The sequence below is a fragment of the Pseudomonas fluorescens genome (assembly GCF_000967965.1).
Classification (GTDB): domain Bacteria; phylum Pseudomonadota; class Gammaproteobacteria; order Pseudomonadales; family Pseudomonadaceae; genus Aquipseudomonas; species Aquipseudomonas grandcourensis.
This window is the reverse complement of the sequence record NZ_LACC01000026.1, coordinates 114,308-198,894: the sequence shown is the minus strand read 5'-3', so window position 1 is coordinate 198,894 and position 84,587 is coordinate 114,308. Positions and strand designations below refer to the sequence as shown.

Sequence of the window (84,587 nt, the reverse complement as noted above, 5' to 3'; positions counted from 1 at the left end):
AGCGAGGGCATGCCGAGCCACAGCGAGGCACCGAATGTCAGGGGCAAGAGCCCTTGGTTACTTGGGGCTCTTCCAAGTGACCCGCCGTAAGGGCGGAACCCTAAGTGGCCGTTACCGCAGCAATGGATATGTACACCGACCAGAAAACAGCCGAAGAAGGGGATTCTCCAAAACAGCTAGCGAATAAAGTGAATCTTCCCGCTGTCATCATTGCCCATGTAAATGCCATACACCCCGGCCTGACGCTCCTCGATATAGCGCTCAAGAATCTGCCGGATCGCCGGGTAGTAGATGCTGTCCCAGGGAATATCCTCAGGCGCGAAGAACTTGTAGTCGAGGGTCTCCGGCCCGTACTGCCCGGTGATCTCCAGCGCGATGGCGCGGAAGATGATGTACACCTCGCTGATCTGCGGCACGCTGAAGATCGAATAGGGCGAGACGATTTCCGCACGCACGCCGCTTTCTTCCCAGACCTCGCGCAAGGCCGCCTGCTCGGTGGTCTCGCCGCTTTCCATGAAGCCCGCCGGCAGGGTCCAGGTGCCCGGACGCGGCGGAATCGCGCGTTGGCACAGCAGGTACTTGCCGTCCTGCTCGATGATGCAGCCGGCAATGATCTTCGGATTGATGTAGTGGATGTAGCCGCAACCGCGGCACATCAGGCGCTCGTGCGTATCGCCCGGCGGCACCTGCTGACCGAGATCAGCGCTACCGCACTTGGGGCAAAAGCTCGGGCTGAACATTTCAGCGACCTATGCGCGGTTCTTTCAGCGCGATGGGCTGGGTGATCGCCGGGATGTCGCCGGTTTCTTCCTGCTTGCGCTTGAGGTAGTCCAGGGCCACGGCAGCGGCCGCACGCACGTGGTCGACGCAAGCCTGGTGGGCGGCCAGCGGATCGCCGCCCTTGATCGCCTCGACCATGCGCTCCATTTCCTGGTTGCTCGCGCCGCGACGGTTTTCCTGGGACACCGAGGTCGCGCGCAGGTAGCTGATGCGTGCCTGCAGCTGGCGCAGCTGAGTGGCCGCGACATGGTTGCCCGAGCCTTCGAGCAGCACGTCGTAGAAACCCTGCACCGAGTCGATGACCTGTTGCAGCTCGCCGTCTTTCAGCGCCTTGCGGTTTTCTTCGAGGGCTTTTTCCAGGGCCTTGATGTCCTTGGCCTTGGCGCGCAGGGTGAACAGTTGCACGATCAGCCCTTCGAGTACGCAGCGCAGCTCGTAGATGTCCACGGCATCGGCCAGGGTGATGATCGCGACACGCGGGCCCTTGGCGTCGGCGAATTCCACCAGGCCTTCGGATTCGAGGTGACGCAAGGCTTCGCGCACGGAGGTACGGCTGACGCCCAGGCGATCGCACAGATCGCGTTCGACCAGACGGTCTCCCGGCAGGAGCTGGAAGTTCATGATGGCGCTTCGCAGTTTATCCAGCACGATTTCGCGCAGGGTAACGGGGTTGCGATTGACCTTGAAGCTGTCGTCGAGTGGCAGGCGTTTCATGGGGTCCGCTCTGATTGTGGCTGTCCATGCAAAAAGAACACTTCGATTACGGGAATCCATGTGCTCGGTCGGATCAAACAGCCAAGGGTTAACTGGAGGCCTCGGCATCGGCTTCGGCGAAGGCTTCACGGGCGAGCCGGAAACTGTCTACGGCAGCGGGGACACCGCAATAAATGCCGACCTGAAGCAATATTTCGCGTATTTGCTCACGACTCAGGCCGTTACGCAAGGCGCCGCGCACATGCAGCTTGAGTTCATGGGGCCGGTTGAGGGCCGAGATCATCGCCAGGTTGATCATGCTGCGCTCCTTGAGCGATAAACCCTCACGACCCCAGACATGACCCCAACAATATTCGGTGACCATTTCCTGCAAGGGTCGGGTGAAGTCGTCGGCGTTTTCGATGGAACGGTTGACGTAGGCCTCGCCCAGCACCTGGGTGCGGATCTTCAGGCCTTTTTCGTATTTTTCGTTGTTCATTTGCGTAGCTCCCGTGGGCTCAGAGGCCGCCCATCAAGGTGTATTTGAGTTCCAGGTAGTCCTCGATGCCGTACTTCGACCCTTCACGGCCCAGCCCCGAGGATTTGATACCGCCAAACGGCGCGACTTCGGTGGAAATCAGCCCTTCGTTGATCCCGACCATGCCGTATTCCAGTGCCTCGCTCATGCGCCAGGCGCGGCCCAGGTCGCGGGTGTAGCAGTAGGCGGCCAGGCCGAATTCGGTGTCGTTGGCCATCTCGACGGCCTGGGCCTCGGTGTCGAAACGGAACACCGCTGCCAGCGGGCCGAAGGTTTCTTCTTGGGCGACTTTCATTTGCGTGGTAACGCCCGCCAAAACGGTTGGCTGGAAGAAGCCGTTGCCCAATGCATGGCGTTCGCCGCCGCACAGCAATTGTGCGCCGTTTGCCAGGGCATCTTGCACATGGTCTTCCACCTTGGCCACGGCACGCTCGTTGATCAGCGGCCCTTGGGTGACGCCATCATCGAAACCGCTGCCGACCTTGAGTTGCGAAACCCGCTCGGCCAGGCGTGCGACAAAGGCGTCGTGGATGCCGTCCTGCACCAGGAAGCGATTGACGCAGACGCAGGTCTGCCCGGCGTTGCGGAATTTTGCGATCAGCGCGCCGTCTACCGCGCGCTCCAGATCGGCATCGTCGAAGACAATGAACGGCGCGTTGCCGCCCAGTTCCAGCGAGACTTTTTTCAGGGTCGGCGCGCACTGGGCCATCAGCAATTTTCCGATCCCGGTGGAGCCGGTGAACGACAGTTTGCGCACGAGTGGGCTTGAAGTCAGCTCACCACCGATGGCAATGGCATCGCCAGTGATCACGTTGAAAATGCCCGCTGGAATGCCAGCCTGTTCCGCCAGTGCGGCCATGGCCAGTGCCGAGAACGGCGTTTCCGGGGCCGGTTTGACGATGCACGGGCAACCGGCCGCCAGCGCGGGGCCGGCCTTGCGGGTGATCATCGCCGCCGGGAAGTTCCACGGCGTGATGGCCGCGACGACACCAATCGGCTCCTTGCTGACGACGATGCGCGCGTCGCCCTTGTGGCTGGGAATGGTGTCGCCGTAGATGCGCTTGGCCTCTTCGGCGAACCACTCGATGAAGCTCGCGGCATAGAGGATTTCGCCCTTGGCTTCAGCCAGTGGCTTGCCTTGTTCGAGGGTGAGGATGTTTGCCAGGGCGTCGGCGTTTTCCAGCATCAAGGCATGCCAGCGCTTGAGCGTATTGCTGCGTTCCTTGGCGGTCAGTGCGCGCCAGGCCGGCCAGGCCTTGTTGGCGGCCTCGATAGCCAGGCGTGCGTGTTCGGCGCCGAGGTTCGGTACCCGGCCGATGAGTTCACCGGTGGCCGGGTTGAAGATGTCCTGACAGGCGCCATCCGGCGCGTCCAGCCATTGGCCATTGATGTAGGCCTGCTGGCGGAACAGTAACGAGGCTGCTGGGCTCATGCCGGCTCCTGAGTAAAGTGGTGGACCCTGTGGGATTGTGTTCAACCATCAGGCCAAAGTGGGCAACGGCCCCAGCTTGCCTTTGTGGTAGATCATCGGCGTGACCGGTTGCGCGGGCAGGATCAGGTTCTTCACCGCGCCGACGATGATCGCGTGATCACCGCCGTCGTATTCGCGCCACAGTTCGCACTCGATGATCGCCGTCGCCTTGGCCAGGATCGGGTTACCCAGTTCGCTCAGGTGCCACTCGATGCCTTTGGCCTTGTCCTTGCCTTTACCGGCGAAGGCATAGGCCTCAGCGGTCTGCTCGGCGGACAGCAAATGAATCGCGAACTGCTTGCTGTCGCGCAGCACCGGGTAGGTGTCGGAGCCGTAGTTGGGGCAGAACAGCACCAGTGCCGGGTCAATCGACAGCGCACTGAAGGCGCTGGCGGTGATGCCGACGATGCCGCCGTCCGGGTCCAGGGTGGTGACCACCGTGACCCCGGACGGGAACGAACTCATGACGTCTTTGTAAATGCCGGGTTCGATCATTTTCCAGGACTCCTAGCGCATCACGAAGGGATCAGGCATCGGCGCCTGGGACAGGTTGATCCACACCGTTTTCAGCTCGGTGTAGGCCAGCACCGAATCGATGCCGCTTTCGCGTCCATAGCCACTGTTCTTGAAGCCGCCGATCGGCGCCATGGCCGAGACGGCGCGGTAGGTGTTGACCCAGATGATCCCCGAACGCACGTCCCGGGCCAGGCGATGGGCACGGCCCAAATCTCGGGTCCAGATGCCGGCGGCGAGGCCGAACTGCGAGTCGTTGGCGATCGCCAGGGCTTCGGCTTCGTCCTTGAAACGGATGACCGAAGCCACCGGACCAAAGACTTCTTCCTGCATGATCTTCATCGAGTTGCGGTCGCACTCGAACAGCGTTGGTTCGTAGAACCAGCCTTCACCCAGATTCTCTGGGCGCTTGCCGCCCAAGCGCAGGCGCGCACCTTCGGCAATGGCATCGGCCACCAGACCTTCGACCACGGCCAGTTGCTGCGCGGTGGCCATCGGGCCCATTTCGCTGCTGTCGTCCTGGGGGTTGCCGATGCGGATGCGCTGGGCGCGTTCCACCAGACGGCCGACGAATTCGTCGTAGATCTCGTCCTGCACCAGCAAGCGCGAACCGGAGACGCAGCTCTGCCCGGAGGCGGCGTAGATCCCGGCGATGGCGCCGTTGATCGCGCTGTCGAGGTCGGCGTCGGCGAAGATGATGTTCGGCGATTTACCCCCCAGTTCCAGCGACAGTTTGGCGAAGTTCTCCGCGCTGCTGCGCACCACATGCCGCGCCGTGGCCGCGCCGCCGGTGAAGGCGATCTTGCGGATCAGCGGATGGCGGGTGAGGGCGGCGCCGGTGCTCGGGCCGTAACCGGTGACGACGTTGACCACCCCCGGCGGAATCCCGGCTTCCAGCGCCAGGCGTGCCAGTTCAAGAATGGTCGCCGAAGCGTGTTCCGACGGCTTGATCACGATGGTGTTGCCCGCCGCGAGGGCCGGGGCGAGTTTGATCGCGGTCAGGTACAGCGGGCTGTTCCATGGAATGATCGCGGCAACCACGCCCATGGCTTCGTGCACGGTGTAGGCAAACAGGTCCGGCTTGTCCAGCGGCAGGGTGCCGCCTTCGAGCTTGTCCGCCAGGCCTGCGGTGTAGTGGAAGAACTCCGGCAGATAGCCGACCTGGCCACGGGTTTCGCGGATCAGCTTGCCGTTGTCGCGGCTTTCCAGCTGCGCCAGTTGTTCTTTGTTCTCGGCGATCAGGTCGCCCAGGCGTCGCAGCAATTTGCCGCGAGCGGTGGCGGTCAAACCGCGCCATGCCGGGCTGTCGAAAGCGGTTTGCGCGGCTTGTACCGCGCGCTCGACATCGGCTTCGTCGGCATCGGGCAGTTCGGCCCAAGGCTCGGCCAGCGCCGGATTGAGGCTTTCGAAGGTCTTGCCGGACAGGGCATCGACCCATTCACCGCCGATGCACATCTGGAAGCGTGCGAGTGTCATGCAACGATCCCCTTGATCTGGTTTTGTTGGGAGTGCGCGGTCTGCAGAAACTCCAGCAACAGCTGGTTGACCAGGCGCGGCGACTCTACGGGCATCATATGCCGTTGCTCGGCGAGCACGGCAACGGTCGCACCGGGAATGCGTTCGGCCAGTTGCTTGGCCATTTCCGGGGTCGAACCGGGGTCCAGCTCGCCGGTGGCGATCAGCGTCGGCACCTGGATACTGGCCAGGTCGTCGGCGCGGTACATGTCCTGGGTGGCGAACAGTTCATAAGTGGTCAGGTAACCCTGCGGGTCATTGCCGGCCAGGGTCTGGCGAATCGCGGCGATCTGCGCCGGGTTCGCGGCCTGGTATTCGCGGCTGAACCAGCGCGACAGCGCCGCTTCGGCATTGACGTCCGGCCCGTGTTCGGCAGCCTGGCTGGTGCGGGCGATGACCCCGGCACGCTGTTCGGCGCTGCGGTTGAACACGCTGTTGAGCACCACCAGGCCCTCCAGGCGTTGCGGGTAGTGCAAGGCAAACGCCCGCGCCACCAGCCCGCCCATGGAAAAACCGATCACCGTTGCCTTGGGCAATTGCAGGTGGTCGAGCAGCTCCAGCAACTGGTCGGCATAGCCGAGCAGCGGCGTGCCGATCGAAGGGCGCGGGCTAGCGCCATGGCCGAGCATGTCGTAGGCGACGACGCGGTACTTCGTGGCCAGGCCAACGATCTGGCCGCCCCACATTTCTTTGTTCAGGCCCACGCCGTGGATCAAGACCACGGGCTGGCCTTGGCCGGTCGCCAGGTAACTGGTGCCAGCCGGGGTGAGTTCAGCGGTGAGCCGAATCATGGAGCACTCCTACAGCCTTTTTTGTTGTCGTTTTGCTGGCCGGTTACTGGGCTTTTTCGGCAGCCAGTTCTTCCAGGTCGATGTAGCGGTTGCCGATGCGCGGGTGCAGGCGGCCACCGTCGGCGCAACCCAGGACCACGACGATTTCGTCGGCACGCGGTGCGTCTTCGATCTGCATTTCCAGGGTGATGTAGTGCGAACGCAGGCCTTCGTCGTCCTTGTGCATCATCGGGATCTGGATCGAAGTACCCGGGCCACCGCGCTTGTTTGTGAAGCTCAGGTAGCTCTTGGCCTTGACCGCTTCGCGGTAATGGTTGCCGAAGCGCAGGGTGTGGATCACCGCCGAAGCGTGCTCGATCTCGCCGTCGGCGCCGACCACCGCAGCCTTGCCGTAAGCCTCGATTTTCTCGGCACCGCCAATGATGCCCACGAGGCGCTCGACCATCAGCGCACCGAGGTCGGAGCAGTTGGCGCGGATCTGCGGTTTCAGGTCTTCGACGAAACCGTTGCCCAGCCAGGGGTTCTTCATCACCACGGCCAGACCGACCATGGTCACGGGCTTATCGGTGGCTTTGCCGCCTTCAATAAAGGTTTCTTCGACATAGCTGACGATCTTGCGGATTTCGAAACTCATGAGCTGCTCCGTAGAGGTTTTGGGTGTCTGTGCGTCTGATGGTATACCATAATACCGGAAGCACAAGTCCCCGAATGGAGTTTCTGGCTGGATGGCATGCAAAAATGTGCGCCACGGGCAGCAGCGGACAAACGGCAGGCACGGGTTTATGCCGGGCGCAGGCCCGGCATGGGGGAGAAGAGAAGGGTAAGGAAGGGGATCAGCGGTGAAGCTGCGTCAAGCTGATGCCGTGCGCGAAAAATCCGCGATATACATGATGTGAGATAAATAGCTTCACGTTCTTTTGCGCCAGTTGCAACAGAATATCAAAACAGGCCGACGTGTTCGGCCTGTAGCTCCAAACTGAATATCAGTTGCCTTCGATTTTTTTGCATCTCCCTGGATTGTCGTAGATCAGCACTCATCCCCGCAGCAGAGCGGCCCGACCATAACTCACATTGAAAGCCCGCTTAATGCAGCTGCTTTCAGGTATTCAGTTGGTTGCTTTGGTTCGGGTGCGTCAGTGCTGAATGGGCAGCGCTATGCAGCCTAGGGATCAAGGGGGCGGCACGTATGAATGGGCATGAATGCCTATCTCAAAGATGTGCTGATTCGGCTACCGACATATCGGGCGAGCGAGATTGGACAACTGTTGCCGCATCGGTGGATGCCGACCTGACTTATAAGGTTCAGGGGCTATGCATAATGGGAAATGACCAGCGCGGCGAACAACACGATGTGAATGCCCAACAGGCTCACCAGTAACCGCCTCATCCGCGACGGGAAGCGTTTCACTTCATTGAAGTCAATCAACCCCCTGCGCACGAAGACTTTCGGTATGGCCAACACCATAGAGATCAACCCAGTGCGCATGACCTTGCCCAGCAAACCTGCATGCTGGAATGCATTTTTATTGCCGGTCACGAAGGTGCAGTTCGTCAGCAATGACTCAAAGCGCTCGGTGTACTTATGCGCAACGTAACACTGCACGACGATGGCCAACACCATAGGGACGATGATCAGCAGCGCAACCAGTCCAGGGTCGACTTCATTCACTCCGATACCTCACGATACAAAAAGTCACCCAGCACCTCGCCTCTGTCGCTACCGATGTCACCGCCGATCTTACCGCCCACCGCACCGCCTACCACAGCACAAGCCAGTGCTCCTGGGCCGCCTGTACTAACCCCCAGAACGACTGCACAAACAGCAGTCCCTGCCATACCGCCCAGATACCCGCCGGCGCTGCCGCCCGCCAGGCTACCCATCAATGTCGAGCTTTCGACATATCTGGCGCGGCGGCATTGGTCCTCTCGGCCCATCGTGCAGGCTTTATGAATCGACAAACCTGTGGATGCCACATCCAGCGCAGTACCGATATACGTGCCTTTCTTGACCAGATTCGACGCTTTGGCAACGCCAGACACTTTGTCGGCATAGCCGGCGATCTCGCCTGTATGGAGGTAGCTATGGGTCGAAATGCCCAATGCCTGCTTGATCTTTCCCAGGTTACGTAACCCTGAGCCGTACGCGGCAATGTTCCCCAACTGTTTTTCGAGCTTCATGAACAAAGTGGTGCGCTTGGCGTAAAACGCGTCGCGGGCACTGAGGGTGCCAGAGCCGAGGTAATCGCGGTGTAGTTTCTCGATCTCCTCAAGTGTGGCCTTGATATTTTCCAGATGCTTGCTCCATCCCTCGCTGGCGGCACCAGCTCCCATTGAAGCGTTGGCCAGCACGCTCTGCAGCAAGTCGAAGTGTTCCAGAAAAAAATCGTCCGCCTCCACCCCGCTAGTCAGCAGCCCCGTGTGCACCTGAGCCGCCTTGGCCATCAGGAACGCTTCGTGGCTGGTGCAAGATGGCGTATCGGAGTCGCCCACAATAACCAACTCCCCGGCCATGACCACGCTGTTGGCAATATGCACATTCAAGACATCGAACTTGCCTTTGGCGTACCCCGACACCGGTGTACTAGCTTTCAACGACTGGTACGACTGGGTTCTTGGGTTGATGAAACTGCGTGCTTCAGACATTGCCTTACCTCACGCGTACTTCTTGTTGTTGATCCGATCCCAACCCCCCGCCACATTACCGCCACCACTACCATCGGAACGTTTCTGCCGGGTGTAGATGGTTTTGATACGCCCGTAGTTCAACTGAATGACTTCGATGGGAACGCCCGAACTGGCGTTCTGTGAGTAGTCGGCAATGATCACCTCTTCCAAGACAATTTCGTAGTACTTAAGCTTGTCCGTGCCCGCCCGACAAAGCACGAGCTTCACTTCCTTAAAATGTTGACCCGCACAGCTTGCTTCCAGCAGCTTGCAACTGGCGATGTCGAGAAACTTGGTGAAGGTAAAATTGGTCAGGGTCGTACGCCCTGAGGTTGCACCGCCAGAAGAGCTCGCGGTGGCAGAGGTGCTTTGATTGACGCCGAAGTTGTAGCTCGTGATCTCGATCCAGTTGGGGTACTGCTCATCCAGCGCTTCGCCAGGGATTTCGTCGATTTGTATGAAGGCGTCGAAAGCCATGCTTACCTCTCCTTGGTAATGGTCGGGTTGAAATCTGATGAATGGTTATGACACTTTGTCTCACCAAAATGTTCCCTGACACAAAGGCGCCAGCCGTACCAGATAACGCCGTGGGCGCTCGAGGTTAAGAACTAGCTCTCCGCAGGTTGCTGCGCAGCGGCAAGCGCGTAGCCGCGATTATGAGTTTGATTTAGTCGGCCCTGCTGGCGTAGCGGGCGAGTGAAATTGCGGAACTGATACCACATCTCTGGTATCTGGCTTAGTCACGCAAGGTGAATCAGCCATACGCTTACTATGGAACAGCAAATCACCTGGATCATTGCCGTTATAGGCTTTGTCACCTTGTTAGGGATCTTTTGGAGAATGCAAGGGGGGGCGGACCAATGAACCTTCGAGCCATAGGCATCGTCTTGATTGCAATTTTCAGCTCGTTGTTAGCGTTGGCGAGCATTAGCGATTTCAGTGTCGCGTTAGGCATATTGGGGGCGATTGCAGGATATCTATTCGGTACAACAACGGACCCTAAAAAAACCGTAGTCCCCGCTCAGCAGGTCTAGTGACTGTGATGGTTCGAGTTTCCACCGACATCCAAGACAGTCCCTGTTGCGTTGACGTCGCCATTCACCTACAGGTTGCCGTATAGAGTGACCTGCGGGATATCCAGAGTCGCTGAAGGTTCTTTCACCATCACCGGTTCACCGGCTTCAAACGTGATACTCCGGCTGCACTTCACAAGCAACGCTCCACGCAATCTAGCGTCATCACCCCGGCCGCACGGTTGCCAGCCGCTGCCAGCGTCACGATGCTTCCTCTGACCAAGTTGAGTCGGCCCATGGCGGTACAGGCGCTCGTTTTTCGGTCGCCGCTGGTCGTGGCCTTACTGGCACTGCTGGGCACAGCAACCGTTACATCATTGACAATGGTGTACTAGATCAGTTGTTTGGTGGCCGGTTCCTTGTGCTTGACTTCAACAGCCTTGGGCACTTCCCGGATCTGGTCACGCAGAGTGACGTTGGTCAGATCTCCGAGGACCATGTGCGCTACCGGTACCTTGGTTGGCTTACTCAAGCACCCACGTTGTAATTTTTTCGCATTGAAAAACTTCAGGAACGCGGGTGTTTAAATGTTGTCAGGCTTACTCGATGAAAGCTACAAGACCTTGCGCCGTTGCCTACGGTTACGCCAGAATCCGCCGGCTTGTGCGTCTTGGGGCTGGCCTCTATCGTTTCCCTGCCACTGCCCATCAGTGGTCGGGTTTAGTCGCTCGCGTTAACTCAGTTGTGCATGCATCTGTCTTGCAGGTCTTTCATTACCTGTAATTGATGGTGACTGTACGCAGGGCGCCCTCGGGCGCGCCGGATTGCTGAGTTTCCCGGTCGACTAACCTGCGTACAGTTGCCTCCCTTTCGTTTAGTCGCAAGAGGGGTGGCACACCAACAGGAAACTCAGCATATGTTCAAAGTAACGCCCAACCCGCCGGACACCGATCCGGTATCCCCGTACGAACCCGATTCAAACAAACTCAACGAAGCCGCCAAGCGCGCCCTCGATTTCCACTTCCCCTCGTCCGCCGATATCAAAGCCACGCCGCGTACGGTCAGTACCTTGTTTACCGTCGACCCGCAGGTTGATACCGAAACCTTGGTGGTTTATCTGGTTGAGACGCTGGCCTCGGTGGATGTGATGGTTCACCAGTTGGTGGATCACTTGGACGGTGGATCGCGCAATGCGCTGCTGGGGATTTCCAACAGTGTGATGTTGGCGGAGATTACGGCGAACCGGGTGCTGGATCAGATTGATCCGCCTGCGTAGGTGCAGTTCGTTTGAATGAGTGGGTGCTCACTGTGATGTGCGGTGGTGTCTTTTTTTGGGGGGCTGCTGCGCAGCCCAGCGGGAGCAAGCTCCCTCGCCACAGGTTTCTCGGCGTTTGAACAATCAGGACTTCGCTTCCTTCGTCCCCAGCACATCCCGGATGTTGTCCACCACGCTGCTGTCCTTGATCACATCGTTGAGCCAACCCTCGAGCGGCATGTTGCCCCATTTGATCGCCCGTTCGATCAGGTAGGGGACGGGGCTCTGGGGTTCGGTCTGCTTGAAGAACTGCGCGATGCCCGCCAGCAGGGTGAATGCCTCGTCGCGAGTTTGCGGGGTGGTGCGCAGCGGTGTGACGGGGATGTCTTGCTGGGTCTGGGTCATTGCGGCACCTGCAGGTTGTGCGCCAGCGTTTTCGGCGACGGTCGGGGTGGGCGCGACAGGGGCCGGGTTCAGTTCGATGCCGCGATCCTTGAGCAGCTTCTCGGCCAGTTGCCCGGCGCGGGACAACACGTCGTGGAGCCCGGCAAAACTCGGCGCGTCATTGCCGAATAGCCTGTCGGCGGTGCTCTGCAGTTGCTGGCAGGCATTGAGGCTGGCGGCGATTTCGCTGGCCTTCTGGCGCAGGTGATCGGAGTCGGTCAGCACTACCGAGCGTTGGAATACCTCGGCGTTGATCTTGCCTTCGTCGAGGGCCGTGCGCATGGCCTGGGGGTTCTGCAATGCCAGGTTTTCGACGTGCCGGGATTCGTCATAACGCAGCAGGCCGTACTGTTGACCCTGGGTGATGGGCAGTCCGCCCACCACATCCGCCAGCGAGGTTTTCATCCACGCCAGGCGGGCAGCGCGTTCATCGACCCCGTCCTCGAGGGAAGGGAAGAGGCCGGTCCAGAAATTGTCCAGCAGGCGTTCGGCCAGGGTCAGGCCAAAGGTGATACCGGTGAAATGGTACTTGTGCGCCAAGGCTTCGCTGAGCCAGGCGACGAGCATCAGGTCCTTGCTCTGGCGAGCCAGGCCCTGGGCAGCCAGGGTGAGGGTCAGATCCCAGTCGGATGACTTCAGATCGGTTTGCCAGTCACCCTGGGTCAGGTAATCGGGGTCTGCTCGCCGTGCTTCTTTCACCTGATCGAACAAGGTGGAAAAGCTCAGGTCTTCGCCGCTCCCCTCATTGATGGGCGCGGTCAGTTCGGCCAGCGAAAGGTCGTTGAGAAATTCAGACATGGGAAACTCTGATCAGACTAAAAGAACACCGCGCCCGCCGGGCAGGCACGGTGCCGAAAACGAGCCGCTTGTACGGCCCGTCATTACTACGGTGTTATGCGAAAACCTTGTTCGCGGTGCGATCCCAGCCACCGGTGACGTTACCGCCGCCCTGGCCATCTGCACGGCTCTGCTGGGTGTAGGTGGTCTTGATGCGGGCGAAGTTGAAGCTGATTTCTTCGATCGGCAGATCGCCAACCGCTTTGTCTTCACCGTTCTGGCTGCCGCCAGCGACCGCTTTCACGGACGACACCACGACTTCTTCCAGGTTGATGGTCAGGTAGGTCACCTTGTCGCCACCGGCACGGTTCACGTTCAACTGGATCTTGGCGATGTGCGTGCCTTTGCAGCAGGCTTCGAACAGCTTGGCAGAAGCCTTGTCCACGGCTTTGCGGATGCTGAAGTCGCTCAACGCAACACGCTCCGACGAAGCACCGCCCGAAGAGCTGGCCGTCGCGGAAGTCGCCTGGGTTGCGCCGTACTCGTAGCCCAGCACTTCGATCCAATCCTTGTGTTTGTCGTCCAGAACTTCACCTGGAATGCCGTCGATCTGGATGTATGCGTCAAATGCCATTTCTATTTTCTCCTTACCTTCATTTAAAGGGATGTCACCTGCAAGCAGGTCGCAACCCTTCGTTTTAACCTCTTTGAATCGATCAACAGAGGTGTCTTATGCCGGCCCGGGCCTCTCGTCGAGATGACCCGGATACCGGTATTTCTACACAAGGCGCGCCTGCTCAGTTGAGTGCCCGCACTTCGATTTCTACCCGCCGGTTAGGCTCAAGGCAGCGGATCAGCTGGGCCCTTGGCTGCTGCATATCGCACTTGACCAAGGGCTTGTTGCTGCCTTCGCCGACGGCTTCGACCAGCTCCCCGGGTACGCCTTTGCCCACCAGGTAGGTCTTGATGGTTTGTGCCCGCTGTTTGGAAACCTGCAGGTTGCCTTGCGGGTCTCCGAGTTGATCGGCGTGCCCGGCGATGATGATTTTTCCGATGTTGGGGGTGCTGAGCAGCTTGCCGGCGATCGCGCTGAGCTGGCTTTGGCCTTCAGTCTTCAGGCTTTGGAAGTCCGCACGGGCGAAAGCGAACAGGGTGTCCGACTCCAGCGTGATGGTTTCGATCGAGCGCAACGACTGGGTCAGCAGGCTGTTGATGTAGTTGCGCGAGCTGGAGATCAGGAACGCGTTGTCGAGAATCCGTGGCACGTCCGGCTCGTGAATCTGGTCGCTGTAGAAATTGATCTGGCGGCTGGCGAATTCATAGTCCGAGGCGGCGACACTGGCGTTGCCGACCTGACGGGCAATCGCCGGGTACCAGTAATCCGGGATTTTCGCTTTCAGGAACCCAGGGTCGGCCTTTTCCCGTTGTGCGCGGGACAACATGACGTAGGTGTCCAGCGTCGCCTTGCCGAACTGCGCAATGGACTGCGCCCGATTGTCGTTGGGCAGGGCCTTGGGCTCGACGCTGTCCACGCCGGTCACGGGCATCAGCTCTTTGGCGTTGCGCTGATAGACCTTGAGGGTGGTCAGCAAGTACAACGAGCGGGTCAGGTTGTCGGCCGTGGGCTTGAGCATCACGCTTTCCAGCCGATCGAAATAGCGGCTGCGCACCAGTGGTTCTACCTTGTGCCCTTGATAGAGCCCCAGACGCATGCGCAGCGGCACGCCTTCGTCGTGGTGTTGCGCGTAGTAGTGCGCGGTCCAGAAGCGCAGGCGATCCAGGGTTTGCCAATCGGTGTACTGAGCAGGGACTGAACGGTCGTCGACGCCAGCCTGAGTCAGTTCTGCCGAGAGACTCTGCAAGGTGTTCCTGTTGTTCACATACGACCAGCCCAACAAGCTGCACAGCAGCACCGCAACCAATCCGGCACCGCCGATCCAGGTCGCCCGGCGCCGACGTTCGCGGTGGTTGGTGGTGTACAGCGCCACCAGGTGCTGGTCGGGAATGATGACTTTGCGGAACAGGCTGTTGATGAACAAGGGGCGCGGTTGCGCGTGACCGTTGGCGATCTCCCGATCACCCTCCAGGGAAAAGCGCTCGGTCACCTGCCGTGCGTGTCCACCCAGTTCCGGCTGGTCTGCGTCCAGCGCGCTGGTGAAATAGAAGCCGCGCAGCAGTTCCGCACTTTGATAAGGGTTGGCGCGCAACAGGGCATCGACGAACAGTTGGAGTCGTGGCTTGAGGGCCGCCAGTTCCAGCGGGAAGCGATACACCGCCGAATCCTGCCGGGTGATCTGAATGTCCTGGGTGACCAGCTGCTGGCTCGCCACCTGTTGCCAATAGCTGACCAGCTCGTCCATCGCGATGCCGAAACGCTGGCCCCAGTCGGCTTGCTCATAGCCCTTGTGGGAGAAAGTCTTGCCCATGACTTCGCCGCGTGCGGTTTCATCGAGTTGGCGATAGAAGGGCGCAAAACCCGGCACCAGGTCGCATTTGGTGAACACCAGGTACACCGGCAACCGCACTTCCAGCAGGGCATGGGTTTCCTGGATGCGTTCGCGCAGGCGCTTGGCGATGCGCTCCTGATCTTCGAGCGAGGCTTGCAGGATGTCGTGGATGCTGACGGTGACGATCAGGCCATTGAGCGGCCGGCGCTGGCGATGCTGGCGCAGCAGTTGCAGGAATGCGCGCCATTTGCCGGCCTCTTCCTGGTTGTTCATGTAGCGCCCGGCGGTGTCCAGCAGCACGGCTTCGGAGCTGAAGAACCAGTCGCAGTTGCGGGTGCCACCCAGGCCAGCGACGCGCACACCTTCGCGCTCGGCGTAGGGGAAGTTGAGGCCCGACTGGTAGAGCATGGTGCTTTTGCCTGCCGCAGGCTGACCGACCACCAGGTACCAGGGCAGGGCATACAGCGCATCCTTGGGATTGCTGCCCCGTGGCTTGTTGCTGTGCAAGCGCTCGATGCTCTGCAACAGGCGCTCGCGCAACAGGCTGACTTCTTCGCGATCCGCCGGGCTCGCGTTCAACACCGCCTGATCGGCATCCTCGCGCAGCAGTCCTTCAAGGTTGTGATGCCGCGACACGCCCCGATAGAGCAGCAGCACATAACCGGCGGACAGCACCAGGAATACAGCGATGCCGGTCAGCAGGCTGTTGAGCGAACTGAAATCAAATGCACGCCCGATGCCCCACACCACGAAGATCGTGAGGAAAAAGCACACCCCCAGGATGTAGGGTTGATAGCGCAAGAAGTAGTACTTGATCTTGTTCATACAGGCTTCGAATCCAGGGCATCGACAAAACGGTCGATAACGTCACCCAGAGGGCGGTCGATTTCGGGAAAGGCGTGTGTGCGGTGGTGCTCGTCAAAGGCATCGAAGGACGCCAGCACGTCGTAGCTCTGCGAACGGTCACTGATGCCCGTCAGCACGCGGTAGGCGTCGCTGGTCTGGCGCGATGCAAAACAGATCAGCCGGGGACGCATGAAGTCGTCCGCCAGCAGGCTGATCTGCGGCACGGCGCGTTCCGGTGTCATTTGTGTCAGCCAGGTGACCCACAGATCGGCGGTCGGATTCTTCAGGCCTCTTTCCGCCGGCAAGGGCAGGGCGATGCCGATTGGCGTCGCGTGAGCCAGGTGCCTTCTCAGGGCCTGAAGACGGGTCAGCACGGCATTGGTGACGAACTCCGGGTAGGCGCCTTCGAGGGCGGTACTGATATCGCGCAGGTTGAAGTTCACCAGGAACTTGTCATGCACGCGCCGGAACAACTCGAAGTCCTGGCCTTGCAACGGGCGCAGGGCCTTGATGCGTTCGAACAGCACCGAGGTGCTTTCACCCTGAACGGCCATGTGCAGCAGCGGCCGGATCTGCCCGCTGAACAATTCACCCAGGGTGAACGGATTGACCAGAGGCTCGGCTTCACTGGCCTTGAGGGTCTGGAAAATGAAGAACGGATAGCGCCGTCCACTCGAATCCCTCGAGCTGATCAGCCCACCCAGTAACCAGTTGCCGCTGCGCGCGCGGTAGCTGAAAAAGCACAGCGGCAACCCGTCGAACAGCTCGCGCCAGTCGTCGCGATGCTGCAGGGCGGCCAGCGCCCCTTGCAGCCAGCTATCGAACTCGCAGACGTCGTCACCCGCACCTTGCAGACTGACGAAGTCCGGGCTCGCGGGCACCTTGCCGAAGCAGCCGATCATTGGCCGCAACCCTGCTTCAAGGCTCGGCGGCTCACAGCGCTTGACCTTCTTTGCTGTTGAGCGCGCTCAATGCCTTGACGTTGGCAAGGTCGGTCAACTTGACGCCGCCGTAGTTGCGCACGGCGAGGCTGACCGGGCCACTGCTGGTGTTCCAGCTGAAGCGCTGCTGGATGCCGTCAAGATCGCTGACCCGCGCGCTGTCGTTCATGCGCAGCAGACCCCAGCGGCCCGGGTAGTCGAACACCGTGATGCGCTCGCCGGTCAGGGTGACCACATCCAGGCGTGCGCCCGGCGTGGTGGTCGTGCCCGGCCACGAGAAGCGGCTCCAGCTGGTCTTGCCGTTGCGGTAGTGCTGCACCTGGCCATCGAGGGTGAAGATGATGTCGGTCAGGTTGGCGGAAGGTTCGAGCATGATCTCGAAGCCGTTGTCGCGGTCCGACAGGCTGGCGATCACCTGGCCCAACGAACTGGCCTTGTCGATGCTGTTGACCATGTTCGGGTTGACCAGCGGCGTTGCCTTGCTGTTGCTGCTCATCCCCAGGCCTTCGCCACCGGACAGATTGCCGATTTCGTTGCGCTTGAAGTTCGGCAGCAGCCCGGACTCCGGGTCGACGAAACGCTGTAGATCCTTGACCGAGGCTTCATTGCGGCTACCGGGCGCAATCGGGTAACGGTGCGCCATGACCTGCTCCCAGGGCTTGGCAATCTGCTGCGCCCAGGCCTTGGCAATCTGTTGGCCGGCCGGGTCGCGCAGGGTTTCCCAGGCAAACTGGATCGGCAGGCTGAACAGGCCCTGCAACGAATCGGACAGACCGCCCTGGCTGGTGTCGACGGTGGTCTCGACATAGTTGCGCACGCTGGTCACTTCACTTGGCAACCCTTCGAGGGTTTCGCTGATCAGCTGCTTGCTGCTCTTGCCAACGTCCTGGGAGCGCTGGATGTTGTTCATCCGCACTTTGAGTTTGCGCAAGGCCGCCAGGTAGCGGTCCATGATCGTGCTGTCGGCGCCTTCGGCGTTCTGCACCGCAAACACCCGCGACACTGGCTCGAAGCGTTTGGCCAGGCTGCCGTCGTCGACCGCCGGTAAAGGCGAAATCAACGTACTTGCCGATGAATTCTTTCCATCGAAGATCCCGGTGACGCTGCTCCAGAATCCGTCATCGGGCTTGATGCCCGCTGGCAGGGTTTCGCGGGGGGCAGGGACGTCCCATTGAGTGTTGTCGTTGATCGCCGCCAGGAGGATTTTCACCGGCGAGTTCTGCACGTCGCTGAGCAGCGACAGTTGCTGGGTCGCATTGGCCATGTCGGTGAAATGACGAACGCCGACGCTGTCGATGAAGGTGTACCAGGCTTGTGTGTAGTCGCGCTTGTAGCGCGTCATGAACTCACGGATGAAGTTGGCTTTCTGCACGATGCTGTCGCCGCCTTCGCCGTCGAGCACCCAGTCCGATTCATTTTGCAGGTTGCCCGACACCAGCTTGATCAGCTCGGGCTTGACGAAATGTTCCCAGCCCTGGCGGGTGAAAATCGCCGGGACCGCCTCGGTGCCGTACAGCAACTGACGGCCTGGCATCGGCACCAGGTCGCTCAAGCCCACGGCCGGGAACTGACGGCTGGATTCCAGTTGCAGACGCAGGTATTCACGGTCCACCAGCGAGCTGGAAATCATGAAGGACTTGAGGCTGTTGCGAGTTTCGCTGATCAGCTGCTCGTTACGCGACAAGGTCGGTGCCTGGCCATTCTTGAGCAATTGCACGTAGACCGGTGAGTTGTCCTGAATCACCGCGGTGCTGACAGGATTGTCGGCACTGGCGGTATTGGCCCAGGCCACCGGCAATGCAGCGCCGACGAACTCCGGATCTGGATGGGTGCCGGGTTGCGTGAGCATCAGGTAGAGCTTCAGCGCGTTGTAGGACTCGATGATGGACGCGACTTGGCGCTCATCCAGCCGGCCGAGCATTTCCTCGGACAACGACAGCCCGCCGGTGGTCGCCGACAAATCAGCGGCATCGCTCGCCGTGGCTGGGTTGCGCAGTGCCGTCAGCGCATCCCCCCGTGCCTTGTTGGCGGCACCCTTGGCGGCACCGGTCAGGCGGCTGGCCACATCACCGCCACTGCGCGGCAGGTTGTTCAAGCGCACCGGCAGTTTCTGGCCTTGCGCGCGGGCTTTGACCGGGTCGGCTTTGTTTGGCGCAGGCGCAAAGCTGTTCTGCGCGTCCATGGTCTTGGCGAACTCATTGAAGGCGCGCATCTGCAATTGCAGTTGCAAGGTGACCGGTTCCAGCGCCTGGGTGCGCAGTTGCTGCAAGTAGGCAGTCTGCGCGACGCGGTAGATGTCGTCACCACGATAGAGGCCCGCGCCGAGTTGCAGCGGCACACCTTTGGCACGGTACTTCTCGATGGCCGAGAGTTGATCGCGCAGCAGTTCCAGGCCCTGGCCCGAGGCGAGCAGCCCGGCACGGTCCGGGGACTGTTGCAGTTCGGTCAGTTGCTCGCGCAGTGTGGCCAGCCACTGACGGTTGTTCTGGAACGACAGGGCTTGCCAGCCAATGAACGCAACCCCGGCCAGCACCGCCAGGCCCAGCAGGGCAGGGCTGGCGGAGGTGTTCTTGCCCAGGCGCGACTGATAGAGGGTCAGGTCACGGTCCGGGAAGATCACCCGACGGAACGTATCGGTGATGAAGTAGCTGCGGTCGCTGATTTTCTTGCCGCTGCTTTGCTCCAGTTGCTCATGCTCCGCTTGCAAGGCAAACGACTCGGCCAGGTCGTCTTCATACACCTGGCTCAACTGCTGGTCGGTCTGCAAGGCGCTGGTGAAATACAGCCCGCGCAGCAACAGCGGCGCACCGCTGCGACCGCTCTCGGCGAAGTGCTGGAGAAACTGCTCCAGCACCCCCGACAGCTCGGCGAAATAGTTCGGGAAGTTCAGCAGGGCGCTGTTGGCATCGGCACCCAAGGCAATCATCTGGGCGTCGACGTGACGACGAATATGGCCGTGCAGGTTGGCCAGCTTGGCATCCAGCACCGGGCGCAGGCCCTGGTTGCGGATCTCGGACAAACCGAAGGTCATGCCCAGCGGTTGCTGGCGCTCGTTCAGGTCCAGGCCTTCAAACGCCTGGCTGAAGCCCGGCAGTTGATCGGTCTTGCTCAGCATCAGGTAGATCGGCGGACTGGCGTCCAGGCACTCGTTGTATTCCTCGATGCGCGACACCAGTTGTGCGGCCAGTTCGTTGCGCTCGGCGGCGCTGCACGCCAGCAGTTCCGGCAGGCTCACCACCAACACCAAGCCGTTGACCGCGGCTTTGCTGCGCTGCTTTTTCAGCATCCGCAGGAAGGCGGCGAACTCGCTGGCCGACGGGTCGTCCCGCAGGTAACGGCCGGCCGTGTCGATCATCACGGCCTCGGGGCTGAAATACCAATCGCAATGCTGGGTGCCGCTCTCGGTGTCGTTGGCGCTGCTGGCAATGCTCGCGGACAGGCCGGAGCGGGTCAGCAACGAGGTCTTGCCCGCTGCCGACATGCCGATGACCAGGTACCACGGCAAATCATAAAGCGCCGACGAGCCGCCGCCACCGGCCGAACGATCAGCGCGCAGCATCGCGATGGCGTGCTTGAGGCGTTCGCGCAGCACTTGCTGATCGCGGAATTCACCGGCGGATTTGAGCGAGCGATCGACTTCGATCTGCACCAGGTTTTCAAGGTTGTGCTCGGCGCGGATGCGCTTGTACTGACGCAGCACAATGATCAGCAGATAGAAGGCACTGACGATCGCCATCGCTTCCAGCGCATAACCGCGCAGCCAACTCACGTGCGGGGCCACGAACCAGCAGACCGCCAGGCTCGCCAGCCACAGGACGGGAACGAGGAACCAAAAACTTTTCAACGAACGCAATAATGTCTTCATGTCTTCCTGACTCGATTACCTGACCTGTTTTCAGGCACTGAACAGCTGGCTGATTTGTTCGGACAATGCGGCCAGGTCTTTGGCCAGCAACCAGTCCAGCGTCAGGTAGACACCCGCGCAGACCAGCGCAATCAGCGCCAGGTAGAGCCACAGGGGAACCTCATGGCGCAGCATCTGCGAGACCTGGTCGGGCAACGCCCAGTCAGGCGAGAGGGCCTTGGGCGTCTTGCGAAAACGCGCGATGTCCTGGCCCAGGGTATTGGCCAGGTAGCGCAGCTGGTCCTTTTGCCCGAGGCTGAACTTGCCTTCGAAACCCAGGGCCAGACACAGGTGGTAAACCTCGAGCACATCGAGGTTCTGTTTGACGTCGCCACGCAGCGCATCGATTTTTTCGAAGAAGCCTTCGCCGGCCAGGTGCACGCCGAAATAGCGGAACTGCAGCGGCTGCAATTCAAAGTGCCGACGCAACTCGTTGTCTCCGGAGCGCAACACGCTTTCATCGAGGAACGCACACAGGGCGTACTGGGTGTCCTTCACCTGTTCGACGCTGTAGTTGGCGCCACGGGCATCGCGTTCCAGCGCCTTGAAGAAGGTATCGACGCTCGCCTCGAAGGCGCTGACCGAAGTCACCTGGCGACCCTTGCGCACGATCAGCGCCATGCTGATGAAGTCCTGCACCAGGTCTTTGAGTGTCGGTTTTTCACGGGCGGCCGCAACGGCGCCTTGCAGTACGGCTTCGGTCATTTGAGTACCGCCATCAGTTCAAGCTTGAGGTTGGTGAACGCGCTGGGCGCATAGAAAGAGATGGCCTGGGCACTCATCATTCGTTCGTAGACCCGACCATGGGGCTCGATGGAGAAGTAGTGATTGTCCAGTCGCACCGGAATCGCATTGGGCAGGCGGGTCGAATGATTGAGGGTGACCCCAGGCATGGCGCTGTTGACCACCACTTCGATGTCTTCCGGCGAGCCGACCTTGAACGCCCGAGGCACCAGTTCCAGCAGGCTCGCCCCCGGCATGTCGGCGTGCACGGAGATGTAGAAGTCCGCCTCCGCCAACCGTGGGTCGTGCAACTGCCCTTGCCAGTAGGAGGGTTTGGTCTGGGTCAGGTTGATCACCACACACTGGTTCGGCACCACGTTGTCGAGCAGCACGCGAATCATTTCGTCGAGCTTTACCAGCGAGGCCGCCGGGTCGTGGTGGTCGTACTCGGGGATGTCGTTGAGTTGGGTGTCCAGCGAGAACGTCAGCAATCCGCCGGCGAGTTCGGCCAGGAACAGATACAAGCGCTCGGGGTGCAAGCGCGGGTGCGCAAGCAGGTGCGCCAGGGCCGGGTGGGCACGGTTCACTGTGTTCAACAGCCAGAACAGGGTCACGTCGCTGGAGCCGAACTCGGCGATCTGATCCGCACGCTCGCGGCGACGGCCCGACAGCGCCTTGCTCTTGGATTGCAAGGCACCGAGCAAACGCTTGCCCAGTCCGATCAGGGTGTCGTGGGTGCCCAGGTGCAGCGTCGGGTGCACGAAATGCCCATCGAGGTTGAAACCGCCGATGTTGTTGCGCGACAGCCGGGCAATCGGGCACCAGGTGTAGCCATCGAGGTTGTCGCCGTCGATCAGCATCACCACGTTCAGGCGCAGGCTGGTGATTTCGTTTTCCAGGTCGCCTTCGTTGAGGTCCGGCAAGGTGTCGAACTGCTTGCGAAAGCGCCGCCCGGTTTTTTGCTCCTGGCCGTCTTCGACGTAGTTCAGGCCGAAAGGCTCAGGCAGTTTCAGCGCGGCGTAGACCTTCAGGTCGTTACCCTTGAGCAGGTCCTTCAAGTCCCGGGCGGCAGGCAGCGGATCGTGCTGCGGTGCGTCGAACAGGCTGCCGTCGGGAAACACCAGTTTCAGCCGCTTGAGCTGCAGGGAACCGGTGGCGAGGGCTTCCTCGTCCACTTCCAGCAACTGCACGCCCCAGTGAAAAGGCGTGTTGCGCAGGGTCGCCTGCGCCAGCTGATGCTGGTGGAACTCATCCTGATACTGGAAATGCTGTGGCAAAAGGAACATGCCTTCGGACCACATCACCCGGCTTTGCTTACTCATTGAGCGCCTTCCAATAATGAATTCAATTTCGAGTCCACGGCTTTTTGCGCGGAGGCACTCGCCTGGTCCTGGGCCTTCTGCACCACAGCGTCCTGCACACGGTCGGTCAGCGTGGGTTCGGCCGGTTGCTCAGCGGCTTTGGCCAGTTGTTCCTGGGTCTTGGGTTTGTCCAGCACGTCGACGCCGCTGACGGCCGACACGGTGTTGTTGTCCACCAGCACCCGCAGGCCGTCGGAGGAGAACCAGATGCCGTCCTTGCGCAGGGAGTTGGCGTCAAACGCGACCTTCCAGCGACTGTTCTCATCAGTGCGGAAAAAAGCCGCGACGCCGACATAGCCGGCTGCTTTGTTCAGGGGCCACTTGTCGACTTGCCCCATGCCCGGCAACAAGGTGATTTCGCGGTTTTCCAGCAGGGTATTGCCGAGAGCCTTTTGCGGGTCGTCCCACAGCGAGTCGGCATCCACCGACGCAAAGCGCTCCAGCGATGTCAGCTGGTACACGCGCAGCACCACCGAAAGCGGCTTGCCGGACGCGTCGGGATTGAGCTGGTTGCCGCCGTCGGACGTCAGGATGACTTTCTCGTTGTCGTCGAACAGCATGTCGCCGGCCCACGTGTCGTCGACCCGCTTGCCGACCCGGTCGGTGACGCCACAGGCGCTCAGTACCGCCATCATCACCACCGCCGTCAGGCATTTAGCCAACGCCGTCTTTTCGGGACGCTTCCCTGGATATCTCTTGTCCATGACCACTACCTGTAAATGCCCGATCAGTTCAGGCGATAGGCGAAATCGCCGTCGCTGCCCAACTCGATGTTCAAACTCTGAATCGGTTTGTCCTGCGCCATGCGCTCCAGGACCCGCTGGGCCAGTTCTGGCATCAGGGTCTTGGACAAAATGTTGTCGATGTTGCGGGCGCCGCTGTCGACTTCCGTGCAGCGCGAGGCAATGGCCTTGACCAGCGCCTCGTCATAGCTCAGGACGGCCTGATGATTGCGCTCGAAGCGCTGGCGAATGCGCGCAAGCTTGAGCGCGACGATGCGCTCCAGGATCGCGTCCTTGACCGGGTAGTAGGGGACGATGGTCAGGCGGCCGAGGAAGGCCGGCTTGAACACTTGGTTCAACTCGTCACGCAGCCCTTCGACGATGTCTTCCGGCGTCGGTTGTGGCTGCGCATTGAGGCACCACTGCATGATGCGGTCGGTCCCGGTGTTGGAAGTGAGGATGATCACGGTGTTGCGGAAGTTGATCTCGCGACCTTCGCCGTCATCCAGCACGCCTTTGTCGAACACCTGGAAAAACAGTTCGAGCACGTCCGGGTGGGCTTTTTCCACTTCATCGAGCAGCACCACGCTGTAGGGCTTGCGTCGCACGGCTTCGGTCAGCACGCCGCCCTCGCCATAGCCGACATAACCCGGTGGCGAACCCTTGAGGCTCGAAACCGTGTGGGCTTCCTGGTACTCGGACATGTTGATAGTGATGACGTTACGCTCGCCGCCGTACAGGGTGTCGGCCAGCGCCAATGCGGTTTCGGTCTTGCCGACGCCGCTCGGGCCGAGCAACAGAAACACGCCGATCGGTTTGTTCGGGTCTTCCATGCGAGCTCGGGAAATCTTGATGCGCTTGCCGATTTCCTGCAGTGCGTGGTCCTGGCCGAGCACACGCTCGCCCAGCAACGCCGGCAGGCGCTGCACGGTTTCGATTTCGTCGCGCAGCATCTTGCCCAGCGGGATGCCGGTCCAGCCGGAGATCACTTCGCCGATGGTGCCGCCATCCACCAGGGCATGCACCAGCGGTTGCTCACCCTGGACGCTGGCCAGTTCGGCGCGCACCGCGGCAATCTCCTGGGTATCCGGTGCCTGGTTTTCCGGGTGGCTGAGGGCGCCGAGTTTTTCCACCAGTTGCAGCTCGCGTTGCCACTGTTGCTCGAGGGCATCGCGAGTCTGCTGTTCGCTCAGCAGTTCGGTGTTGAGGGTGGCCAGGCGTCGGGCATGGTCGCTGCCTTTGGCGGCTTCCTGCTGCAGTACCGAGATTTCCGCCTGCAAATTGTCGATCTGGCGTTTGCAGTCTTCCAGCGGCCCCGGCTGCGCCGATTGCCCGAGGGCGACCCGGGCGCAGGCGGTGTCCAGCACGCTGACGGCCTTGTCCGGCAGTTGGCGCCCGGTGATGTAGCGATTGGACAGGCGCACGGCCTGCACCAGCGCTTCGTCCATCACCGTGACCTTGTGATGCTCCTGCATCTTGGCCAGCAGGCCGCGCAGCATGTGGATCGCCTTGTCTTCGTCCGGCTCTTCGACCTTCACCACCTGGAAGCGGCGGGCGAGGGCGGCATCTTTTTCGAAGTACTTCTTGTACTCGGCCCAGGTGGTCGCCGCGATGGTGCGCAGTTCGCCGCGAGCCAAGGCCGGCTTGAGCAGGTTGGCGGCATCGTTCTGCCCGGCCTGGCCGCCCGAACCGATCAGGGTGTGCGCTTCGTCGATGAACAGAATGATCGGGTGCAGGCTGCGCTTGGTTTCTTCGATGACTGACTTGAGGCGGTTTTCGAATTCGCCTTTCACCCCGGCTCCGGCCTGCAACAGGCCCAGGTCCAGGGTGTGGATGGCGACGCCCTTGAGCACCGACGGCACGTCACCCTGGATGATGCGCAGGGCCAGGCCTTCGACCACGGCGGTTTTGCCGACGCCGGCCTCACCAGTGAGGATCGGGTTGTTCTGGCGGCGGCGGGTGAGGATGTCGACCATCTGCCGCACCTCGAACTCGCGACCTAGCACCGGGTCGATCCGGCCTTCACGAGCGCTTTGCGTGAGGTTGATGGTGTATTGGTCGAGGGCCGGGGTTTTGCCGTTGCCTTTGATCGGGCTGGTGCTGGCGACGTCCGCAGTGCCCAGCGGTTTGGCCAGGGCCGATTCGGCGCTGCCTTCCACCAAGGCGTTGAGGTTCAGGCGCAAATCGTCGGCGTTGATCTTCTCCAGCTCGGCCGCACCCGCGATCACCACTCGGCGCAGTTCGTCGTCATCGAGCAAGGCTTGCAACAGATGGCCGGTGCGGATCTGCGCCTGGCCGAACTCGATCGACGCCAGCACCCATGCCTGCTCGATCATGCGGGTCAAGTGCGGCGACAGTGCCGGGGTGCGGGTGTTGCCCTTCTTGAACGTCCCCAGTGCCGTCACCAGTTGCGCCTGCAAGCGCTCAGGCACCACGTCGTAATGCCGCAGGATGGCCGGCAGGTCGTTGTCGTGGCCGCCCTGCAACTGCAACAGCAGGTGCTCGATTTCGACATCGTAGTGGTGTTCCGACAGGCACAGCGCCGCGGCGCTTTCGGTGGCGGTACGGCTGGTGTCGTTGAGCTTGGCGAACAGGGACTTCAGGTTCACAGGGAGACCCCATCAAAAGGAATGTGAAAGAGCGCGCAACGGGAGGGTTCCACGTCGACGCCTGGTCGTTTGAGCCAGCCGAGCCGGCCCAGCGAAAGGTTGCCCTGGCGACCCAGGCGGGCGACGGGTACGGACTGCGGTTTGAGCTTTGGCGCCAACTGGAAGTCGAGTTCCGCGCCGACATAGAAACGCACCAGTTCCACCAGCTTCTGGTAGTCCTCGGTGCCAGGCTGGAAGCGTTGATAGTCGCCCAGTTCCAGCGGGCCCATCTCGATGCGCACGCATGACTGGTAGTCCCAGACCCGATTGCCGGCGACGGCGCTTTGCCCGAGCACGGCGTTCTTGCGCCCTAGCTGCGTACATTGGCTGGCGTCGAGTTTCAGCCAGCGACCGGCAAACGGCTTGACCTTGAACGGCAGGGAAAAATAGAAGCTGAGCATCACTTCCAGGTTCAACGCGTTGCGTGGCTTCTGGGCGAACAGGCCGGAGAAATAGCTGAACAATTCACGGCGCAGGGGCGAGCCTTGCCGGTCGAATTTCTGCTTCTGCGCCTCGGGGCCGAAACCCACCAGATTGAGCAGGTAACGGTCGAAATCCGAGGTGCCGTTGCGTTCGTACTCGATGTAGAACTTGTACTTTTGCCAGGCCTCGTAGAACAGCGTGGTCATGCGGTGCGAAAAGATGTCGAGGAACGCGTGGGCCGCGTCGTCCCGGTACTGGATGTGTCGCTCGATCAACAGCTCGGTGTACGGGCGCGGCAACACGCCCGACGGCCCGACCAGCCCCATGAAGGTGACTTGCATCTCGGACAGCGGCAGGCCGGCCACGGAGACCTTGCCTTCACGCTCGAACTGCAGATCGCTGACTTCACTGGCCGGGAAGTTGAGCGACAGCTGCGAGCGAAAACGCAAAGGGTCTTCGTGCGGTCGGGTTTCCAGGTCCATACGCCCGGTTCTGCTGTAATGCAGGCGAAGCAAGCGCACCAACTGGAAAAACTCGAATCGGTGCGGCTCAGCCCGTGCCTGGTCGATCAGACCAGGGGTTGATCGCCGGTTCGCGGTGGCCATTGGACGACTCTCTTTTCGCGCTGCAAGGTGCGAAGGGTTAATTGGGTAAAACTGTTCATCGAGCAGTACTGACCAAAGAAGTGATCGAGCACCATGCCGAACAAAAACACACCGCTGCCGGTGTACTGGCTTTCATCGAAATTGAGGGTGATGCCGACGCCGCGCACGAAGTTTGGCCGCGGGTGGCCGATGCGTGCGACAACCGGCTCGCTGTTCACCGAGACAATGCCGTTGATCTGTTTGCGGATCGCCGACACGTTGCGATAGTTGTAGAGCGACAACAGTTCCAGCAGCACTTCGCGACCACGGGACACCAGCGACATGTGGTTCAGCGACAGGTGTGAAATCAGCCGCCAGATCACGCCGTTGCCCAGCGGTACGCGCGCGGTGGCGGTGGGCTTGCGCAGGCAGCGGATGTCCTTGATCACCGAGTTGCCCGGAATATTGAAATCGCCACGCTCGCCACCGAACGGCAACATCAGGGGCAGGTCACGGTTGCTGCAGGTCAGGCGGATGCTCAACGCATCGTTGTTGGACTCCATCAGCCCCAACTCGCGATCCACCACCCGGATGAACACGTTCGAACCGTCGCGCTGGCCGCTCTGTACCGCACGGCGCCGGGCAATCCAGAAGCTTTGGCCCGGGCCCTGATCGCCTCGGGGTTCGAAAAACGGATGGCAGGTGCCGACCTGATCAATACCGCCGACCTTGCGCACGCGCCGTACGCGATCGATGGACACCACTTCAGCCGAGCCTTGCAGGCGCACATCCGGCGTCACCGCGTACTCGTGCTGGGCGTGGGTCAACTTGATCGGCTCGGCCTGCTGGCGGAACAGGTTGATGATCGGCGTGCAATTGAGCTTGAAGTTATTGCGCCCGATGTTTTGCGTCAGGCGCGCCAGGCGGTCGCTCAGGTCGTAGTCGGAAAAGTAGAAATTGACCTCGACTTTCTCGACATCCTTGCCCGCCAGAATCCGTGCAAAGCCCGACAGGTCGAAGAACATGAATTTGTCGGGGAAGGTGAAGTACTCGTGCAGAAGGCGATAGCCGAGGAACGAGCGCTCGGAGTAGTCCACCAGACCTTCGTCCAGACCGTAACCGACGGCTTTCAAGGCGTTGGCCGGCAAGACGACTTCGCGGGTACGCCCCTGATCTTCGAAGGTCAGCGTGGCCTTGGCCAGGTTGTTGAACAGCAGTTCGTACAGTTGCAGCATCAACGTGCTTTCGCCGTCGAGGAAGAACCGCAGGCTGTCCAGTTCCAGCTTGCCGAACATCACGTCGGAGGTGGCCATCAGGCCGATGCGCAAGCGTGCGACCAGGTCAGCGCTGTGGCCGTTGAACGCCGAGCGTTCCATCTCGATGAACGATGCCTGTTGCACCGCCACCGGCCACAGCTCGACCGGGTAGCAGGTGCGGAATTTACACACCACGCCATCGATCGGGTTGGCACTGAGCTCGGTATGCCGGGGCACGCGGAAGGCTTCGGTGACTTTTTCCTGCTTGCCCAGGTTGAACTCGACGATCGACATCGACGGGGTAGGGCGCAGGTAATGCGGGTACAGCACTTCGAGAAACGACTCGACGATTTCCGGCAGCTCGTCGTCGAGTTTTTTATGCACCCGCGCCGACAGGAACGAGAACGCTTCGATCAGGCGCTCGGTATGCGGGTCTTCGCAGTTATCGCCCTCGATGAGCAACCGCGAAGCGATTTTCGGATACTGGCTCGCAAACTCCTGGCCCAAAAAGCGCAGGTGCGACAGTTCCTTTTCGTAATAGGGCAGCAGATCGTCGAGCATCAGTTGAGGTTCTGCACTTTGTATTCCTGGGTGTTGACCTGCAGCACCGCGTCGAAGGACATCTGACGGGTGACGTCTTGCAGGCGCAGGACCGCGTCCACGCGAAAGGTCAGCATGCGTTGGCCGGTCTGTTGGGCGAGCAGTTGCACTTTGACGCTGCGAAAGCGCCGGTCGCCGACCGTGATCGCTTTCTCCAGTTGCCGCTGGATCAGCAGGCGATCTTTCGGATCAAGCACGCTGCGGCTGGTGAAGTCCGGCATGCCGTAGTCGAGGATGCTGCCGCTCAGGTTGACGAAACCGTCCAGTTCGTTGGCGACCAGGGACTGGCGGGTGTTGACCAGGATTTCCAGGTCGCGAACGATGCTGGCCTTGTAATCGGCCAGCGAACACAAGCGCTGCGATGACGCTTCGATGGACTGATGCGGACGATCGTCCAGCAATCGGTCCAGCAGTGATGGCAACAGCTTGTGTTGACTGGTCATGGTGCCTCCCTGGCAATGTGCTCGATCAGCCGCGGGTCGATTGCGGCAATTCAGCGACCAGGCGCAATGAAGCGGTCAGCTCGTCCAGTTGGTAGTGCGGGCGCAGGTAGGTCACAGCCTTGTACACCCCCGGCTTGCCCGGTACTTCGAACACCTCGGCGCGGGCTTCGCGCAGCGGGAACTTGGCCTTGGCTTCCTGGCTCGCGGTGTCGTCCAGCAGCACGTAGCTCGACAGCCACTTGTTGAGGAACAGCTCGACGTCCTTGCGCGAAGCAAAGCTGCCGATCTTGTCGCGCATGATCGCCTTCATGTAGTGGGCGATGCGCGAGGTGGCGAAGATGTACTGCAACTGCGCGGAAAGCCGGGCGTTGGCGTTGGCGATGTCGGTGTTGTACTGCTTCTGCTTCTGCGCCGACTGGGTGCCGAAGAACGCGGCGTAGTCGGTGCCTTTGCAGTGCACCAGCGGAATGAAACCGAGGTCCGACAGCTCTTTTTCACGGCGGTCGGTGATGGCGATTTCGGTCGGGCACTTGAGGGCGATTTCACCGTCATCGGTCTTGAACGTGTGGGTCGGCAGACCTTCCACCAGGCCACCACCCTCGACACCACGGATCGCCACGCACCAGCCGTAACGGGAAAACGCATCGGTGACCCGGGTGCCCAGCGCGTAGGCGGCGTTCATCCACAGGTACTTGTTGTGGTCACGGCCATCGACGCTTTCGACGAAGTTGAATTCCTCGACCGGCGTGGTATCCGGGCCATAAGGCAGGCGACCGAGCACGTGGGGCAGGGTGAGGCCGACATAACGCGAGTCTTCGGAAGCGCGGAACGACTTCCACTTGGCGTATTCGACGGTGTCGAAAATCTTCGCCAGGTCCCGTGGGCCGGACATGTCGGTGAACGAATCCCAGCCGAACAGCTCAGGCGAGGCCGCCGAGATGAGCGGTGCGTGGGCGGCCGCGGCGACGTGGGAAATCTCTTCGAGCAGGTACATGTCTTCCGGACTGCGGTTGAACTCGTAGTCACCCAGCAGCATGCCGAACGGTGCACCACCGAAGGTGCCGTATTCTTCTTCGTAGATCTTCTTGAACAGCGCGCTCTGGTCGAATTCGGAAGCGGCCTTGAGGTCGCGCACCAGGTCTTTCTTCGACGCATTGAGCAGGTGGATCTTCAGCGTGGTGCTGGTCTCGGTCTGGTCCACCTGATACTTCAGGCCGCGCCAGGAGGCTTCCAGCTGCTGGAACTCACTGGCGTGCATGATCTCGTTCATCTGCTCGGAGAGCATCGCGTCGATCTCGGCGATGCGCGCATCGAGCACGGCGATCAGGTCCTTGCTCGGCGTCATTTCGCCTTCCAGGATCTGGTTGACCAATTCACCGATCAGGTCGCGGGTGCGGGTGCGCTCGGTCTCGGAACGGGCCACGCGGCTTTGCGAAATGATGCTGTCGAGCAACGAGGATTGCGCGGTGAAGCTGTCCACTTCAACCAGCGTGCTGTCCTGTTGAGTCACGGTTTGCTTGTCGTTCATCGTCAGGCTCCTACGCTTTGCCGTCGGTGGCTGGAACGGCGGCTTCACGGCCGAATTCCTTGCCCAGGGTTTTCAACTTCTCGGTGTTCTGCAACACGTCCATCAGCAGCTCTTCGAGCTTGTCGTTGCCGCCCATCTTGTTGCGCAGGTCCGCCAGCTTGTTGCGCACTTCCAGCAGCTTGCGCAGCGGCTCGACCTGCTTGACCACGTTCTGCGGTTCGAAGTCTTCGAGGGCGTTGAAGTTGAGCTCGACCCCCAGCTGCGTGCCGTTCTTGGCCAGGGTGTTGTCGACGCGGTAGGTCAGGCGCGGCTTGATGCCCTTGAGCACGCCGTTGAAGTTGTCGCGGTCGATGAAAATGAACTTGCGGTCCTTGAGCTTCGGCAGCGGCTCCAGCGGGTTGCCGGAGAAATCGCCCAGCACACCGACGACAAAGGGCAGCTCTTTCTTTTCCTGAGCGTCACCGATATCCACGTCGTAGGTGATGTGGACCCGAGGCGCGCGAACGCGGTCGAGTTTGTGCTGGGTACTTTCCTTCTTCGCCATCGTGATCTCCTGTGCGAACAATTCGCTGCAAGTCGTTTGCGTGTCGGTTCAATGGGTGGCCGAGCGCGTTACATTCCTTCGATCGTCAGCAGCAGGCGCTGACGGATTTCATCGTTCATTTCCATGATGTTTTCAAAGCCCACCAACTCTTCGAAGCTGGTGTTGCCGGCAATCTGGGTGCTGCTGCGGATCACGGCCTCGTCGGGCAACTGCGAGCGAACCGGCGAGCTGATGACGCAGAAGGGCAGGTCGCCGAAGTCCTTCAAGCGTTCGAAACTGACGGGAAAACGCAGGCCTTCGAGCAGGCGGCTGATGCCGGGCGACTTGCTCAGGCAGTAGAACAACACGAGGTAATGCACCACGAAGCGGTACAGCTCGGCGCTGCTGCGATTGGGGTCTTTGATGACGGTACGAAAACGGGCCAGGTCGAACGAACTGAAGCCCACCACCCAGCGTACGGGGCTGGTGATGCGAATGGATTGGCCGCTTTGGGACAGCACCTTGTCGTACTCCAGCGCAAACAGTTGCGGAGTGGTGCTGAGCAGGTTGAGGGGCACTTCGAGTTCGTTGACCAGCTGGAACGGAGCGCCCGAGCCGATGCGGTCGTAGAGCTCCTTGAGTTCCTTGAAATGGTGCTGGGTCTCGCGCCCGCTGCTGCGTTGCGCACCCTGCAGGTACTCACCGAAAAACGCTTGCGGACGGATCAGCAAAGCCAGGGTCGCCAGATAGTCCGAAGCCTGCGCCTTGAGCGCATCGGAAATGGCCCGGGTCTGGCTTCGCAGCTTGATCAATGCTTCAACATCAAAAAACGTCTGAGTCATCGGTACATCGTCCTTGAACACTACGCGACGACTACCCGGATATACACGGGAGTGCGTGCGCAGCGACTAATTTCTCGATTGAACACCTGTTCACGAGTTGTGATCGCTGATGTTTGACATCAAAAAATCACACTGCCAGGAATCATTGGGAGTGCGATGCTGGCATATGGATATCGAGTTGCCAGTAACGTCGTGTATGGCAACAGGATGTGTAGGAAAGTTCCTACACGGCGCGGATTTTTTCTTTTTTTTGATACATGTCGCAATGATGTCTTGTTGCCATCACTTGCTCGAACTGAATGCCGGAAGTGTCTGAAACCCAATTAATTCAATGGTTTCAGGTCGATAATGGATCCAATTTTTAATTGAAAAAAATTGAAAAAAGGTGAACCGGTTCACCCAAAGCCCGCTTGATGTTCCGCTGAGGAAAAGGTTGAAGGATAAGTGTCATATAACCGGCAAGGAAGTGATGGCATCTCAGGGGGGCGGGATATACAACGCATCCTTTCCATTGCTGAACGAGTGTTCGGGCAATATGGCGTTACATATCGTCGATATTTCTGTATAACGCGCCGGGTACGAGTGCGCCCCGTAACTTTCATGTCGGGCCGTGCAATAGCGTGAGGGCTTTCGGCCTTCGTTAAATGGAATTTATGCTCGCCACGGATGTAAGGCGACGCGACTATTGAGGCCCTGTCTCATGAGAACGTTGAAACTCATTGCCGTACTTATTCTCCTGCCACTTTGCCTGGGTTTGTTTGGTGTCTGGGAGTTACAACGCAGTACCGAGAGCATCACGGAGTTCGCGGATATCAACGCCGAACTGAGCGAGATGCGTGTTGAACTCCAAGCGATGGCTGCAAAGCCGGGATCGAGCTCGGCAATGGTCGATATCAATGGCAAGCGCATGAGTGTTGCCATGGCTCTATCGCGTATTACTGACGCCGAGCACGACCTGACCATCCTGCAACCGGTAAGTGCCGTGATGAGCAACCTGGCCAAAGGCGTCATCGTCCTCGGCCTGCTGGCCTCGCTGGTCGGCGTACTGGGGCTGTCGGGGTTGCGATGGGCAGGTGCCCGCGCGAGTCATTCCCGTGAACGATTGCTGCACACCTTCAGCCGGGTGAGCCGCCTGTTGCCGTACCTGCTGGTGGGGCACATCGTCGCCATGGGCGCGGCGGTGGCGGCCATCCTCGGTTTCGAAGGCCTGGGGCTGTGGCACATGGGGAAAATGGCCACCGGTGAATTCAAGCTGATGCTCATCGTGTTGATGCTGATGCTCGGCTTCCTGTATTCGATCTGGCAGATGGGCAAGCAGCTGCCGGTCATGCTGCGCATGTTCCAGTCCACGCCGATGAACGTTCTGGGCCAGGTGGTCACACCGCAACAGGCGCTGGCGCTGTGGGCCTATGTTCGCGAGCTGGCGGACCAGCTCGGCGCGCTGGCACCCGAGCACATCGTGCTGGGCATGACCGAAGGCTTTTACGTCACCTCCAGCGACGTCACCCTGCTCCCGGCAGGCACCGCGCTCAAAGGCCGCACCCTGCACGTGCCGATGATGTACCTGGGCTTGCTCGATTCGGCAGAAACCGGCGCGGTCATCGGTCACGAACTGGCGCACTTCGCCGGTGCCGATACCGAGTTCAGCCTGCGTTTCGTACCGATCTATCAGGGTATCGGTCGCAGCCTCGGCGTGATTGCCGAAACCATGCTGCAAAGCGATTTGCTGCAACGCACGACGCTGTGGCCGGCGTTCATGCTCGGTGAGTATTTCATGGAGCGTTTCGATCACGCGGTGAACCATTGGAGCCGCGTGCGGGAGCTGGCGGCGGACGCGGCGGGCGCGAAGCTGACGGGGAATATCGCCATCGCTTCGGCCTTGGTGCGCATCTCTGCCATCGACCCCTTGTTGCAGCAGGGTGTATCGACCCATGTTGCCCGCGTGACCAACCCCAGTGCTGAATACGTGCTGACCGGCGACTTGCCAGGCAGCCTGGTGCAGGAGCTGGCCGCGCAGCCGCTGACCCTGCCCGAAGAGGAAATGGCAACCAGCCTGCCTCATCCGTCGGACACTCATCCCTCCAATCGCGAGCGGCTAGCGTCCCTGCAAGTCACGGTCGAAGAGGCCGTCAGCCGCGGCACCCGCCCGATTATCGCGGCACAAGCCTGCGCCGCGATGGATCACTATTTCGCCGATCCCCAGGCATTGCGTGCCCGCATTACCGAGGACTTTCTCGGCCACTACGTGGAGCAGGATGCGGCGGTTGTGCAGGAGTTGCTTAGCTATGCCAGCAATGCCACGGAGGAAGTCCGGCTGCATGAAGGCGCACGATTGCGCGGGTGGATTACCCTGGGTTGCTTCTCGCTCTTTTTGCTGTTGGGCTTGGGCCTGCTGGTCTTGCCGTGGCTGTTGCCGCAAGCTTCAGGGAGTAACAAATCGATGATACTGGTCGCTGGTGGGGTGCTCGTCGTATTGATGGCATGCCTGCTGCCGTTCTCGTTGCGCATGCTCAAGCGGGCGAACAAGACCGCGTTGTTGCTGACGCCCGAGCACTTCGTTTTCGCTAACTTCAAGGCGCCATTGCCGATCCGGCACATCGCTGATTTTGGACTGCAAATGGGCCAGGGGCTGCACTTGAATCTGCTGCTGGAAGACGATGCTCCGATGCCTGAGTTGGCCTCGCGCTCGTTCTTTTCGCCTGATGCGAAGCTCGACAAGAAAAAGCGCTGGGTCCAGTTACAGTTGATTCAGTTCTGCCGGGACGACAAAAAGCTCAAGAATGAGCAATTGGCGGAACTGATCGGAACCTACCTCAATGCAGGCACTGCGCGACATCTGCTGCAGCAGCGATTTGAGCAGGCCTGAATGCTTTCAGCATTGGCAAGCGTGGGACGCCGGGTTCAATGGCTCCCTGCGCAAAGCTGATGAAGAACTGATAGCAGCCCTTGCAGTTCGTTGTTTTCGTCCAGCAAGGGTTTTGCGTTTTCATACAGAACAACGTCGTTGATTGAGCCCATGCCGCCGTACAGCGACATCAGTCGAGAAAACGCGTACGCCGTATCCTGGGGCAGCGCTAAGCTGCACTCCTCAAGTCTGTCTACCCATTGCGGGTGGCCGAATGTCCTCAGCAGTTCTGCTGTTCGGGCAAGGGTCGTGGAGATCTTGCGGATGTCTTTCATGGTGACAGCCCTGAGCCGTTGTGTTTTCGGTGGGTCACTTATCAACGCTCACAACGCTGACGGCGCCATTGTGCCAATCGACCGAGTAGCTGACGCCATTCCAGTTACCAGCGATCAGCGCCGCGTTTTTGTCGCAGTGAAGGCTCATGTAGGGTTTATCGGCTTGTGTACCGTGGGGACTTTCCTGGATGTACCAAAGCACTGTTCCATGCCGCGATAGGGCAAGGATGTTTTTGTTGGAAATGACATTTGGTGGGGGCTCGATCAGGATCGCTAGCCTGTCGTCATGCGGCAAGGCGACGTTGACCGGGTGAGGCAGGTGAATGGGTTGATTCGCTATCCATAGGATTCCGTTGTCAACGCGGTACCACGTTTCGGTCATAACGTTACCTTTAGTGTTATCGATGAAGTCGCAGCAATGCTATGTGCGTGGAAGACTTTCCGGCGGCAATCCATTCGGCAGCTGAATCTTCAGGCCGCGTGCAATCTGAATGCCTATGTAGAAGGCATCCCCCAGTGCGCTGGCAAGTTCAGGATCGTCGGCTTCAAACTCTTTGCCGGCCCACACGCCGATAGTCAATTGGTGCAACCGGGCTTTATCTTTTTCAACGCCCAGCAACACGTTCTTGATGAATTGCAATTGGATCAACGAGCTTGAGTAAATCTGGAACTCTGGACAGCCGTTGTATCTCAGGGCGGTGATGGCTATCGCATTGTCGATGTAGTCGAGGGCCGTTATCGGCGTTTTCAGAAGGCGGTCCTTCCCGGCTCCAGCGGTTTGATAGCTGCGCGACGCTACGTACTCATCAAACATTCGAATCTGCACACCGGTCCGGGCACAGTCTCGATCATAACCAACGTGTTTTCTATAGGTCAGGAATTGTTCTGATTCTGGTCCGTGAGACAGCAGCGAAACAATCGCCGCACATTGCGTGAGCCAATAGATTTCGAACGAGGATTCAGTGCCTCGACAATAACCAAGATCTGTCGCTTTGCCGTACAAGTCACTCGCCAATTGGCTGGCGTAATCGCGGTTTATCGTGGTCTCTGAAGTCCGGTCGGCCGGATCATTCGCGATGACGAAAACCCGATAGCGCTGCAACAGGAGGGCATCCACAAGCTTCAGGTCCGGGCAGGCGGGAGGCATCAGCGGCACAAAAACATCTGGCTCACGATTGATCGGCAGCCAGGACAGGTTCCTTTCCACTCGGGAAAGTGGCTTGTCCGCTTCGGTGTGGGGGGCTGCATCGACAACCTGCTCGGTGGGGGCGGGTGGAAGAGCGGTCTTTTGCCCGAAAAGGGTTTTCAAACGATGCAGTAGTTTTGACATGGGATATCCGTTCAAGGATTTTGATTTTGAGGACAGCGATCCAAAGGGCCGGAGTGACGGTTTGTCTTAGATAGCCGTTCCTCTATTGGTCCCCGGCTGCACAATCAGCAGATCATCCAGCTCTCCGCGGCGACAACTACCCTGACACCGGGGACACGACAAAGCGTCCCTTATGGCAAAAACGCCTTAATTCTCTTGGCGAGAAATTCGTAAAAATTGTTCGCATACAATAAGTTCTGCCCCGACGGGATTCTAATGAAAATCTGGCATTCTTCGCCGTTGTATGTGTCGTAGTCGAAGAAAAAAACCTCGCCCAAGTCGGTTTCGCTGATGACTACTTTTTTAGCGGTTGTTGATTTATGTTTGAGGCCATTGAGGTGCTGGAAAACTATATCTCCACCATTGATGTCTTCGAAGTCCATTCCATAGATGCTATATATTTCCTCCGTCCCGACTTCTCCTCCTGCATAATTGAGAAGGAACCATTTGTAGGATGCAGGCAGTTTATGGCGGATTTTTTTCTCGGCTTTTACCAGCCAGTCATCAGACACGGCGTCAGCGGGTGATCCAAACGCGGCGATATCCGGATGTTGTTTGATCAGGTTCTCTAGTTCAAGTAATGTTGGTTTATTCATTGCCTGTCTCGGACGTTGTTTTTTTTGTTTTTAAGTGAGGGTTTTTTGTCCGTAAATAGTCGTTTTGGATTCAGTTTTGATGGTGTGCGACGAGCATTTCGAGTTCTTTTGCGGGTCGCTGTTGTCAGTCGCTCAATGTTCATTTTTTTTCATCGTGCGGTGAAGGTCAGAAATTTTTGTGAAGCGGTATTTGCCACATTACGGAGGTGTAACCGTCGATAGTGTGACATCACGTACCATCATCGGCGAGAGCGACCTCTATTGTAATCTTGGCGGGTGATTCCCTCACCGAAGCGCAGCGCTTCATTGAATAAACGGTTGTCATGAGGGACTGGTTGAGTGCTCTCTTCGTTGCCGTAGAAACGTACGAATATCTGCTTTGAATGATGATCCCAACGATAGGTAACTTCTTCGTATGGGTAGTCAATAAAAATGTCTTCGTTTGCGAAACGCTCACCTTTCTCAATTGCCATTTAATTCTCTCGCGACGCTGTAGTACTGCGATCGCTGATCGTGAACCCCATCTGAAAACCCAAGAACAACAAGAACTTTTAAAAATCTCGGCACCAGGCAATGATCTGTCACGACATATCGCCTGATTTCAGACCCGTTCAAATGCGTCCCATAACATCTGTCGAATAGCATCCAGTCTTGCGTTAGCTGCGACACGTTGCTCAGAGGTACCTCGAACAATGTAGACGTCTGAGAAACCTGATTTACTGCCTGCCATTGTTCTATAAATTGAAGTCGCTTGTGCCCATTCATTGCTGTTCGGCAAAGGGTCATCGGAAAGTAGGCGGATTATCGCGTTTATTCCCGAATCAAAATTTCGGCAGTTCTCACCGTGAAAAATCTCTGTGAGCGAAATAAGCACTTCGATCAGATGTGAGTTTGTCATGCGCTTTCCGATACCAAGCTCACTGTTGGGTTCTAAAGTCGGTCTGGAGTTTACGTTATTGCTGCCTGCGTTGCTCACGAAAGAGCTTCAGTGCCGGAGATTCTCCACCTGTAATCTCAATTGAAAATTTTGCGTAAGCCTCTTCAAGCTCTTCAAAAATTTGAAGGCCTTTTTCAGTGAAAAAATATTGGCCTGGGATTTCGCCCCATTCAATGGGCGTTACGATTTTTCCGGTTTTTACTAATTCTAATAAGGGTTTCAAGCCCCTGTACAAGTCTGCGGCATCAGGCGTCAGAGTTGAGTGTCTGATGAGTTGTTGCTCTAGGTCTATTGCTGAGGCTTCCAGGTTTTTAATATTCATGGCTAATTTCCTATGTTGCCAATTAGCTTGGCTTCTGACCAATTTGTCCGGTTGGGGATAACGTATTGTAAAGCACCTCCGGATCGAACAATCGCGCCTCCCAGTTCGCGGGTCGGAGCTACTTCACTCACATATACTTTGCTCGGCGAGAATGGAGCTATCTCATATAGGTCGTATTTTGGGGCCTCACTACCAAGTGGTAGACCCAGCGAGTCTGCTAGTGTTTTTCCCGAATTAGCTGCTTTATTTAACTCTTCGTAAGTCGTGAAGTAAGGTGAGTGATCTGGCTTGTCACCTCCATGGACCACGATTTTGACGAGAGGTGTATTTACGACCTTTGCAGTTGGCAAGGTCTTCCCGGATGCAAGCTGACCTGCGGCCCTCGCATAAAGAATGTAGTCAGATTTGGCTGGGTCTGCCGTAGCAACCTCATTGAGGTACATTCTGCCCTCGGGAGTCATCAAGTAGGCCTCGATTTTGCTGGTTTTAACGCCCAATGTCTCTAAGGTTTTGACGTCTTTAATCTGTTCTGCCAAAGGTACAAAATCTGGATCTTGCCGTGCATATTGCTCCCTTAGCGTTTGCGGTTCCGGCTCAGCCTTCACCAAAGGCGCTGGTTCCTTCACCTGCAACTCAGCCTGAGCCAGCAACTTCTGCTCATTCCTTGCCAACCAACCCGCCAACTGCTTGTTCGAAATCTCTGCCTGAAGCTTCGCGCTGCGGGTCGCGATGCTTTCCATGCTGTTCATCACACCCGCTTTCATCTGGCCCCGGGTCAGGTAGGTGACGATGGCGGTGAGCAACAGCAGTACAAGCTGCTCCTGTCCGCGGGCCAGTTGTCGTGCCGCGCGTTCGACGCGTTCCTGTACCAGTGCGGCGGAGCCGCCGCTGGGGTCCAGGCCGGACGGTTTGACGCCTTCTTCGGCGTGCCAGGCCGTGGCGATGCCTTCCTGCAAGGTCGAGAGGCAGGCGGGCAGGCCCTGGTAAAAGTATTCGGCGATGGCGGACAGGCCCAGGCCCATGAGAATCAGGTTGCCGAGCTGCAGGCCGATACCGGCCCCGGCAGCGGCTCCGGGGGCCGCGCCGACGCCAAATGCGAAGGCCCCCGCTGTGCCGCCGGCCACGGTGCCGATCGCCACGCTGCCGCCGAGAATCATCGAAACTTCTTTGACCAGTTGCAGCAGTACCGGCAGGATCTGCTCGATTTCAATCGAGGCCCACTTGCGCTTGAGGTCCATCTGGATGATCGGGTAGGAGAGGGTCATCGCCTGATGCACCGCATCGATGCGATGACCGCCCATGTAGCCATAGGCCTGGCTCGCGCCATTGCTGACACGCCGGGTGAAGCCGTTCCAGTTGTCGTGAACGCTCTGCAGGCCGTCGTTGACGCCCTGGTTCAGCTCGCTGAATTTCTGGTCGAGGTTGCGTTCGACTTCGGCCCAGCTGGGCACGTTGGCTAAAAGATCCATTTACTCGTCACTGTCCTTGGGGGAAAGGCGCTTCCTTGTTGCTGCGGTCGAGCTGTCGAATATCCGACTTATCATCAATGCCGAAGTGATGGCTATCTGCCGCACTTCAGACTGCGCGGCGGGATGGAAAATTCAACATGGATCCCATTTTTTGTTATTCGCATTACATTCGGCAATGATGGCAATAAGGCATTAGTTGCCAATCAGTGGTACCTGACTTCCCGTTCATCCTTGATATATCGGCGTTTCTGGCCAGCCAGCGGGGCGATAATTATTTTTCAGGGATTGTCCTGAACTGAGTTCGAAGTGCGTGGAAGTACCCGCATACACTGAGAGTGGGTTGACACAGTGCATGACATGGGTGTCTCCTTCCCGCGTTCAGAACCTGTGATACCTGCAAAAGTGTGACAAATTTCTCAAATATTTTTCTGGGTGATGGCACTTTCATACTGTCTTGTGGTCGCAGTTCCTGACGTGACATTTCGTGTGAGCAGTTTCGCTCGATGTTTAAGTGAATTCGATGAAAATGAAGAGTGTTCTGTAGGTTGTGTCTTACAAAACATACAGAATGATTCATGCCGCAGTCCGAAAACATAGAGTGGCAAAGTGTTCGCCCAAATCAATGTTGCGGCAAACAGGGTTTAACCCCCTTATCTGATTCGTTATGCGCAGTGGTTGAGAGAGGGCGGTAGCTTTCCACTGTTTTCAAGGAGATACACATGTTGATGGACCTTGCCGCAATGCTTTCCCCACAAAATCGGCGCCTGTTCAAATTCAAGAACCTCGCCAACCCCGAACAGCAATTGTTGCTTGAGTCCTTCAAGGGGACTGAAGGTCTGTCTCGTGCGTACAACTTCGAGTTGTTGCTGGTGTGCCAGGACTCCGACGTCGAGTTGAAGTCGATGATGGGCCAGCACGTGGTTCTGGAAATCGAGCTGGCAGACGCCTCGCCTCGTTACCTGGCAGGCTACCTCACGCGGTTTGCCAGTATCGGCAGTGACGGCGGCATGGCGCGTTATACGGCGACGCTGAACCCCTGGTTCTCGATGCTGAAAAACCGCTTCGACACGCGCATTTTCCAGGGTTGCACGGTGGAAGATGTCGTCACCCAGGTGTTTGCCTTGTGCACCGCGTTTTCCCGCCATGAGTTCCGCCTGAGCAAGCCGCTCAAGCATTACACCTACATCACCCAGTACCGTGAATCGGACTTCAACTTTGTCCAGCGCCTGCTCGAAGAAGAGGGGATGCTCTACTACTTCGAGCACACCGCCGAAGGCCACACCATGATCATCTGCGACGACTCCAGCACGTTGGTGCCGTTGCCTGAACAACCGCAGATCCGTTTCCACACGGCATCGGTCACCGAGACCGCCGACTCCATTACCCAATGGAGCGGCAACCGCCAGTTGCAGTCCGGGAAAATCGCGGTCCAGACCTTCGATTATCGCCAGCCGTCCAACCGCTTGCCGGTCGCCATGAAGAGCCTGAACAAGCAGGGTGATGTCGACGAATTCGAAATCTATGACTTCCCCGGCCAATACACCCACGGCACCTACGACGAAGGCGAAGCGCTGCTGCGGTTGCGGGTCGAAGCGCTTGAACTCAAGGGCAAGAGCTTTCATGGCGCCAGTAACTGCCGCGCAATGAAACCCGGTTATACCTTCGAACTGCTGCAGCATTACGATCACGATCAAGGCCCCGCCGATGATCGTCAGTTCCTGCTGATGAGCGTCGAAAGCGAAGGCCACAACAACTACCTCAGCGGGCACCAGGCGAGTTACTACAACACCTTCGCCTGCGTGCGCAAAAAGATCGTCTTCCGCCCTCAGCTCACCACCCCGCGCCCGACCATCTCCGGCCCGCAAACCGCGATCATCGTCGGTCCGCCGGGGGAGGAAATCTTCACCGACGAACTCGGCCGCGTGAAGGTGCAGTTTCACTGGGACCGCAAGGGTGAGCACAACGACAAGAGCTCCTGCTGGGTCCGCGTCGCCCAGTCCGGTGCCAGCGGCGGCTTCGGCAGCATCCAGATTCCCCGTGTGGGCGATGAGGTCGTGGTGGTGTTCCTCGACGGCAACCCCGACCGCCCGCTGGTCATGGGCAGCCTCTACAACAGCCAGAACACGCCGCCGTGGTCGCTACCGGCGAACAAGACCCAGAGCGGGTTTTTGACGCGGTCGATGAAGGGGAAGGGCAGCAATGCGAATTTTTTCCGCTTCGACGACAAGGCGGGTGCCGAGCAGATAATTGTCCATGCCGAACGCAATATGGATACGGAAATCGAAGCTGACGAAACCCTTAAGGTTGGTGGAAGTCGCCAGATCAAGGTCGAAGGCAAGCACTCGGAAACAATCAAGCTGGAGACCAGCATTGCCGTAGAGGAGGGATCGTATTACGTCACCGTCGATAAAGGCGAAGTGAAGATCAAGGCTGCGACATCCATCACTCTGGAAGTCGGCGCCAGCAAGCTAGTCATGAATAAGGACGGGACGATTACCCTGTCCGGCATCGTGGTTGATGTGGAAGGTAAAACCGTCATCAACCTGAACAAATAAGCTGACGGATAAGGGACTGCCGCATGCGAACCAGTATTTACGACCGAATCTCCGAGCAAAGGATTCGTGAGGAACAGCGACTCGAAACAGAGCGCTTGGAGCAGGAGGCACTCGACGCACCACCTCCACCTCCCGAACGCTTTCAGACCAATGAGTTGAGCTTTGTTCGTCCGCCAGGTTTCAAGGACAAAACATTTCATGTATTTACGCTAACTGATATAGGGCCAAGCCCCTTATCCGTGGTAATTGGTCGAACACCTATCGAAAGCGACAGTGATCTTGAATCAATGGCGCAGCAGTTGCTTGCTGATCTGAAAAAAGCCCTATCACATCTGGAGTGGGTTGAGCCTTTGAGCCCTGCCGAACTTGCGGGTGTTGAAGCTAGACGTGTCGAATTCAAATGGCGGCAACAAGGTCAACCGGTGCACCAACTCCAGTTGATCTTTCTCCATCACGACGAACTTCGGCAGCCGCTTCTGATGCAGATCACAGGAACAAGCAACAATCCCAAAGGCATGACGTCTGAAGAGCGAAGCGCGTTCTATGAGTTAGTCGAATCGCTTGAACTGCGGCACGTCCAAGATGGCGGTGAATCGGTAGAGCAGGCATGAGCGCTGCTGCACGCCTGGATGATCCGATTGAGCACACCGGATCACTAACGGGGTTGCTTGCAGGACTCGCCGTTGGTGCCATTGGCGCTGCTCTGATCGTGGGTACCGGCGGATTGGCAGCGGTCGCAATTGTCGGCGCTGCTGCGGCGACGGGAGCAGGCATAGGTCAGTTGGTTGGAAGTTTGTCGTTTTGCAGTCACGAAGCCGGCCAAATCGTCAGTGGGTCTGGCAACGTTCATACCAATGGCAAGCCCGCCGCCAGAGCGCACCTGGACAAGGCGAAATGTGACGAGCACGGCTCTGCGCCGCAAATAGTTGCGCAGGGGAGCAGTACCGTTCATATCAACGGTCAACCAGCGGCCCGGGTCGGTGATTGCACCGTGTGTGATGGGAAAATCAGTTCCGGATCTGGCAATGTATTCATCGGAGGAGGCACCGATACGACCGACCCGATAAATCCCGAAGTCCCGGAGTGGCTGGAGCGAGCAGTTCTCGTCGTTGGTTTGGCGAGTGCCTTCGTATTGGCAAGCCCGGTGGTCGTGGTTGCAGGGCTTGTTGGCGCTGTCGCAGGCGGATTGGCTGGAAACTGGGCTGGCGGGGAGTTGTTTGGTCAAGGGTCCGATGGACAGAAACTGATGGCCTTCGGTGGCGCTTTGTTGGGAGGAGGGCTAGGGGCTAAAGGGGGGAAGTGGTTTGATGCGCGGTATGAGATTAAGGTTCAGGGGGTTGGGTCGAATCTTGCGAATGTGAAGATTGTCCCAAAAGGTTCAGAAAAAGTTGCGAGCATTGCGGAATCAGAAGCCGCATTAGGTCGCGCGAATCATGCCAAAACAGAACTACCTTCGAGCAAAGAATATAAAGTAAAAACCGTATCATCGAACGACAAAAAAACATTGAGTGGATGGGGTGACAAGAAACCCGAGGGGTACGAAAAAGTATCAGCAGAGCATGTAAAGGCGAAGTCAGAAGAAATTGGGCACGAAGTGAAGTCACACCCATATGATAGAGACTACAAAGGGCAATATTATTCGTCTCATGCGGAAAAACAAATGTCTATAATCAGCCCGGATCATCCTATAGGCGTTTCTAAACCAATGTGTAATGACTGCCAAGGTTATTTTTCAAAATTAGCGCAGTATAAGAATGCGGAGCAGGTTGTTGCCGATCCAAAGGCGGTTCGGATCTTCAAGCCTGATGGGACAGTTGAGACAATTTTGAGGTCGGAATGAACAAAAAGTCTGAAGTGTTAGTTAAAAGATTGTTGGTTGAGGTGAAAAACTCGCCGTCGGGTGAGCTGATTTTACCTTTAAGAAAGCTTTTGTGGAACACCATTACGGTTGATGAGCCTGACGAGGTGAAAAGGCTGATTCTTACCAAGCTGGATTATATTTGTGTAAATCATGGCGCAGCCATCTGGTCACATAAGTTTGGAAGTTCTCAGAATTTAATCACGGTTCTAACTGTAGCGCTTGATACCGTTGAGGGGAAGCTCTCTGAAGTGAAGGCCCTGAGTATTCGAGATGATTTCTATGTTGAGGTAGTTGAAAATCAAGAATACGAACCTGACGAGTATCCAGCAATGTTCGTTGGTCATGCTGCTGCCAATACAATTGCTACAGCAACAGCTGATTTTGTGTTTGATCCTTCTGATGATCGTGATGATCGTGACCTCGATCCTGACGCATTCGAACCTAGCTTTTTAATGGCTTCTGCTTTCGCCGGGGGATTGGACGATAGTGGCGATTCTGAGTTGCGGCGTAGATTTTGGGAGTGGTATTTGTCGAGTGCAATAAATCAGGTGGTTTGAATTTCTATTAGTCTGGAGCTTTTATGTTGTTTTTTTGTTGCGGAACTAATGTGGGGATTTTCAATGTTTTATTATTTAGAGCCAGAAGTTTCGGATAAGGCTAAAAGCGCTTTGGAAAAACATCAGTTGCAGTATGCTGATTTTGAGAATTTCGTTGGGTGGATTTAGTGTTTGCGGTAGCTAAAGGGCTATCAGGACATTTTGTCAGCGTCGGATGCGGCGTTGTATAGTTCGCTGCGCCGCTATGTTCAACTACTTTTTTCAATGCTTAAAATTTTTGATGTCCAGAACTTCAAGTCTGATTGGGCAGTTTATAAAGCTCTGAGATGGGAATGAACAAAAAACCAGAAATGTTAGTTAAGCAACTAATAGGTGAGGTTAGGAATTCGCCGTCAGGCGAACTGATTCTGCCTTTAAAAAAACTTTTGTGGGACACCATTGCGGAGGATGAGCTTGAGTGTCGTAAATGATTATATTGGAAAACGTGGTGGAACAAGTTAAAACTTGTTTTGTCGATCGTGATGTGTATTTTTCGCCGGATGAATTGCCCGCGGATGTGGTTGTTCCGACGGGGTGGAAAGAGTTTGGTGCCGTTTTTTCTGAGCAACCCAAGTTTTCCGTTGCATGGTATTCTTTTGCCGATAAATTGCCTTGGGTGTTGTCCTTGCTAGATACTTGCTTGATCGGCACGTTTGTCTTGGGTGGGGAAAAAATTGAATTGTTATATGTTTTTCATGACGCCAATGGTCTTTATTACTATGTGGGTGGGTTGCCACTAAGTAGTTGTCCATTGAAGTCTGATAAGATTAACCTGGTTGCGGGTAGGTTGTCGGATTTCTATTTGCATGTACACAATGGGTTCACTTTTTTCCCCGCGCAATCAATGGGGCCTCAAAAAATAGAAGATTTATCACGTGTAGCACATTTAATTGATGAAGAAGAAACGAGCTTTGCGGAGAGTTGGATTACAGTTTTTTCTAATGGGGGTGGAGATTATTTAGCCGTGGATATAAATAACCAGGCGGAAGATAAAGGTGTTATCTGGTGGCATGAGCAAACCATGGAGCCGGAATTGGGAATAGATGTTTTTGAGGTTATGGATACGTGGATCTCTATATTTCTGGAAGACACACAATTGCGAAGTGATATATTGATAGAAGAATCTAATTTCAAAGCTTAAATTCGTCTGAAGCAAGTAGCTTGGCGTGTGACACCTAGGTGAGTTAACCCGACAACAGGGCCTGGCGCACCCCAATAGCAACCTCATCGCCGAAGTCGACGCCTTCGGTCACACAACCGAACACCTTAACGGTGATGACGGCCTGCCGCACCTTCATTGATGCCAGCCACAAGTCAAAATACCCGTGGTGGAACACCTGGCATAGGTCGAGCGCCTCCAGAGTTCCTTGGGTAAAACACCACGTTTCGGTTCGACGAGCGCCAGGACCTGATCGCCGTCACCGACGTGCTGGGCCATACCACCAAGCTGGATTTCGAGAAACTGTTGTCTGGTCAAGAGGTCGATATATTCGATTTGGATGGAACGGCGGCGTCATTAAGTTGATTTTTGGAGTGCTTTTTATGCCTGTTATAGCAATAGTTCTTGAAGGGGAAGTAACTCAGGCACAAAGTCTTCTGAAATTTCACAAAACGCTTGGTGTATCACTGCATTCGTTGAAGGACTCGTGGTTGAACGAACGTCCGATTGTGGAGGTGGAGATTTTTGAAGGAGATTACCAAGAGAAAGCAAAGATTATACGCTCAGTCCTTAAAATTATTCATGAAGAGCATCTAGTTGCGAAATTTTATGAAATTCCTTTTGGCGAGCAGTATGCCGGTAATTCGCAGCTCCAGACTTGGGAGGTTGATGCTGCACTCGTCGGCGGTATATTGGATGCTGCCGATAAGGAAGTAGATCGACAGTTGGATAATTGATGTTTCATGGGCATTGGTTTGGCTTTATTTATGAAGGATGTAGTCATCCTTGGCACTAAAACAGAGTTATCAGAAATGCTCTATCTGTATTGATGTCATGAACTATCATATTTTTCATTGATTAAATACGATGGGTTCTTGTGTTTTATTGTGTGGTGCCTGGAGATGTCCTGCTGGATGCTCAACGAGCAAGCAGCGACGAGACTGTCGAGAGCCTGGCCTGAAGTTCTCAAGGTACCCTCAGGCTGAACAACAAAAAAACCGGCTGATCAGGCCGGTTTTTTTTTGGGGCGGTGGTAGAGCAATTTATTCAGGCGGTGCGATTCTGGATCAGACGATCCGAGCCACCTTCGGCAACGCGATTCTGCAGCAGTTTGTCAGAGCCACCTTCGGCGACGCGGTTCTGCAGCAGTTTGTCAGAACCGCCTTCAGCGACGCGGTTCTGCAGCAGTTTGTCAGAACCACCTTCAGCGACGCGGTTCTCCATCAACTTGTCGGAGCCATCGGCGGCGACGCGGTTTTCGATCAGGCGATCGGAACCACCCTCGGCCACACGGCTTTCAATCAGACGATCCGAGCCGCCTTCAGCGACCACTGGTTGAGCGGAGTTTGCGGCGAAAGCGTTAACTGCGAAAACCGAGAAAGCGATGCTGAGGAGGGTCTGGCGTTTCATGATCGTGTGCTCCGGGGTGCTTATGGGGTGGTATGGAGCAGATGTTACGCCGGAGATTTTTTAAGAGAACTTCATTGAGTTGATGGTGACTATTGATGCAGTCAATGGATGATTCGCTCCCACAGGAGGGTGAGGTGTTAGCGGGAGATGAGCCCATGATCAAGGGCGTATTTGACCAGCGCCGCCGGCTTGTCGATGTTGAGCTTGCGCCGGATGCTCAAGCGGTGTGTCTCCACCGTGCGCACGCTGATGTCCAGTTCCCGGGCCATTTCCTTGTTGTTCAAGCCTTGCGCCATCTTCGACAGCACCTGGCTTTCCCTCGGGGTCAGTTCGTTGTCGGTGTTCCTGTCGGCGATCAGCCGTTGGGCGATTTCCGCGCTGTAGAAGGTTCCGCCGCTGCTGATGGCCTCGATGGCGGCGATGATTTCCCGTGACGGTGCGTTCTTCAGCACGTAGCCGCTGGCGCCGGAGCGCACCGATTCACTGACGTATTCGTAATTGTCGTACATGCTCAGCACCAGCACCTTGAGCGACGGGTACTGGCTGCGCAGTACACGGGTCAGTTCCAGGCCGTTCATGTCCGGCAGGCTGATGTCGACCAGCAGCAGGTCAGGCTGGCAGCGGCCGACCATCTCGATGGCCTCGGCGCCGTTTTCCGCTTCGCCGACCATTTCCAGGGGCGACATCACGGCCAGCAGCGCCTTGATGCCGTCGCGGACCAGGGAGTGATCGTCGACCAGGGCGACGCGGATCGGGGAGGGCAGGTTCATGCAAGGTCTCACTCTTGTAGTTTTGCGCCAGGTTTCATCGGCAGCCGTACGTCCAGCTCACTTCTGCCCGGCATCGAGATCAGATCGAAGCGCCCGCCAAAATGTTCGACGCGTTCGCGGATGTTACGCAAGCCAATGCCGGCCTGACGACGTTCGACCTGGGCGACGTTGAAACCGATACCGTCATCGACCACCGTCAGCCGCACGGACTCGTCGCAGCCGCGCAGTGTAATGGACACGTTCTGCGCCTGCGCGTGGCGTTCGATGTTGGTCAGGCCTTCCTGGACGATGCGGAACAGCGACACAGCCGCGCCGTCCACCAGTTGGCAGTCGAATTCATTTTCGTCGTAGGTCACGGTCAGCCCGCTGCGCTGCTCGAACTCTGCGGCCAGTTGGCCGATGGCCGCCGGCAGGCCGAGGGTGTCGAGCAAGGATGAGCGCAGGCCGTGGGAGAGGCTGCGGACTTCGCCGATGGCATCGCCCAGGCGCTCGGTGGCGTCCTTTAGCGTGCTCAAGCCCTTGTCATGGGCTTGTCCGCGTTCCAGCAGGTGGCTGGCCAGTTCGAACTGGAATTTGATCGAGACTAGCACCTGGCTGATGCCGTCGTGCAACTCGCGGGACACCCGGGATCGTTCCTCTTCCTGCAGGCTGACGATGCGCTGGGTCAGGCGCTGCAGTTTCTTGTCCGCCAGCCGATGTTCGCTGACGTTGAGGGTCATGCCGGTGGCGAACACGAACAGCACCGCGACCAGGGCGACCACGGCAATCGCCATCATGGTCTTGCGAATGCCCATGGCCACTTCGGCACGGGCCTGCTGGGTGGCGCGTTCGACGTCTTCGAGGTAGATGCCGGTGCCGAGCATCCAGCCCCAGCGATCGAGCATCACCACATAGGCGAGCTTGTCGGTCACCTGGCCGGAGGAGGGCTTGTTCCAGGCATAGCGTTGGAAGCCTTCGCCCGACTGTGCGCTTTTCAGCAGCGCCTGGATCACCGGCAGGCCGTGGGGGTCTTTCATGTCCCACAGGTATTGGCCCACCAGTTCCGACTGGCGTGCGTGCATCAGGCTGCGGCCTTCGTGGTCGTAGACGAAGAAGTAGCCGTTGATGCCGAAGCTGAGCTTGCGCAGTTCTTCCAGCACTTGTTGCTGGGCGTGGGCATCGCCGTGGCCGTCGTCGTACAGGGGCGCGATCAGGCTCTGGGCCATTTCCACGTAGTTTTTCAGTTCCGCGCGCTTGCTCGCCAGAATGCTGTCTTCGATCAGTTGCGCCTGTTGATCGCCCAGTTGGCGATTGAGGGAAATCACCAGCGCACAGATGACGGCAATGGCCAGCACCAGCGGCAGTATCCCGAGGGCGACGATCTTGTGTTTGAGCTGCATGTTGACTCCTGCCCACGCGAAGGCTCGGATCATATGCCAAAGAGGCGTCCTGTAGGAGCGGTGGTGTCTACGTAGAACTACGTAGACACCACGTACGTAGTAACGCGGATTTATTTGTGGACGACATGCGCAGATATTGGGCCAGCTCCGCACTGCGGACACAATTATAAAAATTACCGCCGCAGTCACTGGCTGTCGGCAGGAGACACGCTATGCCCCGTCTGGCTAAACACCTCGCCTGGTTTGCCGTGGCTGTCCTGGGAGCGATTGCGCTGAGTGTCGTGGCCCTGCGCCGCGGCGAAGCGATCAACGCCCTGTGGATCGTAGTCGCAGCCGTCGCCATCTACCTCGTTGCCTACCGCTACTACAGCCTGTTCATCGCCAATAAAGTGATGCAGCTCGACCCCAATCGGGCCACGCCGGCTGTGCTCAATAACGATGGTCTGGACTACGTGCCGACCAACAAACACGTGCTGTTCGGGCACCACTTCGCCGCCATTGCCGGCGCGGGGCCTTTGGTCGGACCGGTATTGGCAGCGCAGATGGGTTACTTGCCCGGCACGCTGTGGCTGATCGCTGGCGTGGTGCTGGCCGGTGCCGTTCAGGACTTCATGGTCCTGTTCATGTCCACCCGCCGCAACGGTCGTTCCCTGGGCGACATGGTCCGCGAAGAAATGGGCCGCATCCCTGGCACCATCGCGCTGTTCGGCTGCTTCCTGATCATGATCATCATCCTCGCGGTGCTGGCGCTGATCGTCGTGAAAGCCCTGGCCGAGAGCCCGTGGGGCATTTTCACGGTGATGGCGACCATCCCGATCGCGATGTTCATGGGCATCTACATGCGCTACATCCGCCCGGGTCGCATTGGCGAAATCTCGGTCATCGGTGTGCTGTTGCTGTTGGGTTCGATCTGGCTCGGCGGGCAGATTGCCGCTGACCCGGTGTGGGCCAAGGCCTTTACCTTTACCGGTCTTCAGATCACCTGGATGCTGATCGGCTACGGTTTTGTCGCGGCGGTATTGCCGGTGTGGCTGATCCTGGCGCCCCGTGATTACCTCTCCACCTTCCTGAAGATCGGCACCATCGTCGCCCTGGCCATCGGCATCCTGGTGACCATGCCCGAGCTGAAAATGCCGGCCCTGACCCAGTTCATCGACGGCACCGGCCCGGTATGGAAGGGCGGTCTGTTCCCGTTCCTGTTCATCACTATCGCCTGTGGCGCGGTGTCGGGCTTCCATGCGCTGATCGCTTCCGGCACCACGCCGAAATTGCTCGCCAGTGAGGGGCATGCCCGTTACATCGGTTACGGCGGCATGCTGATGGAGTCCTTCGTGGCGATCATGGCCATGGTCGCGGCTTCCGTGATCGATCCGGGTGTGTACTTCGCCATGAACAGCCCGGCGGCTGTAGTCGGTGCCGATGCGGTGGCCGTTGCACAAACCGTCAGCAGCTGGGGCTTCGCCATTACCCCGGAAGCCCTGCAAGCCGTAGCCCACGACATCGGTGAAACCACCATCCTGGCCCGTGCCGGCGGTGCACCGACCCTGGCGGTCGGTATCGCGCAGATCCTGCACCACGTGTTGCCGGGCGAGAACACCATGGCGTTCTGGTACCACTTCGCGATCCTGTTCGAAGCGCTGTTCATCCTGACCGCAGTCGACGCCGGCACCCGTGCCGGGCGTTTCATGCTCCAGGATTTGCTCGGCTCCTTCGTCCCGGCGCTCAAACGCACCGAATCCTGGACCGCCAACCTGCTTGCAACCGCCGGTTGCGTGGCTATGTGGGGTTATCTGCTGTACCAGGGCGTGATCGATCCACTGGGTGGCATCAACACCTTGTGGCCGCTGTTCGGTATCTCCAACCAGATGCTGGCCGGTATCGCCCTGATGCTCGGCACCGTCGTGCTGATCAAGATGAAGCGCCAGCGTTATGTCTGGGTGACCTTGCTGCCGGCCGTGTGGCTGCTGATCTGCACCACGACAGCGGGCTTCATCAAGCTGTTCGACGCCAACCCGGCGATCGGCTTCCTCGCACTGGCGAAGAAGTACAGCGATGCCTTGGCTAACGGTCAGGTGCTGGCCCCGGCCAAGAGCATCGACCAGATGCAGCACGTGATCTTCAACGCCTACACCAACGCAACGCTGACTGCGCTGTTCCTGTTCGTGGTGTTCAGCATCCTGTTCTTCGCGCTCAAGGTCGGCATCGCTGCCTGGGGCACCAAGGAGCGTACGGACAAGGAAGCGCCATTCCACGCGCTGCCGGATGCCTGATCATGTTCAATGACCTGAGTCGTCTCGGTAAATACCTCGGTCAGGCCGCGCGCCTGATGGTCGGCATGCCCGACTACGACAACTACGTCGAGCATATGCAGAACAAGCACCCGGACAAACCGGTGATGGACTACGAGGCGTTCTTCCGCGAGCGCCAGGAAGCCCGTTACGGCAGTAAAGCCGGACCGAAGTGCTGTTGAGTGAATAAAAAACCGGCTGAAAAGGTTGTGTGAAAATGCACTTAAGGCCAACCTAACAAATGCCCCGACAAAATCGGGGCATTTGTTTTTGAAATTGGCAGGCCGCGTTTTCACGCTGTCTGCTCCGGCGCTGTTTGCATACCGCAGTCCAGTTTCTTATCTCTCCTGGTGCACCGGCCTTTTATCAGTGGTGCACCAGGCTTCGACTGGAAATGCCGAGGGCCGTCTTTAGCTTGGAGTATTCGTCCATCCTATAATCTGAATTCCACTAGCAGAGATGCAACCAACAGCCAAACACCGCTACCAACCAACATCACTGCTTTGATTTTCAGAAGACGCTTAAGGTGCGGAGGGAAGTTTTTAATATCCACGGGGTCCAGCTCACCAATCCGGATTGATGCTTTGGGCATCATCACCATCCCGGCGATTTTTGCTATCAGCATGATGCGCGCAAGCCAACCCTGATTTCGCAGACCCGGTCCCCAGATGTAGATATAACGACTGTTCTTCAACGCTTCCATCATGGCGTCCAGATGACGGCCCAAATAAAGGGAGTACGCGATACCCGCAACTCCCAATAGCAGTGGCCCGCCATTGAAAACGAGAATCGCCCAGACAGGCCAATTGCTGATCAAGGCTGAGCAGCCTCATACAGTGTCTCGCCGATGACCTCTCCCCGTTGAGCACCTCTGGTCGTACCCACCCATGCGCCAACACCAATTACTGTTGCCACACAGATAACTCCTCCCACGCCTGTAGAGAATCCAAGCGCCAAGCAGACAGGTCCACTTGTATATTTGCCAATCTCACCACCGATAATTCCACCAACAGTAGACCCAGCAAATTTCCCACCTTCAGTAAACCTGACCTTCTCGCACGCAGTTCCAGAGTCACCAACACAAACCTCCTGAATAGCCAGCAACGACGAAACCCCGCCAATGCCAATTCCGATGTAACCACCGGTGCTCATGTACTTGGCAGCCCGACTGATTGCATTCACATGAGTGGAATACCCCGGTATCTGCCCCGGCGCCCCCGCCTTGTCCCAGTGGTGCACCAGACTACGGCTGGAAATGCCAAGCGCCGTCTTCAACTTTGGGTGATCGCCCAAGGTGGTCTGGCCACGCAGGCGAGTGGAGTTCAACAGGTGGGCGTCCAGTTGGGCGAGCAGCCGCTGGCGCTCGGCAAAGAACTGTGGCGATTTGAGGTGGCCATGCTGACGATAGCTTTCCTGATGCAGGCGCTCCATGGCTTGCAGGGTTTCACCCAATCGTGTCAGGTGTTTTTCCATCACCACCGCGCTGACGCCGAGCCAGGTCGAAGTCTCGCCGGTAAAACTGGCGATTTCAGCCGCGTGGCGGAACATGAATTCGGCTTCTTCCGGCGTCAGGGGATCGAGGGCCAACTTGACCTGTTGAGCGGCCTGCATCAGTAGGGCTTCCTGATAGGTGCAGGAGGTGTTGTTCGGATCGCCCAGCACGATCATCGAACCCGCTTTGACGTCTCCGAGACCTGGATTCAGCGCTTGAAACTTCCTCATCACCGCCTGATCACTCCAGCCAAAAAGACTGGCTTCCAGCGCCTCCCGCGTCATGCTTTTGGGCACGATATAGAAGCCGGGTTCCTCAGCCAGGGCGCTGCTGAATGCCGGAGGCGCTGGATGGTTAGCCGAAACGAAACCGGATTGAGCAGGCGCCACCGGGCGACTGCTTACCGACGACTCTACCGGTGGAGCGGCTCGCCTGACACCGGTCGGTGCCGAGCTTTCGTTGCGGTAGCTGGCCGTAGTTACCGAGGGGATCAGTTGGGCCTTACAGGGGCAACCACTATGGCTATCCAGCGTGCCGGCCATGGCCTTGCCATGACTGATCATGTGCGAAATGCCACCGATAATTTTGTAAGTCTCGCCATCCTTGCCACAGGTGACTCGGTCACCGTCGCGGGCATGAGCGATACCGTACATCATGATCCGGGTATCGCCATCCAGGACCTTGCCGCCACAGGTGGTCTTGTCGTCCAGGCCAATGAAATATCCCTTACTCATTGGTTTCTGCTCCCTCGATAGAGGGCAGAAAATCCTCTGCCATCGATACACCTTCACGTGCAACGAGCAGGTAACTGCCTTGCAACGTGTTGATGATTTCGTCGCCATTGCAAAGTCGGCTGCCGACCAGCGCCAAATCATTATCTCCTTCTCCCGCGCCCGTGATGATCTGCGCCGTACCCCCATCGGCATACACGACATAATCGCCTTTCTGTGCCGCAGTGACTTTCTGACCGTTATCCAATGTGAACACCAGCGGCGCTGCGGCCTGTTGGATCACTCCGCCATAACGGGTTTGACTGCCCTCGGTAGCCACACGGTAGATGGCGTAAGGGCGGTGTTCTTCAGTGTAAGCCTGCTGCAGATGGATGATCGCCATGACTTCATTGTCAAATCCCGCAAGTTGCTCTTCGGTGAAGGGAGAGTCGTCCAGGCGGCAGAGAAACTCAGGAGAGACTTCGTTGGTATACAAGGGAAGGGGAGGTGCATTCATTTACAACTTCCTTATCGTCATCGATTTGAATTGCCATCCCTTCTCATCTCGGCAAAAGCGCTGAGCAGAGAGGATATTGGGCGACGACGAATAAGACGGTGGGACGCTTGCTGAAAGCAATCCAATGGCATAGCCAAATGTACAAATAGGAAATTTCGCAATAACTAACAAACCATTTCCTACACGGAAGGAACACAGGCCATGTGAAGTGCGCTTCAGTCCAACCCCTCTAACGTTCCTGCCCCCGGTCACATTCAAGATGTAAGCCATAAAGAAAAATGCTCCATATCTTTCGATACGGAGCATTTTTCTATGAGTGCAGGAACCCCCTGATGGGTTCAGGCGCCGGGGCGATGCGAATCGTCGTCGCCACCGTTGTCCCGGGTCATGGAAACATTGTCAGGCATTCGTCCCTGAGGCTGATGATCCCGTTTGGCGATCTTGAGTGCCCGGTCGGCGACCTTGGCGTTATGCACCAGGCGGCAGAGCACGGCAACGATGATGATCGACAGTAATGACCAGATGACAATGGCGTTTAGGAGCATGGCGAAACCTCTCGCGTCAAACAATCCTTCCGATCGCCAACATCCTTGTAGCAAATAGTATTAATCCATTGTGGCAGGAGTTCATGAACTTGCACTTTCTTGCTGATTTGCGCTGTTTTTCAGCTATCTCCCCAGATGAAGCGACAGTTTCCCCGACCGGTACTTTAATGGATGGTCTGGAGCGACTGATCAAGGGGTTGTCATAGCCTTAATGCTATGGATCCCATACCGAAAAGCTATTTCATCAATCGGTGATCCGGATCCACGCTCAAGGGTGGTTAGCTGAAAACAAAATCAAGAGGAGATGCCATGTCAACTGAATCGAAATGCCCGTTCAATCACGCCGCTGGCGGTGGCACGACGAACCGCGACTGGTGGCCGAACCAACTGAACCTGAAGATCCTGAGTCAACACTCGCCAAAGTCTGACCCGCTGGGGGGCGACTTCAACTACGCCGAAGCCTTCAAGAGCCTGGACTTCCAGGCGCTGAAAAAAGACCTGAATGCGCTGATGACCGATTCCCAGGACTGGTGGCCGGCGGACTTCGGTCACTATGGGCCTTTTTTTATTCGCATGTCCTGGCACGCCGCAGGCACCTATCGCACCGGTGATGGCCGGGGTGGCGCCGGTTCCGGCCAGCAACGCTTTGCACCGCTCAACAGCTGGCCGGACAACGTCAGCCTCGACAAGGCCCGTCGGCTGCTCTGGCCGATCAAGCAAAAGTACGGCAACAAAGTCTCCTGGGCCGACCTGATCGTCCTCACCGGCAACGTTGCACTGGAATCCATGGGCTTCAAGACCTTTGGTTTTTCCGGCGGCCGCCCGGATGTCTGGGAACCGGACGAAGACGTCTACTGGGGTTCTGAAAGCAAGTGGCTGGGGGGCGACGTGCGTTATGGCAAAGATGCCGGGCAAGCTCCCGTAGAGCGCAATCTGGAAAACCCACTCGCCGCCGTGCAGATGGGCCTGATCTACGTAAACCCCGAAGGCCCTGAAGGCAACTCTGATCCGGTCGCCGCCGGGAAGGACATCCGTGAAACCTTTGCGCGCATGGCCATGAACGACGAGGAAACCGTCGCGTTGATCGCTGGCGGTCATGCCTTCGGCAAAACCCACGGTGCCGGTCCTGTCGACCATGTCGGGCCTGAGCCCGAAGGCGCCGGCCTCGAACTGCAGGGCCTGGGCTGGAAGAGCACGTTCGGTACCGGTAGCGGTGCCGACGCCATCTCCAGTGGTCTGGAAGTGACCTGGACGACCACGCCAACCCGGTGGAGCAACAACTACCTGGAAAACCTGTTCGGTTACGAATGGGAACTGACCAAGAGCCCGGCGGGGGCAAACCAGTGGAAGCCGAAAAACGGCGCTGGCGCCGGCACCATTCCAGATGCCTTTGATACGTCCAAACGGCGTGATCCGACCATGCTGACCACGGACTTGTCGCTACGCTTCGACCCGATCTACGAGCCGATTTCCCGGCGCTTCCTGGCCAATCCAGACCAGTTGGCCGACGCCTTCGCCCGTGCCTGGTACAAGCTGATTCACCGTGACATGGGGCCGCTTTCACGCTACCTCGGCCCGGAAATGCCGAACGAAGAACTGCTGTGGCAAGACCCGATCCCTGCTGTCGATCATCCGCTGGTCAATGACAGCGATGTGGCCGCGCTCAAGGGCAAAATTGCGGCCTCGGGGCTGTCAGTCTCGCAGCTTGTATCTACAGCTTGGGCGGCCGCTTCGTCTTTCCGTGGCTCCGATAAACGCGGCGGTGCCAATGGCGGTCGCCTGCGCCTGGCGCCACAGAAGTCTTGGGAGGCCAACCAGCCAGAACAACTGGCCCGCGTGCTGGCAAAACTCGAAAGCATCCAGAACGAGTTCAACAGTGGCGGCAAGAAAATCTCCCTGGCCGACCTGATCGTGCTCGCCGGTGGCGTGGGCGTGGAACAGGCCGCGAAAAATGCCGGCCAAAGTGTGACGGTGCCTTTCACGCCGGGACGCATGGACGCCAGCCAGGAACAGACCGATGTCGAATCCTTCGGTTTCCTTGAACCGATTGCCGACGGTTTCCGTAATTACCTGAAGCAACAGTACCGTGTGCCGGCCGAAAAATTGCTGATCGACAAGGCGCAACTGCTGACGCTCAGCGCGCCGGAAATGACGGTATTGCTGGGTGGGCTACGGGTGTTGAACGCCAATGTCGGCCAGAGCAAACACGGTGTCTTCACCTCACGGCCGGAAGCCTTGACCAATGACTTCTTCACCAACCTGCTCGATATGGGGGTGGAGTGGAAGCCCGTGTCGGATGCCCAACAGGAGTTTGAAGGGCGTGATCGCAAGACCGGTGCAGTGAAGTGGACAGGGACGCGGGTTGACCTGGTCTTTGGTTCCAATGCGCAGTTGCGTGCGTTGGCCGAGTTCTATGCCACCGCCGATGCGCAGCAGAAGTTCGTCAAGGACTTCGTCGCTGCGTGGACAAAAGTGATGAACCTGGATCGCTTCGATCTGAAATAGGAGAGGTTGTCGTAAATTTGGAGCCGGCACGACTGCCGGCTCCAATCACAGCTGAAGGCTTTCAGCACTATCAGTTCGCCGGTATTCAAGGCCATCTGTAATGACAGCTCAATTGTGTTGAGCACGAGTCAGCCGTCAAGAAATGGGAGATTCTCTTTTCGAACGACGCGAGCAGCATCATCGTATAGAAACGGGAGAAACATATAACGGCGACCTTTGGTTACCGGAGTGGCTTCGTGCAAAAGTGAACACGAAAACACCACAGCTCCTCCTGTTGGAGCGCTGTAATGCATTTTTCCAAACTCTGGAAAATGCAGAAAACCGCCTTCGTACTCTCCCGTATTAAGAAACAGGGAAACGGCAAAACGGCGATGCGCTGTACCCTTCGTGGTGTTATCCCTATGGGGCCGGAAATGCCCGCCTTCATCGCCGTTGTAGCAGGCCACCATATAGCGCTCCATTCGAGTGGCATTGAACTGGAACGCTTTATGTAGCTCTGGAAGCAGACGGTTGGCTATACGCAACGAACATGCTTTGGATAGAGCCTCGTCTTCAATAATGCAGTCACGACGTTGCTTGTGGCCACGGTCGGTGACGTGGACGGTTTTACCCGACTGCTCCACCATAAACCCGGACTCCTCTCCGCCACGTTCGTCGTAGTGACTTATTAGTGCTTTACACAGCTTGGGCTCAAATATACGGGGAATCACCAGGACTGGTGCGTGTGGAGTGGCGGCATGTGGCGGTGCCAGTGCGGGTAATCTATCCAGAAAGCGCATTAAAGAGGGGACATGGTTATCAACCGGCGTCTCGATCGGGACGATGGCCAGGATACGTAACGCAGGATCCAGCACATAGGTCATTTGCCTGATGCTGCCGTCTATCTGCAATGTACCGTAGAGCTTACTGACTGACCGATCGAAGTCCCAGATGAAGCGCATGCCAGGTATCGAACTTTCTACCCGCTTCAGCTTTTCATCATCTGGATCTACGGACACACCGAAGAAGCAGACGTGATCGTCATTGAACCGCTGGCGATGGGCCTGAACAGCTTCCAGAACTTTAATTGATGTGGGATCAGCCGCAGAACCAAAAAAAGTAAGCACTACATACCGACCGGCAATAGTGTCGAAACAAAAGCGCTCTCTTTGTTGAGTGCGGCAATGGAACCAAGGGGCAGGTCCACCGACTGAAAACGCTGTGGCGCGCATCACAACTCCTTGCCGGCAGGCAGTGGATCGCTAGCAGGAAGAACTCCAGGCACTCGAAACTTGCAGGTAAAGCTAGTTCAGACTTGTTGAAGCTGCCTGGAGCGCTGATGGCGACTCCTCATTTACCAGGCATCGATCACCGATTGCAGGAACTGCTCCGACAACCGAGGGTTGTCCAGGGCCCTGGCGATCAGTATGGCCCCGGTGATCGATGACAGGATGCGCAAGGCCTCCTGGTGTTTTTCATCATCGGTTTGGCCGTCGACCAAAGGCAGCAGCGTTTCGATCAGGGTCTGCACGCCTTGGGTGAACGAGTGGCTGACGGCACCGCCGTTGCGCGCGACATCGGCCCCCAGGGCAGGGATCGGGCAGCCTTCGGTCCAGTTGCTCAAGTGGCTTTGGGTCAGGTACCCCTTGAGCAGTTCGGGGATGGATTTGGCTGCTCGCCAGTCTTCGATGTTGGTTTCGAACGTGCGGCTGACCGCCTCTGACGCCAACTGCTCCTTGCCGCCGGGGAACTGTCCGTAAAAGCCGCCATGGGTCAGGCCCACCGAGCGGGACAGTTCGCCGATACCGATGCCGTCGATTCCTTTTTCCCGGTACATCTTCGAGGCTGCGCCGAGGATCGCTTCCTTGTTGGCTGCTGCCTTGTCTTTCGTCACTTTCATGAGTGGGGTCCTGTCATCCGATGAGCGCCCTGGCAAATTTTTGCTGAGGGGCTGGCATTGATGATGATCATAATATAAATTCGCGGCAATGGCTTTGCAGGCCGACGAGCCCGTGGCTCAAGTCAGAACACCTCACAGGGTGCCACCCCATGAAACGTCATGATCTGCGCAGTATCGACCTCAATCTGCTGGTGATTTTCGAGGCGCTCATTCAGGAACGCAATGTCACGCGGGCCGCGGAAAGACTTTCCCTGGGCCAGCCGGCGGTCAGCGGCGCGTTGGGTCGATTGCGTACGCTGTTCAACGACCCTCTGTTTAAACGCATTGGCCACAAAATGGAACCGACCACCCGGGCCTTGCAGGTGGCGCAAACCCTTGGGCCCGCATTGGACTGTATCTGCGCTGTCGTCAGTCTGACGGCTTCCAATAAAAACCCAGTTGATTCAGAGGCTTGATCTGAGCATTCATTTTTTTTGCCCTTAAACATGATAGTCATCATTAATGATGATAACCAAGTTCACTCCGTTCAATTCGTCGCTGCCCCCTGTGCGGCCGAGAATTCTCCAACCCCTAAACCGTCAGGCGGACACTACCCATGCAACAGTCACTCAAACCTTTGCGTTATCCCCTTGCTGCATTGGCGTTGGCGACCCTCACTGCTTGCGGCCACGCACCCGATGCCGCCAAGGCTCCGGGTGCGCCGCCTGTCACGGTCGCCAAAGTGCTCGAGCAACCCATCACCGAATGGGATGAAGTCACCGCCCGCCTGGAAGCACCGGAAACCGTCGTGGTTCGCCCGCGGGTGTCGGGGCAGATCGATCGAGTCGCCTTCACGGATGGCGAGTCGGTGAAGAAAGGGGATTTGCTGTTCCAGATCGATCCACGGCCGTTCGAACACGAAGTGCATCGTTTAGAGGCGCAATTGCAACAGGCTCGCGCCACGCTGGTTCGAACTGGCAATGAAGCGCAACGGGGCCAGCGCCTGCTGAGCAGCAATGCCATTTCGGCGGAACTGGCCGACACGCGCAATACCACCGCTCAGGAAGCCCGTGCCGCCGTCGATGCCGTGCAGGCGCAACTCGATCTGGCACGCCTGAACCTGAGCTTCACCCGCGTCACCGCGCCGATCAGCGGCCGGGTCAGTCGTGCTGAAATCACCGCCGGCAACATCGTCACCGCCGACACCTCGGCGCTCACTAGCGTGGTCTCCACCGACAAGGTCTACGCCTATTTCGACGCCGACGAGCGCCTGTTCCTCAAGTACGGCCAACTCTCCCGCCAAGGCCGGCGCAGCCAGTCGACACCGGTGTACATGGGCTTGTCGAACGAAGAGGGCAATAGCCACCTGGGGCAGATGAACTTCGTCGACAACCAGGTCAATCCCAAGACCGGCACCATCCGTGGCCGCGCGGTGTTCGACAACACCGACGGCCAATACACCCCGGGGCTGTATGCCCGATTGAAGCTGGTGGGCAGCGCAGCCTACGCCGGCTTGCTGATCAAAGACGAAGCGGTGGGCACCGACCTGGGCAAGAGGTTCGTGCTGGTGATCGACCAGGACAACAAGGCCGTGTACCGCAGCGTCGATCTGGGACCGAAGCTCGAAGGCTTGCGCATCGTGCGCAGCGGTTTGCAGAAAGAAGACCGCATCGTCATCAACGGCCTGCAACGGGTTCGTCCCGGCGCGGTGGTCGCGCCGCAGGACGCGCCGATGGCCGACGCAGAAACCGTCGCCACCCTGGCTCGTCAACGCCAGGCCATCGAGGCGGGTAATCAGCCCGTCGCTCCGTCCCCGGCACTGGTGAAAACGGATACAACCGTTTCGCCTCGTGGATAAAGGAACACCGTCATGAAGTTCTCACAATTCTTTATCACGCGGCCGATCTTCGCTGCGGTGTTGTCGCTGCTGATCCTGATCGCCGGCGCCATCGCGCTGTTTCAGTTGCCGATCAGCGAATACCCCGAGGTAGTGCCACCGACCGTGGTCATCCATGCCAACTACCCGGGTGCCAACCCCAAGGTGATTGGCGAAACCGTAGCTGCACCTCTCGAACAAGCGATCACCGGCGTCGAGAACATGCTGTACATGTATTCGCAGTCCACGGCCGATGGCCGGCTTACCCTCACGGTGACCTTCGCCCTCGGCACTGACCTGGACAACGCCCAGGTGCAGGTGCAGAACCGCGTGACCCGGACCGAGCCAAAGCTACCCGAAGAAGTGACGCGCATTGGTATCACCGTGGACAAAGCGTCGCCCGAGCTGACGATGGTGGTGCACCTGACCTCGCCGGACAAGCGCTACGACATGCTGTACCTGTCCAACTACGCGATCCTCAACGTCAAGGATGAGCTGTCGCGCCTGAACGGTATCGGTGACGTGAAGATGTTCGGTATCGGCGACTACTCGCTGCGTATCTGGCTCGATCCGAACAAGACCGCTTCACGCAACCTGACCGCGACTGACGTGGTCAATGCGGTCCGCGAACAGAACCGTCAGGTCGCTGCCGGCCAACTGGGCGCACCGCCTGCGCCCAACGCCACCAGCTTCCAGATGTCGATCAACTCCCAAGGGCGGCTGGTCACCGAGGAGGAGTTCGAGAACGTGATTATCCGCAGTGGTCCGGACGGCGAAATCACTCGCCTCAAGGACATTGCGCGGATTGAACTCGGCTCCAACCAGTACGCCCTGCGTGCCTTGCTCAATAACCAGGAAGCGGTGGCGATGCCGATCTTCCAGCGCCCGGGTTCCAATGCGATCGACGTCTCCGATCAGGTGCGGGCGAAGATGGCCGAGCTGAAGAAGAACTTCCCGGAAGGCATGGACTACGAGATCGTCTACGACCCGACCATCTTCGTGCGCAGTTCGATAGAAGCGGTGGTTCACACGCTGTTCGAAGCGCTGATTCTGGTGGTGCTGGTGGTGATTCTGTTCCTGCAAACCTGGCGCGCTTCGATCATTCCATTGGTGGCGGTACCGGTGTCGTTGATCGGCACCTTTGCCGTGATGCACCTGTTCGGCTTCTCGCTCAATGCCCTGTCGCTGTTCGGTCTGGTGCTGGCCATCGGGATCGTGGTCGATGATGCGATCGTGGTGGTGGAGAACGTCGAGCGCAACATCGAGTTGGGCCTCGAGCCGATCGAGGCAACCAAGAAAGCCATGGGCGAGGTGACCGGGCCGATCATCGCCACGGCGTTGGTATTGTGCGCGGTGTTCGTCCCTGCTGCCTTTATCTCCGGTTTGACGGGCCAGTTCTACAAGCAATTCGCACTGACCATTGCCATCTCGACGGTGATCTCGGCGTTCAACTCCTTGACCTTGTCGCCGGCATTGGCCGCGGTATTGCTCAAGGCCCACGGCGCGCCGAAAGACCGTTTCTCCAAAGTGCTGGATCGATTGTTCGGTGGCTGGCTGTTCAAACCCTTCAACCGCGTATTCGAAAAGGCCAGCCATGGCTATGTGGTTGCCGTCGCCAAGGTCATTCGTGGCAGCAGCGTGGCCTTGCTGGTGTATGCCGGGCTGATCGCCATGACCTACATGGGCTTCAGCACCACGCCGACCGGTTTCGTGCCGACCCAGGATAAAAAGTACCTGGTGACCTTCGCGCAACTGCCGGACGCCGCCAGCCTTGATCGTTCGGAATCGGTGATCCGTCGCATGAGCAGCATCGCCATGAACGAGCCGGGCTTCGACAGCGCCGTGGCGTTCCCGGGGCTGTCGATCAACGGCTTCACCAACAGCCCGAACGCCGGTATCGCCTTCATCGGCTTGCGGCCCTTCGATGAACGCAAAGACCCGAGCCTGTCGGCAAAGGCGATTTCCGCTTCACTGAACGCCAAGTTCGGCAGCATTCAGGACGCCTACATCGCCGTGTTCCCGCCACCGCCCGTTCAAGGCCTGGGCACCATCGGTGGCTTCAAACTGCAGATCGAAGACCGCGGCAACCTGGGCTATGAAGCCCTGTACAAAGAGACCATGAACGTCATCGCCAAGAGCCGCAGCGTTCCGGAACTGGCCAATCTGTTCACCAGCTTCACGGTGAACGTGCCGCAGGTCGATGCCGCGATCGACCGGGAAAAAGCCAAGACCCATGGCGTGGCCGTCAGCGATATCTTCGACACGTTGCAGGTGTACCTGGGCTCGCTGTATGCCAACGACTTCAACCGTTTCGGCCGCACCTACCAGGTCAACGTTCAGGCAGACCAGCAATTCCGCCTGGAACCGGAGCAGATCGGCCAGTTGAAGGTGCGCAACGACCATGGGGAAATGATCCCGCTCGCCACCTTCATCAAGGTCAGCCCGACGTCGGGGCCTGATCGGGTCATGCACTACAACGGCTTCATCAGTGCGGAAATCAACGGTGCGGCGGCTCCCGGCTTCAGCTCCGGCCAGGCCCAGAAAGCCATCGAGAAACTGCTCAAGGAAGAACTGCCCAACGGCATGACCTACGAGTGGACCGACCTGACCTACCAGCAGATCTTGTCCGGCGACACCGCGTTGCTGGTGTTCCCGCTCTGCGTCCTGTTGGCGTTCCTGGTGTTGGCTGCACTGTATGAAAGCTGGAGCCTGCCGCTGGCGGTGATCCTGATCGTACCGATGACGCTGCTGTCGGCGATTGCCGGGGTGATCATTTCCAAGGGCGACAACAACATCTTCACCCAGATCGGCTTGATCGTGCTGGTGGGCCTGGCGTGCAAGAACGCGATCCTGATCGTCGAGTTCGCCAAGGACCGGCAGGACCAGGGCTTGTCGCCGCTGGATGCCGTGCTGGACGCCTGTCGCATGCGTTTGCGGCCGATCCTGATGACTTCGATCGCTTTCATCATGGGGGTGATTCCGTTGGTGACTTCCACCGGAGCCGGTTCGGAAATGCGTCGCGCCATGGGTGTCGCAGTGTTCTCCGGAATGCTCGGGGTGACCTTCTTCGGGTTGCTGCTGACGCCGGTGTTCTTCGTCCTGATTCGTCGCTACATCGAACGTAAAACCGCGCGCAAGGCGGCCCGGGTTCAAGCACTCAACGTTATTGATTCGGAGGCACACTGATGAACACTTTCAAGCTCTTCCTTCCCGGCCTCCTGGTGACGGCATTGGCCGCCTGCACCGTAGGGCCGGATTACAAAACCCCGGACACAGCGCCTGCCCATGTCGTCTCGGCACAAGGGGCCCACTACGATCAATCGCGTTTTGAAACGGTGTGGTGGCAGCAATTCGACGACCCCACGCTGAACCAGTTGGTTGGCAAAGCGCTCAATGGCAACCGCGATCTGCGTGTGGCCTTCGCCCGCTGGAAAGCCGCCCGGGCCATCCGCGATGACGTCAGCAACGACAATCTGCCGGTGGTCACCAGTCGGGTCAGCAGCGTGCAGGGCAAGTCGCAGGTGCCGGGCTTGACTGAGAGTCGGGTCAATACCGAACGCTACGACCTGGGCCTGGACATGGCCTGGGAGATCGATCTGTTCGGGCGCATCCAGCGTGAGCTGGAATCCAGCGACGCCCGGGAAGACGCCACGGCGGCGGATCTGTATCAACTGCGGGTGACCATGATCGCCGAGTTGGTGGACGCCTATGGTCAGCTGCGCGGTGCGCAATTGCGGGAAAAAATCGCCCTGGCCAACCTGAAGAATCAAAGCGAATCGCGCGCCGTGACGGTGAGCCTGCGTGACGCTGGTGTGGGTAACGAACTCGACGTGGTGCGCGCCGATGCCCGATTGGCGGCGGTCGAAGCGAGCGTGCCGCAACTGCAGGCGGAACAGGTACGCGACAAAAACCGCATCGCCACTCTGCTGGTCGAACGCCCGGACACCCTGAGCATCGACTTGAGTCCAAAGGATTTGCCGGCCATCGCCAAGGCATTGCCGATTGGCGATCCCGGCGAACTGTTGCATCGGCGCCCTGATGTGCTCGCGGCAGAGCGCCGGTTGGCGGCGTCAACGGCTGATGTCGGCGTGGCCACCGCCGACCTGTTTCCACGGGTGAGCTTGAGCGGGTTCCTCGGGTTCACGGCGGGGCGCGGTTCGCAGATTGGCTCCAGTGCCGCCCGTGCCTGGAGCCTGGGGCCGAGCATCACCTGGGCCGCGTTTGACCTGGGCAGCGTGCGGGCGCGCATTCGTGGCGCCAACGCCGACGCCGAGGGTGCATTGGCGACCTATGAACAACAGGTGCTGCTCGCACTGGAGGAATCGGAAAACGCCTTCAGCGACTACGGCAAACGCCAGCAACGCCTGCTGTCGCTGATCAAGCAAAGCGAGTCGAGTCGCGCAGCGGCCGATCTGGCGGCGACGCAATACAAGGAAGGGGTGGTGGACTACCTGGTGTTGCTGGATGCGCAACGTGAGCGCCTGAACGCCGAGGATGCCCAGGCACTGGGTGAGACCGATCAGTACCGCGCCATTGTGGCGATCTACAAATCCTTGGGCGGTGGTTGGGACAGCGGCGATACCAGGCTGGCGAAAAACAACTGACAGGAGCGTAATTCCGTTCATTCAAGAGACAGAGCGAACAATAAAGAACCTGTGGCGAGGGAGCTTGCTCCCGTTGGACTGCGTAGCAGTCCCATTTTTGGGGCCGCTTCGCGCCCCAGCGGGAGCAAGCTCCCTCACCACAGAAAGAATGTTCGTCTTTTTTTCGTCAATGACCATCCACAACTCGCGGCAGCCCCAACGGATTACCCTCGCGCAGAGCCTCCGGCAGCAGGGCATCGGGAAAGCCCTGGTAGGCCACCGGGCGCAGGAAACGCTCGATGGCGGTCATGCCCACCGAAGTAAAACGACTGTCCGAGGTCGCCGGAAACGGCCCGCCATGCACGGTGGCGAAACACACTTCCTGCGGATGGGCGAAGGCATTGACCTCGATGCGTCCGGTGCGTCGCTCCAGGGTTGGCAGCAAGCGACGGGCCAGTGGCAAATCGTCCTGTTCAAGATGCAGGGTCGCGCTGAGTTGCCCCTTCAATGAGCGCGCGACCCGCAACAGTTCATCTTCATCCCTGACCTTCACCAGCAGCGCGAACGGGCCGAATACCTCCTGCGAAAGCAACGTCTCGGCGAGAAAGCGTTGGCCATCGACCTCGAACAGCGCCGAGCGGCCATCGAATTCTGCGGTCGATGTCGAGCCAACGGCGACGAGGCTGGCGCCGGCGCTTTCCATTGTACACAGCCCTTTCAGGTACGCCCCATGGATGCCCGGTGTCAGCATCGTGCGTGCCGGTGCTTCGCTCACGCGTTTGCTCATGGCGTGGCGCAGCGCTGCAAATCCTGGACCTTCGACGGCAACCAGAATGGCCGGTTTGAGGCAGGCTTGCCCGACGTTGACCAGCATGCGCTCAACAAAGCCATCACCGATCTGCGCGCCGCGTTCGGCGAGAGCTTGGGGCAGGATGAAGGTCGGGTTGACGCTGGTCATTTCGGCGAAGACCGGAATCGGATCGGGACGTAACTGCGCACGCCGATACAGCGCCATGCCACCTTGTTCGGAACCGGTGAAGGTCACGGCCTTGATCAGCGGATGATCGACCAGCGCTTCGCCGATGGCATTGCCGGAGCCGCGCACCATGGAGAACACGCCTTCGGGCAATTCGCTGTCTTGCACCGCCTGGCGGATAGCGCGGGCCTGGATTTCCGAGGCGCCGGGATGCGCGTTGTGCGCCTTGAGAATGACGGTCGAACCCGCCGCCAGCGCCGACGCAGTATCGCCGCCGGCCACCGAGTAGGCGATGGGGAAATTGCTCGCGCCGAAAATCGCCACCGGGCCGATGGCGATTTTTTGCAGGCGATGGTCCATGCGCGGGCGTGGCTGGCGCTCCGGTTGTGCGGGATCAATGGCCAGTTGCAGGAAGCGCCCGGTGCGCACCACATCGGCGAACTGGCGGAACTGGGTGGCCGCTTTGATTGCCTCGCCTTCCAGTTGTGCCTCGGGTACGCCGGTTTCCAGGGCGGCCCGTGCAGCCAGCGCTCCACGAACGCTATCGAGATTGTCGGCGATGCGTTCGAGAAACGCCGCACGCACGGCAAGCGTGGTATGGCTGTAGACATCGAATGCTTCATCGGCCAGGGTCGCAGCCCGGTCGACATCGGCCACACCACCCAGTGCGAACGCCGGTTCAATCGGCTGGTTGATCGCGGGATTGAGCGCCTTCAGGGTGCCTTCGCTGGCGGCGACATCGCTGGCGCCGATCAGCAGTTTGCCGGTCAACTGCATCACGCACCTGCCTTTGCCAGCGCGGCAACCAGTTCATCGGTGGTCAGGATGGCGTGAGCGAAGGTCGGGCCGTTGAGCTCATGGGCCGAATGCATCATTTCCGGCTTGAAGGCGGCGGTCGCATCCCGTACCAGGGTGACGTGATAGCCGAGTTCCTGAGCGTAACGGGCGGTTGCCTCGATGCAGGTATTGGCCAGCAGGCCGACGATGATCACGTGGGTGATACCTTTCTGCTTGAGGCGGAAATCGAGGTCGGTATTGGCAAAACCGCTGGAGCCCCAATGCTCCTGCACGACGATGTCGCCGTCCTTCGGCGCGAAGTCGGGGTGCCATTCACCGCCCCATTCGCCCCGTGCGAAGTGGTGCATATGCATGACCTTGCACTGGGTGGGGCTTGGGTGATCCCAGTTTTCGTAGTCGCCTTTTTCCCAGCGGCGGTGCGGTACGATGACCACCGGGATGTTGAGCGCGCGAATGGTGCGATCAAGCGTACGCAGGTTGTCGAGCAGGCCGACTTGCTTGGCAATGGGCTCGATCAAGGGGTAGATCTTTCCGCCATCCGACAGAAAGTCGTTGTAGGGGTCGACCAACAGATAGGCAGTCCGGTCAAGAGGGTAGGTGGCATTGGACATGACGGTTCTCCGCAAAATAATCCGTGGATGGTGAAGTGTAGTTGCTCAAAATTTACGTTGATATGATAACCATAGTAACTAGGAAGGAGGCAATACCGCATGTCGGTGAAAACAACTGTTTCTGAAACCCTGTGTCCGATTTCCCGGGCCGAAGCCGTCGTGGGCGACCGCTGGACGGTGCTGGTCTTGCGCGAACTGTTCATGGGCAGCCATCGCTTTGACGACATCCAGGCGCAGACCGGCGGTACGCCGCAAATGGTCGCGGCGCGCTTGAAGAGCATGGGGGCCGACGGGCTTGTAGAGCGCCGCGCTTACAGCGAACGGCCAAAACGCTACGAATATCACCTCACGGAAAAAGGCGACGCGTTTTACTCGGTGGTCCTGGCGTTGCGGGCCTGGGGTGAAACCTGGTGCAAGTCGCCCGAGGAAGGCCTGGCGGTGGTCTATACCCACCGCAGTTGCGGCGAGCCCGCCGGGCTCGGTCCGCTGTGTGCCCATTGCGGGCAGCCATTGCGCCGCGCCGACCTGATCAGTGAGCCAAGTGCCGCCTATGTCGCCGAACGCAGCGCCCGGCGCGAAGCGTTCAAGGGCAGTCGCGGGGCCGATCCGGTAACAGCGAGGGAATAAGACCAACGACGTGCCGGCAGTTGCGGCTTTGTATCCGCAGGTATCCGCAACGCCCGCCGTTACCCCAGCATACAAAACCGCCGTTTCCCGACACCCGGGCGATACACGACAGCCTTCAAATGGAACCACCGGCATCGCGCCACTTTCGGCGCGACCCGGCGTGGTTCAACTGGAGGAAAGACAATGTTGCGTACCCACACCCGTCACACCCTCGGCAAGCTTGGTCTGGTCCTGGCCGCCGCAGGGCTCGCGACCGTAGCGAGCCTCTCTCAAGCCCAGGAAACCCAGCCGGCCCCGGCGATGAAAAGCTGGCAGCAGGGCCTGCACCGCACCGACCTGGTACACGAAGACCTGGGCGCCGCCAACCGCGAAGTCCTTCAGGTGCTCGTGGACTTCGATCCGGGCGTGACGTCGCCCAAACATGCTCACCCGGGTGTAGAGGTGGCGCATGTGATCAGCGGCACCTTCGAGTATCAACTGGAAGGGCGGGCACCGGTGACGCTCAAGGCCGGTGATTCGTTGTACATCCCCGAAGGCGTCGCCCATGTGGCGAAGAACGTGGGCCAGGACAAGGCCTCGGAGCTGGCGACCTACATCGTGAACAAAGGCGAGCCGCTGCTGATCCTGAAGGAGTAGGCGGGGAGCCACCGGATCATTGCGAACTGCAAACCTCCCACACACAACCGCGCAGCCAGCGATGCGCCGGGTCGGCGTCCATGCGCGGGTGCCACAGCATCGAAACCGTGATCGTCGGCGTAGGGAACGGCAGGGCAAAGCAGTGCATCCCCTGGCACAGGTTGCCGACGTGCCGCTGCGGTACGCTGGCGACCAGGTCTGAAGCCCGTGCCAATGCAATCGCCGAAGAGAAACCCGCAACAATGGTGGCGATGTCCCGCTTCAGTCCCATTTCATACAAGGCGTCGTCCATGACGCCTTTTTCGTGGCCCCGGCGCGAGACCAGGATGTGCCGGGCCTCGGCATAACGGACCGCTGTCATCTCGCCACGAGCCAGTGCATGGCCCTTGCGCACGACGCCAATGAACCGGTCGCGAAACAGCATTCGGGTGCGCACTTCCGGGCTGGTGGACTCGCCGATCACACCGGTTTCCAGATCCACCGAACCGTCGCGCAGCAGGGTGCTGTCCTTGTTCAGCTTCTGCACGAAATTCAAGCGGACACCGGGCGCCTCTTGGTGGATACGGGCGATCAGTGGCGGTCCGAAATTTTCCACGAAGCCATCGCTGGTGCGCAGGGTGAAGGTGCGCACCAGTTGACTGAGGTCGAGTGCCTCGGCGGGACGCAGGACGGCTTCGGCGTCCTGCACCAGCGCGCCGACCCGTTCACGCAACTCCAGCGCCCGGGGCGTGGGAACCAGTCCGCGCCCGGCCCGAACCAGCAGCGGATCGCCCGTGGTTTCGCGCAGTCGCGCCAGCGCCCGGCTCATGGCTGAGGGGCTCAGGCGCAAACGCTTTGCCGCGCGGGCCACGCTGCCTTCTTCGAGCAACACGTTCAGGGTGATCAACAGATTCAGATCGGGCATCGAATCAATTCCTGTAGGAGCGAGCCCTGGTTTGTGGATGAGATGGCGTTATATGCACGTATAAAGTGCAAATGCTGCGTCTTCCGCCATCTTATGGCCAGGCTTAGGCTCGGGACAACTATTTGAGGAGTCGCGAGAAAATGAAGTCCATATCGATCCGGGGCGCCTTGGCCAGCCTGTCGTTATCCATGCTGCTGTCGTCCCTGGGCACCAGCATTGCCAACGTGGGTTTACCGACACTGGCCGAGGCGTTTTCAGCGTCGTTCCAGGCCGTGCAGTGGGTGGTGCTCGCCTACTTGCTGAGCATCACCGCGCTGATCGTCAGCGTCGGCCGGCTCGGCGACCTCATGGGGCGGCGGCGATTGCTGCTGATCGGCATTGCGTTGTTCACCGTCGCCTCGCTCCTCTGCGCCCTGGCGCCCAATCTGTGGTTGCTGATTGCCGCCCGGGCCTTACAGGGCGTCGGCGCGGCCACCATGATGGCGCTGACCATGGCGCTGGTGAGCGGGGCGGTGCCCAAGGAAAAAATGGGCAGCGCGATGGGCGTGCTCGGCACGATGTCGGCGATTGGCACTTCGCTGGGGCCGACCCTTGGAGGTTTTTTGATTGCCAATCTGGGGTGGCGGGCAATTTTTCTGGTCAATGTTCCTGTGGGTGTTTTGGCGATTGGGCTCTCGCTCTACTTTTTGCCGAATGATCGTGATCGCAGTGAGAGGAGGGTGGATCGAGCGGGCTTCGATGTGCTCGGCACGCTGGTACTGGTTCTGATGCTGCTGGCTTATGCACTGGCGATGACCATTGGGCGTGGCAGCCTGGGGGCGCTGAACATGACGCTGTTGCTGGTGACGGTTTTTGGGCTGTGCGTGTTTGTATTCGTCGAGCACACGGCTAAGTCGCCTCTGGTCCGATTGACGATGTTCCGTAACTGGCAGATGAGCGCAGGATTCGTCATGAGCATGCTGGTGACCACCGTGGTCATGGCGACCATGGTGGTAGGGCCGTATTACCTCTCTGGCGCACTGGCGTTGAATGCTGCGAGCGTCGGGTTGGCGATGTCGACGGGTCCGCTGGTGGCCGCGCTGGCAGGCGTACCGGCGGGCCGATGGGTCGATCGTTTGGGCACGTATCGAGCCAGCACGATTGGGTTGATCGGCATGTTGACCGGCGCTTGCATCATGCCGGCCTTGCCGATGGCGTTCGGTGTGCCCGGCTACATCCTGCCGCTGGCGGTCATTACCGCCGGTTATGCGCTGTTCCAGGCGGCGAACAATACCGCCGTGATGGCGGACATTGCGTCGGACCAACGTGGCGTGATGTCCGGTTTGCTCGGCCTGTCACGCAATCTCGGGTTGATCACCGGCGCCTCGGTCATGGGCGCTGTGTTCGCCTTCGGCACGGCCAGCGACGATATTTTACAGGCACAACCCGAGGCCATCGCGCAGGGGATGCGGTTGACGTTTGCGGTGGCTGCGGGGCTGATTCTCGTGGCTCTGGTGCTGGGAGCAATTAGCAAAATCGTTTCACGTCGCTTGATTGCGCCGTGCTGAAAAACGGCGCGACTGTCGTGAAAACGACCTGTTTGCGCTGAACGCGAAGCCTCGCGAGTTTTCTGTTGAACGAGTGTTCAGTCTGGACTATGTTGGGGGCCACCTTCCCCCGGCTGGTTGCGGGCTTGCGTTTCTTCAATTCGAACGAGGCACTGGCATGCGGTTTTCACCCTTTGTTGAACGGATCAGTGGCCAAGGCGTTGCCGCTTGGGATATCCACTACGCGGCCAGCGCAGCACAACGCAAAGGCGAGGACGTGATCATCCTCAGCGTCGGCGACCCGGATTTCCCCACCCCCGATTTCATTACCGATGCCGCCATCTACGCCTTGCGTGAAGGGGATACCCACTACACCGAGATCGCCGGCCGCCAGGCCCTGCGCGAGGCCATTGCCGACCGCTACAGCCAGTTGATCGACCGCGAACTGCAGGCGTCGAACGTGATTCTCACGGCCGGTGCGCAGAACGCCTTGTTCGCCACCTCGATGTGCCTGCTCGGTGCCGGCGACGAAGTGATTGCCTTCGATCCGATGTACGTCACTTACGAAGCCACGCTCAAGGCGTCCGGCGCCACGCTGGTGCGGGTGCCCTGTGCGGCGGACTCGGGTTTTCGCCTCGATGCCGCCGTGTTGGCCAAGGCCATTACCCCGCGCACCCGGGCGATATTCTTCTCCAACCCGAACAACCCCACCGGCGTGGTACTCAATCGCGAAGAACTGCAAGCCATCGCCGACCTCGCCATCGCCCATGACCTGTGGGTGGTGGTGGACGAGGTCTACGAGAGCCTCGCCTACGAGCGTGAACACCTGAGCCTGGCGGCGTTGCCGGGCATGGCCGAGCGCTGCGTGGTGATCGGCAGCCTGTCCAAATCCCATGCCATGACCGGTTGGCGCATCGGCTGGGTCGTGGCCAATGAAGCCTTGGTCAACCATGTCGAAACCCTGGTGTTGAGCATGCTGTACGGCTTGCCCGGGTTTGTCATGGAAGCAGCGCTCAAGGCCGTGCAATCCCACGCTGAAGTCACCCACGGCATGCGCGAGATCTATCGTCGTCGCCGTGATCTGGTGGTGTCCGGCCTGGCGGATTGCCCGGGCATCAGCGTGCTCAACCCCGATGCCGGCATGTTCGTGCTGGTGGACGTGCGCGGCACCGGCCTGACCTCGCTGGAATTCGCCTGGCGCCTGCTGCGCGAAGCCGGTGTCTCGGTGCTGGATGCGGCGGCATTCGGTGAGCCGGCCCAGGGGTTTGTACGGCTGTCGTTCACCCTCAGTGACGAGCGACTGGCACAGGCTTGTCAGCGCATTCGCGGCTTTGTCCAGGTACTCAATGGTGAGGCGCGGCGGCCGGTGATCGGCACGGTGACCAGCACCGCGACCGTCCAACCGGTCGCGGCCAAGACCATGATCGAGGTCGATGGCCTGCACAAACGCTTCGGCAATATCGAAGTGCTCAAGGGCGTTTCCCTGACCGCCCGCGAGGGCGACGTGATTTCCCTGATCGGTGCCAGCGGCTCGGGCAAAAGTACCTTGTTGCGTTGCATCAACATGCTCGAAGTGCCGGATCAGGGACGCATCCTGGTCGATGGCGAAAGCATTCACCTTAACCAGAATCGTCCCGGCGCACCGCTGGTGTCGGACGCCAAGCAGCTGGTGCGCATCCGTTCCAGTCTGGGCATGGTGTTCCAGAACTTCAACCTCTGGCCCCATCGCACGGTGCTGGAAAACCTCATCGAAGCGCCGACCCAGGTCCTGCGTGAAAGCCGTGCGGAGGCCACTGAACGGGCCGAAGCCCTGCTCGAACGCGTCGGGCTGGCGGCCAAGCGCAACGAGTACCCGGCGTTTCTCTCCGGGGGACAGCAACAACGGGTGGCCATCGCCCGGGCCCTGGCCATGCGGCCCAAGGTCATGCTGTTCGATGAACCCACCTCGGCACTCGACCCGGAACTGGTCGGGGAAGTGCTGCGGGTGATCCGCTCCCTCGCCGAAGAAGGCCGGACCATGATCCTGGTGACTCATGAAATGGCTTTTGCACGCGATGTCTCTTCCAAAGTCGCCTATTTGCATCAAGGGCTGATCGAGGAAACCGGTTCGCCGGACGAAGTGTTCGTACACCCACGCAGCGAGCGTTGCCGGCAATTCGTCAACGCTCATCAGACTCGCTAACTCATCATAAAAAGACGGGAAAACAACATGGGAAATCGACGTTTTGCAAACTGGTTGACCGGTGCGGCCTGCGTAATGCTGGCCGGCATGAGCGCAGCTCAAGCACAGCCGATCAGGTTCGCGGTGGCAGCGGAACCCTATCCGCCGTACACCGAAAAACAGGCCAATGGCGAGTGGAAGGGCTTCGAAGTCGACCTGATCCACAAGCTGTGCAGCGAAATGAAAGCCGATTGCGAGATCAAGGAAGTGGCGTGGGACGGCATCATTCCGTCGCTGTTGGCGAAGAAGATCGACGTGATATTTTCCTCGATGTCGGTGACCGAAGAACGGGAAAAACAGATCGCCTTCAGCAAGGCCTACTACGACTCGGTGATCGCTCTCGTCGGCCCGAAAGAGGCGTCGGTGAAGAAGTACCCGGATGACCTCAAGGGCAAGATCATTGGCGTGCAGAACTCGACCGTGAGCGCCAGCTACCTGAAGACCTATTACGAAAAAATCGCCGACGTTAAGTACTACGACACCCAGGACTCGGCCAACGCCGACCTGATTGCCGGGCGCATCGATCTGATGATGGCCGACGGCACCGCCATGGCCGCGTTCATCAAGACCCCGGACGCCAAGGACCTGGCCTACCTCGGCACCGTGCCTTATGACCCGATCTTCGGCAAAGGCGTGGGCGCCGGCCTGCGCAAGGACGACACCGAACTCAAGGCCAAACTCGACAAGGCCATCCAGGAATTGCTGGCGAGCAAGGACTACGACGACCTGTCCCAGAGCTACTTCGGCACCAGCGTGAAGCCTGCGTTCTGATCCCAGGCATACAAGCAAAAACCTGTAGGAGCGAGCCTGCTCGCGATGAGGGCATGACAGTCACCAACCAGGTGGCTGAACCACCGCTATCGCGAGCAGGCTCGCTCCTACAGGGGACCGTGTCCTCCAACTGGAGACTGATATGCCGGCAATGTTCGATCTGATCAATTTCACCGAGCAGGGATGGGGCAGTGCGCTGTTGAAGGGGCTCTGGATGACCCTGCAGATTTCCGCCGGGGCCTTTGTGCTCGGGCTGGCCATCGGGCTGGTGGTGGCGTGCCTCAAGCTTGGCGCGCCAAAGCCGATTGCGGCGCTGATGCGCGGCTACACCACCTTGTTCCGGGCTGTTCCGGAATTGCTGCTGATTCTGTTGCTGTACTACGTCGGCTCCATGCTCCTCAATTCGCTGATGACCCAACTCGGCTACGGCGTGGTCGATGTCAGCGGTCCGCTGGCGGCCATCGTGGTGCTGGGGCTGGTGCAGGGCGCCTACGCCTCGGAGATTTTCCGCGCGGCGATCCAGGCGATTCCCTTCGGCCAGATCGAAGCGGGAAAGGCGTTCGGCCTCAACGGTTTCGGGCTGTTTCGCCGGGTCACGCTGCCGATCATGGCGCCATACGCCATGGCCGGGATGGCCAACCTGTGGATCAACCTGATCAAGGACAGTGCGCTGATCAGCGTGGTTGGCACCAATGAACTGCTGTACACCGCCAAGCAAGGTGCGGGATCGACGCGCCACTATCTGTTGTTCTACCTCACGGCTGCCGCGTTGTATTACGCGGTGACGCTGGTGTCCAACTACCTTTCGGGACGGTTGGAGCGACGCATTCGTCGCTGGATGCCTCTTGTTGACTGAACCGGCAGAGAGAATGAAATGATTCCAGCGTGGATAGTTGAATACGCGGCACTGTTGGGCCGGGGGCTGCAAACCACCCTCGCAATCCTGTTGATCGCCAGTGTGTTGGGTTTTGGCCTGGCGGTGTTGGTGGCGTTGGCGCGGATCTCGAAAAACAAGGTGATCGCCAAGGTCAGCCTGTTCTACACCAGCGTCACCCGCGGTACGCCGTTGCTGATCCAGATCTACATTTTCTACTACGGCCTGGGCAGCCTGTTTGCCCAGTTTCCGCTGATTCGCGGCAGTTTCCTCTGGCCGTACCTGCGCGACGGTTACTGGTACATCGTGTTCGCCCTGGTGGTGTCGGTGGGGGCCTATGTCGGCGAAGTGATTCGCGGTGGCCTGCTGGCCGTGCCCAAGGGTGAAATGGAAGCGGCCTCGGCCTTCGGCATGACCGCGCGCCAGTCCTTGCTGCGGGTACGCTTGCCCCGGGCGATGCGCCTGTTGCTGCCGACCCTGGCCGGGGAAACCGTGATGCTGCTCAAGTCCACGGCGCTGGCCTCGACCATCGCCGTGATCGATCTGCTCGGCGCCGCCAACGTGGTCCGCGCGCAGACCCTGCAGGTGTACGAACCCTTGGTGCTGGTGGCCGGCGTCTACGTCTGCCTGACGTTCCTGATCGAAGCGCTGTTTGCCTTTGCCGAGCGGCGCGGGACGCCGGTACGCAGGTCGGTCTGATGAGTTCGCCACGGGTTGACCGGTCGTTGCAGGGCATTGGCCTGTGCACGTTGGGTTACGCATTCCTGTCGTTGCAGGATGCGGTCATCAAGTGGCTGGTGGCCGACTATTCGGTGGTCACCATTCTGTTCTGGCGCGCCGCCGTGGTGGTCGTGGCAGTGTTGCTGGCGGGGCGCCTGCGCCTGATCCAGCGGGCCTGGCGCTCGCCGAGCCGGCGCCTGCTGGTGGTGCGCGGTTTGCTGTCGATTGTCGCCTGGGTGCTGTACTACACGGCGGCCCGGGACCTGACCCTGGCCGAGATGACCACCCTGTATTTTTCCGCGCCGATCATGGTCACGGTGCTGGCGGCAGTGATTCTCAAGGAGCGCGCCAGCGGCTGGCAGTGGTTCAGCCTGATCATCGGTTTTGTCGGGGTGGTCATTGCCTGTCGCCCCGACAACATGAACGATCCGTTGCCGATCGTCCTGACCCTGCTGGCGGCGATGTGCTGGGCGTTCACTTACATCCAACTGCGTCAGGTGGATGAGAAGACCTCAGTGCTGGAGCAGATGCTGATCACCAACGTGGTGTTCGTGATTTGCATGGCGGTCGCCTTGCCCTGGACCCACACGCCATCACCGACGCCCGCCTGGCTGGGCATGCTCGGCGCCGGCCTGGTGGGCGGCATTGGCCAGTTCCTGTTGTTCGCCAGTTTCCGCCGCGCCACCGCGACCTTGCTCGCGCCGTTCGAATATACCGGGCTGATCTGGGCGTTTGCGCTGTCGAGCCTGGTCTGGGGCACGCTGATGGACATGTCGCTGATGATCGGCGCCGGGCTGATCGCCGTCAGCGGCACCCTGGCGATGATCTTCGGCCGGCATCCGTCACAGGACGTCGTCGGTGCTGAATGCTCCGTGACGCAGCCCCTTTATCCAGCAACGGCAGATGTGCAGTCCGTTGGCGGCGCTGAAGGTCTCGGGGTTCAGGCACCACTCGAGCCAGAGACCGTCGAGCATCGCCGATAAGCCGATGGCGGCCAGGCGCGTGTCGTGAATCACGAAGCCTTCGCTGGCGGCCAGCCCGTCGAGCAACTGGCGGATCAGATCGAGGTAGGCGCGGTAGCTTTTTTCATGGGACTGGCTGACGTGTTCGGAGTGACGGATCAGGCTCCAGAACACCACCCACACGCCGAGCAGTTTCGGGTCCATGACCCTGGGCGAGAACGAGCCTTCGAGAAAAGCATCGATTTTTTTCGCAGGTGTCTGGGCCTGCTCGATTTCCTGGAGCAGGGCCGTGGTCAGTTCACTTGCAAGCCGCTGGTAGGTGTCGGCGATCAGTGCCTCGATGCTGCCGAAGTGATGGTTGAGCAACCCCACGGAGACTCCGGCCTCGGTAGCAATGCGTCGCACGGAAATCCCGGCGTGACCGTCGCGACCCAGGCAGCGCAGGGTGGCGGCCACCAGCATTTCGCGACGGTCATCGGGTTCGGCGCGACGGTTTTTCGGGGCATCGGTTGTCACAAGGCTGTCCTTGGGTGAGGTTCCACGATGCCGAGCTTAGTTGAACGTCTGTTCAATCACCAGCCTCGGCAGCAGCGATACAACGTTTTTCAACGTTCATGACGGGAGGGAAAGCCAATGCCGCAGGATATTTCGTTCAGTGTTCGCAACAACAACGGTGATGCCGTGCGGGTCGGTGCCTGGCGCTATGCAGGCGACGGCAGCGGGCCAACCGTACACCTGCAGGCCGGCGTACACGCCGATGAAATCGCCGGGATGCTGGTCCTGCATTTACTGATGCAACGACTGCAAATCGCCGAAACCCAAGGCCGGCTCAAGGGCAACATCACCGTGGTGCCGCAGGCCAATCCGCTGGGCATCGGGCAGTTTCGCCAGGGGCGGATCCTCGGCCGTTATCACGACGCCACTGGGCATAACTTCAACCGCTCGTTCGATCAGTCGGCGGCCATGGAACGACCTTCGACCTGCGTTCAGGAGTGGCAAAAAAAACTGGTACAACTGGCAGCCCCGGCCGATGTGATGCTCGACCTGCACACCGATGACGAGGCCTTGCCGTACCTGTATGTGCACCGCAGTTTCTGGCCGCGCGGTCGCGAACTGGCGGTGGCGATGAAGATGGACGTGGCGATCATCTGGGACGACGGCGGCGATGGCTCCTTCGAGGAAACCATCATTGCCCCGTGGATACGCGACGGAGTCACTGCAGGGCGCATGGCCGCGACCCTGGAGCTGCGCGGGCAGGGCGATGTCAGCGACCGTTTTGCCGAGTCCGATGCCGAAGGGCTGTACAACTGGCTGTGCGGTTGCGGCGTCATCGATGAGTCAGTGGCGCCCACGGACTGGCCCGTCGAAGCCGTGGAAATGGGCCACATGGAAACCATCATCGCCCCGCAACCCGGCGTGCTGATCTTCGAAAAAGAGCTGGGGGATTTCGTCGAGGAAGGCCAACGCTTTGCACGGATTCTTGGGCGGCCGGGTGATCCATCCTCCGAAGTGGTGTTGCACGCCGAACAAGCGGGGCGCCTGGTGACGCGCTATCGCGATCGTCTGATACCCCAGGGCATGGGGGTGGCGAAATTCACCGGCAGCCGGGTGTCGCGTAACTGGAGTGGTGGGTTGCTGGATCCGAACTAGTGATAGCCCAGCCAACATCAAACACACAAAACCTGTGGCGAGGGAGCTTGCTCCCGCTGGGTCGCGTAGCGGCCCCAGCTCTTCACCTGAAAAGCAGGGCCTGCTGCGCAGTCCAGCGGGAGCAAGCTCCCTCGCCACGGGGGCAGTGTTAGTCATAGATTCAGTGTTTATTCGCGCGGGTCGATTTGGTCCAGCACCCGATTCGCCGTGATCTCCGCCAACATCACACTGTTGGAAATCCCCAGCAGGGCATTGCGCGAGCCTCCATCCAGATGATCCACCAACTGATGCACCATCACATCGACCGAGGCTAGCGTTTCGACCAGATAAACGACCAGGGTTTCGGTCGTGGCTTCGGGGTCAACGGTAAACAGGTGGCTGGGTCTGCGCGGTGTGGCTTTGATGTCGGCAGTCGAGGGGAAGTGGAAGGCGAGCGCGCGTTCGGCGGCCTCGTTGAGCTTGTTTGAATCGGGTTCGTATGGGGAAGTCGGATCGGTGTCCGGCGGGTTGGGGGTGACCTTGAACATAAGCTAGATCCTTGTATGGAGCGCCACCCCTCTTGCGACTAAACGAAAGGGGAGGCAGCTGTACGCAGGTTAGTCGACCGGGGATCTAGCAAACCGGCGCGCCCGAAGGCGCCCTGCGCACAGCTACCATCAAGTGCAAGCATGGGAATGCCTGACTGACAGAGCTTGTGCACTTCACTAGAAAACCACGGGCGACTAAACCCGATCACTGATGGGCAGTGACGCGAACCAAGTTACTGAGCAGCTCCCGGACGCACAAGCCGGCGGATTCTGGCGTAACCGTAGGCAACGACGCAAGGTCCTGTAGCCCTTAGGAAATAACCTACAACCTCTTTAAACAGGTGCTTTCGGTCGGACGAAGACGTCCTGCGCGCGCCCCGTGATCAAGGCATGCTCAGGGTAATCAAGTAGTTTCCGGAGCGGACCGGCGAGCCTGCATCATCCACCAACACATACTGCTGATCGAAATAGCGACCTTCTTGACCACTGTCAGCGAGCAGTTTGACGTGGGTACGGGATTGACCGACAGCGCTCACACTGGCGGTTGGCGCGAGGGTGTTTGCCTCAACCCCCATCGCGCGACTCTGGGCAGAGCATTGGTAAAGATCGAATGTGCCATCCGTCCCCACGCGTGACTGACAGCCCGGCTCGACAATGCTGCCTTGAAACCTGATGGTGCCCGGCGCCGCCAGGCACGCACCACTGAATGCGAACAAAAGACTCAATCCCGCTGCTATACGTTTACCGTTCATGTCTGACGCTCCTTGAGTTGTAAGGTCTAGGTCGTCAATGAAGGGTAGTAGCTTGAGGCTTTTGTTGTATCGCCGTGTATCAAGGCACCACATCTTCGTACAGCCATACAAAACCAGCTCTCCACGGATACAGCCCGGATACACCACTGGGGCCAAATAGACCTGCCAAAGCGAGATGCACAACGCAGCTCGCAACCAGGTTTATCAACCCTTGCGGTACGACCAATGGTGGTCCAGCCGCGCACATGCTCCGGAGTATCAACATGTCTCGTATCCAGTCGAACAAAACCCGTATTGGCCTGATCGCTGTTGCACTGGTCGGCGGTATCAACTTCGCGTCCACCGCGTTTTCGGCCGAAGCCTTGCCTCAGGGCTATCAGCTGGCTTCCGCGGAGAAGACCAGCGAAGGCAAGTGTGGCGAAGGCAAGTGCGGAGCCGAAGCCAGCGCGCAAAAGACCCAGGCCGAGGGCAAGTGCGGTGAAGGCAAGTGCGGCGATGCATCTTTCGCACGCACCGACGCCGATCATGACGGCCGCGTGTCGCTCAAGGAACTGCTGGCGGTAGCACCCAAGGGCACTGAGGAATTCAAGGCGATGGACACCAACAGCGATGGTTTCCTGTCCGAGGGTGAGGTGTACAAGTTCCGCACCAACCAGTTCATTTCCAACGGCAAGAAAGTACCGACCGAGCTGTTCACCAAGTTGAGCCAGGCTAAAGACTGATCGGCCGCAAACAAAAAAACCTTCCTGTGTTGAAACGCAGGAAGGTTTTTTTGCGTGGGCAGTGCTGGCCTGGGAAAACATCACGCCTGCGCCTCGCCTGGGAACGCCGGCAGTCCGTATGTCAACGCAAGTTCCAAGGCCGGTTACAAGGGGTATAACTATCAGAACAAAAGTCGGGCCACCCAGAATAGGCCCTCCAAAGGCAGCGCCCAGGCCAGGCGCCCCAGGCCTGATCGGCGCCTGCGGCGCGGAGCGATGTGATGAGATCCAGAGCATGGCGATGGGCTCGCAAGAGCCTTCTTGGCTGCATCGAACTGGCCTTGCTGGTCGCTCCTCTGTGCGCCAGCGCCATGTTCAAGTGCCAAGCCAGGGACGGCGCCATCAGCTACACCAGCCAAGCCATCGCCAGCGCCCGCTGCACTCGCCTCAATGGCATGGCGGGCGCCGGTGTCGGTGCCAAGGCAATGGCCCTGCCACGGCTTGTGCGGGACGACGACCCAGACGCGGTGCGTATTCGGGTGTTCACCTTCATCCACAAGGGTATTCGTCAATATGTGAGCCGGCGCCCTATCGGGATCTCCGCGCGGGTCGATGTCCTTGAGCTCTATTACATCAAGGGCTGTTATCTGTGCATGGCGACGAAGGATTTCAAGGTCGCCTCACTGCGCCTGGACACCCAGTCCTATCGACGGGAGATCGAAGCCGCTTCGGGTCATTATGGTGTCGACAGGGCGCTGGTCCGCGCAGTGATACATGCCGAATCGGCGTTTCGCCCCAACGTCATTTCCGAAGCCGGCGCCCAGGGGCTGATGCAGTTGATGCCTGCCACCGCCGAGCGCTTCGCCGTGGACGATCCGTTCGATGCCCAACAGAACATTCGTGGCGGCGTGCGCTACCTGGCCTGGCTGCTCAAGCGCTTCAACGGCAACCAGGTGCTGGCGTTGGCAGGTTACAACGCCGGCGAAGCGTCCGTGGTCGAGTACAACGGGGTGCCTCCCTACGCCGAGACGCAATCCTACGTCACCCTCGTGCAGTCCTTGACCGAACGCTATCGTAACCATCGCTAGTACCGTAGGGCGCATAACCCGGAACAGGTAATACGCCGGCCCCTCCACGGCGGATAGCGCTGGCGCGTTATCCGCCCTGTTTTTCAACAGAATCGGCCGTTTTCTGCCGGTCGAGATCGGCAGCTATGGGTTGATCAGGGCTGATCGCAATAAGGACTGTTTGGAGTGCTCTGTAGGTGTTGCGCCTGGCACTGAGCGACCAAGGCGGACATTCACGGGGACAGCGTTCTGACCGCAGGCAACGGCCGTACTATAATTAATTTCTGTCAATGTTTGCGTGGCGAGCGCTCCAAAACGAATCAGGTATCCATAGCGTTCACCTGACAGGCGGAGGGCGGCACAGCAAATGGGATGGACAGTACGTCTGATTACGCGAGAGAGGGTTCAGCCATGAAAATTCACTCCTTCCAGCATTACTCTCATGGTCTGGAAATGGCCGTTCACGATGCATGGATTACCGCCAGGGTGAAGTCGGCCCTGGCATTTTCCGATCCGACCCTTAGCCTGCATATCAATGTCAAAACCCATGCGGGCATAGTGGGGTTAAGCGGCCGCGTCAACACTCATAGACAGTGTGAACAGGCCATTGGTCTGGCCCGTTCGGTGCATGGTGTCGCCGAAGTCGATGCCAGCGACTTGCAGACCCATGTGTTCACGCCAGGGAGTTTTCCAGAAGCGCCCAACGCCGAAGAGAGCACTGAGCGCCGGCCACAATCGTCAACAAAGATGGACGACAAATGATAATGGCAACTTTGTAGGCGCCGCGCTCCCAGTCGGGAACCGAGGGCGGAGGGAAGCTGAATGCAATCAGGTGAGCAAGTCTATGCAGTTCCCCATCACGCCTTGACCCAACGCTGGCGGCTCCAGCTGCTCAGCCCGTCGACGGCAAACACCAGCAGCAGCATGGCGAGGATCACCGTGCTGGCCTGGGCTTCCTGGAACAGGCTGAGGCTGACATAGAGCATTTGCCCCAAACCGCCGGCTCCGACAAATCCCAGCACGCTGGCCATGCGGATGTTGTTTTCCCAGCGGTACAGGATGTACGCCAACAGCTGCGGAAACAGGTTGGGCAGGGTGCCGTAGCAGAAGGCCCAGACGACGTTGCCGCCCTGCAAGCGGATGGCTTCGGCCGGTTGCGGCGGGGTGTTTTCCAGTGCTTCGGCGAACAATCGACCCAGCACCCCGGTGGTGTGCATGGCCAGTGCCAGGGTCCCGGCGTTGGGGCCGAGTCCGGCTGCCAGCACCATCAGCGCGGCCCACACCAGTTCCGGAATGGCGCGCAGGGCGTTAAGCACCAGTCGCGACGCACTCTGCAGAGGCCAACCGAAACGCCCGGCCGCCGGCAGTGCCAGCACCAGGCCCAATACCGCCGCGAGCAGGGTGCCGAGGGCCGACATGGCCATGGTTTCCACGGCGCCACGGCCGATGGCTTGCAGATGGCCGGTGCTCAGGTCCGGGCTGAGAAAACGCAGCACGTAGGCGCCCATCTGCTTCAGGTTACCGCTGCCGGTCAGTTCGCCGAGGTCGATGCCCAGATAGCGGAACGAAGCGATGACCGCTACGCCAATGCACAGGATCAGCAGCAGGTTGATCAGGCGATTCATGCGAACCTCCAGCGCAACAGGCGGCTGATCTGGTCGGCGAACAGCACCAGGATGAAAAAGGTCAGCAACATGCTCGCCACTTCACCACCGGCGAACATGCGCAACGACAAGTCGATCTGCTGGCCCAGCCCGCCGGCGCCGACGAAGCCCATCACCACCGACGCGCGGATCGCGCATTCCCAGCGGTACACCGTGTACGACAGCAACTCCGCCGCGACATTGGGCAGGATGCCGTAGCAGAACGCCGCCAACCGGCCGCTGCCGGCTTGCAACAGTGAGTGGGCGGGACGCTGGTCGACCGACTCGAAGATTTCCGCGTAGACCTTGCCCAACATGCCGCTGTAGGTGATGGCAATGGCCAGCACCCCGGCCGTAGGGCCAAGGCCGACGGCGCGCACGAACAGCAAGGCCCAGACG

The 84,587-nt window shown here is 59.0% G+C and carries 78 protein-coding genes and 2 pseudogenes (1 of these 80 cut by a window edge); 28 read left to right on the top strand and 52 right to left on the bottom strand.

Annotated elements, in window-relative coordinates; all coding sequences use genetic code 11:
* Positions 1-176: 176 nt before the first annotated feature.
* The 8 genes from VC35_RS22015 to VC35_RS21980 all read right to left on the bottom strand — a co-directional run bounded on the left by VC35_RS22015 (position 177) and on the right by VC35_RS21980 (position 6,935).
* The gene (locus tag VC35_RS22015; protein WP_046042559.1) at positions 177-740 is read right to left on the bottom strand and encodes an NUDIX hydrolase; all 564 of its coding nucleotides are present in this window, start codon (positions 738-740) and stop codon (positions 177-179) included.
* 1 nt (position 741) lies between these two features.
* Complete coding sequence (locus VC35_RS22010) at positions 742-1,494, bottom strand: GntR family transcriptional regulator (protein WP_046042558.1); 753 nt, start codon at positions 1,492-1,494, stop codon at positions 742-744.
* A gap of 88 nt (positions 1,495-1,582) precedes the next feature.
* A complete protein-coding gene (locus VC35_RS22005; RefSeq protein WP_007991919.1) occupies positions 1,583-1,972 on the bottom strand; it encodes a carboxymuconolactone decarboxylase family protein in 390 nt (129 codons plus the stop codon).
* A 19-nt stretch (positions 1,973-1,991) separates the two neighbouring features.
* A complete protein-coding gene (locus VC35_RS22000) occupies positions 1,992-3,443 on the bottom strand; it encodes an NAD-dependent succinate-semialdehyde dehydrogenase (RefSeq protein WP_046042557.1) in 1,452 nt (483 codons plus the stop codon).
* Positions 3,444-3,491: 48 nt separating this feature from the next.
* The gene (locus VC35_RS21995) at positions 3,492-3,977 is read right to left on the bottom strand and encodes a flavin reductase family protein (protein ID WP_046042555.1); all 486 of its coding nucleotides are present in this window, start codon (positions 3,975-3,977) and stop codon (positions 3,492-3,494) included.
* 12 nt (positions 3,978-3,989) lie between these two features.
* A complete protein-coding gene (locus VC35_RS21990; RefSeq protein WP_046042554.1) occupies positions 3,990-5,471 on the bottom strand; it encodes an aldehyde dehydrogenase in 1,482 nt (493 codons plus the stop codon).
* Entirely contained in the window at positions 5,468-6,301 is an 834-nt protein-coding gene (locus tag VC35_RS21985; protein ID WP_046042553.1) for an alpha/beta fold hydrolase, read from the bottom strand. The genes VC35_RS21990 and VC35_RS21985 overlap by 4 nt, the downstream gene beginning before the upstream one ends.
* 43 nt (positions 6,302-6,344) lie before the next feature.
* Positions 6,345-6,935: an amino acid synthesis family protein gene (locus tag VC35_RS21980; protein WP_007978708.1), complete on the bottom strand. Its 591-nt coding sequence runs from the start codon at positions 6,933-6,935 to the stop codon at positions 6,345-6,347.
* 546 nt (positions 6,936-7,481) lie between these two features.
* On the opposite strand from VC35_RS21980, the pseudogene VC35_RS29630 reads away from it, so the two are divergent.
* A pseudogene (locus VC35_RS29630) lies at positions 7,482-7,593 on the top strand (transposase domain-containing protein); the annotation flags it as partial.
* Positions 7,594-7,610: 17 nt separating this feature from the next.
* Here the strand turns inward: VC35_RS29630 and VC35_RS21975 are convergent.
* From VC35_RS21975 to VC35_RS29625, 4 genes are all read right to left on the bottom strand, one after another.
* Positions 7,611-7,970 carry a hypothetical protein gene (locus VC35_RS21975; RefSeq protein WP_046042552.1) on the bottom strand — a complete coding sequence of 120 codons (360 nt, stop codon included), beginning with the start codon at positions 7,968-7,970 and terminating at the stop codon, positions 7,611-7,613.
* A complete protein-coding gene (locus VC35_RS21970; protein ID WP_046042551.1) occupies positions 7,967-8,944 on the bottom strand; it encodes a hypothetical protein in 978 nt (325 codons plus the stop codon). Before VC35_RS21970 ends, VC35_RS21975 begins: the two co-directional genes overlap by 4 nt.
* A 9-nt stretch (positions 8,945-8,953) precedes the next feature.
* Positions 8,954-9,442 (bottom strand): Hcp family type VI secretion system effector, encoded by a 489-nt coding sequence (locus VC35_RS21965; RefSeq protein ID WP_046042550.1) that lies wholly within the window; start codon positions 9,440-9,442, stop codon positions 8,954-8,956.
* Between the two features lie 927 nt (positions 9,443-10,369).
* The gene (locus tag VC35_RS29625) at positions 10,370-10,510 is read right to left on the bottom strand and encodes a hypothetical protein (RefSeq protein WP_185754826.1); all 141 of its coding nucleotides are present in this window, start codon (positions 10,508-10,510) and stop codon (positions 10,370-10,372) included.
* Between the two features lie 384 nt (positions 10,511-10,894).
* Between VC35_RS29625 and VC35_RS21960 the strand changes: the two genes are divergently transcribed.
* Complete coding sequence (locus VC35_RS21960; protein ID WP_046042549.1) at positions 10,895-11,254, top strand: DUF6124 family protein; 360 nt, start codon at positions 10,895-10,897, stop codon at positions 11,252-11,254.
* A gap of 123 nt (positions 11,255-11,377) precedes the next feature.
* On the opposite strand, the gene tssA is transcribed toward VC35_RS21960, so the two are convergent.
* The 15 genes from tssA to VC35_RS21885 all read right to left on the bottom strand — a co-directional run bounded on the left by tssA (position 11,378) and on the right by VC35_RS21885 (position 32,245).
* Positions 11,378-12,475: a type VI secretion system protein TssA gene (gene tssA, locus VC35_RS21955; protein ID WP_046042548.1), complete on the bottom strand. Its 1,098-nt coding sequence runs from the start codon at positions 12,473-12,475 to the stop codon at positions 11,378-11,380.
* A gap of 94 nt (positions 12,476-12,569) precedes the next feature.
* A complete protein-coding gene (locus VC35_RS21950) occupies positions 12,570-13,088 on the bottom strand; it encodes an Hcp family type VI secretion system effector (protein WP_007978712.1) in 519 nt (172 codons plus the stop codon).
* Between the two features lie 163 nt (positions 13,089-13,251).
* Positions 13,252-15,726: a type VI secretion system membrane subunit TssM gene (gene tssM / locus VC35_RS21945; protein WP_046042547.1), complete on the bottom strand. Its 2,475-nt coding sequence runs from the start codon at positions 15,724-15,726 to the stop codon at positions 13,252-13,254.
* Positions 15,723-16,649, bottom strand: coding sequence for a type VI secretion system-associated protein TagF (gene tagF, locus VC35_RS21940; RefSeq protein ID WP_046042546.1), 927 nt, complete (start codon positions 16,647-16,649; stop codon positions 15,723-15,725). The genes tssM and tagF overlap by 4 nt, the downstream gene beginning before the upstream one ends.
* A 31-nt stretch (positions 16,650-16,680) precedes the next feature.
* The gene (locus VC35_RS21935) at positions 16,681-20,553 is read right to left on the bottom strand and encodes a type VI secretion protein IcmF/TssM N-terminal domain-containing protein (RefSeq protein WP_046042545.1); all 3,873 of its coding nucleotides are present in this window, start codon (positions 20,551-20,553) and stop codon (positions 16,681-16,683) included.
* A gap of 30 nt (positions 20,554-20,583) precedes the next feature.
* Entirely contained in the window at positions 20,584-21,297 is a 714-nt protein-coding gene (icmH, locus tag VC35_RS21930; RefSeq protein WP_046042544.1) for a type IVB secretion system protein IcmH/DotU, read from the bottom strand.
* The gene (tssK, locus tag VC35_RS21925; RefSeq protein ID WP_046042543.1) at positions 21,294-22,637 is read right to left on the bottom strand and encodes a type VI secretion system baseplate subunit TssK; all 1,344 of its coding nucleotides are present in this window, start codon (positions 22,635-22,637) and stop codon (positions 21,294-21,296) included. Before tssK ends, icmH begins: the two co-directional genes overlap by 4 nt.
* Positions 22,634-23,380 carry a type VI secretion system lipoprotein TssJ gene (gene tssJ, locus VC35_RS21920; RefSeq protein WP_080925366.1) on the bottom strand — a complete coding sequence of 249 codons (747 nt, stop codon included), beginning with the start codon at positions 23,378-23,380 and terminating at the stop codon, positions 22,634-22,636. Before tssJ ends, tssK begins: the two co-directional genes overlap by 4 nt.
* Positions 23,381-23,403: 23 nt before the next feature.
* Complete coding sequence (gene tssH / locus VC35_RS21915; protein ID WP_046042541.1) at positions 23,404-26,007, bottom strand: type VI secretion system ATPase TssH; 2,604 nt, start codon at positions 26,005-26,007, stop codon at positions 23,404-23,406.
* Positions 26,004-27,074 carry a type VI secretion system baseplate subunit TssG gene (gene tssG / locus VC35_RS21910; RefSeq protein ID WP_046042540.1) on the bottom strand — a complete coding sequence of 357 codons (1,071 nt, stop codon included), beginning with the start codon at positions 27,072-27,074 and terminating at the stop codon, positions 26,004-26,006. The genes tssH and tssG overlap by 4 nt, the downstream gene beginning before the upstream one ends.
* Positions 27,038-28,870, bottom strand: a complete 1,833-nt coding sequence (tssF, locus tag VC35_RS21905) for a type VI secretion system baseplate subunit TssF (protein WP_046042539.1) — start codon at positions 28,868-28,870, stop codon at positions 27,038-27,040. The genes tssG and tssF overlap by 37 nt, the downstream gene beginning before the upstream one ends.
* Positions 28,870-29,352 (bottom strand): type VI secretion system baseplate subunit TssE, encoded by a 483-nt coding sequence (tssE, locus tag VC35_RS21900; protein WP_046042537.1) that lies wholly within the window; start codon positions 29,350-29,352, stop codon positions 28,870-28,872. Before tssE ends, tssF begins: the two co-directional genes overlap by 1 nt.
* Positions 29,353-29,377: 25 nt before the next feature.
* The gene (gene tssC / locus VC35_RS21895) at positions 29,378-30,880 is read right to left on the bottom strand and encodes a type VI secretion system contractile sheath large subunit (RefSeq protein WP_046042536.1); all 1,503 of its coding nucleotides are present in this window, start codon (positions 30,878-30,880) and stop codon (positions 29,378-29,380) included.
* A gap of 10 nt (positions 30,881-30,890) precedes the next feature.
* Positions 30,891-31,424: a type VI secretion system contractile sheath small subunit gene (gene tssB, locus VC35_RS21890; protein WP_007978739.1), complete on the bottom strand. Its 534-nt coding sequence runs from the start codon at positions 31,422-31,424 to the stop codon at positions 30,891-30,893.
* A gap of 68 nt (positions 31,425-31,492) precedes the next feature.
* The gene (locus VC35_RS21885) at positions 31,493-32,245 is read right to left on the bottom strand and encodes a hypothetical protein (RefSeq protein WP_046042535.1); all 753 of its coding nucleotides are present in this window, start codon (positions 32,243-32,245) and stop codon (positions 31,493-31,495) included.
* A 700-nt stretch (positions 32,246-32,945) separates the two neighbouring features.
* Here VC35_RS21885 and VC35_RS21880 point away from each other — a divergent pair.
* Entirely contained in the window at positions 32,946-35,111 is a 2,166-nt protein-coding gene (locus VC35_RS21880) for a M48 family metalloprotease (RefSeq protein WP_046042534.1), read from the top strand.
* 35 nt (positions 35,112-35,146) lie between these two features.
* Here the strand turns inward: VC35_RS21880 and VC35_RS21875 are convergent, their stop codons facing one another.
* The 8 genes from VC35_RS21875 to VC35_RS21850 all read right to left on the bottom strand — a co-directional run bounded on the left by VC35_RS21875 (position 35,147) and on the right by VC35_RS21850 (position 40,118).
* Positions 35,147-35,425: a DUF6966 domain-containing protein gene (locus VC35_RS21875; protein ID WP_046042533.1), complete on the bottom strand. Its 279-nt coding sequence runs from the start codon at positions 35,423-35,425 to the stop codon at positions 35,147-35,149.
* Positions 35,426-35,459: 34 nt separating this feature from the next.
* Positions 35,460-35,807 (bottom strand): DUF7957 family protein, encoded by a 348-nt coding sequence (locus VC35_RS21870; RefSeq protein WP_046042532.1) that lies wholly within the window; start codon positions 35,805-35,807, stop codon positions 35,460-35,462.
* A gap of 39 nt (positions 35,808-35,846) precedes the next feature.
* Complete coding sequence (locus VC35_RS30085) at positions 35,847-36,755, bottom strand: immunity protein Tsi6 family protein (RefSeq protein WP_259674443.1); 909 nt, start codon at positions 36,753-36,755, stop codon at positions 35,847-35,849.
* A gap of 170 nt (positions 36,756-36,925) precedes the next feature.
* A complete protein-coding gene (locus VC35_RS21860; RefSeq protein WP_046042531.1) occupies positions 36,926-37,390 on the bottom strand; it encodes an SMI1/KNR4 family protein in 465 nt (154 codons plus the stop codon).
* Between the two features lie 239 nt (positions 37,391-37,629).
* The gene (locus tag VC35_RS29120; RefSeq protein WP_080925365.1) at positions 37,630-37,863 is read right to left on the bottom strand and encodes a hypothetical protein; all 234 of its coding nucleotides are present in this window, start codon (positions 37,861-37,863) and stop codon (positions 37,630-37,632) included.
* 128 nt (positions 37,864-37,991) lie between these two features.
* A complete protein-coding gene (locus VC35_RS29115; RefSeq protein WP_223464654.1) occupies positions 37,992-38,366 on the bottom strand; it encodes a hypothetical protein in 375 nt (124 codons plus the stop codon).
* Positions 38,344-38,649, bottom strand: a complete 306-nt coding sequence (locus VC35_RS21855; protein ID WP_046042530.1) for a hypothetical protein — start codon at positions 38,647-38,649, stop codon at positions 38,344-38,346. Before VC35_RS21855 ends, VC35_RS29115 begins: the two co-directional genes overlap by 23 nt.
* A 2-nt stretch (positions 38,650-38,651) precedes the next feature.
* Positions 38,652-40,118 carry a DUF6861 domain-containing protein gene (locus VC35_RS21850; RefSeq protein ID WP_046042529.1) on the bottom strand — a complete coding sequence of 489 codons (1,467 nt, stop codon included), beginning with the start codon at positions 40,116-40,118 and terminating at the stop codon, positions 38,652-38,654.
* 719 nt (positions 40,119-40,837) lie between these two features.
* Here VC35_RS21850 and VC35_RS21845 point away from each other — a divergent pair.
* From VC35_RS21845 to VC35_RS21820, 6 genes are all read left to right on the top strand, one after another.
* Positions 40,838-42,673, top strand: a complete 1,836-nt coding sequence (locus tag VC35_RS21845; protein WP_046042528.1) for a type VI secretion system Vgr family protein — start codon at positions 40,838-40,840, stop codon at positions 42,671-42,673.
* A 23-nt stretch (positions 42,674-42,696) separates the two neighbouring features.
* Positions 42,697-43,284, top strand: coding sequence for a DcrB-related protein (locus tag VC35_RS21840; protein WP_046042527.1), 588 nt, complete (start codon positions 42,697-42,699; stop codon positions 43,282-43,284).
* Positions 43,281-44,513, top strand: a complete 1,233-nt coding sequence (locus tag VC35_RS21835; protein WP_046042526.1) for a PAAR domain-containing protein — start codon at positions 43,281-43,283, stop codon at positions 44,511-44,513. The genes VC35_RS21840 and VC35_RS21835 overlap by 4 nt, the downstream gene beginning before the upstream one ends.
* A complete protein-coding gene (locus tag VC35_RS21830; RefSeq protein WP_046042525.1) occupies positions 44,510-45,091 on the top strand; it encodes an Imm5 family immunity protein in 582 nt (193 codons plus the stop codon). Before VC35_RS21835 ends, VC35_RS21830 begins: the two co-directional genes overlap by 4 nt.
* Before the next feature lie 466 nt (positions 45,092-45,557).
* The gene (locus VC35_RS21825; protein ID WP_052960576.1) at positions 45,558-46,271 is read left to right on the top strand and encodes an SMI1/KNR4 family protein; all 714 of its coding nucleotides are present in this window, start codon (positions 45,558-45,560) and stop codon (positions 46,269-46,271) included.
* Between the two features lie 401 nt (positions 46,272-46,672).
* Positions 46,673-47,026 carry a hypothetical protein gene (locus tag VC35_RS21820; protein ID WP_046042524.1) on the top strand — a complete coding sequence of 118 codons (354 nt, stop codon included), beginning with the start codon at positions 46,673-46,675 and terminating at the stop codon, positions 47,024-47,026.
* Between the two features lie 310 nt (positions 47,027-47,336).
* Here VC35_RS21820 and VC35_RS21815 read toward each other — a convergent pair whose 3' ends face one another.
* The 3 genes from VC35_RS21815 to VC35_RS21805 all read right to left on the bottom strand — a co-directional run bounded on the left by VC35_RS21815 (position 47,337) and on the right by VC35_RS21805 (position 49,848).
* Positions 47,337-47,699, bottom strand: a complete 363-nt coding sequence (locus tag VC35_RS21815) for a hypothetical protein (RefSeq protein ID WP_046042522.1) — start codon at positions 47,697-47,699, stop codon at positions 47,337-47,339.
* 137 nt (positions 47,700-47,836) lie between these two features.
* Positions 47,837-48,469, bottom strand: a complete 633-nt coding sequence (locus VC35_RS21810; protein ID WP_046042521.1) for a response regulator — start codon at positions 48,467-48,469, stop codon at positions 47,837-47,839.
* An 8-nt stretch (positions 48,470-48,477) separates the two neighbouring features.
* The gene (locus VC35_RS21805) at positions 48,478-49,848 is read right to left on the bottom strand and encodes a cache domain-containing protein (protein ID WP_046042520.1); all 1,371 of its coding nucleotides are present in this window, start codon (positions 49,846-49,848) and stop codon (positions 48,478-48,480) included.
* 212 nt (positions 49,849-50,060) lie between these two features.
* On the opposite strand from VC35_RS21805, the gene VC35_RS21800 reads away from it, so the two are divergent.
* Positions 50,061-52,118: a carbon starvation CstA family protein gene (locus VC35_RS21800; protein WP_046042518.1), complete on the top strand. Its 2,058-nt coding sequence runs from the start codon at positions 50,061-50,063 to the stop codon at positions 52,116-52,118.
* 2 nt (positions 52,119-52,120) lie between these two features.
* Positions 52,121-52,318, top strand: coding sequence for a YbdD/YjiX family protein (locus VC35_RS21795; RefSeq protein WP_046042517.1), 198 nt, complete (start codon positions 52,121-52,123; stop codon positions 52,316-52,318).
* Positions 52,319-52,569: 251 nt separating this feature from the next.
* Here VC35_RS21795 and VC35_RS21790 read toward each other — a convergent pair whose 3' ends face one another.
* The 4 genes from VC35_RS21790 to VC35_RS21775 form a co-directional block, all read right to left on the bottom strand.
* Entirely contained in the window at positions 52,570-52,953 is a 384-nt protein-coding gene (locus tag VC35_RS21790; protein ID WP_046042516.1) for a hypothetical protein, read from the bottom strand.
* Positions 52,950-54,362 carry a PAAR domain-containing protein gene (locus VC35_RS21785; protein ID WP_046042515.1) on the bottom strand — a complete coding sequence of 471 codons (1,413 nt, stop codon included), beginning with the start codon at positions 54,360-54,362 and terminating at the stop codon, positions 52,950-52,952. Before VC35_RS21785 ends, VC35_RS21790 begins: the two co-directional genes overlap by 4 nt.
* A complete protein-coding gene (locus tag VC35_RS21780) occupies positions 54,355-54,855 on the bottom strand; it encodes a hypothetical protein (RefSeq protein ID WP_046042514.1) in 501 nt (166 codons plus the stop codon). The genes VC35_RS21785 and VC35_RS21780 overlap by 8 nt, the downstream gene beginning before the upstream one ends.
* Positions 54,856-55,193: 338 nt before the next feature.
* Positions 55,194-55,400, bottom strand: a complete 207-nt coding sequence (locus VC35_RS21775; protein ID WP_046042513.1) for a hypothetical protein — start codon at positions 55,398-55,400, stop codon at positions 55,194-55,196.
* Positions 55,401-55,709: 309 nt separating this feature from the next.
* Here VC35_RS21775 and katG point away from each other — a divergent pair, with 309 nt between their 5' ends.
* Complete coding sequence (gene katG / locus VC35_RS21770; RefSeq protein ID WP_046042512.1) at positions 55,710-57,905, top strand: catalase/peroxidase HPI; 2,196 nt, start codon at positions 55,710-55,712, stop codon at positions 57,903-57,905.
* A 128-nt stretch (positions 57,906-58,033) separates the two neighbouring features.
* Here the strand turns inward: katG and VC35_RS21765 are convergent, their stop codons facing one another.
* Positions 58,034-59,116 (bottom strand): 2OG-Fe(II) oxygenase, encoded by a 1,083-nt coding sequence (locus VC35_RS21765; protein WP_046042511.1) that lies wholly within the window; start codon positions 59,114-59,116, stop codon positions 58,034-58,036.
* 122 nt (positions 59,117-59,238) lie between these two features.
* Positions 59,239-59,784: a TetR/AcrR family transcriptional regulator gene (locus VC35_RS21760; RefSeq protein WP_046042510.1), complete on the bottom strand. Its 546-nt coding sequence runs from the start codon at positions 59,782-59,784 to the stop codon at positions 59,239-59,241.
* 149 nt (positions 59,785-59,933) lie between these two features.
* Between VC35_RS21760 and VC35_RS21755 the strand changes: the two genes are divergently transcribed.
* The 4 genes from VC35_RS21755 (at position 59,934) to VC35_RS21740 (ending at position 66,243) form a co-directional block, all read left to right on the top strand.
* The gene (locus VC35_RS21755; RefSeq protein WP_046042509.1) at positions 59,934-60,239 is read left to right on the top strand and encodes a LysR family transcriptional regulator; all 306 of its coding nucleotides are present in this window, start codon (positions 59,934-59,936) and stop codon (positions 60,237-60,239) included.
* Positions 60,240-60,379: 140 nt separating this feature from the next.
* Entirely contained in the window at positions 60,380-61,621 is a 1,242-nt protein-coding gene (gene mexE, locus VC35_RS21750; RefSeq protein ID WP_046042508.1) for a multidrug efflux RND transporter periplasmic adaptor subunit MexE, read from the top strand.
* A 12-nt stretch (positions 61,622-61,633) separates the two neighbouring features.
* Positions 61,634-64,825 (top strand): efflux RND transporter permease subunit, encoded by a 3,192-nt coding sequence (locus VC35_RS21745; protein WP_046042507.1) that lies wholly within the window; start codon positions 61,634-61,636, stop codon positions 64,823-64,825.
* Positions 64,825-66,243, top strand: coding sequence for an efflux transporter outer membrane subunit (locus VC35_RS21740; protein ID WP_046042505.1), 1,419 nt, complete (start codon positions 64,825-64,827; stop codon positions 66,241-66,243). Before VC35_RS21745 ends, VC35_RS21740 begins: the two co-directional genes overlap by 1 nt.
* A gap of 166 nt (positions 66,244-66,409) precedes the next feature.
* Here VC35_RS21740 and VC35_RS21735 read toward each other — a convergent pair whose 3' ends face one another.
* Both VC35_RS21735 and VC35_RS21730 read right to left on the bottom strand, forming a co-directional pair.
* Positions 66,410-67,975, bottom strand: coding sequence for an aldehyde dehydrogenase (NADP(+)) (locus VC35_RS21735; protein ID WP_046042503.1), 1,566 nt, complete (start codon positions 67,973-67,975; stop codon positions 66,410-66,412).
* Positions 67,975-68,607: a cysteine hydrolase family protein gene (locus VC35_RS21730; protein WP_046042501.1), complete on the bottom strand. Its 633-nt coding sequence runs from the start codon at positions 68,605-68,607 to the stop codon at positions 67,975-67,977. Before VC35_RS21730 ends, VC35_RS21735 begins: the two co-directional genes overlap by 1 nt.
* A 99-nt stretch (positions 68,608-68,706) precedes the next feature.
* Here VC35_RS21730 and VC35_RS21725 point away from each other — a divergent pair, with 99 nt between their 5' ends.
* Positions 68,707-69,234 carry a winged helix-turn-helix transcriptional regulator gene (locus tag VC35_RS21725; protein WP_046042500.1) on the top strand — a complete coding sequence of 176 codons (528 nt, stop codon included), beginning with the start codon at positions 68,707-68,709 and terminating at the stop codon, positions 69,232-69,234.
* Positions 69,235-69,417: 183 nt separating this feature from the next.
* Positions 69,418-69,870, top strand: a complete 453-nt coding sequence (locus VC35_RS21720; protein WP_046042499.1) for a cupin domain-containing protein — start codon at positions 69,418-69,420, stop codon at positions 69,868-69,870.
* Positions 69,871-69,886: 16 nt separating this feature from the next.
* On the opposite strand, the gene VC35_RS21715 is transcribed toward VC35_RS21720, so the two are convergent.
* The gene (locus tag VC35_RS21715) at positions 69,887-70,774 is read right to left on the bottom strand and encodes a LysR family transcriptional regulator (protein ID WP_046042497.1); all 888 of its coding nucleotides are present in this window, start codon (positions 70,772-70,774) and stop codon (positions 69,887-69,889) included.
* A gap of 122 nt (positions 70,775-70,896) precedes the next feature.
* Between VC35_RS21715 and VC35_RS21710 the strand changes: the two genes are divergently transcribed.
* From VC35_RS21710 to VC35_RS30065, 6 genes are all read left to right on the top strand, one after another.
* Complete coding sequence (locus VC35_RS21710) at positions 70,897-72,321, top strand: MFS transporter (protein ID WP_404942369.1); 1,425 nt, start codon at positions 70,897-70,899, stop codon at positions 72,319-72,321.
* Between the two features lie 157 nt (positions 72,322-72,478).
* Positions 72,479-74,482 (top strand): aminotransferase class I/II-fold pyridoxal phosphate-dependent enzyme, encoded by a 2,004-nt coding sequence (locus VC35_RS30220; RefSeq protein ID WP_046042495.1) that lies wholly within the window; start codon positions 72,479-72,481, stop codon positions 74,480-74,482.
* A gap of 27 nt (positions 74,483-74,509) precedes the next feature.
* Positions 74,510-75,292, top strand: coding sequence for a transporter substrate-binding domain-containing protein (locus VC35_RS21700; RefSeq protein ID WP_046042494.1), 783 nt, complete (start codon positions 74,510-74,512; stop codon positions 75,290-75,292).
* Positions 75,293-75,434: 142 nt separating this feature from the next.
* Positions 75,435-76,148 (top strand): ABC transporter permease, encoded by a 714-nt coding sequence (locus VC35_RS21695; RefSeq protein WP_046042493.1) that lies wholly within the window; start codon positions 75,435-75,437, stop codon positions 76,146-76,148.
* An 18-nt stretch (positions 76,149-76,166) separates the two neighbouring features.
* Positions 76,167-76,865 carry an ABC transporter permease gene (locus tag VC35_RS21690; RefSeq protein ID WP_046042492.1) on the top strand — a complete coding sequence of 233 codons (699 nt, stop codon included), beginning with the start codon at positions 76,167-76,169 and terminating at the stop codon, positions 76,863-76,865.
* The gene (locus tag VC35_RS30065) at positions 76,865-77,869 is read left to right on the top strand and encodes a DMT family transporter (protein WP_046042491.1); all 1,005 of its coding nucleotides are present in this window, start codon (positions 76,865-76,867) and stop codon (positions 77,867-77,869) included. Before VC35_RS21690 ends, VC35_RS30065 begins: the two co-directional genes overlap by 1 nt.
* Here VC35_RS30065 and VC35_RS29110 read toward each other — a convergent pair.
* Positions 77,825-78,310 (bottom strand): annotated as a pseudogene (locus VC35_RS29110) (TetR family transcriptional regulator C-terminal domain-containing protein); the annotation flags it as partial. The gene VC35_RS30065 and the pseudogene VC35_RS29110 sit on opposite strands and share 45 nt — an antisense overlap.
* Positions 78,311-78,481: 171 nt before the next feature.
* Between VC35_RS29110 and VC35_RS21680 the strand changes: the two are divergent.
* Entirely contained in the window at positions 78,482-79,498 is a 1,017-nt protein-coding gene (locus VC35_RS21680) for a M14 family zinc carboxypeptidase (protein ID WP_046042490.1), read from the top strand.
* A gap of 167 nt (positions 79,499-79,665) precedes the next feature.
* On the opposite strand, the gene VC35_RS21675 is transcribed toward VC35_RS21680, so the two are convergent.
* Complete coding sequence (locus VC35_RS21675) at positions 79,666-80,025, bottom strand: DUF6124 family protein (protein ID WP_046042489.1); 360 nt, start codon at positions 80,023-80,025, stop codon at positions 79,666-79,668.
* Between the two features lie 383 nt (positions 80,026-80,408).
* Complete coding sequence (locus VC35_RS21670; RefSeq protein ID WP_046042487.1) at positions 80,409-80,777, bottom strand: type 1 fimbrial protein; 369 nt, start codon at positions 80,775-80,777, stop codon at positions 80,409-80,411.
* A gap of 263 nt (positions 80,778-81,040) precedes the next feature.
* Between VC35_RS21670 and VC35_RS21665 the strand changes: the two genes are divergently transcribed.
* From VC35_RS21665 to VC35_RS21655, 3 genes are all read left to right on the top strand, one after another.
* Positions 81,041-81,499, top strand: coding sequence for an HvfA family oxazolone/thioamide-modified RiPP metallophore (locus VC35_RS21665; RefSeq protein WP_046042485.1), 459 nt, complete (start codon positions 81,041-81,043; stop codon positions 81,497-81,499).
* A 260-nt stretch (positions 81,500-81,759) separates the two neighbouring features.
* Positions 81,760-82,566 (top strand): lytic transglycosylase domain-containing protein, encoded by an 807-nt coding sequence (locus VC35_RS21660; RefSeq protein WP_046042484.1) that lies wholly within the window; start codon positions 81,760-81,762, stop codon positions 82,564-82,566.
* A gap of 390 nt (positions 82,567-82,956) precedes the next feature.
* Complete coding sequence (locus VC35_RS21655; protein WP_046042568.1) at positions 82,957-83,307, top strand: BON domain-containing protein; 351 nt, start codon at positions 82,957-82,959, stop codon at positions 83,305-83,307.
* Between the two features lie 95 nt (positions 83,308-83,402).
* Here the strand turns inward: VC35_RS21655 and phnE are convergent, their stop codons facing one another.
* A complete protein-coding gene (phnE, locus tag VC35_RS21650; RefSeq protein WP_046042483.1) occupies positions 83,403-84,170 on the bottom strand; it encodes a phosphonate ABC transporter, permease protein PhnE in 768 nt (255 codons plus the stop codon).
* On the bottom strand, positions 84,167-84,587 hold the 3' portion of the coding sequence (locus tag VC35_RS21645) for a PhnE/PtxC family ABC transporter permease (RefSeq protein ID WP_046042481.1). The gene runs 407 nt beyond the window's last position; 421 of the gene's 828 nt are visible here — the last part of the coding sequence; its start codon lies beyond the right edge, outside the window — the gene reads right to left on this strand; it ends in the stop codon at positions 84,167-84,169. The genes phnE and VC35_RS21645 overlap by 4 nt, the downstream gene beginning before the upstream one ends.

Excerpts from the sequence above, each read along its gene's own strand:
- VC35_RS21990 (WP_046042554.1), bottom strand. The coding sequence starts at position 5,471 with ATGACACTCGCACGCTTCCAGATGTGCATCGGCGGTGAATGGGTCGAT.
- VC35_RS21840 (WP_046042527.1), top strand. The coding sequence starts at position 42,697 with ATGCGAACCAGTATTTACGACCGAATCTCCGAGCAAAGGATTCGTGAG.
- tssB (WP_007978739.1), bottom strand. The coding sequence starts at position 31,424 with ATGGCGAAGAAGGAAAGTACCCAGCACAAACTCGACCGCGTTCGCGCG.
- VC35_RS21935 (WP_046042545.1), bottom strand. The coding sequence starts at position 20,553 with ATGAAGACATTATTGCGTTCGTTGAAAAGTTTTTGGTTCCTCGTTCCC.
- tssM (WP_046042547.1), bottom strand. The coding sequence starts at position 15,726 with ATGAACAAGATCAAGTACTACTTCTTGCGCTATCAACCCTACATCCTG.
- VC35_RS21845 (WP_046042528.1), top strand. The coding sequence starts at position 40,838 with ATGTTGATGGACCTTGCCGCAATGCTTTCCCCACAAAATCGGCGCCTG.
- VC35_RS21870 (WP_046042532.1), bottom strand. The coding sequence starts at position 35,807 with ATGACCGAAACGTGGTACCGCGTTGACAACGGAATCCTATGGATAGCG.
- VC35_RS21695 (WP_046042493.1), top strand. The coding sequence starts at position 75,435 with ATGCCGGCAATGTTCGATCTGATCAATTTCACCGAGCAGGGATGGGGC.
- VC35_RS30085 (WP_259674443.1), bottom strand. The coding sequence starts at position 36,755 with ATGTCAAAACTACTGCATCGTTTGAAAACCCTTTTCGGGCAAAAGACC.
- VC35_RS21875 (WP_046042533.1), bottom strand. The coding sequence starts at position 35,425 with ATGAAAGACATCCGCAAGATCTCCACGACCCTTGCCCGAACAGCAGAA.
- VC35_RS21655 (WP_046042568.1), top strand. The coding sequence starts at position 82,957 with ATGAAAATTCACTCCTTCCAGCATTACTCTCATGGTCTGGAAATGGCC.
- VC35_RS21850 (WP_046042529.1), bottom strand. The coding sequence starts at position 40,118 with ATGGATCTTTTAGCCAACGTGCCCAGCTGGGCCGAAGTCGAACGCAAC.
- mexE (WP_046042508.1), top strand. The coding sequence starts at position 60,380 with ATGCAACAGTCACTCAAACCTTTGCGTTATCCCCTTGCTGCATTGGCG.
- VC35_RS21855 (WP_046042530.1), bottom strand. The coding sequence starts at position 38,649 with ATGAATATTAAAAACCTGGAAGCCTCAGCAATAGACCTAGAGCAACAA.
- VC35_RS30220 (WP_046042495.1), top strand. The coding sequence starts at position 72,479 with ATGCGGTTTTCACCCTTTGTTGAACGGATCAGTGGCCAAGGCGTTGCC.
- VC35_RS21765 (WP_046042511.1), bottom strand. The coding sequence starts at position 59,116 with ATGCGCGCCACAGCGTTTTCAGTCGGTGGACCTGCCCCTTGGTTCCAT.
- VC35_RS21805 (WP_046042520.1), bottom strand. The coding sequence starts at position 49,848 with ATGCAGCTCAAACACAAGATCGTCGCCCTCGGGATACTGCCGCTGGTG.
- VC35_RS21725 (WP_046042500.1), top strand. The coding sequence starts at position 68,707 with ATGTCGGTGAAAACAACTGTTTCTGAAACCCTGTGTCCGATTTCCCGG.
- VC35_RS21660 (WP_046042484.1), top strand. The coding sequence starts at position 81,760 with ATGAGATCCAGAGCATGGCGATGGGCTCGCAAGAGCCTTCTTGGCTGC.
- VC35_RS21800 (WP_046042518.1), top strand. The coding sequence starts at position 50,061 with ATGCCCCGTCTGGCTAAACACCTCGCCTGGTTTGCCGTGGCTGTCCTG.
- tagF (WP_046042546.1), bottom strand. The coding sequence starts at position 16,649 with ATGATCGGCTGCTTCGGCAAGGTGCCCGCGAGCCCGGACTTCGTCAGT.
- VC35_RS21775 (WP_046042513.1), bottom strand. The coding sequence starts at position 55,400 with ATGCTCCTAAACGCCATTGTCATCTGGTCATTACTGTCGATCATCATC.
- VC35_RS22010 (WP_046042558.1), bottom strand. The coding sequence starts at position 1,494 with ATGAAACGCCTGCCACTCGACGACAGCTTCAAGGTCAATCGCAACCCC.
- VC35_RS21985 (WP_046042553.1), bottom strand. The coding sequence starts at position 6,301 with ATGATTCGGCTCACCGCTGAACTCACCCCGGCTGGCACCAGTTACCTG.
- VC35_RS21830 (WP_046042525.1), top strand. The coding sequence starts at position 44,510 with ATGAACAAAAAGTCTGAAGTGTTAGTTAAAAGATTGTTGGTTGAGGTG.
- VC35_RS21760 (WP_046042510.1), bottom strand. The coding sequence starts at position 59,784 with ATGAAAGTGACGAAAGACAAGGCAGCAGCCAACAAGGAAGCGATCCTC.
- VC35_RS22015 (WP_046042559.1), bottom strand. The coding sequence starts at position 740 with ATGTTCAGCCCGAGCTTTTGCCCCAAGTGCGGTAGCGCTGATCTCGGT.
- VC35_RS21880 (WP_046042534.1), top strand. The coding sequence starts at position 32,946 with ATGAGAACGTTGAAACTCATTGCCGTACTTATTCTCCTGCCACTTTGC.
- icmH (WP_046042544.1), bottom strand. The coding sequence starts at position 21,297 with ATGACCGAAGCCGTACTGCAAGGCGCCGTTGCGGCCGCCCGTGAAAAA.
- tssJ (WP_080925366.1), bottom strand. The coding sequence starts at position 23,380 with ATGGACAAGAGATATCCAGGGAAGCGTCCCGAAAAGACGGCGTTGGCT.
- VC35_RS21680 (WP_046042490.1), top strand. The coding sequence starts at position 78,482 with ATGCCGCAGGATATTTCGTTCAGTGTTCGCAACAACAACGGTGATGCC.
- VC35_RS21965 (WP_046042550.1), bottom strand. The coding sequence starts at position 9,442 with ATGGCTTTCGACGCCTTCATACAAATCGACGAAATCCCTGGCGAAGCG.
- VC35_RS21745 (WP_046042507.1), top strand. The coding sequence starts at position 61,634 with ATGAAGTTCTCACAATTCTTTATCACGCGGCCGATCTTCGCTGCGGTG.
- VC35_RS21665 (WP_046042485.1), top strand. The coding sequence starts at position 81,041 with ATGTCTCGTATCCAGTCGAACAAAACCCGTATTGGCCTGATCGCTGTT.
- VC35_RS21730 (WP_046042501.1), bottom strand. The coding sequence starts at position 68,607 with ATGTCCAATGCCACCTACCCTCTTGACCGGACTGCCTATCTGTTGGTC.
- VC35_RS21715 (WP_046042497.1), bottom strand. The coding sequence starts at position 70,774 with ATGCCCGATCTGAATCTGTTGATCACCCTGAACGTGTTGCTCGAAGAA.
- VC35_RS21720 (WP_046042499.1), top strand. The coding sequence starts at position 69,418 with ATGTTGCGTACCCACACCCGTCACACCCTCGGCAAGCTTGGTCTGGTC.
- VC35_RS21810 (WP_046042521.1), bottom strand. The coding sequence starts at position 48,469 with ATGAACCTGCCCTCCCCGATCCGCGTCGCCCTGGTCGACGATCACTCC.
- VC35_RS21970 (WP_046042551.1), bottom strand. The coding sequence starts at position 8,944 with ATGTCTGAAGCACGCAGTTTCATCAACCCAAGAACCCAGTCGTACCAG.
- VC35_RS21820 (WP_046042524.1), top strand. The coding sequence starts at position 46,673 with ATGCCTGTTATAGCAATAGTTCTTGAAGGGGAAGTAACTCAGGCACAA.
- tssA (WP_046042548.1), bottom strand. The coding sequence starts at position 12,475 with ATGTCTGAATTTCTCAACGACCTTTCGCTGGCCGAACTGACCGCGCCC.
- VC35_RS30065 (WP_046042491.1), top strand. The coding sequence starts at position 76,865 with ATGAGTTCGCCACGGGTTGACCGGTCGTTGCAGGGCATTGGCCTGTGC.
- VC35_RS22000 (WP_046042557.1), bottom strand. The coding sequence starts at position 3,443 with ATGAGCCCAGCAGCCTCGTTACTGTTCCGCCAGCAGGCCTACATCAAT.
- VC35_RS21860 (WP_046042531.1), bottom strand. The coding sequence starts at position 37,390 with ATGAATAAACCAACATTACTTGAACTAGAGAACCTGATCAAACAACAT.
- VC35_RS21825 (WP_052960576.1), top strand. The coding sequence starts at position 45,558 with ATGATTATATTGGAAAACGTGGTGGAACAAGTTAAAACTTGTTTTGTC.
- tssK (WP_046042543.1), bottom strand. The coding sequence starts at position 22,637 with ATGAGTAAGCAAAGCCGGGTGATGTGGTCCGAAGGCATGTTCCTTTTG.
- VC35_RS21785 (WP_046042515.1), bottom strand. The coding sequence starts at position 54,362 with ATGAGTAAGGGATATTTCATTGGCCTGGACGACAAGACCACCTGTGGC.
- phnE (WP_046042483.1), bottom strand. The coding sequence starts at position 84,170 with ATGAATCGCCTGATCAACCTGCTGCTGATCCTGTGCATTGGCGTAGCG.
- VC35_RS21780 (WP_046042514.1), bottom strand. The coding sequence starts at position 54,855 with ATGAATGCACCTCCCCTTCCCTTGTATACCAACGAAGTCTCTCCTGAG.
- VC35_RS21795 (WP_046042517.1), top strand. The coding sequence starts at position 52,121 with ATGTTCAATGACCTGAGTCGTCTCGGTAAATACCTCGGTCAGGCCGCG.
- VC35_RS29120 (WP_080925365.1), bottom strand. The coding sequence starts at position 37,863 with ATGGCAATTGAGAAAGGTGAGCGTTTCGCAAACGAAGACATTTTTATT.
- VC35_RS21740 (WP_046042505.1), top strand. The coding sequence starts at position 64,825 with ATGAACACTTTCAAGCTCTTCCTTCCCGGCCTCCTGGTGACGGCATTG.
- tssC (WP_046042536.1), bottom strand. The coding sequence starts at position 30,880 with ATGAACGACAAGCAAACCGTGACTCAACAGGACAGCACGCTGGTTGAA.
- VC35_RS21675 (WP_046042489.1), bottom strand. The coding sequence starts at position 80,025 with ATGTTCAAGGTCACCCCCAACCCGCCGGACACCGATCCGACTTCCCCA.
- tssE (WP_046042537.1), bottom strand. The coding sequence starts at position 29,352 with ATGACCAGTCAACACAAGCTGTTGCCATCACTGCTGGACCGATTGCTG.
- VC35_RS21980 (WP_007978708.1), bottom strand. The coding sequence starts at position 6,935 with ATGAGTTTCGAAATCCGCAAGATCGTCAGCTATGTCGAAGAAACCTTT.
- VC35_RS21755 (WP_046042509.1), top strand. The coding sequence starts at position 59,934 with ATGAAACGTCATGATCTGCGCAGTATCGACCTCAATCTGCTGGTGATT.
- VC35_RS21700 (WP_046042494.1), top strand. The coding sequence starts at position 74,510 with ATGGGAAATCGACGTTTTGCAAACTGGTTGACCGGTGCGGCCTGCGTA.
- VC35_RS21670 (WP_046042487.1), bottom strand. The coding sequence starts at position 80,777 with ATGAACGGTAAACGTATAGCAGCGGGATTGAGTCTTTTGTTCGCATTC.
- VC35_RS21960 (WP_046042549.1), top strand. The coding sequence starts at position 10,895 with ATGTTCAAAGTAACGCCCAACCCGCCGGACACCGATCCGGTATCCCCG.
- VC35_RS21950 (WP_007978712.1), bottom strand. The coding sequence starts at position 13,088 with ATGGCATTTGACGCATACATCCAGATCGACGGCATTCCAGGTGAAGTT.
- VC35_RS21835 (WP_046042526.1), top strand. The coding sequence starts at position 43,281 with ATGAGCGCTGCTGCACGCCTGGATGATCCGATTGAGCACACCGGATCA.
- VC35_RS21815 (WP_046042522.1), bottom strand. The coding sequence starts at position 47,699 with ATGAAACGCCAGACCCTCCTCAGCATCGCTTTCTCGGTTTTCGCAGTT.
- VC35_RS21885 (WP_046042535.1), bottom strand. The coding sequence starts at position 32,245 with ATGACTCAGACGTTTTTTGATGTTGAAGCATTGATCAAGCTGCGAAGC.
- VC35_RS21690 (WP_046042492.1), top strand. The coding sequence starts at position 76,167 with ATGATTCCAGCGTGGATAGTTGAATACGCGGCACTGTTGGGCCGGGGG.
- katG (WP_046042512.1), top strand. The coding sequence starts at position 55,710 with ATGTCAACTGAATCGAAATGCCCGTTCAATCACGCCGCTGGCGGTGGC.
- tssF (WP_046042539.1), bottom strand. The coding sequence starts at position 28,870 with ATGCTCGACGATCTGCTGCCCTATTACGAAAAGGAACTGTCGCACCTG.
- tssG (WP_046042540.1), bottom strand. The coding sequence starts at position 27,074 with ATGGCCACCGCGAACCGGCGATCAACCCCTGGTCTGATCGACCAGGCA.
- VC35_RS22005 (WP_007991919.1), bottom strand. The coding sequence starts at position 1,972 with ATGAACAACGAAAAATACGAAAAAGGCCTGAAGATCCGCACCCAGGTG.
- VC35_RS21735 (WP_046042503.1), bottom strand. The coding sequence starts at position 67,975 with ATGCAGTTGACCGGCAAACTGCTGATCGGCGCCAGCGATGTCGCCGCC.
- VC35_RS21995 (WP_046042555.1), bottom strand. The coding sequence starts at position 3,977 with ATGATCGAACCCGGCATTTACAAAGACGTCATGAGTTCGTTCCCGTCC.